The 115,343-nt window shown below is 34.4% G+C and carries 113 protein-coding genes, 7 tRNA genes and 3 rRNA genes (2 of these 123 cut by a window edge); 75 read left to right on the forward strand and 48 right to left on the reverse strand.

All coding sequences use genetic code 11. The annotated features are described in order from the left end of the window. Nucleotides 1-580, reverse strand: the 5' portion of a protein-coding gene (locus SCB73_RS01725) for a hypothetical protein (protein ID WP_320568463.1). Its footprint begins 56 nt before the window's first position; 580 of the gene's 636 nt are visible here — the first part of the coding sequence; its start codon is at nucleotides 578-580; its stop codon lies beyond the left edge, outside the window. Nucleotides 581-774: 194 nt separating this feature from the next. Between SCB73_RS01725 and SCB73_RS01730 the strand changes: the two genes are divergently transcribed. The 4 genes from SCB73_RS01730 to SCB73_RS01745 all read left to right on the forward strand — a co-directional run bounded on the left by SCB73_RS01730 (nucleotide 775) and on the right by SCB73_RS01745 (nucleotide 6,796). Continuing rightward, nucleotides 775-2,082: a BNR repeat-containing protein gene (locus SCB73_RS01730; RefSeq protein ID WP_320568464.1), complete on the forward strand. Its 1,308-nt coding sequence runs from the start codon at nucleotides 775-777 to the stop codon at nucleotides 2,080-2,082. 14 nt (nucleotides 2,083-2,096) lie between these two features. Beyond that, the gene (locus SCB73_RS01735) at nucleotides 2,097-2,786 is read left to right on the forward strand and encodes an SIR2 family NAD-dependent protein deacylase (protein WP_320568465.1); all 690 of its coding nucleotides are present in this window, start codon (nucleotides 2,097-2,099) and stop codon (nucleotides 2,784-2,786) included. 191 nt (nucleotides 2,787-2,977) lie between these two features. Continuing rightward, nucleotides 2,978-4,324 (forward strand): adenylosuccinate lyase, encoded by a 1,347-nt coding sequence (gene purB, locus SCB73_RS01740; RefSeq protein ID WP_320568466.1) that lies wholly within the window; start codon nucleotides 2,978-2,980, stop codon nucleotides 4,322-4,324. A gap of 240 nt (nucleotides 4,325-4,564) precedes the next feature. Then, the gene (locus SCB73_RS01745; RefSeq protein WP_320570065.1) at nucleotides 4,565-6,796 is read left to right on the forward strand and encodes a cation:proton antiporter domain-containing protein; all 2,232 of its coding nucleotides are present in this window, start codon (nucleotides 4,565-4,567) and stop codon (nucleotides 6,794-6,796) included. Nucleotides 6,797-6,949: 153 nt separating this feature from the next. Here SCB73_RS01745 and SCB73_RS01750 read toward each other — a convergent pair whose 3' ends face one another. Together SCB73_RS01750 and SCB73_RS01755 are read right to left on the reverse strand one after the other, a co-directional pair. Then, a complete protein-coding gene (locus tag SCB73_RS01750) occupies nucleotides 6,950-7,588 on the reverse strand; it encodes a peroxiredoxin (RefSeq protein ID WP_320568467.1) in 639 nt (212 codons plus the stop codon). A 112-nt stretch (nucleotides 7,589-7,700) separates the two neighbouring features. Continuing rightward, nucleotides 7,701-8,612, reverse strand: coding sequence for an AEC family transporter (locus tag SCB73_RS01755; RefSeq protein ID WP_320568468.1), 912 nt, complete (start codon nucleotides 8,610-8,612; stop codon nucleotides 7,701-7,703). Between the two features lie 338 nt (nucleotides 8,613-8,950). On the opposite strand from SCB73_RS01755, the gene SCB73_RS01760 reads away from it, so the two are divergent. The 3 genes from SCB73_RS01760 to meaB all read left to right on the forward strand — a co-directional run bounded on the left by SCB73_RS01760 (nucleotide 8,951) and on the right by meaB (nucleotide 11,463). Continuing rightward, on the forward strand, nucleotides 8,951-9,358 hold the full coding sequence (locus SCB73_RS01760) for an RrF2 family transcriptional regulator (RefSeq protein WP_320568469.1): 408 nt from the start codon (nucleotides 8,951-8,953) through the stop codon (nucleotides 9,356-9,358). A 57-nt stretch (nucleotides 9,359-9,415) separates the two neighbouring features. Then, on the forward strand, nucleotides 9,416-10,057 hold the full coding sequence (locus SCB73_RS01765) for an NAD(P)-dependent oxidoreductase (RefSeq protein WP_320568470.1): 642 nt from the start codon (nucleotides 9,416-9,418) through the stop codon (nucleotides 10,055-10,057). Nucleotides 10,058-10,365: 308 nt separating this feature from the next. Beyond that, nucleotides 10,366-11,463 carry a methylmalonyl Co-A mutase-associated GTPase MeaB gene (gene meaB / locus SCB73_RS01770; protein WP_320568471.1) on the forward strand — a complete coding sequence of 366 codons (1,098 nt, stop codon included), beginning with the start codon at nucleotides 10,366-10,368 and terminating at the stop codon, nucleotides 11,461-11,463. A 141-nt stretch (nucleotides 11,464-11,604) separates the two neighbouring features. Here meaB and SCB73_RS01775 read toward each other — a convergent pair whose 3' ends face one another. From SCB73_RS01775 to SCB73_RS01785, 3 genes are all read right to left on the reverse strand, one after another. Continuing rightward, entirely contained in the window at nucleotides 11,605-13,536 is a 1,932-nt protein-coding gene (locus SCB73_RS01775) for an LTA synthase family protein (protein ID WP_320568472.1), read from the reverse strand. A 170-nt stretch (nucleotides 13,537-13,706) separates the two neighbouring features. Continuing rightward, the gene (locus tag SCB73_RS01780) at nucleotides 13,707-13,934 is read right to left on the reverse strand and encodes a hypothetical protein (protein WP_320568473.1); all 228 of its coding nucleotides are present in this window, start codon (nucleotides 13,932-13,934) and stop codon (nucleotides 13,707-13,709) included. A gap of 62 nt (nucleotides 13,935-13,996) precedes the next feature. Further along, nucleotides 13,997-15,382, reverse strand: coding sequence for an MATE family efflux transporter (locus tag SCB73_RS01785; protein ID WP_320570066.1), 1,386 nt, complete (start codon nucleotides 15,380-15,382; stop codon nucleotides 13,997-13,999). A gap of 189 nt (nucleotides 15,383-15,571) precedes the next feature. Here SCB73_RS01785 and SCB73_RS01790 point away from each other — a divergent pair, with 189 nt between their 5' ends. Then, entirely contained in the window at nucleotides 15,572-16,090 is a 519-nt protein-coding gene (locus SCB73_RS01790) for a hypothetical protein (RefSeq protein WP_320568474.1), read from the forward strand. Nucleotides 16,091-16,217: 127 nt separating this feature from the next. Here SCB73_RS01790 and SCB73_RS01795 read toward each other — a convergent pair whose 3' ends face one another. Next, nucleotides 16,218-17,999: a cytochrome-c peroxidase gene (locus tag SCB73_RS01795; RefSeq protein ID WP_320568475.1), complete on the reverse strand. Its 1,782-nt coding sequence runs from the start codon at nucleotides 17,997-17,999 to the stop codon at nucleotides 16,218-16,220. A 96-nt stretch (nucleotides 18,000-18,095) separates the two neighbouring features. Further along, a complete protein-coding gene (locus tag SCB73_RS01800; RefSeq protein WP_320568476.1) occupies nucleotides 18,096-19,547 on the reverse strand; it encodes a PhoX family protein in 1,452 nt (483 codons plus the stop codon). 459 nt (nucleotides 19,548-20,006) lie between these two features. Between SCB73_RS01800 and SCB73_RS01805 the strand changes: the two genes are divergently transcribed. The 11 genes from SCB73_RS01805 to SCB73_RS01855 all read left to right on the forward strand — a co-directional run bounded on the left by SCB73_RS01805 (nucleotide 20,007) and on the right by SCB73_RS01855 (nucleotide 26,799). Continuing rightward, nucleotides 20,007-20,480: a hypothetical protein gene (locus SCB73_RS01805; RefSeq protein ID WP_320568477.1), complete on the forward strand. Its 474-nt coding sequence runs from the start codon at nucleotides 20,007-20,009 to the stop codon at nucleotides 20,478-20,480. 16 nt (nucleotides 20,481-20,496) lie between these two features. Continuing rightward, nucleotides 20,497-21,333 carry a DUF6929 family protein gene (locus tag SCB73_RS01810; RefSeq protein ID WP_320568478.1) on the forward strand — a complete coding sequence of 279 codons (837 nt, stop codon included), beginning with the start codon at nucleotides 20,497-20,499 and terminating at the stop codon, nucleotides 21,331-21,333. Nucleotides 21,334-21,343: 10 nt separating this feature from the next. Then, nucleotides 21,344-21,856, forward strand: coding sequence for a hypothetical protein (locus tag SCB73_RS01815; protein ID WP_320568479.1), 513 nt, complete (start codon nucleotides 21,344-21,346; stop codon nucleotides 21,854-21,856). 15 nt (nucleotides 21,857-21,871) lie between these two features. After that, entirely contained in the window at nucleotides 21,872-22,048 is a 177-nt protein-coding gene (locus SCB73_RS01820) for a hypothetical protein (protein ID WP_320568480.1), read from the forward strand. Continuing rightward, complete coding sequence (locus tag SCB73_RS01825; protein WP_320568481.1) at nucleotides 22,023-22,700, forward strand: CPBP family intramembrane glutamic endopeptidase; 678 nt, start codon at nucleotides 22,023-22,025, stop codon at nucleotides 22,698-22,700. The genes SCB73_RS01820 and SCB73_RS01825 overlap by 26 nt, the downstream gene beginning before the upstream one ends. Before the next feature lie 156 nt (nucleotides 22,701-22,856). Then, on the forward strand, nucleotides 22,857-23,357 hold the full coding sequence (locus tag SCB73_RS01830) for an RNA polymerase sigma factor (protein ID WP_320568482.1): 501 nt from the start codon (nucleotides 22,857-22,859) through the stop codon (nucleotides 23,355-23,357). A 2-nt stretch (nucleotides 23,358-23,359) separates the two neighbouring features. After that, nucleotides 23,360-24,322 carry a hypothetical protein gene (locus SCB73_RS01835; protein WP_320568483.1) on the forward strand — a complete coding sequence of 321 codons (963 nt, stop codon included), beginning with the start codon at nucleotides 23,360-23,362 and terminating at the stop codon, nucleotides 24,320-24,322. A gap of 77 nt (nucleotides 24,323-24,399) precedes the next feature. Continuing rightward, on the forward strand, nucleotides 24,400-24,720 hold the full coding sequence (locus SCB73_RS01840; RefSeq protein ID WP_320568484.1) for a TonB-dependent receptor plug domain-containing protein: 321 nt from the start codon (nucleotides 24,400-24,402) through the stop codon (nucleotides 24,718-24,720). An 86-nt stretch (nucleotides 24,721-24,806) separates the two neighbouring features. Further along, nucleotides 24,807-25,394, forward strand: coding sequence for an LURP-one-related family protein (locus SCB73_RS01845; protein ID WP_320568485.1), 588 nt, complete (start codon nucleotides 24,807-24,809; stop codon nucleotides 25,392-25,394). Between the two features lie 114 nt (nucleotides 25,395-25,508). Next, on the forward strand, nucleotides 25,509-26,225 hold the full coding sequence (locus SCB73_RS01850) for a 3-ketoacyl-ACP reductase (protein ID WP_320568486.1): 717 nt from the start codon (nucleotides 25,509-25,511) through the stop codon (nucleotides 26,223-26,225). A 67-nt stretch (nucleotides 26,226-26,292) separates the two neighbouring features. Then, complete coding sequence (locus SCB73_RS01855) at nucleotides 26,293-26,799, forward strand: hypothetical protein (protein WP_026727968.1); 507 nt, start codon at nucleotides 26,293-26,295, stop codon at nucleotides 26,797-26,799. Nucleotides 26,800-27,111: 312 nt separating this feature from the next. On the opposite strand, the gene mtaB is transcribed toward SCB73_RS01855, so the two are convergent. Further along, nucleotides 27,112-28,446 carry a tRNA (N(6)-L-threonylcarbamoyladenosine(37)-C(2))-methylthiotransferase MtaB gene (gene mtaB / locus SCB73_RS01860; RefSeq protein WP_320568487.1) on the reverse strand — a complete coding sequence of 445 codons (1,335 nt, stop codon included), beginning with the start codon at nucleotides 28,444-28,446 and terminating at the stop codon, nucleotides 27,112-27,114. A 485-nt stretch (nucleotides 28,447-28,931) separates the two neighbouring features. Between mtaB and SCB73_RS01865 the strand changes: the two genes are divergently transcribed. Continuing rightward, entirely contained in the window at nucleotides 28,932-29,450 is a 519-nt protein-coding gene (locus SCB73_RS01865) for a hypothetical protein (RefSeq protein WP_320568488.1), read from the forward strand. A gap of 75 nt (nucleotides 29,451-29,525) precedes the next feature. On the opposite strand, the gene SCB73_RS01870 is transcribed toward SCB73_RS01865, so the two are convergent. The 11 genes from SCB73_RS01870 to hisS all read right to left on the reverse strand — a co-directional run bounded on the left by SCB73_RS01870 (nucleotide 29,526) and on the right by hisS (nucleotide 39,570). Then, nucleotides 29,526-30,053 (reverse strand): GNAT family N-acetyltransferase, encoded by a 528-nt coding sequence (locus tag SCB73_RS01870; RefSeq protein ID WP_320568489.1) that lies wholly within the window; start codon nucleotides 30,051-30,053, stop codon nucleotides 29,526-29,528. A gap of 6 nt (nucleotides 30,054-30,059) precedes the next feature. Then, nucleotides 30,060-30,863, reverse strand: a complete 804-nt coding sequence (locus SCB73_RS01875; RefSeq protein WP_320568490.1) for a Cof-type HAD-IIB family hydrolase — start codon at nucleotides 30,861-30,863, stop codon at nucleotides 30,060-30,062. A gap of 72 nt (nucleotides 30,864-30,935) precedes the next feature. Beyond that, on the reverse strand, nucleotides 30,936-31,154 hold the full coding sequence (locus SCB73_RS01880; protein ID WP_142451267.1) for a putative signal transducing protein: 219 nt from the start codon (nucleotides 31,152-31,154) through the stop codon (nucleotides 30,936-30,938). Between the two features lie 94 nt (nucleotides 31,155-31,248). After that, nucleotides 31,249-31,911, reverse strand: coding sequence for a DEAD/DEAH box helicase (locus tag SCB73_RS01885; protein WP_320568491.1), 663 nt, complete (start codon nucleotides 31,909-31,911; stop codon nucleotides 31,249-31,251). Nucleotides 31,912-31,961: 50 nt separating this feature from the next. Continuing rightward, on the reverse strand, nucleotides 31,962-33,125 hold the full coding sequence (locus SCB73_RS01890; protein WP_320568492.1) for a sigma-54-dependent transcriptional regulator: 1,164 nt from the start codon (nucleotides 33,123-33,125) through the stop codon (nucleotides 31,962-31,964). 98 nt (nucleotides 33,126-33,223) lie between these two features. Beyond that, a complete protein-coding gene (locus SCB73_RS01895) occupies nucleotides 33,224-34,540 on the reverse strand; it encodes an ABC transporter permease (protein ID WP_320568493.1) in 1,317 nt (438 codons plus the stop codon). Nucleotides 34,541-34,617: 77 nt separating this feature from the next. Beyond that, nucleotides 34,618-35,547, reverse strand: coding sequence for an ABC transporter ATP-binding protein (locus tag SCB73_RS01900; RefSeq protein WP_320568494.1), 930 nt, complete (start codon nucleotides 35,545-35,547; stop codon nucleotides 34,618-34,620). A gap of 158 nt (nucleotides 35,548-35,705) precedes the next feature. Continuing rightward, on the reverse strand, nucleotides 35,706-36,812 hold the full coding sequence (dnaJ, locus tag SCB73_RS01905; RefSeq protein WP_132989618.1) for a molecular chaperone DnaJ: 1,107 nt from the start codon (nucleotides 36,810-36,812) through the stop codon (nucleotides 35,706-35,708). Nucleotides 36,813-36,883: 71 nt separating this feature from the next. Beyond that, nucleotides 36,884-37,462, reverse strand: coding sequence for a nucleotide exchange factor GrpE (locus SCB73_RS01910; RefSeq protein WP_320568495.1), 579 nt, complete (start codon nucleotides 37,460-37,462; stop codon nucleotides 36,884-36,886). 480 nt (nucleotides 37,463-37,942) lie between these two features. Next, nucleotides 37,943-38,013 (reverse strand) — tRNA-Trp (locus tag SCB73_RS01915). Nucleotides 38,014-38,145: 132 nt separating this feature from the next. After that, a complete protein-coding gene (gene hisS / locus SCB73_RS01920) occupies nucleotides 38,146-39,570 on the reverse strand; it encodes a histidine--tRNA ligase (protein WP_320568496.1) in 1,425 nt (474 codons plus the stop codon). A 255-nt stretch (nucleotides 39,571-39,825) separates the two neighbouring features. On the opposite strand from hisS, the gene SCB73_RS01925 reads away from it, so the two are divergent. Then, a complete protein-coding gene (locus tag SCB73_RS01925; RefSeq protein ID WP_320568497.1) occupies nucleotides 39,826-41,070 on the forward strand; it encodes an ABC transporter permease in 1,245 nt (414 codons plus the stop codon). Nucleotides 41,071-41,213: 143 nt separating this feature from the next. On the opposite strand, the gene prmC is transcribed toward SCB73_RS01925, so the two are convergent. Further along, nucleotides 41,214-42,074 (reverse strand): peptide chain release factor N(5)-glutamine methyltransferase, encoded by an 861-nt coding sequence (gene prmC, locus SCB73_RS01930; RefSeq protein WP_320568498.1) that lies wholly within the window; start codon nucleotides 42,072-42,074, stop codon nucleotides 41,214-41,216. A 77-nt stretch (nucleotides 42,075-42,151) separates the two neighbouring features. Then, nucleotides 42,152-42,637, reverse strand: a complete 486-nt coding sequence (locus SCB73_RS01935) for a GNAT family N-acetyltransferase (protein ID WP_320568499.1) — start codon at nucleotides 42,635-42,637, stop codon at nucleotides 42,152-42,154. A gap of 109 nt (nucleotides 42,638-42,746) precedes the next feature. Between SCB73_RS01935 and ribD the strand changes: the two genes are divergently transcribed. From ribD to SCB73_RS01950, 3 genes are all read left to right on the forward strand, one after another. Further along, nucleotides 42,747-43,796, forward strand: a complete 1,050-nt coding sequence (gene ribD, locus SCB73_RS01940) for a bifunctional diaminohydroxyphosphoribosylaminopyrimidine deaminase/5-amino-6-(5-phosphoribosylamino)uracil reductase RibD (RefSeq protein ID WP_320568500.1) — start codon at nucleotides 42,747-42,749, stop codon at nucleotides 43,794-43,796. Beyond that, nucleotides 43,789-44,391, forward strand: a complete 603-nt coding sequence (locus SCB73_RS01945; protein ID WP_320568501.1) for an HAD family hydrolase — start codon at nucleotides 43,789-43,791, stop codon at nucleotides 44,389-44,391. The genes ribD and SCB73_RS01945 overlap by 8 nt, the downstream gene beginning before the upstream one ends. 125 nt (nucleotides 44,392-44,516) lie before the next feature. Beyond that, nucleotides 44,517-45,149, forward strand: a complete 633-nt coding sequence (locus tag SCB73_RS01950; protein ID WP_320568502.1) for an IMPACT family protein — start codon at nucleotides 44,517-44,519, stop codon at nucleotides 45,147-45,149. Nucleotides 45,150-45,180: 31 nt separating this feature from the next. Here the strand turns inward: SCB73_RS01950 and SCB73_RS01955 are convergent, their stop codons facing one another. Then, nucleotides 45,181-45,585: an acyl-CoA thioesterase gene (locus tag SCB73_RS01955; RefSeq protein WP_026727949.1), complete on the reverse strand. Its 405-nt coding sequence runs from the start codon at nucleotides 45,583-45,585 to the stop codon at nucleotides 45,181-45,183. Nucleotides 45,586-45,771: 186 nt separating this feature from the next. On the opposite strand from SCB73_RS01955, the gene dnaA reads away from it, so the two are divergent. The 12 genes from dnaA to scpA all read left to right on the forward strand — a co-directional run bounded on the left by dnaA (nucleotide 45,772) and on the right by scpA (nucleotide 56,691). Then, nucleotides 45,772-47,199, forward strand: coding sequence for a chromosomal replication initiator protein DnaA (dnaA, locus tag SCB73_RS01960; protein ID WP_026727948.1), 1,428 nt, complete (start codon nucleotides 45,772-45,774; stop codon nucleotides 47,197-47,199). Nucleotides 47,200-47,208: 9 nt separating this feature from the next. Next, nucleotides 47,209-47,676, forward strand: a complete 468-nt coding sequence (locus SCB73_RS01965; protein ID WP_320568503.1) for a low molecular weight protein-tyrosine-phosphatase — start codon at nucleotides 47,209-47,211, stop codon at nucleotides 47,674-47,676. 60 nt (nucleotides 47,677-47,736) lie between these two features. Continuing rightward, nucleotides 47,737-48,450, forward strand: a complete 714-nt coding sequence (locus SCB73_RS01970) for an SAM-dependent methyltransferase (RefSeq protein WP_320568504.1) — start codon at nucleotides 47,737-47,739, stop codon at nucleotides 48,448-48,450. 21 nt (nucleotides 48,451-48,471) lie between these two features. Further along, nucleotides 48,472-48,930 carry an energy transducer TonB gene (locus SCB73_RS01975; RefSeq protein ID WP_320568505.1) on the forward strand — a complete coding sequence of 153 codons (459 nt, stop codon included), beginning with the start codon at nucleotides 48,472-48,474 and terminating at the stop codon, nucleotides 48,928-48,930. 51 nt (nucleotides 48,931-48,981) lie between these two features. Next, entirely contained in the window at nucleotides 48,982-49,455 is a 474-nt protein-coding gene (locus SCB73_RS01980) for an energy transducer TonB (protein WP_320568506.1), read from the forward strand. Nucleotides 49,456-49,473: 18 nt separating this feature from the next. Then, the gene (locus SCB73_RS01985; protein WP_320568507.1) at nucleotides 49,474-50,601 is read left to right on the forward strand and encodes a methionine aminotransferase; all 1,128 of its coding nucleotides are present in this window, start codon (nucleotides 49,474-49,476) and stop codon (nucleotides 50,599-50,601) included. A 74-nt stretch (nucleotides 50,602-50,675) separates the two neighbouring features. Next, nucleotides 50,676-51,557 carry an SDR family oxidoreductase gene (locus SCB73_RS01990; RefSeq protein WP_026727944.1) on the forward strand — a complete coding sequence of 294 codons (882 nt, stop codon included), beginning with the start codon at nucleotides 50,676-50,678 and terminating at the stop codon, nucleotides 51,555-51,557. 266 nt (nucleotides 51,558-51,823) lie between these two features. Next, on the forward strand, nucleotides 51,824-52,432 hold the full coding sequence (udk, locus tag SCB73_RS01995; RefSeq protein WP_008467967.1) for a uridine kinase: 609 nt from the start codon (nucleotides 51,824-51,826) through the stop codon (nucleotides 52,430-52,432). Between the two features lie 168 nt (nucleotides 52,433-52,600). Further along, nucleotides 52,601-52,933, forward strand: a complete 333-nt coding sequence (locus SCB73_RS02000; protein WP_320568508.1) for an FtsB family cell division protein — start codon at nucleotides 52,601-52,603, stop codon at nucleotides 52,931-52,933. 15 nt (nucleotides 52,934-52,948) lie between these two features. Continuing rightward, nucleotides 52,949-54,313 (forward strand): methylmalonyl-CoA mutase subunit beta, encoded by a 1,365-nt coding sequence (locus SCB73_RS02005; protein ID WP_320568509.1) that lies wholly within the window; start codon nucleotides 52,949-52,951, stop codon nucleotides 54,311-54,313. A gap of 38 nt (nucleotides 54,314-54,351) precedes the next feature. Next, complete coding sequence (locus SCB73_RS02010; RefSeq protein WP_320568510.1) at nucleotides 54,352-54,537, forward strand: hypothetical protein; 186 nt, start codon at nucleotides 54,352-54,354, stop codon at nucleotides 54,535-54,537. 15 nt (nucleotides 54,538-54,552) lie between these two features. Further along, nucleotides 54,553-56,691, forward strand: coding sequence for a methylmalonyl-CoA mutase (gene scpA / locus SCB73_RS02015; protein WP_320568511.1), 2,139 nt, complete (start codon nucleotides 54,553-54,555; stop codon nucleotides 56,689-56,691). A gap of 49 nt (nucleotides 56,692-56,740) precedes the next feature. Here scpA and SCB73_RS02020 read toward each other — a convergent pair whose 3' ends face one another. The 4 genes from SCB73_RS02020 to dapF form a co-directional block, all read right to left on the reverse strand. Continuing rightward, a complete protein-coding gene (locus SCB73_RS02020) occupies nucleotides 56,741-57,382 on the reverse strand; it encodes a peptidoglycan-binding protein LysM (RefSeq protein WP_320568512.1) in 642 nt (213 codons plus the stop codon). A 531-nt stretch (nucleotides 57,383-57,913) separates the two neighbouring features. Then, nucleotides 57,914-58,954 carry an endolytic transglycosylase MltG gene (mltG, locus tag SCB73_RS02025; RefSeq protein ID WP_320568513.1) on the reverse strand — a complete coding sequence of 347 codons (1,041 nt, stop codon included), beginning with the start codon at nucleotides 58,952-58,954 and terminating at the stop codon, nucleotides 57,914-57,916. Between the two features lie 10 nt (nucleotides 58,955-58,964). Further along, nucleotides 58,965-59,498 (reverse strand): GNAT family N-acetyltransferase, encoded by a 534-nt coding sequence (locus SCB73_RS02030; RefSeq protein ID WP_320568514.1) that lies wholly within the window; start codon nucleotides 59,496-59,498, stop codon nucleotides 58,965-58,967. A gap of 71 nt (nucleotides 59,499-59,569) precedes the next feature. Beyond that, nucleotides 59,570-60,352: a diaminopimelate epimerase gene (dapF, locus tag SCB73_RS02035; RefSeq protein WP_320568515.1), complete on the reverse strand. Its 783-nt coding sequence runs from the start codon at nucleotides 60,350-60,352 to the stop codon at nucleotides 59,570-59,572. Nucleotides 60,353-60,522: 170 nt separating this feature from the next. On the opposite strand from dapF, the gene SCB73_RS02040 reads away from it, so the two are divergent. Beyond that, the gene (locus SCB73_RS02040) at nucleotides 60,523-61,923 is read left to right on the forward strand and encodes a trypsin-like peptidase domain-containing protein (protein ID WP_320568516.1); all 1,401 of its coding nucleotides are present in this window, start codon (nucleotides 60,523-60,525) and stop codon (nucleotides 61,921-61,923) included. A gap of 195 nt (nucleotides 61,924-62,118) precedes the next feature. Beyond that, nucleotides 62,119-63,567 (forward strand): glyceraldehyde-3-phosphate dehydrogenase, encoded by a 1,449-nt coding sequence (locus SCB73_RS02045; RefSeq protein ID WP_320568517.1) that lies wholly within the window; start codon nucleotides 62,119-62,121, stop codon nucleotides 63,565-63,567. Nucleotides 63,568-63,635: 68 nt separating this feature from the next. Here the strand turns inward: SCB73_RS02045 and SCB73_RS02050 are convergent, their stop codons facing one another. Next, on the reverse strand, nucleotides 63,636-64,133 hold the full coding sequence (locus SCB73_RS02050) for an Lrp/AsnC family transcriptional regulator (protein ID WP_320568518.1): 498 nt from the start codon (nucleotides 64,131-64,133) through the stop codon (nucleotides 63,636-63,638). Nucleotides 64,134-64,296: 163 nt separating this feature from the next. Here SCB73_RS02050 and ald point away from each other — a divergent pair, with 163 nt between their 5' ends. From ald to SCB73_RS02065, 3 genes are all read left to right on the forward strand, one after another. Beyond that, nucleotides 64,297-65,415: an alanine dehydrogenase gene (gene ald, locus SCB73_RS02055; protein ID WP_320568519.1), complete on the forward strand. Its 1,119-nt coding sequence runs from the start codon at nucleotides 64,297-64,299 to the stop codon at nucleotides 65,413-65,415. A gap of 134 nt (nucleotides 65,416-65,549) precedes the next feature. Next, entirely contained in the window at nucleotides 65,550-66,068 is a 519-nt protein-coding gene (locus SCB73_RS02060) for a helix-turn-helix domain-containing protein (RefSeq protein WP_320568008.1), read from the forward strand. Then, the gene (locus SCB73_RS02065; RefSeq protein WP_320570067.1) at nucleotides 66,065-66,901 is read left to right on the forward strand and encodes an IS3 family transposase; all 837 of its coding nucleotides are present in this window, start codon (nucleotides 66,065-66,067) and stop codon (nucleotides 66,899-66,901) included. Before SCB73_RS02060 ends, SCB73_RS02065 begins: the two co-directional genes overlap by 4 nt. Before the next feature lie 69 nt (nucleotides 66,902-66,970). Here the strand turns inward: SCB73_RS02065 and pafA are convergent, their stop codons facing one another. From pafA to SCB73_RS02095, 6 genes are all read right to left on the reverse strand, one after another. Continuing rightward, on the reverse strand, nucleotides 66,971-68,611 hold the full coding sequence (gene pafA / locus SCB73_RS02070; protein WP_320568520.1) for an alkaline phosphatase PafA: 1,641 nt from the start codon (nucleotides 68,609-68,611) through the stop codon (nucleotides 66,971-66,973). A 425-nt stretch (nucleotides 68,612-69,036) separates the two neighbouring features. Beyond that, nucleotides 69,037-69,146: ribosomal RNA gene (gene rrf, locus SCB73_RS02075) — 5S ribosomal RNA — on the reverse strand. Between the two features lie 179 nt (nucleotides 69,147-69,325). Continuing rightward, nucleotides 69,326-72,207, reverse strand: a 23S ribosomal RNA gene (locus SCB73_RS02080). 188 nt (nucleotides 72,208-72,395) lie between these two features. Beyond that, nucleotides 72,396-72,469, reverse strand: a tRNA-Ala gene (locus SCB73_RS02085). A gap of 89 nt (nucleotides 72,470-72,558) precedes the next feature. Further along, nucleotides 72,559-72,632: transfer RNA gene (locus tag SCB73_RS02090), tRNA-Ile, on the reverse strand. A 129-nt stretch (nucleotides 72,633-72,761) separates the two neighbouring features. Beyond that, nucleotides 72,762-74,275 (reverse strand): 16S ribosomal RNA (locus SCB73_RS02095). Together the 16S, 23S and 5S rRNA genes with 2 tRNA genes alongside form the textbook arrangement of a ribosomal RNA operon. A gap of 1,098 nt (nucleotides 74,276-75,373) precedes the next feature. Between SCB73_RS02095 and thrS the strand changes: the two genes are divergently transcribed. From thrS to SCB73_RS02150, 11 genes are all read left to right on the forward strand, one after another. Continuing rightward, complete coding sequence (gene thrS, locus SCB73_RS02100) at nucleotides 75,374-77,320, forward strand: threonine--tRNA ligase (protein ID WP_320568521.1); 1,947 nt, start codon at nucleotides 75,374-75,376, stop codon at nucleotides 77,318-77,320. A gap of 22 nt (nucleotides 77,321-77,342) precedes the next feature. Continuing rightward, complete coding sequence (infC, locus tag SCB73_RS02105) at nucleotides 77,343-77,891, forward strand: translation initiation factor IF-3 (protein ID WP_091497511.1); 549 nt, start codon at nucleotides 77,343-77,345, stop codon at nucleotides 77,889-77,891. Nucleotides 77,892-78,006: 115 nt separating this feature from the next. Continuing rightward, entirely contained in the window at nucleotides 78,007-78,204 is a 198-nt protein-coding gene (gene rpmI, locus SCB73_RS02110; RefSeq protein WP_026727505.1) for a 50S ribosomal protein L35, read from the forward strand. Between the two features lie 154 nt (nucleotides 78,205-78,358). After that, nucleotides 78,359-78,703, forward strand: coding sequence for a 50S ribosomal protein L20 (gene rplT, locus SCB73_RS02115; RefSeq protein WP_008464948.1), 345 nt, complete (start codon nucleotides 78,359-78,361; stop codon nucleotides 78,701-78,703). A 127-nt stretch (nucleotides 78,704-78,830) separates the two neighbouring features. Beyond that, complete coding sequence (locus SCB73_RS02120; RefSeq protein ID WP_320568522.1) at nucleotides 78,831-79,403, forward strand: Crp/Fnr family transcriptional regulator; 573 nt, start codon at nucleotides 78,831-78,833, stop codon at nucleotides 79,401-79,403. A gap of 79 nt (nucleotides 79,404-79,482) precedes the next feature. Further along, a complete protein-coding gene (locus tag SCB73_RS02125) occupies nucleotides 79,483-79,917 on the forward strand; it encodes a carboxymuconolactone decarboxylase family protein (RefSeq protein WP_320568523.1) in 435 nt (144 codons plus the stop codon). A 332-nt stretch (nucleotides 79,918-80,249) separates the two neighbouring features. Next, the gene (locus SCB73_RS02130; protein WP_320568524.1) at nucleotides 80,250-81,809 is read left to right on the forward strand and encodes a tetratricopeptide repeat-containing sensor histidine kinase; all 1,560 of its coding nucleotides are present in this window, start codon (nucleotides 80,250-80,252) and stop codon (nucleotides 81,807-81,809) included. A gap of 293 nt (nucleotides 81,810-82,102) precedes the next feature. Then, complete coding sequence (locus SCB73_RS02135; protein ID WP_320568525.1) at nucleotides 82,103-83,602, forward strand: tetratricopeptide repeat protein; 1,500 nt, start codon at nucleotides 82,103-82,105, stop codon at nucleotides 83,600-83,602. Between the two features lie 11 nt (nucleotides 83,603-83,613). Then, the gene (locus SCB73_RS02140) at nucleotides 83,614-84,282 is read left to right on the forward strand and encodes a response regulator (protein WP_320568526.1); all 669 of its coding nucleotides are present in this window, start codon (nucleotides 83,614-83,616) and stop codon (nucleotides 84,280-84,282) included. Between the two features lie 145 nt (nucleotides 84,283-84,427). After that, nucleotides 84,428-84,595: a hypothetical protein gene (locus SCB73_RS02145; RefSeq protein ID WP_320568527.1), complete on the forward strand. Its 168-nt coding sequence runs from the start codon at nucleotides 84,428-84,430 to the stop codon at nucleotides 84,593-84,595. A gap of 52 nt (nucleotides 84,596-84,647) precedes the next feature. Further along, complete coding sequence (locus tag SCB73_RS02150; RefSeq protein WP_320568528.1) at nucleotides 84,648-85,451, forward strand: endonuclease/exonuclease/phosphatase family protein; 804 nt, start codon at nucleotides 84,648-84,650, stop codon at nucleotides 85,449-85,451. On the opposite strand, the gene SCB73_RS02155 is transcribed toward SCB73_RS02150, so the two are convergent. The 10 genes from SCB73_RS02155 to tgt all read right to left on the reverse strand — a co-directional run bounded on the left by SCB73_RS02155 (nucleotide 85,448) and on the right by tgt (nucleotide 95,819). Then, the gene (locus tag SCB73_RS02155; RefSeq protein ID WP_320568529.1) at nucleotides 85,448-86,707 is read right to left on the reverse strand and encodes an asparagine synthetase B; all 1,260 of its coding nucleotides are present in this window, start codon (nucleotides 86,705-86,707) and stop codon (nucleotides 85,448-85,450) included. The two genes, SCB73_RS02150 and SCB73_RS02155, sit on opposite strands and share 4 nt — an antisense overlap. Before the next feature lie 339 nt (nucleotides 86,708-87,046). Further along, a complete protein-coding gene (locus tag SCB73_RS02160) occupies nucleotides 87,047-87,712 on the reverse strand; it encodes a response regulator transcription factor (RefSeq protein ID WP_320568530.1) in 666 nt (221 codons plus the stop codon). Nucleotides 87,713-87,827: 115 nt separating this feature from the next. Then, the gene (locus SCB73_RS02165) at nucleotides 87,828-88,619 is read right to left on the reverse strand and encodes a sensor histidine kinase (RefSeq protein ID WP_320568531.1); all 792 of its coding nucleotides are present in this window, start codon (nucleotides 88,617-88,619) and stop codon (nucleotides 87,828-87,830) included. A 130-nt stretch (nucleotides 88,620-88,749) separates the two neighbouring features. Further along, a complete protein-coding gene (locus SCB73_RS02170) occupies nucleotides 88,750-89,238 on the reverse strand; it encodes a hypothetical protein (RefSeq protein ID WP_320568532.1) in 489 nt (162 codons plus the stop codon). Between the two features lie 157 nt (nucleotides 89,239-89,395). Beyond that, nucleotides 89,396-89,773: a hypothetical protein gene (locus SCB73_RS02175; protein WP_320568533.1), complete on the reverse strand. Its 378-nt coding sequence runs from the start codon at nucleotides 89,771-89,773 to the stop codon at nucleotides 89,396-89,398. Nucleotides 89,774-89,907: 134 nt separating this feature from the next. Further along, complete coding sequence (dnaB, locus tag SCB73_RS02180) at nucleotides 89,908-91,452, reverse strand: replicative DNA helicase (RefSeq protein ID WP_320568534.1); 1,545 nt, start codon at nucleotides 91,450-91,452, stop codon at nucleotides 89,908-89,910. 140 nt (nucleotides 91,453-91,592) lie between these two features. Beyond that, the gene (locus tag SCB73_RS02185; RefSeq protein ID WP_320568535.1) at nucleotides 91,593-92,546 is read right to left on the reverse strand and encodes an acetyl-CoA carboxylase carboxyltransferase subunit alpha; all 954 of its coding nucleotides are present in this window, start codon (nucleotides 92,544-92,546) and stop codon (nucleotides 91,593-91,595) included. Nucleotides 92,547-92,658: 112 nt separating this feature from the next. Continuing rightward, entirely contained in the window at nucleotides 92,659-93,546 is an 888-nt protein-coding gene (locus SCB73_RS02190; protein WP_320568536.1) for a DMT family transporter, read from the reverse strand. Beyond that, nucleotides 93,533-94,621 (reverse strand): LptF/LptG family permease, encoded by a 1,089-nt coding sequence (locus SCB73_RS02195; RefSeq protein ID WP_320568537.1) that lies wholly within the window; start codon nucleotides 94,619-94,621, stop codon nucleotides 93,533-93,535. The genes SCB73_RS02190 and SCB73_RS02195 overlap by 14 nt, the downstream gene beginning before the upstream one ends. Nucleotides 94,622-94,688: 67 nt before the next feature. Then, nucleotides 94,689-95,819, reverse strand: coding sequence for a tRNA guanosine(34) transglycosylase Tgt (gene tgt, locus SCB73_RS02200; RefSeq protein ID WP_026727521.1), 1,131 nt, complete (start codon nucleotides 95,817-95,819; stop codon nucleotides 94,689-94,691). A gap of 461 nt (nucleotides 95,820-96,280) precedes the next feature. Between tgt and SCB73_RS02205 the strand changes: the two genes are divergently transcribed. From SCB73_RS02205 to SCB73_RS02215, 3 genes are all read left to right on the forward strand, one after another. After that, nucleotides 96,281-96,577: a hypothetical protein gene (locus SCB73_RS02205; RefSeq protein WP_320568538.1), complete on the forward strand. Its 297-nt coding sequence runs from the start codon at nucleotides 96,281-96,283 to the stop codon at nucleotides 96,575-96,577. A gap of 305 nt (nucleotides 96,578-96,882) precedes the next feature. Further along, nucleotides 96,883-97,734 carry a transketolase gene (locus SCB73_RS02210; protein ID WP_320568539.1) on the forward strand — a complete coding sequence of 284 codons (852 nt, stop codon included), beginning with the start codon at nucleotides 96,883-96,885 and terminating at the stop codon, nucleotides 97,732-97,734. A 77-nt stretch (nucleotides 97,735-97,811) separates the two neighbouring features. Beyond that, entirely contained in the window at nucleotides 97,812-98,765 is a 954-nt protein-coding gene (locus tag SCB73_RS02215) for a transketolase family protein (RefSeq protein WP_320568540.1), read from the forward strand. Nucleotides 98,766-98,852: 87 nt separating this feature from the next. Here SCB73_RS02215 and SCB73_RS02220 read toward each other — a convergent pair whose 3' ends face one another. Continuing rightward, nucleotides 98,853-99,956 carry an FKBP-type peptidyl-prolyl cis-trans isomerase gene (locus SCB73_RS02220; protein WP_320568541.1) on the reverse strand — a complete coding sequence of 368 codons (1,104 nt, stop codon included), beginning with the start codon at nucleotides 99,954-99,956 and terminating at the stop codon, nucleotides 98,853-98,855. 79 nt (nucleotides 99,957-100,035) lie between these two features. Between SCB73_RS02220 and SCB73_RS02225 the strand changes: the two genes are divergently transcribed. Together SCB73_RS02225 and SCB73_RS02230 are read left to right on the forward strand one after the other, a co-directional pair. Further along, a complete protein-coding gene (locus SCB73_RS02225; RefSeq protein ID WP_320568542.1) occupies nucleotides 100,036-100,425 on the forward strand; it encodes an RNA-binding S4 domain-containing protein in 390 nt (129 codons plus the stop codon). A gap of 123 nt (nucleotides 100,426-100,548) precedes the next feature. Continuing rightward, a complete protein-coding gene (locus SCB73_RS02230) occupies nucleotides 100,549-101,049 on the forward strand; it encodes a phosphoribosyltransferase family protein (RefSeq protein WP_320568543.1) in 501 nt (166 codons plus the stop codon). On the opposite strand, the gene SCB73_RS02235 is transcribed toward SCB73_RS02230, so the two are convergent. After that, nucleotides 101,041-101,559, reverse strand: a complete 519-nt coding sequence (locus tag SCB73_RS02235; protein WP_320568544.1) for a shikimate kinase — start codon at nucleotides 101,557-101,559, stop codon at nucleotides 101,041-101,043. The two genes, SCB73_RS02230 and SCB73_RS02235, sit on opposite strands and share 9 nt — an antisense overlap. Before the next feature lie 127 nt (nucleotides 101,560-101,686). Between SCB73_RS02235 and SCB73_RS02240 the strand changes: the two genes are divergently transcribed. The 5 genes from SCB73_RS02240 to SCB73_RS02260 all read left to right on the forward strand — a co-directional run bounded on the left by SCB73_RS02240 (nucleotide 101,687) and on the right by SCB73_RS02260 (nucleotide 103,594). Next, nucleotides 101,687-101,759: transfer RNA gene (locus SCB73_RS02240), tRNA-Lys, on the forward strand. Between the two features lie 40 nt (nucleotides 101,760-101,799). Further along, nucleotides 101,800-101,872: transfer RNA gene (locus SCB73_RS02245), tRNA-Lys, on the forward strand. A gap of 43 nt (nucleotides 101,873-101,915) precedes the next feature. Continuing rightward, nucleotides 101,916-101,998, forward strand: a tRNA-Leu gene (locus tag SCB73_RS02250). A 128-nt stretch (nucleotides 101,999-102,126) separates the two neighbouring features. Further along, a tRNA-Lys gene (locus SCB73_RS02255) sits at nucleotides 102,127-102,199 on the forward strand. A gap of 249 nt (nucleotides 102,200-102,448) precedes the next feature. Continuing rightward, nucleotides 102,449-103,594 carry a DUF6438 domain-containing protein gene (locus SCB73_RS02260; RefSeq protein ID WP_320568545.1) on the forward strand — a complete coding sequence of 382 codons (1,146 nt, stop codon included), beginning with the start codon at nucleotides 102,449-102,451 and terminating at the stop codon, nucleotides 103,592-103,594. 40 nt (nucleotides 103,595-103,634) lie between these two features. Here the strand turns inward: SCB73_RS02260 and SCB73_RS02265 are convergent, their stop codons facing one another. Further along, a complete protein-coding gene (locus tag SCB73_RS02265) occupies nucleotides 103,635-103,979 on the reverse strand; it encodes an avidin-fold protein (protein ID WP_320568546.1) in 345 nt (114 codons plus the stop codon). A gap of 190 nt (nucleotides 103,980-104,169) precedes the next feature. On the opposite strand from SCB73_RS02265, the gene SCB73_RS02270 reads away from it, so the two are divergent. Genes SCB73_RS02270 through SCB73_RS02280 form a run of 3 tightly spaced genes read left to right on the forward strand, consistent with a single transcriptional unit; the run spans nucleotide 104,170 to nucleotide 107,692 of the window. Continuing rightward, nucleotides 104,170-105,228 (forward strand): sensor histidine kinase, encoded by a 1,059-nt coding sequence (locus SCB73_RS02270; RefSeq protein ID WP_320568547.1) that lies wholly within the window; start codon nucleotides 104,170-104,172, stop codon nucleotides 105,226-105,228. Next, on the forward strand, nucleotides 105,225-105,938 hold the full coding sequence (locus SCB73_RS02275; RefSeq protein ID WP_320568548.1) for a LytR/AlgR family response regulator transcription factor: 714 nt from the start codon (nucleotides 105,225-105,227) through the stop codon (nucleotides 105,936-105,938). The genes SCB73_RS02270 and SCB73_RS02275 overlap by 4 nt, the downstream gene beginning before the upstream one ends. A gap of 11 nt (nucleotides 105,939-105,949) precedes the next feature. Next, nucleotides 105,950-107,692, forward strand: a complete 1,743-nt coding sequence (locus SCB73_RS02280; RefSeq protein WP_320568549.1) for a CocE/NonD family hydrolase — start codon at nucleotides 105,950-105,952, stop codon at nucleotides 107,690-107,692. Nucleotides 107,693-107,722: 30 nt separating this feature from the next. Here the strand turns inward: SCB73_RS02280 and SCB73_RS02285 are convergent, their stop codons facing one another. Next, complete coding sequence (locus SCB73_RS02285) at nucleotides 107,723-108,208, reverse strand: nuclear transport factor 2 family protein (RefSeq protein ID WP_320568550.1); 486 nt, start codon at nucleotides 108,206-108,208, stop codon at nucleotides 107,723-107,725. Nucleotides 108,209-108,460: 252 nt separating this feature from the next. Here SCB73_RS02285 and SCB73_RS02290 point away from each other — a divergent pair, with 252 nt between their 5' ends. From SCB73_RS02290 to SCB73_RS02335, 10 genes are all read left to right on the forward strand, one after another. Then, a complete protein-coding gene (locus SCB73_RS02290; protein ID WP_132988448.1) occupies nucleotides 108,461-108,784 on the forward strand; it encodes an ArsR/SmtB family transcription factor in 324 nt (107 codons plus the stop codon). 5 nt (nucleotides 108,785-108,789) lie between these two features. Beyond that, the gene (locus tag SCB73_RS02295; protein ID WP_320568551.1) at nucleotides 108,790-109,257 is read left to right on the forward strand and encodes an SRPBCC domain-containing protein; all 468 of its coding nucleotides are present in this window, start codon (nucleotides 108,790-108,792) and stop codon (nucleotides 109,255-109,257) included. Between the two features lie 7 nt (nucleotides 109,258-109,264). After that, a complete protein-coding gene (locus SCB73_RS02300; RefSeq protein ID WP_320568552.1) occupies nucleotides 109,265-109,642 on the forward strand; it encodes a DoxX family protein in 378 nt (125 codons plus the stop codon). A gap of 11 nt (nucleotides 109,643-109,653) precedes the next feature. Then, the gene (locus tag SCB73_RS02305; RefSeq protein ID WP_320568553.1) at nucleotides 109,654-110,232 is read left to right on the forward strand and encodes a YdeI/OmpD-associated family protein; all 579 of its coding nucleotides are present in this window, start codon (nucleotides 109,654-109,656) and stop codon (nucleotides 110,230-110,232) included. Nucleotides 110,233-110,259: 27 nt separating this feature from the next. Further along, a complete protein-coding gene (locus SCB73_RS02310) occupies nucleotides 110,260-110,925 on the forward strand; it encodes a DNA alkylation repair protein (RefSeq protein WP_320568554.1) in 666 nt (221 codons plus the stop codon). 18 nt (nucleotides 110,926-110,943) lie between these two features. Next, entirely contained in the window at nucleotides 110,944-111,501 is a 558-nt protein-coding gene (locus SCB73_RS02315) for a DUF4256 domain-containing protein (protein WP_320568555.1), read from the forward strand. Between the two features lie 96 nt (nucleotides 111,502-111,597). After that, nucleotides 111,598-112,098, forward strand: coding sequence for a tetratricopeptide repeat protein (locus SCB73_RS02320; RefSeq protein WP_320568556.1), 501 nt, complete (start codon nucleotides 111,598-111,600; stop codon nucleotides 112,096-112,098). Nucleotides 112,099-112,359: 261 nt separating this feature from the next. Further along, complete coding sequence (locus SCB73_RS02325; protein WP_320568557.1) at nucleotides 112,360-113,262, forward strand: MerR family transcriptional regulator; 903 nt, start codon at nucleotides 112,360-112,362, stop codon at nucleotides 113,260-113,262. A gap of 34 nt (nucleotides 113,263-113,296) precedes the next feature. Next, on the forward strand, nucleotides 113,297-114,763 hold the full coding sequence (locus SCB73_RS02330; protein WP_320568558.1) for a phytoene desaturase family protein: 1,467 nt from the start codon (nucleotides 113,297-113,299) through the stop codon (nucleotides 114,761-114,763). A 4-nt stretch (nucleotides 114,764-114,767) separates the two neighbouring features. Beyond that, a protein-coding gene (locus SCB73_RS02335) for a phytoene/squalene synthase family protein (RefSeq protein ID WP_320568559.1) crosses the window boundary here: on the forward strand, nucleotides 114,768-115,343 show its 5' portion. Its footprint extends 264 nt past the window's final position; 576 of the gene's 840 nt are visible here — the first part of the coding sequence; its start codon is at nucleotides 114,768-114,770; the stop codon falls past the right edge of the window.

The raw sequence follows: 115,343 nt of genomic DNA on the forward strand, positions 1-115,343 counted from the left end.
CAAAAGTATTCCAATCTTTCTTAAAAGAATAGCCCCGATTAAAATCTAGAGCATTTTCTTTAGAATAAATCGAAATATAAGAACTGTATTTTCTTAATGCAACATCGCTCCACGGAATTAATTTTTTCTCTTGTTTCAAAAGTTTTGAAATTGAAATAATTACTCCTTCAGGATTAATATTCACCTCACCAATAGTAAAAGATTCACCAGCTTCAAATTCTTTTACAAAAGAATCAACTTGTTTTGCAAAATATAAATCCCAAACCGCATTAATTATTTTTGCATAAAGCTGATGTGTCTGATGCTTTTTTATCCCTAAATAACTTTTGATTTTAATCTTTAGAATTTCATCATTAAAATTCTTGATCAATATTTCGTATTCTCTTCCAAAGACAAAACGATATTGATAAAAAGTCACTCCAAAACAAAATTCTTTTATTTCATCTGCATTAAAAGATGTAAAACCATTGTTAGCCAAATCCTTATCTTCAAATTTGATAAAATCAGGATGAAGATGTAGATCTCGCTCATAATTATCCAATAAGCTTCTTTTGATTTTTAATTGTAGTTCTGTTCCCAAATAAATAAGATTTTATATTGGCTAAAAATAAGTATTTAGTTCAATATTTTATTTCCAACATGAAATTAAATTCGGCAAACCAACAAGCCGAAACTGGTAGGATTGAAGCTCTCTTTATATTCAAATCAGCTATTTTTACTGATTCGGGACATAATTCCCTTTCACATTAACTGCTATCAAAAACCAACCTTTTAATGAAACCGCATTTTTATAAAATCCTTTTTTTTCTTTTTTTCACTTCATATAACTGCGTCGCGCAACAAAACGTAGAAATTCCAATAGGAAACGGTTGGAGCAGCAATTCTGTAAATACCGTAAAATTTAGAAAAAATGCCTTGACGACTTTTAAAAACGTTCAATTTATAGCTTATTACGATAATGATGGCGCAGTGATTTTAGGCAAAAGAAAACTGAATTCAACTCATTGGGAAATTGTAAAAACACCTTATACCGGAAATGTAAAAGATGCACACAATACAATCAGTATTGCGATTGACGGTGACGGATATTTGCACATCAGCTGGGATCATCATGACACCAAACTTCGATATGCAAAAAGCAAATTGCCTTTAAGTTTAGATTTAGGCAAAGAAGAATCAATGACCGGAATTGCAGAACAAAAAGTAACTTATCCCGAATTTCACAATCTGCTAAACGGAAATTTAGTATTCTTTTATCGCTCTGGCGCTTCAGGACGAGGGAATATGATCATCAATTTATATTCGGTAAAAGACAAAAAATGGTCGCAACTGCAAAGCGATTTATTAAACGGCGAAGAGCAAAGAAGCGCTTATTGGCAGGCCAAAGTGGATCAAAAAGGAACGATTCATCTTTCATGGACTTGGAGAGAAAGTTGGGATGTTTCAGCCAACCACGATATTTGTTATGCGCGTTCAAAAGACGGCGGTTTGACTTGGGAAAAATCAAACGGAGAAAAATACAATTTGCCTATAACAGTTACATCGGCAGAAATTGCTTGGAAAATCCCTGAAAAATCAAGCTTGATCAACCAAACCTCAATGACTACAGATGAAAACGGAAGTCCATATATCGCCAATTATTGGAGTGAAAATAATATTCCGCAATTTCAAATTGTGTATTTGGAAAACGGAATTTGGAAAAAATCAAATACGGCTTTTAGAAAAACTTCTTTTTATTTAGGCGGTGGCGGAACGAAAAAAATCCCAATTTCCAGACCTGATTTATTGATCAAAGAAGAAGGGAAAAAACGCTATTTGTATCTTCTATTCAGAGATGCTGAAAGAGAAAACAAAGTTTCAGCGGCTTACACCAATTTAGGCGAAAACAATCCTTGGAAAGTAAGCGACTTAACCTCAACATCTATTGGTGAATGGGAACCCAATTATGATATTTCGCTTTGGGAAAAACAAAAAAAACTTCATATCTTTCTTCAAAATGTAAATCAAGTTGATGGTGAAGGTTTAGCCAAATCAGAACCAACAATGGTCAGAGTTTTGGAAGTGAACCAACTGCCTAAATAATAGAATTTAAGAAAATGAAAAAGAAACTTGTAGTCTTGACTGGAGCCGGAATTAGTGCTGAAAGTGGTATCAAAACGTTTCGCGACAGCGATGGTTTATGGGAAGGTCATGACGTTATGGAAGTTGCAACTCCCGAAGGCTGGCATAAAAATCAGGAATTGGTTTTGGATTTTTACAACAAAAGACGCCAGCAATTAAAAGAGGTAAAACCAAATTTAGGTCACATCATTTTAGCCGAATTAGAAAAAGATTTCGACGTTCATGTTATTACTCAAAATGTTGACGACTTGCACGAACGTGCTGGAAGTACAAAGGTTTTGCACTTGCACGGCGAATTATTAAAAGTTCGAAGTGTTCAAAACAAAAACCTAATTTTAGATTGGACCGAAGATTTGCATACAGGTGATCTTGATAAAAACGGACATCAATTAAGACCCCATATTGTTTGGTTTGGTGAAGAAGTTCCAGCTCTTGAAGAAGCAATTGATATAACTGAAACAGCAGATTATTTTGCGGTAATTGGAACTTCGTTGCAAGTTTATCCTGCGGCGGGTTTAATTTCTTATACACCAAGTACAACTCCTGTTTTTTATATTGATCCAAAACCAATTGCGATTCCGAATCTCAGAAACAAAGTGGAAACGATTGCCAAATTTGCTTCAGAAGGAGTTGCCGATTTGCGAGAAAAATTAAAATCGATTTAAAAACACGAATTTGACGAATTAACACGAATCTTTTGTGGAAGCTCTAAGTATTAAGAAAAATCCGTGTTAATTCGTGAAATTTGTATTTTGTCTTCTTTTTTCCTTTTTTTAATGCATTCAATTGACTTTCTGATTACTTTAAATCCGCAAATTCTGTTTATATTTGCACCTTTCGAAAAAACAACATAACAATGACTACTCTAAACGAATTGAATGCTATATCACCTATAGATGGGAGATATAGAAATAAAACTCAAAATTTAGCACCTTTTTTCTCTGAAGAAGCTCTAATAAAATACCGTGTTTTGGTTGAAGTGGAATACTTTATTTCTTTATGCGAAATTCCGTTGCCACAACTAAAAGGTATTGATTCAAGTTTATTTGAAAGCTTAAGAAACATCTACAAAAATTTCTCAACTGAAGATGCGCTTTGGATTAAAGAAACTGAAAAAGTAACCAACCACGACGTAAAAGCGGTTGAATATTTTATCAAGGATGCTTTTGAAAAACTAGGTTTGTCTCAATACAAAGAGTTCATTCACTTCGGATTAACTTCTCAAGATATAAACAACACTGCGATTCCGCTTTCTACAAAAGAAGCTTTTGAGCAGGTTTATATGCCTTCATTAATTGCTTTGATTTCTAAATTGAAAGAATTAAGCGTTGAATGGAAAGACATTCCGATGTTGGCACGCACGCACGGACAACCTGCTTCTCCTACTCGTTTAGGAAAAGAGATTTTGGTTTTTGTTGAGCGTTTAGAAGAGCAAATGCGTTTGTTGTTCAATGTTCCTTTTGCTGCTAAATTTGGTGGTGCAACTGGAAATTTCAATGCGCATCATGTGGCATATCCGCAAATTGACTGGAAACAATTCGGGACTAAATTTGTTGAAACTAGTTTAGGATTACAACATTCATTCCCAACAACTCAAATCGAGCATTACGATCATTTTGCAGCATTTTTTGATGGTTTGAAAAGAATCAACAATATCATTATCGATTTAGATCGTGATATCTGGACGTATGTTTCAATGGATTATTTCAAACAAAAAATCAAAGCTGGAGAAATTGGATCTTCTGCGATGCCACATAAAGTAAATCCTATTGATTTTGAAAACTCTGAAGGAAACTTAGGAATTGCAAATGCTATTTTCGAACATTTGGCTGCTAAATTGCCTATTTCAAGATTACAGCGTGATTTGACTGACAGTACCGTTTTAAGAAATGTTGGTGTCCCTGTTGGACACACCATAATTGCTTTTGAAGCTACTTTAAAAGGTCTGAATAAACTACTTTTAAACGAAAGCAAATTTGCTGAAGATTTAGAGAAGAACTGGGCTGTTGTTGCTGAAGCGATTCAGACTATTTTACGTCGTGAGGCATATCCAAATCCTTATGAAGCTTTGAAAGGTTTGACAAGAACCAATGAAGCAATCGACAAAAACGCAATTCATAATTTTATTGCAACTTTAGAAGTTTCTGATAGTATTAGAGCAGAATTATTAGCTATAACTCCTAGCAATTACACAGGAATTTAAAGAAAACCTAAAATATTTTCCCAAAAAAAAGCTATCTTTATCGAGATAGCTTTTTTTATTTAACTCAGACTCTTTTTAGCCCAGATTGAAATGAAAAGCCTTTTGTGAAAAAAGCCATATTTTTTTGCAGGTACAGAGCGACCGGAGGAAGCTCCTGGAACTGCTTAAAAAATAGGCGTTTTTCACAAAAGCTTGAAATGGAAAGCTGGATTAGCTCCTGAAAAAAATACCACATTTTATATGATTGCATTAAACGCCGAAACCACCCACCATTTACAACCTTTAATCAGCGACTTGGGATTAATCCTGATGACTGCCGGAATTGCTGTGCTGATTTTCAAAAAAATGAAACAGCCTTTGGTTTTAGGGTATTTGATTGCAGGTTTTTTGGCTGGAAATCATTTTGACTTTTTCCCATCAATTACAGATATGAAAAGTGTCGAAGTTTGGGCGGAAATTGGTGTTATCTTTTTGCTTTTTAGCTTAGGTCTCGAATTTAGTTTTAAAAAATTGATGAAAGTGGGAGGCACTTCTTCCATCACCGCCATAACTCAAATCATGTTTATGACTTTGATTGGTTATTTGGTTGGCCAATGGATGGGCTGGGGAAAAATGGACAGTATTTTTCTTGGCGCAACGCTTTCGATTTCTTCTACAACTATTATTATTCGGGCTTTTGATGAATTGGGCGTTAAAGGAAAAAAATTCGTTGGGATTGTATTTGGCGCGCTGATTGTGGAAGATATTGTTGCGATTTTAATGCTCGTTTTATTGTCTACAATTGCCGTTAGTGACCAGGTTTCTGGAACGGCCTTATTACAATCGGTTTTAAAATTAGTTTTCTTTTTGATTATTTGGTTTTTAGGAGGGATCTTCATTATTCCGACGATATTGAAAAAGGCGAAACATTTATTGAGTGATGAAATGTTGCTTATTATTTCGCTTGCCTTATGTTTAATGATGGTAATGTTTGCCGCCAATGTTGGATTTTCGCCAGCATTAGGTGCTTTTATAATGGGTTCTATTATTGCCGAAACCACTCAGGCCGAAAAAATCGAGCATTTGATTCAGCCTGTAAAAGACTTATTTGGAGCGGTTTTCTTTGTATCGGTAGGAATGTTGATCAATCCCGTTACTTTGGTTGATTTTGCGCTTCCGGTTTTGATCATCACTTTGGTAACTGTTTTTGGAAAAGCATTCAGTTCTTCAATTGGAGCTTTGCTTTCTGGCCAGCCCTTAAAACAATCGGTGCAAACTGGAATGAGTTTGGCACAAATTGGTGAATTCTCTTTTATTATTGCGACGCTCGGGATGTCGTTGAAAGTGACAAGTGACTTTTTGTACCCAATAATTGTGGCTGTTTCAGCTGTAACAACATTTACAACGCCATTTTTAATTAAATACTCTGAAACTTTTGCCTTGTTTTTAGAATCAAAAATGCCAAAGAGATGGGTTAAAAACATTAATCGCTACAGTATGAACGCGCAAGCGATTAAATCGGTTAGCACTTGGCAAATTGTTTTGAGAGCTTCTGTGACACAAATTATTCTTCATACCATCATCATTACGGCAATCATATTATTATCATCAAAATTTGTGGCTCCGTTAGTGGCTGATACACGATTTGGAAATACGCTTGCCGCCTTAATTACTTTGGTTATTATTGCTCCTTTTTTATGGGCGCTTTCTTTGCGAAGAGTAAAAGTTGATGAAGTCGAAATTTTATGGGAAGAGCGAAAATACCGTGGCGCACTTTTAATGCTGATTTTAATCAGAATGAGCCTTGGTCTGTTTTTCGTTGGATTTTTATTGAATATTTTCTTCTCGCCTTTGGTTGCTTTTGTCGCGTTGATAATTGCTATTTGCGCCTACCAGATTTTCCCAAAAAAATTAAACGAGCAATATCATAAAATTGAAAATCACTTTCTGAAAAATCTTAATGATCGTGAGAACAAAAAAATCGACAGACGTTATGCTAATTTAATGCCATGGGATGGTCACATGTCGTTTTTTGATATTGGAAAAGAATCAAACTTGGCCGGAAAAACACTTGAAGAATTAAAAATTCGAGAGCAACTCGGAATTAATATTGCTGAAATAAAACGAGGCGATATTACCATTCCAATCCCAACGAAAAATGAGCGTTTATTTCCTGGTGACGAAATTTGTGTAATTGGCACTGATGCTCAAGTTACAGAATTTGCCAAATATTTAAATCAAAACGAAATTGAGCCTCCAACAGAAGTTCAAGAATCTGAAATTGTACTACGTCAGTTAGAGGTTTCTCAGGAAGAATTTATTCAAAAGAGTATTGGTCAGTTTAGAGGAAAAACCGGCGGTTTAGTCGTTGGTATCGAACGAAACGGAAACCGAATCCTGAACCCAGAATCACCTATTATTTTACAGAAAAATGATATTATCTGGGTTGTTGGCGACAAGAAAAAAATGAATGAGTTGATGAAAAGAAGCTAAGATTCTGAGACACTGAGATTCTAAGTTTTTTTAATATAAAAAGCGCTAAGATTTCAATTCATGAAATCTTAGCGCTTTTTTATTTGACAGAAGCTCAAAAAGTGCTGAGAATAAAACTTAGAATCTCAGCATCTTAGCAACTAAGTATCTTACTTATTTATTCGGCTGTGGAGTCAATCTCAAATAAGGTTTGATTGGCGTGTGTCCTTTTGGGAATTTTGCTGGAATATCGCTATCTGGAATTGCCGGAGCAATTACAACATCTTCTCCATCTTTCCAGTTTGCTGGAGTGGCAACACTGTAATTTGCAGTCAATTGCAAACTGTCAATTACACGAAGCAATTCGTCAAAATTTCTTCCTGTTGAAGCTGGGTAAGTCAATGTCAGTTTGATTTTTTTATCAGCGCCAATCACGAAAACCGAACGAACTGTAAATTTATCGCTTGCATTTGGGTGAAGCATATCGTATAAAGTTGCGATTTTTTTATCTTCATCAGCAATAATCGGGAAATTGACTTCTGTATTTTGAGTTTCGTTGATGTCTTTAATCCATTCTTTATGAGATTCTAAACCATCTACACTCAAAGCAATAACCTTTGTATTTCTTTTTGTAAATTCAGGAAGGTAATTCGCCACAGTTCCCAATTCAGTTGTACAAACCGGAGTAAAATCTGCTGGATGCGAAAATAAAACGCCCCATGAATCTCCTAAATATTCATGAAAATTGATTGGTCCTTGTGTGGTTTCTGCATGAAAATCTGGAGCTACATCTCCTAATCTTAATGTTGACATAATTTATATTTTTTAGTTCCAATAAAATTAACCAAAAAATACATTGAGAAAACATCCAAAAGGTAAAAAAAAGTTAAAATTCTACCTTATCGATATAATTACTATTTTACCCTTAAATAAAACTAAGAATGAAGTACCAAAAAGCAAGTGTCACAAAAGAAATTGGAATACCAAAACCAATCATCATACTGCTTAATTTCGGCTTTAATCCGTAAGTTGAGGCCAAGATTGCGCCAGTAATCATTGGCGCCATTGCAGTTTCCATTATGGTAATTTTTATAACTTCCGAATGTTGATTAAAAACAAAAACGTACAACACAAAAAGTACAAAAGGAACCAAGAGCAATTTAAAGAAAAGCCCAAGTCGCAAAAATTTCCAATGCTGGCTTTTTCGATCAAAAGTCAATTGCAAACCAACAGAAAGCAATGCTAAAGGCGTTACCAAACTTCCAATTTTCAGCAATACCGTTTGAAAATTTTCATTTAAATTATAATCAAAAATATTCATCAAGCACGCCAAAACAAACATTAAAAAAGGCGGAAACAAAATAATCTTTTTGAAAATCCCCAAAGCATTCGGGCTTCCTTTAGAATAAAACGCAGCTGTAAAAACACCAAGCGTAGAAACTACTACAAAAGTTCCCGGCTGATCTACCAAAACAGCAGTTTCCAAACCTTTTTTTCCAAATAATGCTTCAATAATTGGGTACCCAAGAAAAGAACTGTTGCTTAATCCAGCGGTTAAAATCAAACAGCCAATTAGTTTGTTGGACCAACCATTTCTTCTTCCTAAAAAATAAAAAAAAATAAAAGCCAAGATATAAGTAATCCACCCCGCTCCTATTGGAAAAAGTAATTCACTACTCCATTTTATTTTTGGAATATGGTATAAAGTAATTGCAGGAAGACAAAAATAGATGACAATCTTATTAAGTGTCTTATAAATATGAGTAGGAAATTGTTTTACGTGTTGTAAAATCAAGCCCAATGAAAGAAATAAAAATATTAGAAGAAAGTTGTTCATATCATAAGATCGAGACAAAAATAGTTATTTCTCTTTAGTGAAAAGTAATTAGTAAAAAGTAATTAGCTCTTTTTTGCAAATCATAACCACTCGTTTTCTTTTGTTAAACTTATAACACTTTGACAAGAATAATTTGCTAGTCACTTTTCACTAATTACCATTCACTAATTACTTTTTACTAATTACTTTTTACTAATTACTTTTTACTAATTACTTTTTACTAATTACTTTTTACTAATTACTTTTTACTAATCACTATCCACTCATTTCCAAAAGTTAGTTAAAATTTATTTTTGTATTGAAAAACTCCTTACATTTGTAACATATTTTATTACAGTATGCTTTCAGGTAAATTTGCCATAACGATTCACATTCTTACTTTGCTACATAAATTCCCAAATGATTATTTGTCTTCGGAATATATTGCGGGAAGTATGAACCTCAACCCTGTTTTGGTTAGAAAAGAGATTGCAAACCTAAAAGCGCATCATATTGTAGAAAGTAAAGAAGGGAAAAATGGCGGTACAAAATTGGCGGTAGATGCTGCAAAACTGACATTAAAAGAGATTTTCGAAATGACTTTTGAAACTATTGGTTTAGGTTATGCCAAAAATCAGCCAAATCCTGATTGTCCTGTTGGAAAAAAAATCAATCAGAATCTGGATGCATTATATGCACAAATGAATCAGAAAGTCAGTGCGCAATTAGAAACTATCTCTTTGGAAGATTTTTCGAACCAATTTTGAAACTATTTTTTTGACTTAAACTGTAACATTTTTTATTACTAAATAAATTTATATATTATGAAAATCGCACTTATTGGAGCTACAGGATTTGTAGGCTCAGCAATTTTAAACGAATTGGCAAGCAGAAAACATGAAATTACTGCAATTGCAAGAACACCAAAAGATACTGACAATGCAAAATGGATTGCAGCAGATATTTTTAATGCAGATGCTTTGGCAGAAATTTTAAAAGGACATGATGTTATCATCAATGCTTATAATCCAGGCTGGACAAATACAAATTACACCGCTGATTTCGAAAACGGATCAAAATCGATTCAGGAAGCTGCAAAAAAATCAGGTGTAAAACGTTTCATCACAATTGGAGGCGCTGGAAGCTTATATGTAGCGCCGGGCGTGCAGGCAGTTGATACTCCAGAATTTCCAAAAGAATATTACACAGCGGCTTCCGCTGCAAGAGATTATCTAAATGTTATTAAGGAAGAAAAAGAATTAGATTGGGCATTTTTTAGTCCAGCTCTTGAAATGCATCAGGGAATTACAACTGGAAGAACTGGAAAATACCGTTTAGGTTTAGAAAACCCAGTTTTTAACGATGATCAAAGAAGCATCTTATCTGTAGAAGATTTGGCGGTTGCTATTGCTGATGAAACAGAAAATCCAAAACATCATCAAGTAAGGTTTACTGCGGGATATTAATTTTTACGTTACTAAGTTTTTTTAGCCACAAATTACACTAATTTTCACTAATTATTTTTTTAATGAATGCTCCATGTCATCCTGAGCGAAGTCGAAGGACGCGCAATTAGCTCGACAAAGATTGCCGATTTTGATTGTGGAGCTTCTATCGTGTCCTTCGACTTCGCTCAGGATGACAAAAATGCGGCAACAAATTAGTGGAAATTAGTGTAATTGCTTCGCCTGTTCGCTATCGCTCGGGTCGTGGCAAACTAAATTTTTTGAAACTGTTTTTGTTTTCAGTACTTTTACGATACTAAAAAAGTATTTTGTCAAGTTTAAAGAAACAATCGAGTAGCTTAACTGAAAAAGCTGGAATTTCATCCCCTGAAATCACCAGTGCTTCTGCTATAAATGAAATTAAAAACAAACGCAGACAACAACCTTCAGCTTCTGAATTAATATCTGGAATTCTATCTGGAAATCGCACAGCTCTCAGCAGAGCAATTACCCTTATCGAAAGCACCAATCCTGAACATTTAGAAAAAGCAAACGAAATCATAAATGGATGTTTGGCTCATGCCAATAAATCAATCCGAATTGGGATTACTGGCGTTCCTGGTGTTGGAAAAAGTACTTTTATCGAAGCTTTTGGAAACTTTCTTACTAGTATTGGCAAAAAGGTGGCAGTTTTGGCAGTTGATCCAAGCAGTTCCATTTCACATGGAAGTATTTTGGGCGATAAAACCCGAATGGAAGAATTGGTTAAAAATGAAAGTGCTTTTATCAGACCGAGCGCTTCTGGAGACACGCTAGGTGGTGTTGCGCGAAAAACCCGTGAGTCAATAATTTTATGTGAAGCAGCTGGTTTTGACACCATCATTATCGAGACTGTTGGTGTTGGACAAAGCGAAACTGCTGTTCACAGTATGGTTGATTTTTTTCTTTTATTAAAAATTTCTGGCGCGGGCGATGAACTTCAAGGCATTAAACGAGGTATTATGGAAATGGCAGATGCCATCGTAATTAATAAAGCAGACGGAGATAATATCAAAAAAGCCAATCAGGCGAAATTGGAATTCAATCGTGCTTTGCATTTATTTCAGCCCAAAAAATCAAATTGGCAACCAACAGTTACCACTTGCAGTGCCATTACAAAAGATGGAATTTCAGAAGTCTGGAACACGATTTCTGATTATTTCGAAATGACAAAAAAAACCGGATTCTTTCAAGAAAAACGACATGATCAAAATCAGTTTTGGATGATGGAAACGATCAATGAACAATTAAAATCAAATTTCTATAATCAACCAGAAATTATTTCGCTTTTAGAACAAAATAAAAAAGCAGTGCAAAATGATGAAATTTCACCTTTTGCTGCTGCTTCTCTTTTATTAAAATTTTATTTTAAAAAAGACACTAAGTAGCTAAGATGCTAAGCTTCTAAGTTTTTCAACATTGTCAGTTCGATCGAAGTCGAGAACCGACAAAGCATTTCGACTTCGCTCAATGTGACAAACCAAATAACTTATTAAATTAAAAACCTAGAGCCTTAGCAACTTAGAATCTTAGCGCCTTAATTTGTATTTGCTTTCTTTATACAAATTTCCTGCTGTAATAACGTGAGCCAAAGCGTCTTTGGCTAAATCTTCATTTAATTTTACAGGAATTAAAGTCGTATCATTTTTGATTTCAAACTGTAGTGGTTTCAAATTTGGTTGCATAATAACAACCTGATTCTCTACTCTAAATGCGTTGATATCATTAAACTGCATGATTGATCTTCCTTGTACTTTCGGATCTAATTTTGTTAGATTTCTTCCAACCATTGGCGTTTCAAATGGAAGTCCTAAATAACCCAATAATGTTGGTGGAATATCTATCTGGCTTGCTAATCGGTCGTAAACGGCACCTTTTGCAACTCCAGGTCCCATGATAAATGCCGGAATATGGAATTTATTAATCGGAACAAGGTTTTTGCCGTATGTTCTTGTATTGTGATCGGCGATTACAATGAAAATCGTGTTTTTAAAATACGCTTCCTTTTTGGCCATTTCGAAGAATTTCCCAATTGAAAAATCAGCATATTTCATAGCGTTATTTACTGTTGCCGGCTTTTTATCATACGGTTTTATTCTTCCTGCAGGATATTCAAAAGGTTCGTGATTTGAAGTCGAAAACATTAAAGAGAAAAACGGCTTGTCTCCTTTTGATTTAAAATATTGATTGGCTTTAGTCACCAAATCTTCGTCAGAATAGCCCCAAGTTCCTTTGAAAGCATATTTATTTCCATCTGACTCAAAATCAGTTTGATCAACAATATCACTGAAACCATTTCCATTAAAAAACGAAGCCATATTGTCAAAATTGGCCATTCCGCCATAAATAAAACTCGTGTCGTAACCTTTTTGTTTTAAGGCATCGGCAAGTGTAAAAAAGCCTTGTTGCGAATTTCCAAGTCTCACAACACTCTCTGACGGAGAAGGCAAAAATCCTGTCACAACTGCCTCGATTCCGCGAACACTTCTGGTTCCTGTACAATACAAATTAGTGAATAAAGTACCTTCTTTTGATAACTTATCAAATTCGGGAGTCAATGGTTTTCCTCCTAAAATCCCAACATATTCTGCTCCTAAACTTTCTTGCAGAAAAATCACCAAATTATATGGTTTTTGCCTAGCTGAATCCGGTTGCTGCACGTGAAGAAACGGAATTTCAGGATCTGTAAAATCTTTTGGTCCGGCAATCATATATTTTTTTACACGTTCAATTGCTTCGGCTTCATCCATTTTTCCGTACATTTTTGTGTTTGCTTCATTCTTGATCGAATAAGCCGCAAACGCAACAGTATAAAAAGAATTTAAACCTAAGGTATTTGTTAATTGATCTGTCGAAAAAACAGCGTTACTGGCGTTAATTGGTCGTTTTGAAGTCAAGCTTGAACGTGCTCCAAAAAACAATAAAAAAGCCAATACAGGAAAAACGATCAATTTAAATTTGTAATCTGCCGTTGCGGTATGAAAATATTTTTTTCCTTTTTTTAAAGCCAAATAAAGAACGGCTCCCAAAATTAAGAACGCTACAATAATTGAAGTCAAATAACTTTTTAAAAGCATTCCGACCACTTCTTTTGGATAAATAAGATAATCCAAGAAAATCTTATTCGGGCGTGTATCGTATTGCTTTACAAAATCTGGTGATGCGATTTCTACAAAAAGAATCAAAAAAAGAAATAGAAAACTGTAAATGACCAGAAAGTTATTTGTGAATTTGATTGATTTGTTTGGCAAAAAAGTAATTAAAACTGCTGGCAGAAATGACAAATAGCAAAGCAATATCATGTCCATTCGAAGACCGATTGGAAAAATATACCAGAAATTTGGCGTTTCGACTACTCTTTCCTTAAATAGGAAAAATAAAAACAAACGGCTTAAAGTTGTAATCAGCAACCCAAATAGTATAAAATTAAAAATGGGTTTTAGGTAACTTAATTTTTTCATTAGAAGATTTGCATTTTTTTTTTGTTGAAATGTTAGAGATGTAAACTCGCAAAGTCTATTTAATCTCGCGAAGTTGCAAAGCCTTATTTAAGATTAAAAATAAAAAGCTTTGCGACTTCGCGTGAAATTTTAATCCAGAAGAAAAAAATCAGACTTATGCGGTGCGCCCCCTACTCTTCGTAACGGTTTATTTCTCTATCGTAAAAATCATTTGCTTTTTCGATCAAGTTTTCCATTTCAGCATTTAATTCGGCTTCATCAAGATCTTCTGCTTCTTCTAAAAATTCAACTTCATCATCTTTTAAATTGATAATAAATCGAGGATAATCAAGATGAATGATGAAAATATCATCTGGGAAATCAGTATTGTCTCCAAGTAAAAATTTAGGTAATTCCATATTTATTTTTTTATTAATTGTTAATTTATATTTTCGAGCTACAACTTATTTTTTTCTCAAAATTAGCTATTAGAAACCGAGTTTGTAATCAATTTTTTGGTTAAATAATTAAAACGCAAGTAAAGCATGATTGCCGCTGCTGTTAAACCTGCCAAAAGCCCTATCCAAACACCTTGCGCTTTCAATTCAGTATGTTCTCCGAGATAATACGAAATCGGAAAACCAATTACCCAATAAGCCACAAATGTAATATACATTGGAATTTTAACATCTTGCAATCCTCTAAGGGCACCCAAAACAACTACCTGAATTCCGTCAGAAATTTGAAAAACTGCTGCTATCACTAATAATTTTGAAGCAATAGCTATTACTTCTGTATTATCTGTTAGCTGAATCGTGTTTTCCATATTTAGGAACATATTTGGCAAAACCGTATGAAAGACAATGAAAATGATTGCAAAGAAAACCTCCAGAATAATAGCCAGCAAGAAAATGGACCTTGCTACAACAAGAAGCTTTTTATAATCTGTCAAACCTCGCTGATTACTTACACGAATCATTGAAGTCACGCTTAATCCCATTGCAAACATAAAGGTAAGTGAAGCAAGACTCAATGCGATTTGATTGGCCGCTTGACTTGTTTTTCCGATATTTCCACAAAGCCAAATTGAGGCTGTAAACAAAACCACTTCAAAAAGCATTTGCATGGCTGATGGAAATCCGATGCTGATAATTTTTTTGATAGTCTCTTTTTTAATTTCCTCGAAATTAAAGCCTTTGAAAAAACGTTTCAAATCGTCTCTTCGCGAAAGCATAATATGCATAAACATGACCAAAAATATTCTTGAAATTACAGTACCAAGTGCTGCACCAATAATTCCCATTTTTGGAAAAATCCAGATGCCGTAAATCAACATATAATTTATTCCGACGTGAAGGACATTAGCCATTACCATTGCATACATCGAATATTTGGTCAATGACATTCCGTCTGCAAATTGCTTATATCCTTGATACATCACTAACGGAATCAATGAAAAAGCTACCCATCCTAAATACGGTTTTGCTAAAACAATTACATCTGCAGGTTGCTTTAACAATTCCATTATTGATTTTGCACACATAATGACACTAAAAAGAATTATGCCAAGAATGGTGCATAAAAAAAGTCCATGATGAAAAGCCGAACGAATTTTTGTGTCGTTTTTCTCAGCATCGCCTTCAGCTACAATTGGAGTAATTGCTGTAGAAAATCCAATTCCTAAAGACATCGCAATAAAAATCATACTGTTTCCTAATGAAACCGCAGCCAGTTCAGTACTTCCTAATTTCCCAACCATAATATTATCGACAATACCAATTAAAGTATGTCCGACCATTCCTAAAATTACAGGATATGCCAGTTTTAAATTATAGGAAAACTCTTTTGTGTACTGCTTTAAATTCACTTCTATTTTATTTTGTCGGCAAAGATAATCAGAAGCTCTCAATTCTGTCCTATCAATAAAAAGATATCCCATTTTTAAGGCAAAATTAAGCACACCCTAATATTATGTAACGATTTTTAAAAATTATATAACAAGCTCCAAAGCCCTTGATTATACTTTTACAATATTAATAATTCAAATATATAAGCCATGAGAAAAGTACAAATGATATGCCTAGCCGCTTTTGCATTTTTATTCGCCAACACGACTTTCGCCCAAGAAAGTGAAACAAAAAATTACGATCAGGGATTTAGATTAGGTTTCGGTATCAATGGAGGAATTCCAACAGATAACGATTATGACTGGTCACTTGGCGGAGACGTTCGTTTACAATATGATTTGTCAAAAAGAACATCATTGACCTTGACAACGGGATTTACAAATTTATTTATGGGAAAAGATGAACTTGGAAATGACGTAAAAGATCTTGGATTTATTCCGGCAAAAGCAGGGTTTAAAGCCTTTGTGTGGGAAGATCAATTTTATGTTTTAGGCGAAGTTGGTGCCGGTTTTGCTGTGACAAACGGCTATGACAAAACAACTTTTTTATGGGCGCCAGGAATAGGATACGCAAACAAATACATTGATTTGAGCGTACGTTACGAAGATTATCATGATTTCAGAACCAATCAAGTAGCCTTGCGTGTTGCTTATGGTTTTGACTTATAAAAGTTAAGGTTTAATTTATTTTTTTGTTTTTGGTATGAACCCGGCAGATCGCACAGTCTGCCGGGTTTGGTGTTTTATAAAATTCTTAATTCTTAATTCTTAATTCTTAATTCTTAATTCTTAATTCTTAATTCTTAATTCTTAAATATTTTTTATCTGTCAGCGTTTTCATAAAAGCAATCAATTGTTTTTTCTCTTTATCAGATAAATTCAGTTTATCTTCTGGCAAAGTCTGATTTGGAACATCGAAACCTTTTCCTAAACCTCCTCCTTCATTGTAAAAATCAATAACTTCTTCGAGTGTTTTATAAACTCCATTATGCATATATGGTGCTGTAAGTTCAATGTTTCTTATCGTTGGCGTTTTAAACGAATTTTTATGAATGGAAGCTTGCGTGATGACAAATTTGCCCAAATCTCCATCGAGTTTTTTATCTTTATTTGGAACTCCAAGGATTTCACTTTCTGATCGGTCAAAATTTGGCGGCACAGTTCCGTTTGTAAGTGGAATAAAATGACAAGTAGCACATTTTGCTTTTCCTGCAAATAGGTTAAATCCTGCTTTTTCATCAGCTGTAAAAGCAGTTTTGTTTTGCATATAACCATCAAATTTAGAATCATATTTGCTTAATGAACGTATATAGGATGCTAAGGCATTTTTGATTGCAAATTCATTTATTTCTCCTTTCGGAAAAGCTTTTTTGAACGACTTTACATAGGCTGGATTCTTTTGAATTTCCAAAGCCGATTTTTCCAGCGAACCGTGCATTTCGTTTTCATTTTTAATAACGGCAATGGCTTGATCTTCTAGATAACTTACTCTTGAATCAGCAAAAAATACACGTTGAAAAGCAATGTTCGAAAGTGTTGGCGTATTACGTTGCAACATCGATTTTCCGTCTAACGAAACCGCTCTTTCCAATCCGTCAGTAAATGCTTTTTCGGCGTGATGACACGATGCGCATGAGCGCGTATTGTTTCCAGATAAAATGGGATCATTGAATAACTTTTTCCCTAAAGCAATTTTTTCTGGTGTAGTTTTATAATCTGGAAAACCAGAGAAAGCTTCTGGATCAAAAGCATTTTTATCAAATAAAGTCTGAACGGTAACTTTTAAACCACGTTGTTCTTTCATCAGAGAAATTCTCAATTCAGACTGTGTTTTAAAAAGTCCTTTGCTTAGCGGATTCAAAATTTCTTTAATAAAATAAGCACGATCGAAAGCATTAAAATCGGTGTTTGATTTTAGATATTTTTTTCCTTTTTCAAAAATCTGAAGCACTTGTTTCGAATTTGAAACCGATTGATCTTGAAGATAAACACGATAATATTTTTCAATAGTTTCTAAAGAGACTAATGCTTCCGGAAGTGAATTCAAAACTATTGGCGAATCAAATCCCGTAATTCCCAAAGTTATAATTCGGTACACTTCTAATCGCATCGCATCAAAAACATGAGAATCGGTCAATTCATTAGAACTTGAAACTTTTTCCAGTCGAGTTAAGTTTGCTTCCAAAACTCCCAATTCCTGAATCAATTCTTGTTTGTTCGACTTGCTGTATTTCGGAAAAACCAATTCTTCAATAACCTGAAAACCTTCGGGCGGAACCATTACTTTATCATTTTCTTCGAACTCAGGTATTGCTGGACCGTTGATTGCTTTAGAAACTGACGGCGAATAATATTCGCTTAACAATTCGACTTTTTTATAATTTTTATGCGCTTCCAGAAATTGCCTCTGAATTTGAGCTTCGGTCGAATCTTCTTCAACAGAATATTTCAGTTTGGCAACTTTTTCAATAAGTGAAGTAATATCTTTTTGAAACAATTCATTTACTTCCTGATGTTTGCTTTTTTTCTGACAAGAAACAAGAGCCATTAAGAACAGCAAACAATATATTTTTTTCATGATTTTATGATAATTAAAAAAAGGAATATTTAGAAAAACAGAAACCACTACTTCAAAATTGAAATAGTGGATACTGTTTTATACGGACTTAAAAATTTATCTTGCTAAACCTTGAAGTACCAAAATTTGGCTTGCTTGTTGCTCATTCGGACGATTTGTTCCTCCGTCAACGCCTTTGTATTTTGCTCCTGTCCAAGTGTGTGGCTGTACGCTCAACATAAAAGTATCATTGATACCAACTTGCTCCGAAACGTCAATCAAAGCGCCGTATTCCCAATCACCAAATTTAGAAGTTCCGCCTACGTTATATTTTGCAGCATCTGTTGCAGTACGACGGTGGTCTAATTCAACTACAACTTTTAAATCTTTTGTAGCGATATTGTATTGATAGATGTATGCATCGTGCGTTTCGTCTCCGTAACCGTTTGCATCTTCTTGAACGTAAACGTAGTTTTTAGTCACACAGATATTATCTGGATTTTGGAATTTTCCAGCAATTCCACTTCTATTATCTCCATCAAGGATTACTTCCAAAGTTCCTTTTAGCGGATCAGCAGCATCAAGATTTAATCTGTAAACTCTTCCGTATTTCGTTCTTGAACCATCAGCATTTGTTCCAGTTGTTGCTTGTCCCGTTGCGTTGAAATACAATTCGCGATCTGCAGTATTTCCGCCTTTGCGGTAATCTAAATCTTCAACGCGACCAAATTTGATTGCTTTCAAAGTATTTACTGCTGCGTTAATTTGAGCACCAGTCATTGTTGTATGATTGTCGATTTTTACGAAAGAAACAGGATATGTCTTGCTAACTTCCATATCTTTTTCTCTTTGATTGTCATCATTTCTTTTTAACATATATAAAGATCCGCCAGTCAAATCACCAACAGTATTTGATACATACATAAAAACTTGACCTCCGTAAGTTCCAGAATCGTCATCGCCAATTACTACAACCGTTTTTCCTTTGTATGCAGTAGAACGCAATGGCAAAGCATTTTCGGCACTTAAGCGTCCAAATCCTGATAATTCCTTAGAAACTGAAGCATTTCCTGCGCTTCCGTAAGGATCCAAAGCGTGTGTACGAGATTCTTCACCAGATTCTCCGCAAGTCAAATAAACTGGACCAAAACCATGTTCTGCTTGTGTCGCCATTGTTGCGCCACACAATCTCCAAGTTCCTCCGCTTGAATTCAATAAATATTCACCTTTTGTCGGTTTGAATGTTTTGTCTAAAGTAATTCTTGAAACGGCAAAGTTATCTTCATTGTTTACCAAAAATGTAAATGTTCCGTCTGTGTTTTTCAATAAACCAGAACCATCGGCAGAACCTCCAAAAACAAAATTTGGACTATCTGCAAATACATCATCTGAGCTAAAAAGAGAGTAGATTTTCAAATTTTCAAAACCTGCTTGCGCTTTCAATAAACTTGGCGTTACAGATTGGTCTTTTAAAACAACGCTTGTGGCAGGCGTGTCATCTTTAGAATCGTTGTTACAAGATGTAAGCACCGACCCAATAATCATTAGAGGTAGAATAATTCGTTTCATAAGCTAAAATTGGTTTTATTTTTTTACAAAGTAAATCCGAGCACTTTAACTTAAAATGACTTCCATATTATCAAAAAAACAAGACTTTTACCACAAACGACTCCTATCAAGTAAAAACTTAACAATAAATTAGTAATACAAAATACACATAAACTTCTATTAACATTACTGTCAAAAAAAGAAGCGAATTTTAGAACTTGACTCCTTACATCTCCGTTATTTTCATTTTTTTATACTAATAAATAGTCTAATTTTACGAAGCATATTCCTGCTATTCATTACAATACTTTTCAATAAATTGCTTTTTTCCAAAGCCATAACAAGAGCTTCCGTTGGTCGCTTTGTTCTGTCAGGAAAAAATGCAATTTCTTTTCAAAGTATTTTCATTACTATCAGGGCTAAGCATTGGTTTTCAAAAGAAAAATTTTGTCTATAAATTTTGGAATTTGTACTTAGATAATGAAAAAAAACTTCGTAATACTTTTGCTTTTATTAGGAATTAAAGTCTTCGCTCAAAATGAATACGAATCTTTTGACGATCCAATTTACACTGAGACTTTTGGAAAATGTTTCACCGAACTTAAACCACTTCAAGAAGTCAAAAACAGAGTTAAACTGAACAAAATAGCATTTTGTAGTTTATATCAATGTGTTCGTTACGTACAATATGTAGAATATGAAGAGAAAATGCAAAATGCAATTTTAAAAAGAGCAGTTGAAATCGCTGCATTGCTTTATAAGAATGGAACACCAATATATTTAATAAGCGGAATGAATAGTTCGGATAAAGCCCTGATAAAAAATGCAAACTTAAATGATGACAATAAATTAATTTATATAAGTGTCGCAGAGTGCATTTCATCTAGTACATTGGATAGAATGCAAGAAATTGTAAATAGTGAAACCTCAAGACTTATAAAGTCTAAAAAATAAAAAACCAACATTTTTCATGGAAAAATTCACATTAGAAATATTATTTCAAATCATCGGAATCGGCTCGGCATCCGGATTATTTTATAATAATGATGCGCTTTACGTAATTGGCGACAACAGCGGATTTCTGTACGAATACAATATGCAGAACCAACAATTAAACCAACATCCTTTAATTGACAATCCGACGCAAAATATTCCGAAAAACTTAAAACCCGATTTTGAATCGATAACGCATCATAACGATACGCTTTATGTTTTTGGTTCCGGCTCCACCGAAAACCGAAACAAAATGATCGAATTTGATTTGAAGTCAAAAACTGTTTTACAGAAAAATAATCTGGTTGATTTATACGGATTAATGCAAAGTTTTGTTGAAATAAAACCAGAGGATTTCAATTTAGAAGGCGCAATTTTCGATGGCGAAAACTGGTATTTGTTTAATCGTGGAAACGGCGTTTCAAACAAAAACACGATTTTTACTATTCATGCAAAAAAACTGGATCAGGAATTTGCTTTGATTGCTGTCAATTACAAACTGCCAAAAATTAGAGGTGTTCGTTCCAGTTTTACCGATGCCATTTTGGTTGAGGACAAAATCTATTTCCTTTCAACCGCCGAAGACACAAAATCGACTTATGATGATGGCGAAATCCTGGGAAGTTTCATTGGGAGAATCGACGTAAAAACCATGAAAATCGATTTTACTCAAAAAATAACTTCGACCAATAAATTTGAAGGTTTGACTTTTTACAAAAAAGAAAATAATAAAATTGAGTTTTTACTTTGTGAGGATAATGATACGGAGGTCTTAGAAACTAAGATTTATAAATTGACTTTGCCGGTTAAATAATGTAAACTTTATGAGAAAAATATTTTTTTCATCACTAATCGTTTTTATTCTTTTGGGTAGCAGTTATCTATATTATCATTTTAAAATTAATGATAACGAGATTTCAAGTTCTAAAGCTTTTGAATTGAAATTTGAAGAAACAAAAGGTAAATACTATCAAACATTACGTCCAAAAGATTTAAATCCAAAATCATTTATCAAACTTTTTAAAGAGAAATATAATAAAAACTCTAAACTAAATTTTGTAACAATGCTTGGAGATTTTCCCGAAAATTGGGTAAAGCCAAATGATGTTCAATATTTAATTTCAATTATGAACTCTAAAGAAAAATGTTGTGGATACATGAATACATTTTCCTCTTTTATTTCAAGTGAAAATGGCGAAGTTGGCGGTTTTGCAATAATTTTTCTAAACTCCTATATTTCTAAAAAACAAATTAATATGGGTTTGAATTGCAATCCGAAAACAGATAAGGAATCTGTAAGAAAAATTGAAAATTGGTATCGAAATACAAAAAAATAAAATTAATCGCATTTTATGTCATTTCGACGAAGGAAAAATCTTTGCAAGAAACTCGACAAAGATTGGGGAGCTACTCGTGAAGATTTCTCCTTCGTCGAAATGACAAGATTGGGAAATGCTGTAAATACAAGAGATAAAACCAGACTTAAACCTACAACCAAAATAAATGCTCAATATTTCAGATTCAGCTAAAAAACCAGTTCTAATTATCAGCATCATACTTTCTGTACTTCTTCCGGTTCTGGCGATTTATTCTTCTTTATTATTCAAAGATCTTGGAATTAGTAAAGAAATTCAATTCTACATTTCGAGATTTGCCATCTGGATTTCACTACTGTTGTTATTCTTATATTCGGAAAAAATAGAAAAACAACCGTTTTTGCTTTGGCCAGAAACGGAATATTCCATCGTCGCTTTCGCGAAAGCAATATTTATAACTTTCGTAAAATTATTTATAGCCGTTTATATTACTTCCGTTCTTATAATGTTGTTCAAAATAACCGGGGAAAGTGCGGTACTACAAAAAGCTTTGGCGCTTTTTAAAAAGAATTACTTTTTGCTTTTCTTTACTTGTGTTACGGCAGGCATTACCGAAGAATTAATTTTCAGAGGTTATTTGTTGCCACGATTAGAACTGCTTTTTAAAAACAAAATTCTGGCTATTGTTGTTTCCAGCATTTTATTCGGATTTCTTCATATCGGCTATGGAACGCTGTTAAATGTCATTGGCCCAACGGTAATCGGACTTGTATTTGCAATTCAATACGAGAAATATCGAAACATCAAAATTCTTATTTTTTGTCATTTTTTGTGGGATTTATTGTTGTTGATAGCGAAAATATAAGAACGAAATCTTAAATAATAATCACGAAAACAACCTCTTATAAAACTTTTTAAATTATTTTTATACTTCGTCCCAACCTTTTTATCTTTTTAGTTCTCTTTATACTTAAAGACCATACTTGTGATAAACGAAACTCTAATTTCTGGCTGCAAAAAAATGAACCGAGACGCTCAGCGTCAGGTTTATGAGCACATGGCTCCAAAATTGTATCGCGTTTGCAAACGATACCTCAAGAAAGAAGAAGAAATAGAAGAAGCACTCGCCGATGCTTTCTATACTATTTTCACAAAATTAGAACAGCTCAAGGAAGAAAAAGCTTTTGAAGGCTGGGCCAGAAAAATTGCTGTTAATTACTGTTTGGCTACCATCAAGAAAAACACCAATTTCAATATGTATCTTGATGATGTAAAAGTGCTCTCGCAGCCTTTTACCGAAGAAATGAGCGCATTAGAAGAAGAAGATTTACTCAATTTATTGAACCATATTCCAGATGGCTGTAAAACCGTTTTCAACCTTTTTGTTATTGAAGGTTTTGGACACAAGGAAATTGCAGCAATGCTAAACATTTCTGAAGGCACTTCAAAATCACAATTGAATGCTGCCAAAACCAAACTGAAAGAGTTGGTAAATAAATTGTATTATCAAAAAGCAAAGTAGTCATGGACAATCAAGATAAAATATTCGACAGGTTTAAAGAAGCAGCTGAAAATGCTCCCGCAAAAGATTTTCCTGGAATGGAAAAAGTTTGGTCGCGCGTTGAACAAAAACTCGACAAAAAAGAAGACAAAAAAACGATTTCTCTTTGGAAAAAAATTGCAGTTGCAGCATCACTTTTATTAGTAATCTCATTAGGTTATCAATTTCTGAAAACAGATAAAAAATCAACTTTAGAAAATGTAGATCAAGTTGTAACCAATGACACACAAAATCAAACAATTAAAATCAATTCAGAAGAAAAAAACAATGCTCCAGCTTCATCAGATTCACAATTCATTCCAAATGAAGAAGCTGAAAAAATTTTAGAAAACAAAACAAAACATAAAGAAAGCGTTGCAATTCAAGAAACAACAGGCTCAAGCATTCAAACAGAATCATCATCGCCAATAAGCGCAGGAACTCAAGAAGTAATTGTTCCAATAAATGAAGAAAACACTGAAGACAAAAGTGATGATATGCTTTCAAAAAAAGAAGTTGCATCACAAGCTGGCTACTCAAGTTATCCTGAAAGAGAATCTGCAAAAGTTGCTTTAGCCGACAAACAAGCAGCAAAAGCGAAAAAAAGTGCGCCACTAATTATCATGAATGGAAATGCGATCGCCCACAGCGATGATGCAAAAAGAGATAAAATGATGCAGGACCAGCTTCCGAATGTACAACCTGAAAATGTAGAATCATTAGTAATTCTAGAAGAGCCCCTTTACATTATTGACGGCATATATTATTCGGAAAATGATTTATTCGGAAAAAACCCGACGAGTCCTTATGCGCCATTAAATCAGCAAGACATCAAAACCATAACCATTTTGCAAGATCTTGAAGCTATTGAAAAATATGGTGAAAAAGGCAAAAAAGGTGTCGTTATAATTACTACAAAAACGGGAAAACCTACTCCGAAGAAATAATTTGAACAAAAAAACTTTGTCAAAGTTTCAAACTTTGACAAAGTTAAACCCTAACATTAATTCAAAACTTATAATCAATGAAGAGTCTAAAGCTTATTTCATCTGTCCTTCTTATGCTTTTTTGTTTCATAGCAATTGCACAGGAAAAAACAATTTCAAAAGATACAATTCAGCGTAATAATACAGCAAATACTCAAGTTGTAATTTGCGGGCCATCGCGATCTAAAGTACTTGAACCTTTATACATTTTAGACGGAAGAGTTTCAAATTCAAAACAATTATCAAAAATCAACCCGAATGACATCGAAACCATCAAAGTATTAAAAGGAGAAGAAGCCAAATCTATTTATGGAGATAAAGGTGTAAATGGCGTTATTGTTATTACACTTAAAAAATAATTAAAAGATAAAACTATCCCATGACTTCGTTTTAATAAACGTTTTACTACATTTGCGTTTCAATTTTTTCAAATTAATTACGCGACATGAATCCTATTTTAAGCCAAAATTTATTTTTAGTTAAAGAACATATCGGAATGTTTAAAGCTTCAAACAATTACGATATCTATAATCCTGAAAGCAACCAAATAATTATGAACTGCCGTGAAAAAAACTTAAGTTTTTTCACTAAAATGCTTCGTTTTACAGATTTTAAAAGAGCAACTCCTTTTAATATTGAAATCTCAACTGCCGCTGGCGAAAAGTTAATTACCGTAAAAAGAGGAATCGCAATCTTCAGATCGACAGTTGAAGTTTTGGATGAAAAAGATCGTTTGGTTGGAACATTCAAGCAAAAATTCTTTTCTATTGGAGGGAGATTTGAAATTTTGGACAAAAACGAAAGACCAGTTGCAACACTTCAAGGAAAATGGACAGGCTGGGATTTCAAATTCTCACACGAAAACAAACAATTGGCACAAGTAAGCAAAAAATGGGCAGGAATTGGAAAAGAATTTTTTACGACTGCCGACAATTACATGCTTCAAATTGAAGATACAATTCCTACTGAAAGTACGTTAAGACAATTAATTTTAGGAGCCGTGATGTGCATTGATATGGTTTTAAAAGAATAACAAAAACTTGTTAAACTTAGATTAAGAAAACATCTTAAAGCATCATTTTATTTTGCAAAAGCTTATTTTTGTAAGACTTATAATGATGCTTTTTGCATTTCTAAAAATACAATCATGACCGACTTAAAAAATAAAACTGCCTTTATTACAGGTGCAGGAAAAGGAATAGGAAAAGCCGTTGCAATTGCTTTAGCAAAAGAAGGCGTAAACCTGATTTTAGTTTCGAGAACTCAAAAAGATGTAGAACAATTAGCTGATGAAGCTTCAAATTTAGGCGTAAAAGCTTTAGCAGTAACAGCTGATGTTTCAGACATCAATTCTATCAATGCGGCAGTTGAAAAAGCTTTAAGCGAATTCAAACACATTGACATTTTGATCAACAGCGCTGGAATTGCTTCTTTTGGAAAATTCCTCGAATTAGAGCCAGAAGCTTGGGAAAGAATCATTCAGGTGAATTTAATGGGAACGTACTACACAACTCGCGCCATTATCCCGAATATGATTGAAAGACAAACCGGTGATATTATCAATATTTCATCAACTGCAGGATTAAACGGAAATGCTCTGACAAGTGCTTATAGTGCTTCTAAATTTGCGGTTTTGGGCTTGACCGATTCTTTGATGCAAGAAATGAGAAAACACAACATTCGTGTTACAGCTCTAACGCCAAGTACGGTTGCAACAGATATGGCTAAAGACTTAAACTTAACCGACGGAAATCCAGAGAAAGTAATGCAGTCTGAAGATATGGCTGAATTGATCATTTCGCAATTAAAATTGAACCGAAGAGTTTTTGTAAAAAACAGCAGTATTTGGTCTACTAATCCTTAAAAGCAATCTTGTAAACTTTGTCAAAGATTGAAACTTTGACAAAGTTCCAATCGCAAAAAAACATAAAATGGAAAAATATTTAAGACAATTGGTCGAAATAGAATTTGTCGATAAAAAACAGATTTTCACTGGATTTCTTATTGATTATTCTGATGATTGGATTTTGCTTCGAAATAATCCTGTTGATTTTATTTTGGATGGGTTTGTAATTTTAAGAAACAAAAACATCTTAGCAGTCAACAGAGATCATGATTTGGCTTTTACAGAAAAAGTAATTCGCTTGAAAGGCCTAAAAATCAATTCTGAAGATATTATCCCGATTAGAGATTTAGATTCTATTTTGAATTACATAAGCAATAAATATGGCATTTTTCAAATTGCCAAAAAATCAGCCAAATCAGCTTATTTAGGAAAATTGCTTTCTCTTACTGATGATGAACTTTTGATTGACTTTCTAGACACAAGAGGCCAATTTGGTGGCGAATTAAATTTTATTCCTGAAAAGATTCGTGTTATAGAGTTTGATACGGATTATATTAATTCTTTGAAGTTGGTTGTTCAGGATAATAAATGATTCTTTAAAAAAACAAGAAGCTGTCCAAAAAGTATTTGATGATCAGACATCAGCTTCGTAGAAGCGAAATATTTATAGAAATTACATTTATATTGATGACAAAGCTCCAGCGGAGCGACATTTTTTTTTAATGCTGGTTATTTCGCTCCTCTGGAGCTACTTTGCCATCTGTAATTTTGAATTTCTATAAATATTCTGCCCCGCTGGGGCCTAAAAATAAAAAACAAAGAGGCTGTCCAAAAAATAAGGACAGCCTCTTGCTTTTTATCAGAAATGACAGAATATGTGATAACTTTTGATTATTTAAAAAAATTAAGCTTCTGCTAATTTATTTACAAACTCCATTCGGACACTTCCGTCTTCATCAATTTTAGTCAAATTGATTTCTTGCAAAGTATTCACCAATTCTGGATTCCAAGGCGTTTTCACTTTTACGTAATTTTCAGTGAATCCGTGAATGTAGCCTTCTTTGTTTTCACCTTCAAAAAGAACCGTTCTTTTGGTTCCTAATTGGCTTTCATAAAAAGCACGTCGTTTTTTCACTGATAATCCGCGCAACATTTTGCTTCGTTTTGCACGAACATTTGCTGGCACAACACCATCCATTTCAGCAGCTTCTGTATTATCTCTTTCAGAATAGGTAAAGACGTGTAAATATGAAATCTCCAATTCATTCAAGAAATGATACGTTTCTAAAAAATGTTCATCAGTTTCACCAGGAAAACCAACAATTACATCTACACCAATACAAGCATGAGGCATTACTTCGCGAATTTTATTTACGCGGTCAATATAAACTTCGCGCAAATAACGTCGTTTCATCAATTTCAAGATATCATTGCTTCCTGATTGTAGCGGAATATGAAAATGCGGTACAAAAGTGCGGCTTTTAGAAACAAACTCGATCGTTTCGTTTTTCAGCAAATTCGGTTCAATTGATGAAATTCTCAAACGTTCAATCCCTTCAACTTGATCCAAAGCTTGAACCAAATCCAGAAAAGTGTGCTCATGTTTTTTATTTCCAAACTCTCCTTTTCCGTAATCTCCGATATTTACTCCAGTCAAAACAATTTCTTTGATGTTTTGAGCTGAGATTTCTTTGGCGTTTTTAAGAACATTTTCCAAAGCATCACTTCTTGAAATTCCGCGTGCCAACGGAATGGTACAATACGTACATTTATAATCACAGCCATCTTGGACTTTCAAAAAGGCACGTGTACGATCTCCAATCGAATAACTACCTACGTAGAAATCAGCTTCAGCAATTTCACATGAGTGCACTTCACCCATATCATTTTTGCTTAAATCGTGAATATAATCGGTAATTTTAAACTTTTCAGTCGCACCTAAAACCAAATCAACACCATCAACTGCAGCTAATTCTTCGGGTTTTAATTGCGCATAACAGCCAACTGCGGCAACAAAAGCTTTATCATTCAGCTTCATTGCTTTTTTCACTACTTGCTTGAACTGCTTATCAGCATTGTCTGTAACAGAACAAGTATTGATTACATAAATATCGGCTATTTCTTCAAAATCGACGCGGTCAAAACCTTCGTCATTGAAATTTCTGGCGATTGTAGAAGTCTCTGAAAAATTCAGTTTACAACCCAGCGTATAAAAGGCAACTTTCTTTCTATTTTCCATAATTCTCTTAAATTAATGAAATCGTTGTCAAAAAATTTAAGGCTGCAAATTTACAAACAATATTTGTAAAAGAAAATCAATAATCGACTTCGTTTCAACAATTTGCATTTATTATGATTTTATTAAAAATAAAATCTACTAAATGAAAGTAAAAATTTTGAAAAACAATATTTTTTCCGAACTTTACGTTATACAATTCAATAAGAATTAAATGACAAAAATATCGATTAAGTGCAAATTTCATCGATTAAATACATTTTTTTGCAATTTAAATTGAAAAAATCTTACATTTACTAGAGCTAAATTCTCTTGTAGAATTTATTCCGATTTTAAAATTATCGAACGTGTTAATTAATTTAATAATAAATCGGACATAACAATTTTGATTTTCAATCGTTATGTTGTTGTTTTGTGTAACAAAATGAAATGGGAAAGCCGAAAACCAAAGAGAGTAGGCAAAAATAAAATTACAAATACCACACTTTATGAAAGCATTTTTACCCACAATCTGCTTGATGTTCTTAACCGTTTTTAGTTCGCAAGCGCAAACTAATGCACCAGCCGCAAATCCATTTCCATCTATTAGTACTTTAACGGCTTGGGCAAGTTTAAACTCTCAACAACAATTTGATGTTGCCATTCGTGCCGTTGGTTTTAAATTTGAGGTTAAAGAACCAGGTGCAGAATCTACTGCCTACACTTATATTCGTAAAGTAACTGTAAATGAAGTAAACTATACAGACAGAATTGTTTACAGAATTACGAATAATAATTCTGCAAGTATTATTTCGTTGGTTACAGCTTCTACAGATTTAGTAAGCTTGTACACACCGCAATTAGCAACTTTCAAAAACAACAATTGCAAAACTGAAATGTCTAAAGACAAAAACACAACTTGCAGCTGTTACGAAAGTGCCGCTTTTGCAATCGACCTTTGCGACGAGCGTGTAAAATTAACAATGGGTGATGGAAACAAATATTTTGTTTCTGTAGCTAAAAAATAAGCAATTAAGAAATTACGTTTTCCAAATCTTTGCAAACTATCTTAAGCTTACAAAGATTTGGAACGCATTTCTTAGTTATAAGTTTGGATTTTTCATTTCATACCAGACTTCAGTTTCTCCTTCATACTCAAAAGAGTTTACGTATTGCAAGCCTAGTTTTTCGAGAATTTTTCTTGAGTTTTCATTCCCTGCATCTGCAAACGCATAAAGCGCATCTACTTTCATTTCATTAAAAGCATAATCTACAAAAGCTCTTCCTGCCTCTGTGGCATATCCTTTTCCCCAATGTTTTTCTAAGAAACGATAACCTATTTCATAAAAGTTTTTGTGTCCGTTAATTTCATCTGTAATGAACTTAATTCCGGACCACCCCAAAAACTCATTAGTTTCCTTAAGAATCACTGCCCAGCGTCCTGTTCCAAAATCTTTATATTGTTTTTGAACAAAATAAATATATTCGATACTCTCTTCGGGCTTTTTTACTGGATTATTACCCAAGAAAAGATGCACCTTTGGATTTGAATCCAATTCAAACATTCCATCAGCATCAGAAAGAAGAAATTCTCTTAATAGCAAACGCTCTGTCTCAATTGGATTTTTCATCAAAATTTAATTTAAGATATATTTCTGCACTACTTCAGCCACTCCATCGTCATTATTTGAAGCTACGATTAAATCGGCTTTGTCGCGCAATTCTGGCGTTACATTATCAACCCAAACACCAAGTCCAGCATATTCAATCATTGTTAAATCGTTTCCAGCGTTTCCAACTGCAATAATTTCTTCTTGACGGATATTTAATTTTTCAGCTAAAAATCTCAGACTTGCCGCCTTATCGATTCCTTGTTGCGCTGCTTCGAGGAAAAAAGGTTTTGACATTGAAATACTCAAATGTGGCATTTTGGCTTTCAGATCTTCTTCTAATTCTTTTAATTCTGAAGGCTCTTTCAGTAAAATACATTTTACAGCCGGTCGATCAACATAATCTTTAAAACTAGAAACCATAAGGTGAGGCATTCCAGTAATCTCTTTTTCGATTTCGATAAACTCAGAATCGGTTTCACTTATAATTTCGTCATCTAAATAAGTGATTATATGCGTATTCATTTTCACGCTGTAATCATACAATTCGTGAATTTGCTGTACAGTTAATTTCTGTTCAAACAAAACAAGATCGTCTTTTGCCTGGCTTATGATTGCGCCGTTAAATGAAATTATATAGGAATCATTTAAATCAAGCTCCAGCTCTTTAGCATAAGCGGTCATTGCCGTAGTTGGTCTTCCAGAAGCCAAAACCACATAAACGCCTTTTGCCTGAGCTTCTAATAATACTTTTTTGTTTAAATCTGAAATTCTATGATCGTCTGTCAACAAGGTATCATCCATGTCGAGCACTAACATTTTGTATTGCATATTTTTGTAGTTTTCAGTCGCAGTCGCAGTTTTCAGTTTTCCCTGTGACTGAAAACTGTGACTGTAGACTTCTTAAATACTCATTCTGAAATTTTCTATAACGGGATTTGCTTTTGCAAAATCGGTTTCCTGAATAAAAACCTCAACAGCCAAATCTGTTCCGCCAAAACCTCCCAAACGAGCCGATTGTATATTATCTTTTTTTACGGTTTCTACTCCTGCTTCTTCTAATCTTTCCTGCAAGGCAATTGCTAAGACTTCGCTTCCCGAAAACACTTTCATTAATCCCATATCATTTTATTTTTATAATTATTAGTTTTCAGTCACAGTCGCAGTTTTCAGTATTATCTCAAAGTGAAAACTGCGACTGAAAACCGTGACTCTACTATTCTTCCTCTACATCGTCCTCTTCTTCATCAAGCTCTTCCTCACCTTCTTCATCCATATCAAACAAATAAGGCTCAATCATGATTTTATCTGCCAAAATTTCTATGCGTTCTGTCAAAGTTTCAGTAAAAATTATTCGTTGTGTTTTGGCAATACTGTTTGAAATACGAGTTATTTTAGCGTCATGACGCAATTTTAAAATCGGATCTGCATCATCTACAATAAACATTTTAAGACGATTCACATTATAACCTGCCGTACTGAACATGTCATTTAATTTGATTGGTGTTCCAATCAAAACGTCGATTCCTGTCGAAACGTAGTTTTTATCGTAATCCATATCGCCTTTGTCGTGAACTCCGTACACTTCAAGATTAGTATATTTATTATACTTATCAAAAAGTTCTTCCATTGCCAAAACCTTTTCTTTGTCTTCAACAATAATCAACGCTCTCGGCGATTCTTCATTTTTCCCTGCCAATTGCTGAATTACATTCAAAACAATTGTCGTGGTTTTTCCGCTTCCTTTTGGTGAAACAATTACACAATCTGCACCGCTTTTTATGGTCGAAAAAGTTTCCATCTGCAAAACATTTGCTTCAGTTAAACCATTTTCAATTAAGGCGTCTTGTAATCTCTCGTTTATTTTTTTTAGTTTCATATCTAAATTTTAGATTTATGATTTTAGATTTCAGATTAAAAACTAAATCATTATTTGCTCGCAAACATTTTCACATCACTTTCAGAGATTTCATTTCCTCCTAAAATGATTAATCTTTCTACTACATTTCGAAGTTCACGAATATTTCCTGTCCAATCATACTCTTGCAATAATTTTATGGCTTGCGCCGAAAATCCTTTCACGGCATTTCCTTGTTCCGAAGCAATTTTTTCTGAAAAATGTGCAATCAAAGCCGGAATATCATCACGTCTTTCATTCAAAGGCGGTACTTTAATTAAAATCACGGCCAAACGATGGTATAAATCTTCCCTAAAACGACCTTCAGCGATCTCTTTTTTCAAATCTTTATTAGTCGCAGCGACAACACGAACATCTACTTTAATGTCTTTATCAGCACCAACTCTCGTAATCATGCTTTCTTGCAACGCACGCAACACTTTGGCTTGCGCCGAAAGACTCATATCGCCAATTTCATCCAAGAAAATAGTTCCTTTGTCTGCAGCTTCAAACTTTCCAGCACGATCTTTCACCGCCGATGTAAAGGCACCTTTCACGTGTCCGAACAACTCACTTTCAATCAATTCACTCGGAATTGCAGCGCAGTTCACTTCGATTAAAGGAAAATTCGAACGCTCACTTTTTTCATGCAATTGATGTGCTACCAATTCTTTTCCGGTTCCGTTTGGACCCGTAATCAAAACTCTCGCTTCTGTTTGTGCAACTTTGTCAATCATCACTTTAATATGATTAATTGATTCGCTGTCGCCAATCATTTCGTAGTTTTTGCTGACTTTTTTCTTTAAGATTTTATTCTCAACTACTAATTGTTTTTTGTCCAAAGCATTACGAACTGTATTCAACAAACGATTCAAATCAGGCGGTTTTGAAATATAATCAAAAGCACCTAAACGCATGGTTTGAATAGCCGTTTCCATGTCGCCGTGGCCTGAAATCATAACCATCGGGATTTCTGGTTTTATCTTTTTTACTTCTTCCAAAACCTCAACTCCGTCCATTTTTGGCATTTTGATATCGCACAAAACCAAATCGTAATCGTTGTTTTTTATTTTTTCAAGTCCAGCAACACCATCTTCAGCTTCATCAACTTGATACGAATCATTTTCTTCTGATAAAATTTTTACCAAAACTCTTCTGATTGCTGCTTCGTCTTCGACAATTAGTATTTTACTCATTCTTTTTAAAGATACTAAGATATTAAGATGCTAAGGTTCTGAGTTTTTTTTGCTAACAATCTTAGCATCTCAGAATCTTAGAATCTTAGAATCTCAAGTTAATATTTTAGCCACTTATACAATTCTTTCCAAGTTGGTTTTTTGCCGTACATTAAAATACCTACTCGGTAAATTTTTGCAGCGAACCAAACCACAAGGAAAAAGGTTGCAAACAATAATGATACCGAAATTGCAATTTGCCACCAAGGCACGCCAAACGGAATACGCATTAACATCACAATTGGCGACGTAAGCGGAATCATTGAAAATGCAACCGCAATAGTTCCGTGAGGATCGTTTACTACTGTAAAAAATCCGATATAAACGCTTAAAATCAGAGGCATAAGAATTGGAAGCAGAAACTGCTGAGAATCGGTTTGATTGTCAACTGCCGCTCCAATTGCAGCGTAAAACGAACTATATAGAAAATATCCTCCAATAAAATAAATTACAAATCCGATTATAATACTTGCAATTGGCAGATTCCATAATTCAGTAATATACATTTGTGCTGAACCTGATAATTGATGTTGTGCAGTTTGCATCATTTCAGGAGAAATTCTGGCCGTTGGGCCAACATTTACGCCAAAAAACGCCGAAGCAGCAAACATTAATCCCAAACCAATCACTGCCCAAATCATAAATTGCAGAATTCCTGCCAATGAAGTTCCGACAATTTTTCCAATCATCAATTGAAATGGTTTTACGGATGAAATAATAATTTCGATAATTCGGTTTGTTTTTTCTTCGATTACGCTTCGCATTACCATGTTTCCGTAAATGATAATGAACATCATAATTAGATAGCCGAATGCTCCTCCAATGGCAATTTTTATTTCATTCAAACCTTTTAAACTTTCCTCTCCAGAAGCTTTTACCAAATGAATATTTACTTTTGATTGTGCTTTCTGAATCGATAAAGTATCTAATTTTGCTTCTTCTAAATTCAGTTTTGTAATTTTTGAAGCAATAACATCTTGCGTATTTTCAACAAAAGAAATACTGGGACTGTTATTTGAAATAAACTCAATTTTGCTTTCTAAATCTCTAGTATTATTTGTTTTCGGAATAACAATCAATCCGCTGAAATTTTCTTTTGTAATGCTATCTTTTAAAGCATTAACATCAATTTCAGATAAATTCAGATATTTAAATTCGGCTCCTTTTTTATTTTCTTTCAGAAAATCAGAAGCAAAAAGTCCGGTTTCGTCATGAATCGCGATTCTTTTGGTTTCTGCTTTCATCGAACTTAAATAGCCAATAAAAACCGCTATCGCCACAAATAAAAGCGGACTCAAAAAAGTCATGACAACAAAAGATCTATTGCGAACTTTGGCAATAAATTCTCTTTTTATAATCAACGAGATAATACTCATAAATAATTAATTTTCAAATTTTAAATCCCAAATTCCAATTTACAAGCTTGGAATTTGGAATTTCTATATTAGAATTTTTAAATTTTGTTTTCGGTAACCGTTTGGATAAAAATATCGTTTATACTTGGAATTTTTTCCACAAAATGAGTTACTTGTCCGCGTTGTGTCAAAACATTTAATAATTCGTTTGGCGCTGCATTTCCAATTTCAATATTTAATTTTAAATCATCATTTAAAGATTTGAAACTAGCAGGTGAAACGCTAAATTTTTGCGTAATGTCATACATCAAACCTTCAACATTATTGGTCAAAATTCCAACCTCAAAACTGTTGCTTCTAAACTGGCGTTTTACGTCTGCTACTTTACCTTCTATCAATTTGTTTGATTTGTGAATCAAAGCTATATGCTCACACATTTCTTCAACACTTTCCATTCTGTGAGTCGAAAAAATAATAGTAGAACCTTGTTCTTTTAGTGCCAAAATCTCATCTTTAATAACATTCGCATTTACAGGATCAAATCCAGAAAAAGGCTCATCTAAAATAAGCAGTTTTGGTTTGTGCAAAACACAAACAACAAACTGAATTTTTTGTGCCATTCCTTTAGAAAGTTCTTGGATTTTCTTGTTCCACCAACCTTGAATTCCCAAACGATCAAACCAATAATCCAATTGTTTTTTGGCTTCAGCTTTAGAAAGGCCTTTCATTTGTGCCAAATACAAACATTGCTCGCCTACTTTCATCGTGCTGTACAAACCTCTTTCTTCTGGAAGGTAGCCAATAGTTTGCACGTGTTTGGGTTGCAATTTTTCTCCGTCCAAAATTATTTCGCCACTATCTGGCAATGTAATTTGATTTATGATTCTGATAAGGGAAGTTTTTCCTGCTCCATTTGGTCCTAAAAGTCCATAAATAGTGCCTTTGGGCACATTTAATGAAACCTCGTTAAGCGCTACATAATCACCGTATTGTTTTACGACTTTATGTACTTCTAGTAAGTTGCTCATGCTGTTTTAAAGATTTTCTGCATCACTGTTACCATTCTGGTTCAGCGACTGTAAAAGTAAATAATTAGTAGCGATTCTGAGTAATATTCAGCAAAAAACCCATCCTAATTTTATGTTAGAATGGGTTTTATATTTAAATATTCTGAAAAAGTTCAGATTTATGAAAACATATCTTTTACTTTCTCAAAAAATGATTTCTCTGATTTCTCTGGACTTGGAGCGAAGTGCTCGTCGTTTAAAGCATTTTCAAAAAATTGTTTTTGCTCTTTATTTAATGTTTTTGGCGTCCAAACGTTTACGTGAACTAGCAAATCTCCGCTTCCGTAACCATTCAAACTTGGAATTCCTTTTCCTTTTAATCTCAAGATTTTTCCAGATTGAATTCCTTCTTCTAACTTAATACGCACTTTTCCGTTGATTGCTTCGATATCTTTAGAAGCTCCCAAAACTGCTTCAGGAAAACTGATGTATAAATCGAAGTGAACATTTTCGCCTTCACGCTTCAAGAATTCATGTTCAACCTCCTCAATCGCTACAATTAAATCTCCTGGAATACTGTTTCCTGGTGCATCGTTACCTTTATTGGCAACTTTCAACTGCATTCCGTCAACAACTCCTGCAGGAATTTTGATTGATACTGTTTCGTCTTCTTGAACCATTCCTTGAGCATCTGCTTCAGAAGGTTTTTTATCTAAAATCTGGCCAGAACCACCACAAGTAGGACAAGTTGATGCAGATTGCATTCTTCCTAAAATAGTATTGGTTACGCGCATTACTTGACCTTGACCGTTACAAGTTGTACAAGTTTTATATGTAACGCCTTTTGCCTGAACTTTACGTTTTACTTTTACTTTCTTCTCAACTCCATTTGCAATTTCTTCTAAAGTCAATTTTACTTTAATTCGAAGATTGCTTCCTTTTGCACGACGAGGGCCACCGCCTCCGCCTCCGAAACCACCAAATCCGCCACCAAAAATATCGCCAAATTGGCTGAAAATGTCATCCATATTCATGCCACCGTGACCGCCAAATCCGCCAGAACCATCAAATGCTTGATGTCCATATTGATCGTATTTCGCTTTTTTCTGTGGATCACTTAAAACTTCATAAGCTTCTGCCGCCAATTTGAAGTTTTCTTCTGCCTCTTTGTCGCCTGGATTTTTATCAGGGTGGTATTTTAACGCACTTTTTCTATACGCTTTTTTAATTTCGGCAGCATCAGCATTTTTTGAAATGCCTAGTATTTCGTAAAAATCTTTTTTCATAATTGAATCAAATTCCAAATCTTAAAAATTCCAAAATCCAAAAAATGCATTTGAAATTTTATTTGCATTTTTTAGTTTCCTACCACAACTTTAGGGAAACGAATAATTTTGTCTCCTAATTTGTATCCTTTTTCAATAACATCAACAATTTTCCCTTTTAATTTGTCAGACGGAGCTGGAATTTGGGTAATTGCTTCAGCAATATCAGCATTGAAAGCATCACCTGCTTGAATTTCAACTTGCTCTAGACCTTTAGAAACTAAAGTATTTTTAAGTTTATCGTGAATCAACTCAACACCTTTTTTCAAATTTTCATCATCTGACTTGTTGATTTCTACTGTCGCTCTGTCAAAATCATCTAAAACTGGAAGCATTGCCAATAAAACCTCTTGGTTAGCTGTTTTAAACAATTCAAGACGCTCTTTTGAAGTTCTTTTTTTGTAATTTTCAAATTCAGCAAATAATCTCAAAAACTTATCTTTTTCGTGAGCCAAGTCTTTAGCTAATTGCTCCTCAACACTTAATTCTTCAACAATTAACTGCTCTCCGTTGGCATTGTTCTCTAACGTTACATCGTCTAATTCCTGATCGAATTCTGTATTTTCCGTAGTCATATTACTTTTATTTTTAAAAATATTCTTAAACTTCATTTTTATTTCTTTCTGTTGGATTGCAAAAGTACTGCCAAAATTTCTAAAATGTCAAATTGTCACTTTATTAAAACTGAGTACTTTAAAAATCAAATATACCTCAAAAAAAATTAGTATAATTTTAAGACTATTACGTTATAGTTTGTTTTATCTTTGATGTCGTTAAAACGTAAATTATTACACCAAAATTGAATTTAAGGGTTGGCTTAGGCCTCAAAAATAATTATTAATTCAAATTTACCTTATATTAAAAAAAGCTTCGCCTATAGAGACGAAGCTTTTTTTTATGCTTTCTTCATCTTAAATGCATTAATAACAAAAAATTTACCGCAAAGAACGCAAAGTTTTTTTCACTCTTGAGCTTTATAAAAAATCAAAGTTCGCAAAGCTTTATATGAATAGCTTTGCGAACTTTGTGTTTTTCAAAAGTATTTTAAGATAAAAAACCTTACGTTCTTTGCGGTAAAATATTTTTTTTTGCACGGGCGGAGGGATTCGAACCCCCATCAACGGTTTTGGAGACCGCTATTCTACCCTTGAACTACGCCCGTAACTTGAGGTGGCAAATTAAAAGTATTTTTTCTTCACCGGCAACTATTTCACCTGCGATTTAAAAAGATTCAAGCCAATATTTACCGATGTAATTAGAAATCAAAACTATAGCTTAAAAACTTTTTTTACTATTAAAGCAACGCATTCTTTAATCCATCAAAATCAACAGAAACCTGTTCTCCTGTCACTAAATTTTTAAGCGCAAAAGTATTCGATGCAATTTCCTGATCACCAGCAATTACTGCAAACGGAATCAAACGCTTATCTGCATATTGAAATTGTTTTCCAACTTTTACATTATCAGGATACAATTCTACTTTTATATTTTCTTTTCTTAATTTCTGAATCGCTTTTGAAGCATACAAAGCTTCTTTATCACCATAATTGATAAACAATGCTTTTGATGTTGCCGAAACCGTTTCTGGGAATAATTGCAATTCTTCTAAAACCAAATAAATCCTATCCAAACCAAAAGAAATTCCGACACCACTCATATTTTGCAAACCAAAAATACCAGTTAAATCGTCATATCTTCCGCCTCCACCGATAGACCCCATAGCAACTGTTTTTGGCGCTGCAACTTCAAAAATAGCTCCCGTGTAATAATTTAAACCACGTGCTAATGTTACATCCAAATCTAAAGTTGCTGTTGACAAACCTAAATCGGCAACATTGTCACATATAAACTTTAATTCTTCAACACCTTTCATTCCTTCTTCAGAAGAAGACAATAAGTCCGAAAGTTGCGCAATTTTGTCTGCAAAAGTTCCTGAGAAACTAAAAAGCGGCTGTACTTTTACCAAAGCTTCTTCAGAAATTCCTTTTTCAATCATTTCTTTCTTTACACCATCTTCTCCAATTTTGTCCAATTTATCCAGCGCAACTGTAAAGTCAATTAATTTATCTGAAGCGCCAATTACCTCAGCAATTCCAGATAAAATTTTTCTATTATTGATTTTAATTGTAACGCCTTCTAAACCTAAAGCCGTAAAAACAGTATCGTATAATTGAACCAATTCAACTTCCTGCCAAAGGGATTTTGAACCTACAACATCGGCATCACATTGAAAAAATTCTCTAAAACGGCCTTTTTGCGGATTATCTGCTCTCCAAACGGGCTGAATCTGGTATCTTTTAAAAGGAAATTCAATTTCACTTTGGTGTTGCACTACATATCTTGCAAACGGAACTGTCAAGTCGTAACGCAATGCTTTTTCAGAAATTTTTCCTGTGAATTTATTTAATTCAATTCTTTGTTCTAAACTGATTTTTTCAGCAGAATTAAGTTGCAATTCTTCGATTGATTCTGGCAATTCAATTTTACTTTTGTTGTAAAAAAAGTTACCCGAATTTAAAATTTTAAAAATCAGACGATCTCCTTCTTCGCCATATTTTCCCATCAAAGTATCTGAATTTTCAAACGAAGGCGTTTCGATTGGCTGAAAACCAAATTTTTCGAAATTTGCTTTTATAGTCTGAATAATATATTGACGTTTTGACACCTCAGCAGGTGAAAAATCTCTGGTTCCTTTTGGAATGCTTGGTTTTGAAGCCATTTTTTCTGATTTTAGATTTTAGATTTTAGATTTTAGATTTCGTTTGAAACTTAAATTCACAAACCTTTAAAATTAATTTATTTTTAGATTTTTAGATCGCTGGACTTTTAGACTTGCGACTTTAGACATTTAGACTAAATTACTTTCCAACTTTCGACTTAATTTAAGTCTGCAAATATCTTACTTTTTAAAATAAATAATAACACTTGGAAAACAAACTTGTAACAAAAACCGTATTTTCGTGACAAATTGGTCATGATGCTAAAATTATTTAAAGAAAATATCCGAATTGCTTTTGGTTCCATCAAAACTCAAATTCTGCGAACCATTCTTACCGTATTAATTATTGCTATCGGAATTACCGCTTTGGTTGGAATTTTAACGGTTCTTACTGCATTAGAAAATAATGTTTCAACCAATTTCGCTTCAATGGGCGCCAATACTTTCAACATTAACCAATACGAAAACAATCTAAAAAATCGTGGTGGCAAAGAACGCGAAATCATAAATCCAATCATTTCATATCCTGAGGCGGTTGCCTTCAAAAACAAATACAAATATCCATTTACAGAGACTTCACTTTCATTTACAGCAACATCAAAAGCAGAAGTCAAATTTTTAGGCGAAAAAACAGATCCTGAAATAAAAATATTAGGTGTCGATGAGCATTTTATAAACAATTCGGGGCTGGAAACCACTTTAGGACGTCCTTTCAACCAATTTGATATTGACAATAATACCTATTCCTGCATTGTAGGATCTGATTTTGAAAAAGGTTTGCTGAAAGATGTCAATCCAATTGACAAAATAATTTCAATTCGAGGCGCGCGTTTTAAAGTTATTGGGGTTTTAAAAGAAAAAGGATCGACTTTTGGAAACAGTCAGGATTTAAGAGTTTTAATTCCAATTCAAGTGGCACGATCTTTATTTACGGCGCCAAATATCAATTATACAATTAGTGTCATGGTTTCTAAAAAAGAACTTTTAGACCCTGCAATTGACAATGCCACAAGTGTAATGCGCAGAGTTCGTAAATTAAATCCTGTTCGCGACAACAATTTCGGAATGGGCCGAAGCGACGATTTAATCAACCGTATTCTTGGAATCACGCAGTATTTAGGCTGGGCAGCATGGATTATTTCGATCATAACCATTCTAGGTTCATCAATCGCTTTAATGAATATTATGATTGTTTCGGTTACTGAGCGTACACGCGAAATTGGCGTACGCAAGGCTTTAGGCGCAACCAAATTAACCATTTCTACTCAATTTTTTATCGAAACATTACTAATTGGACAAATTGGCGGATTTGTTGGAATTATTATCGGAATTCTGCTTGGTTTTGCCATTGCAACAGCTATGAATTTCGCCTTTGTTATTCCATGGGGTGCTATTTTTGCGGCTTTTGCGACTAGTTTTACTGTTGCAATTGTTTCTGGATTATATCCGGCAATTAAAGCTTCTAAATTAGATCCTATTGAAGCTTTGCGATATGAATAGTTTTTATTTGAAGCAGAAATAAAACTTTCAAGATAAGTCTCGTCCCGCTATTCGTTTCAATCTTTTATGCCGAACCCCGGCATAAAAGGATTTTCACTTCTATCGGGGCTAGATTAGAAGTCTCATTTTTTTCGAGAACATCCTTATAATGTTCTGGAAACCTTGCAGGAAATCATTCGATCATTATCGTAAATATCTTTTCGGAGTTCGATGTTTTTGAAATTCATTTTTTCAAGCAAATCAACCATTTCTTTCCCTAGATATTGATTGATTTCAAAATACAATTGTCCGTTTTCTAAAAGATTTTTTTGTGCCAATTCTGCAATTTTCCTATAAAAAATCAATGCATCATTATCATCAACAAACAGTGCTAAATGCGGTTCAAAATCCAAAACATTCTTTTTTATTTCGGCTTTTTCCAAATTTCGGACATAGGGCGGATTTGAAACAATAATATCATAATCTGATTTTAACATTTCCAATTCCAGAATATCTTTTAGCATAAAAGTAACCTCGACATTATTGTTTATCGCATTTCTTTTTGCTGTTTCCAATGCTTTTTTCGAAACATCAATAGCATAAACTTTTGCTTTTGGAAGATTTTTAGCCAATGAAATAGCAATACAGCCACTTCCTGTTCCAATATCTAATATTTTGATTTCCTTAGATTTTCCTTTATTTTCATTAATAATCCAATCCACCAACTCCTCAGTTTCAGGCCTCGGAATCAAAACATTCTCATTTACTTCAAAATCCAAACCATAAAAACTAGTTTTTCCAAGTAAATACTGAATCGGAACTTCATTTTTCAAATCATCTAATAATGAATCCCAAACCACAAAATCCTTTTCAGAAAAATTCAACTCGTGGTTCAAAGCCAAATCGATCTGACGCAATTTATGTTTGTCTTCTAAAATTAAATAGAAAAAACTCTCCGCCTCATATGCATCATATAAAGGTGATAATTCTTTTATAAATTGAGTCCTATATTGTTTGATTTTCATTTCTGATTTCTGAGTTTGTTTTAGCAAAAGCTATTTTTTCAAGTAAGTATTGGAAAAGCCTGATTTGTTACAGGATTCTACAAAACTTTCAACATCCAAACCGGGCAAGAATTATGCCCAGTGCATCCCATTGGTGCATCCAAATATTCAAAACCTGATTTTTTGTATAATTTTTGAGCCGCATGCATAAAAGGCATCGTTTCGATATAACATTTTTCAAAACCAAAATTTCGGGCTTCAGAGAGACATTTCTCCATCATATCGCTTCCAATTCCCAACCCTCGGGTTTTTGGCAAAAAATACATTTTTTGGAGTTCACAAATTTCTGACGCTCCATTCTCTAAAGGAGCAACACCACAACAACCCACAATTTCTCCTTCATTCTCTACCACAAAATAAACTGATCTTGGTTTGTTGTATTCTTCAAACATCAAATCAAGATACGGATCTTCGTAAGCTGTACCCACTTTCGGAATTTCCATTTCATCAAAAACAGATCGTATTAATTGTGCAACTGCCTTATTGTCTTCTTTTTTAATCGCTCGGATTGTATAATTTTTCATGATTGTTTATTCGCGTACTATAACTACAAAAGTAAAAATACTTTTCCGATAGTTCCCCAACTATACTGTTAACTATCGTGATTAAGTTCAAAATGATTATTTTTGCACCGTGAATACACATGAAAAATACATAAAACGTTGCATTGAACTTGCTCAAAACGGTTTTGGAACCACTTATCCAAATCCGATGGTTGGAAGCGTAATTGTTCATGAAGGCAAAATAATTGGCGAAGGCTGGCACAAAAAAGCTGGCGAACCGCATGCCGAAGTAAATGCCGTGCAATCTGTAAAAGACAAATCGCTGTTAAAAAAAGCTACCATTTATGTGAGCTTGGAGCCTTGCTCTCACTTTGGAAAAACGCCTCCGTGTTGCGATTTAATTATCGCAAATAAAATTCCGAATGTCGTTGTTGGAACCGTTGATCCAAACGAAAAAGTGGCCGGAAGAGGAATCAAGAGACTAATTGAAAACGGCGTAAATGTTACTATTGGAGTTTTAGAAGAAGAATGTAACGAACTCAACAAACGCTTTTTCACTTTCCATCAAAAAAAGAGACCTTATATTATATTGAAATGGGCCGAAAGTCAAGACGGATTTTTGGCACCTGAAAAAAAAATCGACCAGGAACGCCAACCAATTTGGATTACGAATCAATATTCAAGGCAATTGGCGCATAAATGGCGAAGTGAAGAACAGGCGATTTTAGTAGGAACGCAAACGGTTATTGATGATAATCCGAAATTGAATACTCGAGATTGGTCAGGAAATAATCCGGTTCGAATTGTTTTAGATCAGAATAACCGAATTTCAAAAGACAGTTTTGTTTTTGATGACAACGTAAAAACGATTGTATTCTCGAAATCAGAAAATAACCTTTCAACAGAAAATACCATTTTTGAGAAAATTGATTTTAATGAAAATCTGGTTTCTCAGATTTTAGCTATTTTATATCAGCATCAAATTCAATCTGTAATTATTGAAGGCGGAAGACAAACTTTGCAAGCTTTTATAGATTCGGATTTATGGGATGAAGCTCGAATTTTTATTGGAACAACTACTTTTGAAAAAGGTGTAAAAGCTCCAACAATTCAGAAAAAAAACACAATCAAAACCACTATTCAAAACGACGAATTACTATACATTAGAAACCATGATTGATACGATAATTTTTGACTTTGGCGATATTTTCATCAATTTAAATAAACAAGGAACAATTTCGGGATTGAAAAAATTAGGGATGACCGAATGGAATTCAGAAATGGATCGTTTGAATTTATTGTTTGAAACTGGCGATGTTTCATACGATGATTTTGTTGGCGGATTTCAAAAAGAACTTCCAAATGCTTCTATTGAAGAAATTCTGGAAGCCTGGAATGCCGTTTTGGCTGATTTTCCGTCGTATCGATTAGAATTTCTAAAAGAGCTTTCAAAAAAATACAGATTGTTTCTTTTAAGCAATACTGATTCAATTCATATCAATACTTTTCAAAACAGAAGCGGAGTTGATTTTTACACTGAATTTTACAATTGTTTTGAAAAAGTTCATTTTTCGTATGAAATGGGATTGAGAAAACCAGATCCAAAAATCTATCAAGTTCTGCTTGACAGACACAATTTAGTTCCAGAAAACACATTGTTTGTTGATGACAAAACAGAAAACACAGACAGTGCCTCCACTTTAGGAATTAAAGTTTGGAATCTGCAAGTTGGAAAAGAAGATGTTGTCGATTTATTTAGCAAAGGCTTATTATAAAAATATTTTCTCTCGCAGATTTTGCAGATAATGCAGATTTGTTTTTATAAGAAATTTAAAATATCTGTTTTATCTGCAAAATCTGCGAGAGAAAAATTTTAGCCCTAATTATAGAAAATTTACTTTTGGAATATCCTGATACATACCAAACCATTGCATTTGAATCTGAAGAGATTCTTTTTAAAGAAAAAGGAAGCAAATTCTTTGGCTATGCATTTCCTATTGAAAGCGAAGATGAAGTAAAACCAATAATTGAAGACTTAAAAAAACTTCATCCGCACGCTGTTCATTATTGCTACGCTTATCAATTAGGAACCGCCCCAAAAATATCCTATCGCGCAAATGACGACGGAGAACCCAGCAATACTGCGGGCGCACCGATTTACGGACAAATCCAGTCTTTTGGATTAACTAATGTTCTTGTAGTCGTTGTTCGTATTTTTGGTGGAGTAAAACTAGGAGTTGGTGGTTTGATTACGGCTTACAGAACTACCGCGCAAATGACGCTTGAAGTTTGTGAAATTGTTGAAAAAACAATTGACGTTCATTTTTTAATCTCTTTTGATTATAAAAACATGAACAAAGTCATGCGAGTTATCAAAGAAAAAAAACTAGAAATTACTTCTCAGGAAATGGAAATTGATGAAAATTCTGGGCTTCCAATTGGCAAAATAATGACAAAAACGCGAAAAAAAAATGCCGAATCCATATTCGACATTTTTGATTTAATGTTTGAAATCGATATTAAAATTGTGTAAATTAATATTAAAACACACCTCATTTTAACAATTATTCTAGTGTTTTAAACAATTCCAAAATGTAATCTGGAGGTGCTGTTGGACGACCCGTTTTTAACGAAATAAATACTAAAATAAACACTGCCGTTGTTAATAACTCATTTGCCTCATTATAGATAGCGCAGTCAAATTCAATCTTAACAGAAGACTGACTTTTGAAGGTGGTATGAATTGTTAAAAGTTCATCATAACGCGCCGATTTTTTATAATTAATTTGCATCGAAACAATCGGAAGCCCAATACCGCTTTCTTCCATGCTAGCATACGAAATCCCTTTATTTCTAAGCCATTCCACGCGTCCGATCTCAAAATAAGGCACATAATTTCCGTGATAAACAACCCCCATTTGATCAGTTTCCGAGTAACGAACACGCACTTGTGTTTGATGATTTTTCATTATTTATAGATTAAAAAAAATTAAATTCTTAAAGTTCACTTACAACTTTTTTTTTATAAAATTAGACCCAAAATATTTTTTTTTACAGAAATTTGTTCACATATTTGTTATCCCGAAATACGGAAAAATTTTGCTCCATTTTTATTAGGAGAATCTTTATCAATAATAAAAAACTTATCTGAATCTATGACTAAAACTGCTCAATCGGTATGGGAAAACTGTTTGTCCTTTATAAAAGACAATATTCAAGATCAAGCATATAAAACTTGGTTCGAACCAATCAAATCAGTTGAGCTAACCGACAACGCATTATATATTCAGGTACCAAGTAAATTCTTCTACGAATGGTTAGAGGAACACTACGTTAAATTATTGAAAGTTGCGCTTACCAAAGAACTAGGAAAAAACGCAAAGTTACTCTATAAAATTAAAATGGAAAACACTTACGGAAACAAACAGCCGTTTACCGAGCAGCTGCCAAGTTCCAACAGAGTACCAATGAAACCGCAAGAGGTTGATGCTCCGTTTAAAAACTTAAATCCTGAGCTTAAAAATCCTTTTGTAATTCCGGGAATACGAAATCTAAAAATTGAATCACAACTAAACCCAAATTACAGTTTTGACAATTTTCTTGAAGGAGACTCAAACCGTTTGGCGCGTTCTGCAGGTATGGCTGTTGCCAATAAACCTGGAGGAACTTCATTTAATCCGTTATTGATTTTTGGTGGAGTTGGTTTAGGAAAAACACACTTAGCGCACGCTATAGGTGTTGAAGTAAAAGATAAATATCCTGAAAAAACGGTTTTATATATTTCTGCCGAAATTTTCACACAACAATATATTGATTCTGTTAAAAAGAATAACCGTAATGATTTCATTCATTTTTATCAGTTAATTGACGTTTTGATTATTGACGATGTTCAGTTTTTATCTGGAAAATCAGGAACTCAGGACGTTTTCTTCCACATTTTTAATTACTTGCACCAAAACGGAAAACAGGTAATTTTGACTTCAGATAAAGCGCCTGTTGATATGCAAGATATCGAACAACGTTTGTTATCTCGTTTCAAATGGGGATTATCTGCAGAATTGCATCAACCAGATTACGAAACGCGTATTTCGATCTTAAAAAACATTTTATACCGTGACGGTGTTGATATGCCGGAAGATATTTTAGAATATGTTGCAAGAAATATCAAAACCAATGTTCGTGAGCTTGAAGGTGCAATTATTTCATTAATTGCTCAATCTTCTTTCAACAAAAAAGAAGTTACTATTGAGTTGGCAAAAAGTGTTGTAGAGAAATTTGTTAAAAACGTAAAGAGAGAAATCTCAATCGATTATATTCAAAAAATTGTATCTGATTATTTCCAATTGGATATTGAAACGCTTCAATCTAAAACCAGAAAAAGGCACGTTGTACAAGCGAGACAATTGGCTATGTTTTTTGCCAAGAAATTTACAAAAGCATCTTTGGCAAACATTGGGTCACAAATTGGAGATCGCGACCACGCTACCGTTTTGCATGCTTGTAAAACCGTTGACAATTTAGTTTCTACAGACAAACAATTCAAGAAATTTGTCGAAGACATCAACAAAAAATTAACGCTATAAACGCGAATCATGCCAGTAAAAATCTTAATGGTTTGTTTGGGAAATATTTGCAGATCACCTTTAGCCGAAGGAATTTTAGCATCAAAATTACCCGCAGACAAATTTATTGTAGATTCAGCCGGAACTGGATCTTGGCATATTGGACATTGTCCAGACAAACGCTCTATAGAGGTTGCCCGCAAAAACGGAATTAACATCAGCGCACAAAAAGGAAGACAAATTCAAGCTTCTGATTTTGATGAATTCGACTATATTTATGTAATGGATAATTCGAATTTTCGCGATGTAGTTCATTTAGCCAAAACTCCAGAACATAAAAATAAAGTTCGTTTGATTCTGAACGAATTATTCCCAGATGAAAATGTCGATGTACCAGATCCTTATTATGGTTCTGCAAACGGTTTTGACAACGTTTACCAAATGCTAGATGAAGTAACTGACTTAATTGCAGATCAGCTACTTAAAAAGCACTCCTAATTCAATTCAATTGTTTCTACAAAAGAGATAATTGAATTTTTTAATTTTAAACAAAAGCACATGAAATCTTTCGGAAAATTATATCTTATTCCAACCACAATGGGCGAAAGCGATCCGATGGATGTTTTACCACAAACCGTTAGAAGAACAATCGAAATTATTGACCATTATATTGTTGAAAACGACAAAACTGCCAGAAAATCTATAAAAGCAGTATATCCAGAAAAAAAACAATCAGAATTAGTTCTTTTTACTTTAAATAAACGTACCGAGCCAAGCGAACATTTAGATTTCATTAAACCATTATTAGAAGGAAAAAACATGGGATTAATGAGTGAAGCCGGCTGTCCCGGAGTTGCTGATCCCGGCGCTGTTATTGTAAAATTGGCGCATGAAAAAGGAATTCAGGTTGTGCCGTTGGTTGGACCATCTTCTATCCTATTGGCCATGATGGCTTCCGGAATGAACGGCCAGAGTTTTACTTTTAATGGTTATTTACCAATAGATAAAGACGAGAAAAAATCGGCAATACGCCATTTTGAGCGATTATCTCAGGACAAAAACCAATCGCAGTTATTTATCGAAACTCCTTATAGAAACAATAAATTGATTGAAGATCTTTTACAGATTTTAAATCCGTCAACACATTTATGTATTGCGACGGATATTACGCTGCCAACAGAATTTATCAAAACCATGAAAGTTTCGGATTGGAAAAAATTAAAAATCGATATTGACAAACGTCCTACGATTTTTATTATTCATAAAATGTAAACTAACTTTAAAACCAACCTAATGAAAAAATTTCTTGTCCTTGTTTTGATTTGTTTTGTACAAAATACATTTTCGCAAAACACTATGCAGAACTCAAAAAGTACTGAAACAGTAATAACTATAGATCAACCTGCAGGTAATTCAGCAACGACTAGCAATGAGGATAATGCCGTTTATAACGCGGCTGGTATAGATGTTAAACCAGACTTCCCAGGGGGAATGGAAAAATTTTATCAATTTGTCGACAGCAATTTTAAAATTCCTGAAGGAGCAAAAAATATAAAAGGAAAAAAAATCTACATAACATTCATCGTTGAAAAAGACGGCTCATTAACTGACATAAAAGTCCTTAGAGATGCAGGTTACAATACAGGAGCCGAAGCACTTCGAGTTTTAAAAAATTCCCCAAAATGGAATCCTGGAGAACATAATGGTAAAAAAATAAGAGTTTTATATTCGCTTCCAATAACTATCAAATAATACAAGTAAGTCGTATTATTCAATACTATAATCCTTTAAAACCAACATTTTGTGAAAAAACTTTCAATATTGATTTTAATTTGCGCCACCCAAAGTGTTTTTTCCCAAAAAACACAACGTACTTCTGAAACAATAAGTTCAAATCTTGTCCTTAATGATTCCGTGGATTATATGTTAGTAGACAAATCCAAAGATCATGTCGAAAATCTCAACTATAAAGTTTATACCTCATTTGACATAGACGAAAAACCAGATTTTCCAGGAGGCATGGACTTATTTTTCAAATTTGTTGATGAAAACTTTAAAAAACCAGCAAAAAATCCTGAAATAAAAGGAAAAGTATATGTAGAATTTATAATTGAAAAAAACGGCTCATTAACTGGCCTAAAAGTTTTAAGAGATATCGGCTACGGAACTGGTGACGAAGCAATTCGAATACTGAAAAAATGCCCAAAATGGATTCCGGGAGAACTGAATGGCAAAAAAGTAAGAGTTTTATTCGGTATCCCATTAATTATAAAATAGTTTGAGTACAAAATAAACATGAGTAAACTTCCAAACATAACCACAAGCATTTTTACGGTAATGTCAAAAATGGCAACCGAATATAATGCGATAAATCTTTCTCAAGGATTTCCAAATTTTCCTGTTGATGAAAGATTGACGGATATTGTTGCCCGATTAGCAAAAGAAAATGTACACCAATATACTCCAATGGCAGGTTTTCCGCCATTGATGAACAAGATTGCGAAGTTGACCCAAAGTTCATATAACAGAACAATCAATCCCGAAACAGAACTTTTAGTTACAGCCGGAGCAACGCAAGGAATTTTTACTACTATTTTGGCTTTAGTCAAAGAAAATTATGAAGTAATCATTCTCGATCCAAGTTATGATTCTTATGAATCTCCTGTTTTATTGTGTAAAGCAAAACCCGTTCGAGTAGCTTTAAATGATGATTACACACCAAATTGGGAACGAATCGAAAAAGCGTGTTCAGTTAAAACCAAAATGATGATTATCAATAATCCTCATAATCCTACTGGGAAAATTTTGACTGAAAATGATTTTGTTCAGTTAAAAAATCTTCTTGAAAAATATCCTGACATCATCATTTTGTCTGACGAAGTTTATGAATACATCACTTTTGAAGAGAAACATATTTCGGCACACACAAAAGATTTTCTTATTGATCGTTGCGTAATGGTTTCCTCTTTCGGAAAATCATTTCATATTACAGGTTGGAAAATTGGGTACACGATTGCGCCAGAGCATTTAATGAAAGAAATCAAAAAAGTACATCAGTTTTTGGTTTTCAGCGTTAACAGTATTTCACAATTTGCGATTAGTGAATATTTGGACGTTGTTGACGTGAATTTGCTTGGAAAATTCTATCAGGAAAAACGAGATTATTTTCAGAAACTGCTTCAAAACAGCCTATTTGAATTGAAACCTTGTGAAGGAACTTATTTTCAAGTTGCTTCTTACGCCAATATTTCAAATGAAGATGATGTCACTTTCTGCAAAAATTTAATTATCAATCATGGCGTTGCCGCAATTCCGATTTCTACATTTTATTCCGATCATAAAGACCAGAAATTGATTCGTTTTTGTTTCGCAAAAGACAATTTCACCCTTGAATCTGCCGCAAAAAAACTGTGCGAAATATAAAGTTTATCAAAATTTTATAACAATATTATGCGTGCATCCTATTTTTTTAATTAATATTGTAAAAAAAGAAAAGTATGAGCTATACAGATAAAATGTTGCGCGATGATGCCTTAAAAGGCAAAGTCATTGTAGTTACTGGGGGCGGAAGCGGTTTAGGAAAAGCAATGACAAAATATTTCTTAGAATTAGGCGCTCAGGTAGCGATTACTTCTAGAGATTTAGAAAAATTAAAAACAACTGCTTCAGAACTGGAAAGTGAAACTGGAGGAAAATGTTTACCGCTTCAATGCGACGTTCGCCATTATGAAGAAGTAGAAAATATGCTTCAGGAAACCTTAAAAGTTTTCGGAAAAGTAGATGTTCTTTTAAACAATGCGGCTGGAAATTTCATTTCTCCAACAGAACGTTTATCTGCAAATGCTTTTGATACTGTGATTGATATCGTATTAAAAGGCTCTAAAAACTGTACGCTAGCTTTTGGAAAACATTGGATTGATACGAAACAGACATCAGCAACGATTTTAAATATTGTAACTACATACGCTTGGACTGGTTCGGCTTATGTGGTGCCAAGCGCAACCGCAAAAGCAGGCGTTTTGGCCATGACAAGAAGTCTTGCGGTAGAATGGGCAAAATACGGAATCCGTTCAAACGCCATTGCTCCGGGACCATTCCCAACAAAAGGAGCTTGGGACCGATTATTGCCGGGAGATCTTTCGGAGAAATTTGATATGGCAAAAAAAGTGCCTTTGAAACGCGTTGGAGATCATCAGGAATTAGCCAATTTAGCAGCTTATTTAGTTTCCGATTTTTCAGCTTATGTAAACGGAGATGTCATTACAATTGATGGTGGCGAATGGCTAAAAGGCGCAGGACAATTCAATTTGTTAGAAGCAATTCCAGAAGAACTTTGGGATCAGCTTGAAATGATGATTAAAGCAAAAAAGAATAAATAATTACAAGTGCTTACTAAATTCAGAATATTTTATTAAAACTATACTGATTGCACAAATCCCGAAGGTTTACTTTCGGGATTTTTTTTACCATATTATTTACTAGTTATTTAACCATATAAGTGATATAAGTTCAGTTAAGCATTATACTGTTTAAACATTTTGCAACTTAAATTCACTTACATTACTTATATGGTTTAATTATTTTATGTGCTTAACAATTCAGTTAAATTATTAATTTTGCCAGACAAATATCAAACAAAAATTTTATGCTCATTATTGGACTTGCAGGAGGAACAGGAAGTGGAAAAACAACGGTTGTACATCAAATCATGAACGAATTACCAGACACTGAAGTTGGCGTAATTTCTCAGGATTCGTATTATAAACAAACTGACAATTTATCATTTGACGAAAGAGCATTAATTAATTTTGATCATCCTCGCGCGATTGATTTTGAATTATTGGTAAAACACTTAAAAGCGTTAAAAGCTGGAGAAACCATAGACCAACCGGTTTATTCTTTTATTCAGCATAACAGAACTGACGATACCGTTTCGACACATCCAAGAAAAGTAATGATTGTTGAAGGAATTTTGATCTTGACAAATCCTGAACTTCGTGATATGTTCGACATTAAAATCTTCGTTCATGCCGATTCTGACGAAAGATTAATTCGTCGTTTAAAAAGAGATATTTCAGAAAGAGGACGTGATATCGACGAGGTTTTAAACCGTTACCAAACGACTTTAAAGCCTATGCATGAGCAATTTATAGAGCCATCAAAAGCTTTTGCAGACATCATTATCCCAAATGACAAATACAACACGGTAGCAATTGATGTAGTTCGCGCCGTAATTAATCAGCGTATTTCATAATTTTTATTGTAAATTTAAACCATAAAAGTTAGGAGCTATTTTCCGCTTTCGCCTTTATTCCCGATAAAGAAAAAACTACGGCAAAAGCCTTGTTTTTCTAAATCGGGAGATACCGGCTCTATCGGGTCTAGAAAAGACAATCATATTCAAAAGAAAAATTCTTTAAAAATGAAATTTAAAAATCCATACAAAGACAAAAAATGGTTCAAATACCTAGGAAACAAATATGTTTGGGTTTTGTCCTTTTTTATAGTTTGGATGTTGTTTTTAGACAATTACTCTTATTTTGACCATCGCTTTCTTGACGAACAAATCAATGAGCTCAAGGACAATAAAAAATACTATCAGGACGAAATAAAAAAAGATCAAGAACAGATCAAACAGCTTAAAAATCCTGAACAAATAGAAAAATATGCTCGCGAAAAGTACTTTATGAAAAAAGACAGCGAAGATATCTACATCATCCACTTTGAAGGAGACACCATTCAAGAAAAAGAATAATCAGAAAACAAACTAATGGCCACTACACTATTTGACGATTTTAATCCGATTTCATCCAAACAATGGAAACAAAAAATTCAGTTTGAATTAGATGGAGCAGATTATAACGAAACAGTAATTTGGAATTCTCCAGAAGATATTCAGGTAAAGCCTTTTTATCATATCGATGAGTTTACAAAATCGGCTTCGGTTAAAACTCATGCTTCTGATTTTAAAATCTGCCAAAATATATTTGTTCACGATATTGAAAAATCAATCAAAAGAGCAAATAATACGCTTGAAAGAGGAGCAGAAAGTTTACGTTTTACCATTCAAAACGAAAATATCGACATCAAAACTTTATTGGAAAACATTCCTTTAGAGAACACAATCGTTTACTTTAATTTGACTTTTCTCTCAATCGATTTCGTAAAAAAATTAAACCAAATCGCAGTTGAAAAAAATGCCCTTTTTTACTGCAATTTAGACCCAATTGGTCATTTGGCAAGAGAAGGAAACTGGTTTACGACTTCGGATAAAAATAATTTTGAGACCATTGAAAAAATTTCGAAAGAAGCAAAAAATATCTCGCTTTTAAGTATTGATTCTGGTTTGTACCAAAACGCAGGAGCCAATATAACACAGCAAATCGCCTATAGTTTGGCTCACGCAAATGAATATTTAAACCGCTTTCCAGATTTGACAAAACCTATTGTTTTCCAATTATCTGTTGGTACAAATTATTTTTTTGAAATTGCAAAACTTCGCGCTTTTCGAATGCTTTTCAAATTAATTGCTGCAGAATATAATCCAGATTTAAATTGCCATTTATTAGTGACGCCAACCAAGCGAAACAAGACAATTTACGATTATAATGTCAACATGCTTCGAACTACAACAGAATGTATGTCGGCAATTTTAGGCGGAGCCGATGCTGTTGCTAATTTGCCTTATGATGCTTTATATCATAAGGATAATGAATTTGGCGACCGAATTGCCCGAAATCAATTATTGGTTTTAAAACACGAAAGCTATTTTGACAAAGTCGATAATCCAGCTGATGGCAGTTATTACATTGAAAGTTTAACGATGCAATTGGCAGAAAAAAGCTTGAAATTATTCAAAGAAATTGAAGCTGATGGCGGTTTCTTAAAACTTTTGAATGAGGGAACGATAAAAAAGAAAATCCAAGAAAGCGCTACAAAAGAGCAAGATTTATTCGATTCCAAAAAAGAAGTTTTACTCGGAACAAATAAATATCCAAATAAGGAAGACAAGATGAAACATGATTTAGAATTGTTTCCTTTTGTAAAAATCAAGCCAAGAAAAACATTAATTACGCCAATAATTGAAAAAAGATTAGCTGAAAAGCTGGAGCAAGAAAGATTGGAGCGAGAATAAAAAAAAATCAAGTTATTGAATAATAAATTTAGCATATTATGAAAAAACTTATAAAAATAATATCAGTTGAAAAAGATTCAATAACTACAGATGAATACAAAATTCCTAAATGCAAAATTGATGAAGTTAGGAAACGAACAGAAGATTATTTAAAAAATCCAAATAATGCCTCTAACATCGATGAGTTTTTAGAAGAAATTGAAAGAGATTTAAACGTATTTTAATAACAGCATTTACAATTGAGAAAAGACCTTAAACATATAAAGTTAGAAGTAAAAAGTGAGAAGTTAGACGAACTGACGGACAGCTCTCAACCTATAACTCTTAACTTCACAACAGCCGAAGGAATCGAAGTCAAAAAAAGATATTCTGAAAAAGATATTGAAGATTTAGAATTTCTTGATTTCGGAGCTGGTTTTGCGCCTAATTTACGTGGGCCGTACGCAACAATGTACGTTCGTCGTCCGTGGACTATTCGTCAATATGCGGGATTTTCGACCGCAGAAGAAAGTAATGCTTTTTACAGAAGAAATCTAGCTGCAGGACAAAAAGGATTATCTATTGCATTTGATTTACCGACGCATCGTGGCTACGACTCCGATCACGAACGCGTAGTTGGCGATGTTGGAAAAGCTGGAGTTGCCATCGATTCTGTCGAAGATATGAAAGTATTATTTGACCAGATTCCATTGGATGAAATGTCGGTTTCAATGACCATGAATGGTGCGGTTTTGCCTATTATGGCATTTTATATTGTTGCAGCCGAAGAACAAGGAGTTCCTCTAAATAAACTGTCAGGAACAATTCAGAATGATATTCTGAAGGAATTTATGGTGCGTAATACTTATATTTATCCGCCAACTCCTTCAATGAAAATTATTGCTGATATTTTTGAATTTACGAGCAAAAAAATGCCAAAATTCAATTCGATCTCTATTTCCGGATATCATATGCAAGAAGCTGGAGCAACAGCTGACATCGAATTAGCTTATACTCTTGCTGATGGTTTAGAATATATCAGAACTGGATTATCAACCGGAATGACAATTGATGACTTCGCTCCTCGCCTTTCTTTCTTTTGGGCAATAGGAATGAATCACTTTATGGAAATTGCCAAAATGAGAGCCGGCCGAATGATTTGGGCAAAATTATTACAGCAATTTAATCCAAAAAGCGACAAGTCATTGGCACTTAGAACACATTGTCAAACTAGCGGATGGAGTTTAACCGAACAAGATCCTTTCAACAATGTAGCCCGAACTTGTATTGAAGCAACAGCAGCCGCTTTTGGAGGAACGCAATCTTTACACACCAACGCACTTGACGAAGCAATTGCTTTGCCAACTGACTTTTCGGCCAGAATTGCCCGTAATACACAGATTTTTTTACAAGAAGAAACTAAAATCACTAAAACGGTTGACCCTTGGGCAGGAAGTTATTATGTTGAAAGCTTGACAAATGAAATTCTAAAAAGCACTTGGAAGCTTATTGAAGAAGTTGAAGAATTAGGCGGCATGACGAAAGCCATAGAAGCTGGAATTCCAAAACTTCGAATTGAAGAAGCCGCAGCAAGAAAACAGGCCCGAATAGATAGTGGGCAAGATATTATTGTTGGCGTAAATAAATTCAGATTAGAAAAGGAAGATCCGCTTCATATTTTGGATGTTGACAACCAAATGGTTCGCAAACAGCAAATCGAGCATCTTACTGAAATAAAAGCAAAACGAAATACTGAAAAAGTAAATCAATCACTGGAAAAATTAATTCATTGCGCTAAAACCGGCGAAGGAAACTTATTAGAAATTGCTGTTGAAGCCGCTCGTGAAAGGTCCACTTTAGGAGAAATCAGCGATGCTCTAGAAAGCGTTTTTGGAAGGTTTAAAGCGCAAATTAAATCCTTTAGCGGTGTGTATAGTGCAGCAATAAAAAATGACGAAAATTTTGAAAAAGCAAAACAATTAGCTGATGCTTTTGCCAAACAAGAAGGAAGACGCCCAAGAATTATGATTGCCAAAATGGGTCAAGACGGTCACGATCGCGGTGCAAAAGTAGTAGCAACTGGTTATGCCGATGTTGGCTTTGATGTTGATATAGGGCCACTTTTTCAAACTCCTGCAGAAGCTGCAAAACAAGCTGTTGAAAATGATGTTCATATTTTAGGAGTTTCTTCATTAGCAGCGGGACATAAAACTTTGGTGCCACAAGTTATCGAAGAATTGAAAAAACACGGCCGCGAAGATATTATGGTAATTGTAGGCGGTGTGATTCCGGTGCAGGACTATCAATATTTGTTTGACGCCGGCGCTGTAGCTATTTTTGGTCCAGGAACCAAAATCAGTGAAGCGGCAATTCAAATTTTAGAAATTTTAATTGACTAGCGTGCATAAAAAATCCCGAATTGAATTCGGGATTTTTTATGCTCGTTTCTTAGATCTTATGTATTGTCGCATTACTGTCTGCCACAATATAAGAGAGATCATAACCTCCAAAGTCTTTCATATAGCTTTTTAAAGAAGTTCCGTAAGCATCTCTAAAATGCCTATTTCCTTTATTCTTAAAAAAGTTTTTTACTGAACCAGCACCACCAAGATGTGCGGCTGCTAAAATTCCAGATTCAGTAATTTCAATTCCGTTAATCACTTTGCCTTCATACTTTTCGATTTCATAACGCAAAATCCATTTGTTTTTGGACAATAACGCAATAAAAGCTTTTTCTTGTAAGGCAGGATTTTTTAAAAAGGCTTTGTTGTTTTTAATACCAATTGCTCTTAAAGCTTCAGAACCAAATTGATATTTTCCCATGTAGCCAAGTGAATTAACCAATCGGTATTTTCCTTGAGATTCTTTGAAAGCGACTGCTTCTTTAAAACCTATAAAATGATTTCCTGTGTATGGGAAGTTTAAATTAGGATAATCATCCTTTTCTTGCGATGGAAACATGTATTCAGTTCCATCTGTTTTTTCTGTTAAAAACCAAGGTTCGGTTTCTAGTTTGAAGGGCCTGAAACCCAAACTTAAAAATGTAATAATAACGACTAAACTCGCATAAAAATACCACTTCTTTATCATAAAATGTTTTTCTTCAAAACGCTGTCACCTTTTTGAAATTTCTACGATGCAAAGATAACGAATACAAAACAACTCTGTAAATCAATACTTTACGTGTTTTTACAGATTTTAAAATCTTTCGAAACCCCTCTGGTTATGCCCTTTTCGAGAGATTTACCAAAAATCAAAAAGCTGGGAATTAGCATCAAAATAAAAATCCAAAAAACATCATTTTTATCAAATTTTTATCAAATTAGTTAATTTTGAAAGATAAAACTTATAATATTTAGTAATTTAATAGCGTAAATTCAATCTTTATTTTAAAAATTAAGACAAAATTAACAAGATAAAAACCACAAAAATGATGCTTTTTGGATTTTTTGAACTTAGAAATTGCTTCGAATGATTAAAAAACCGTCAAAACAAAGCGTTTTTGTATAAGAAAAATACTAGTTTTTTATACTTTCTTATTTTATGTTTTTTTCTAAAAATCATAAAAAAACCGATGCATTTTGCATCGGTTTTTAACTCATATTTTTAGATAATGATTTTTTATCTCGTTACACCTTGACTTGCGATCCAGTCAGAATATTTTTTAGCATTTATATTATGCTGCGCTAAAGTAGAAGCAAATTCATGATAACCAAAACGGTCAACACTTGCACAAAAATAAATATAATCGTTTTTCTCAGGATTTAAAACTGCATCAAGAGCTGTGATATCAGGCATGGCAATTGGTCCTGGAGGTAGTCCTGTATTTACATAAGTATTGTATGGAGATCTCATAACCAAGTCGTTATAAAAAACCCTTTTAATAACTTGGTCAAAATTATTGTCTCTTAATTTCAAAGCATAAATTACAGTTGGATCCGCCTGAAGTGGCATATCTAAACGCAAGCGGTTTAAATAAACTCCTGCAATACGAGGTCTTTCGTCTTTTTTAACTGATTCTTTATGAACAATAGAAGCTAGAATTGTTGCTTGCACTGGAGTCAAACCTTGTTTTTTTGCTTTTTCAATTCTTTCAGCAGTCCAGAATTTATTGTATTCCTTGATCATTTTATCGCGGAATTTCTCTGCTGAAGTATTCCAATAAATTTCGTAGGTATTCGGAATAAACATTGCAAAAACATTGTCTTCATTGAATCCGTTTTGGGCCATAAAAGTTGAATCTTTTATCGCTTTTAATAAAGATAAGCTGTCTGCTTCGATTTCTGAGCCTACTCTACCTGCAAAATTCTCTAAACGTTCTTGATTGTTAAATGCAAGCTTTACCGGAACATTTGAACGCATTGCGCGCACCAAGTCAATGTTGTTCATACCATTTTTCAGTAAAAAACGTCCTGATTTCACATTTTCTGGATAGCTTCTTTTGCTAGCAACCAATTCAAAATTGTCGAAATTCTTGATATAAGGTTCTAATATTTTTTTAACGTCGGTGTAGTTTGCTCCAGTTGGAACATATACGTAAAGTTCTTTTTCTTCAAATTTAGTATTGGAACTAAAAATTCGGCTGATCAGAATGAATCCGTAAATCAATAGTACTGAAATTATTGCTACGGCAGTTATGGTGATTATTTTTTTTAAGCTCAAAGTTTAAAATTTAAATTTGTTTGTTAATTAATTGAAAAATTGCTTCATCGTGATAGTGGTTATTCAGCAAAATCCAATCTTTTTTAATTCCTATTTTCTCAAAACCAAATTTAGTAAAAAGTGCCATACTAGCTTCATTATTTGTACTAATATTTGCATAAAGCTGATGCAGATTTAAATTGAAAAAAGCGTATTTGATTAAAAGCGCTAATGCCTCAGAACCAATATTTTGTCCTCTGTTTTCTTTTTTCTGAATCACAATCCCAATTCCGGCTCTGTTATTCTTTGGATCAAATTCAAACAAATCAATCAAGCCAATTGCGGGAAAATCTTCGTCTTGACAAATTGCCAAGCGCAATTGCTTTGCCTCATAAATATCTTGTTGGGCATTTTCGAGATATTGCCTAATCAAATAACGGCTATAAGGTGTGTTTGTATTGCTAACTTCCCAAATGCTTTGATCATTTTCCATTTCGTGCACAAACTCCAAATCGTTTGGTTCTAATGCACGCAAGTAAATATTTTCGCCTTTGAGTGTAATCATTTGACAATTTTAGATTTTTGATTTGAGAATGTCTAGTTGGAATTTGGTATTTAAAAATTGGAATTTCTTTATTAAATTTCTATCGTTCCTTTAAAAACAAATTTTGCAGGTCCAGTCAAGAAAACATTTGAAAAATGTTCTCCTAATTTATCAAATGAAACGACCAATTTTCCACCTTCAACATTTAAATTAATTGAAGTTTTATCCGTTTGCCCAATTGCATTCATCGCGATTGCAACTGCTGTTGCGCCAGTTCCACATGCCAAGGTTTCATCTTCAACGCCTCTTTCATAAGTACGAAGTGAAAAAGTATCGTCATCAATTTTTTTAACGAAATTAATGTTGCTTCCTTTTTCTCTATATAATGCGCCATAACGAATTGCTGCTCCATTTTCTTTCACATTATATTGCTCCAAATTTTCAACAATCTGAACATGATGAGGAGAACCTGTATTTAAAAAAGTATGAGAATCATGTCTCTGAATTTCATCAACATCAATCATCTGTAATGAAACAATCGAATCATTATTTACTGATGCATGGTGTAAACCGTCAGTAGCAATAAAAGTTGTTTTATTATTTATAACTCCAAGCTGGTTTGCAAATGCCACTAAGCAACGACCGCCATTGCCACACATTGAACTTTCATTTCCGTCTGAGTTGTAATAAACCATTCTGAAATCAGTTTCAGAATCATTTTCTAATAAAATAAGTCCGTCTGCTCCAATACCGAATCTTCTGTCGCACAAGCGCTCGATTAATTGAATGTCTTCTTTTGGAAAAAAATTAGAACGATTGTCAATCATCACAAAATCATTCCCTGTACCTTGATATTTATAAAATTCTATTTGCATTTTTTAGTGGTTAAGAAATACAAAAGTACGAAGAAACTGCGAAGATTAATTAATGAAATGTTAATCATTGTTAAAGAGCGTTAAACCATTTTTCCAAATAATTTTTTGAAGTAATTTTACGTTAATAAACATGAAACTTTAATTCTAATAACTTAATTACAAATTCTAATATGAAAAGATTTTCAGCCTTATTTTTAGTGTCATTATTGAGTGGTGCTATTACTCTTGGTGCTTACAAGTTATTATTTGAAAGCAACAATTCTTTTTTTGGTAAAGGAAATTCTGTTGTAACTCTTGCCCCTAATTCTTATGGAAAAAATGTTGGTTTAGGAGCTGAAACATTAGATTTTACCGAAGCCGCAGACAAAACTATTCATACCGTTGTTCACGTAAAAAATGTTTCTAGAAGAACTGTCAACAATCCAATGCTTGAGTTTTTCTACGGTTACGGAGGACAACAGCAACAAGAACAAGTAGGAACTGGTTCTGGTGTAATTATTTCTGAAGACGGATATATTGTAACAAACAATCACGTTATTAAAGATGCTACAGAAATTGAAATTACATTAAATAATAAAAAATCATACAAAGCGAAATTAATCGGCACAGATTCAAAAATGGATATTGCCCTTTTGAAAATAAATGCCGATGAAAAACTTCCTTATACCGCTTTTGCAAATTCTGACAATGTAAAAGTCGGAGAATGGGTCTTGGCAGTTGGAAACCCTTATAACTTAACTTCAACTGTAACTGCAGGAATTGTTTCGGCGAAAGCCAGAAATTTAGACCAAAGCGGCATCCAATCTTTCATTCAAACTGATGCGGCTGTAAACCCTGGTAATAGCGGCGGAGCGTTAGTAAATGCGAGAGGTGAATTGATTGGAATTAACACTATGATTTCTTCAATGACAGGTTCTTATGTTGGCTATTCTTTCGCAGTTCCCTCAAACATTGCCAGAAAAATCATTGAAGATATAATGGAATACGGAAATGTTCAAAGAGGTATTCTTGGAGTTGAAGGAGGCGAATTAAATGCATCGGCTTCAAAAGAATTAGGAGTAACCGAAACGCAAGGATTCTATATTAATCGTGTTTCTAAAAATTCCGGAGCGGAAAAAGCTGGTTTAACAAAAGGTGATATTATCGTAAAACTTGATGATCAAAATATTGCTACATATGCTGATTTATCAGGCTATATCAATACAAAACGTCCAAATGATGTTGTAAAAGTAACTTACATCAAAGACGGAAAAACCAAAACAGTGCCTGTAACGCTTAGCAAAAATGAATTTTATAGCGCCGAAGTTAAAGGAATAGAATTAGAAAACATTGACGCAACCGATAAGAAAAAATTCAGAATTGATTATGGTGTAAAAATCAAAAACATCACCAATGAAAATTTAATGCAATATCAAAATGAATTATTAGGAAACATCATTTTAAGTATTGATAATGTTAAAGCAACAAATGTTGAGACAGTTTCAAAACTTTTAAGCAAAAAAGACGAAGGCCAAAGTGTTCGAATTGAAATGATCAACAGAAACGGAGAGATCTTCAGAATTATTATTTAAGTCGCAGTTTACAGAATCAAAAAACTGAAAACCGCGACTGCGACCGAAAACTAAAAAATGCCATCTTAAAAAATTAAGATGGCATTTTTATTTTCAAAAATAAATGCTAAAATAGTTTACGAAATCGATTGAAATGGGTACTTTTGCGCCAAATTTTAAAATAGTGAGCATTTTATTTTTTCAATTTAGTCAATTATGAGCAAAAAATCCTTGTACCAAAAAGAGGTATCATTACAAGTCGACCGAAGAAGAGCTGGTGTCGAATTAATCAAAGTTATAAGTGATTTATGGTATGACAAATCCATTGAAATGGTTTTATTTAAAAATCAATTATTGGACAAAAATGTCAGCGATATAATCAATCTGCATCAATATGCTGGTGAATTTGTTGGAAAACCAATAACCATTTTTGATTCAGTTGAAATCGCAAAAGTTGTTTTATCATTAGATTTGCCACCTGCAAAAATAGATTTAGGAAAATTAACTTACGAATATCGTTTAGAAGATGAAAAATATCCAGACGCAAGATATTTTGTGATGGATAAATTGAAAAAAGCTAAATCTTCTAAAGAGGTTCAGCCAAAAGATGTTGTTTTATATGGTTTTGGAAGAATTGGACGCTTATTGGCGAGAGAACTGATGTCTAAAACCGGAAAAGGAAATCAATTGCGCTTAAGAGCGATCGTAACACGTGACAAAAATGATTTATCTAGTTTAGAGAAACGAGCTTCTCTTTTGCGTTACGATTCAATTCACGGAGATTTCCAAGGATCTGTAACTGCAGATCCAAAAAATAATGCTTTAATCATCAACGGAACTACCGTTCATATCATCACTGCAAATTCTCCTGAAGAAATTGATTATACGCAATATGGAATCAATGATGCCTTAGTAATTGACAATACTGGCGTTTTCACGACAGAAGAAGCACTAAAAAGACATTTAACTTCAAAGGGAACCAGTAAAGTTTTATTAACGGCTCCTGGAAAAGGAGTTCCAAATATTGTTCATGGCGTAAATCACAATGATTTTAATCCAGACGAAATTGATATTTTTTCAGCAGCATCTTGCACAACTAATGCCATCACGCCAGTGTTGAAAGCTGTTGAAGATACTTTGGGAGTTGTAAAAGGACATTTAGAAACGATTCATGCCTATACAAATGACCAAAATTTGGTTGACAACATGCATCGAAAATACCGTCGCGGAAGAGCTGCAGCTTTAAATATGGTAATTACTGAAACCGGTGCAGGAAGTGCTGTTGCAAAAGCATTGCCATCATTAGAAGGAAAATTAACTTCAAACGCCATACGTGTTCCAGTTCCAAATGGGTCGTTGGTCGTGCTGAATTTAGAAGTTAAAAAAGCTACTTCAATTGCTGGAGTAAATAAAATCATGAAAAAATATGCTCTAGAAGGAGAACTTGTAGAGCAAATAAAATATTCTTTAAACAATGAGTTAGTATCATCAGATATTGTTGGTACGTCGGCGCCTTCAATTTATGACAGTAATGCTACCATTGTTTCAAAAGATGGCAAAAACATCGTGCTCTACATCTGGTACGATAATGAATATGGCTACAGCCATCAGGTAATTCGTCTTGCAAAATACATCGCAAAAGTGAGACGTTTTACATACTATTAATATAAAAACCAAAACCAACTATTCTAAAAAGCCATCAAGTTCATTCTTGGTGGTTTTTTTGTTTCATTTTAAATAGGAAGAACCGTTGTGCTTTTTACTTCAGAAATTACAAAAACAGTATTGATCAGAGAAACTTCAGGCAAAACAGATAATTTCTTTTGATGAAAATGATGATAGCTTTCCATATCCGGAATGATAATCTTTAGCATATAATCAAAATTTCCAGAAACATAATTGCACTCTACAACCTCAGGCATTTCTAAAATAGCCTGATTAAAACCCTCGGAAGTATCGTAAGTTTGTTTTGTCAATGTAACTTGGCAATAAACCGTAAGATTGTTTCCTAATTTTTTCTTATTTAAAATCGAAACATACTTCTCTATAACTCCCTCTTTTTCAAGACGTTTAACTCGGTCATGAACAGGTGTTAGAGACAAATTTATTTTGTTAGCAATGTCTTTCAGCGTGTAATGCGCATTCTCCTGCAAAAGACGTAAGATTTTCTTGTCAATTTCATCTAAAACCATAGCGAAAACGTTTTCATTAATTACTTTAATTTTAGTCATTTTTTCTTTTTAAGGAAATCAAAAAGCCTTTAAAAAGAAAATATTTCTGTAAAAATAGTAAATAAAATAATATTTTCTTATTTATAAGGTAATTATCAATAATATATTCTCTACTAGTAACTTTGTAAAACAAATTCTAGAAAAACAAAAAAATATAACAATTATGATAATAGGTGTTCCAAAAGAAATTAAAAACAATGAAAATCGTGTAGCATTAACTCCAGCTGGTGTTTCTGAAATGAAAAAACACGGACATGTTGTTTATGTACAATCAACTGCAGGTTTAGGAAGTGGATTTAGTGATGAAGAGTATGCAAATGCTGGTGCAGTAGTTTTAGGAACTATTGAAGAAGTTTATGCAATTGCAGAAATGATCATCAAAGTAAAAGAGCCAATTGCATCTGAATATCCATTGATCAAAAAAGATCAATTATTATTTACTTATTTCCACTTTGCTTCATCAGAGGAATTAACGCATGCAATGCTTGAAAAAGGTGCAGTTTGTTTAGCTTATGAAACAGTTGAAAAAACAGATCGTAGTTTACCATTATTAGTTCCAATGTCTGAAGTTGCAGGTCGTATGGCAATTCAACAAGGAGCAAAATATCTTGAAAAACCATTAAAGGGAAGAGGAATTCTTTTAGGTGGTGTTCCAGGTGTTCCACCAGCTAAAGTATTAGTTTTAGGTGGAGGTATTGTTGGAACTCAAGCTGCTAAAATGGCTGCAGGTTTAGGTGCACAAGTTACTATTATGGATTTAAGCTTGCCACGTTTACGTCAATTAGACGATATTATGCCAGCAAACGTAAATACTGAAATGTCAAATCACTACAACATTACTAAAGCAATTAAAGATGCTGATTTAGTTGTTGGTGCTGTTTTGATTCCGGGAGCAAAAGCGCCTCATTTGATTACTCGTGACATGCTTAAATTAATGCGTCCAGGAGCAGTTGTAGTTGATGTTGCCGTTGATCAAGGTGGTTGCATCGAAACTTGTACTCCAACAACACACGAAAATCCAACTTTTATTATTGATGATATTGTTCACTATTGTGTAGCTAATATGCCAGGAGCTGTTCCTTACACTTCTACTTTAGCTTTAACTAATGCAACTTTACCATATGCTGTACAATTAGCAAATAAAGGATGGGAAAAAGCATGTGCAGAAAACGAAGAATTAAGAAAAGGATTAAACGTAGCGAATGGAAAAATCCTTTACAAAGGAGTTGCTGAAGCTTGGAATCTTCCTTACAACGAAGAATTAGTGTTGGCAAACGCATAGTGCTGACATTAAAATAAGTGCTTACTAAACACTACTAAAAGGCTTTTCTTAATTGAAAAGCTTTTTTTTTTGCAAAATAAAAGCCAGTCGATGAACATGCCCCAAAAAGTTAGACACTATTCGGGGCATTTTTTATGGAAAGAAAAGCAAAGTATGACTATGCATTTAGATTAGAATGTGTAGAATTGGTTTTAAAGAAAAAATATTCAGCTGGATATGTTTCAAAATTGAAGCAGACTGCAAGATGGAATATTCGTAAGTGGGTCAGTTTTTATAAGACATATGGTGAAATTGGTTTATTGCCACGAATCAACCAAAGCTATTCAGCCGAATTTAAGCTGAAAGTACTCAAACGCATAGAAAAGGAATCTCTTTCCCTGATGCAGGCTGGCATAAGATTCAATATTCCCAATGTTTCCATGATTTTAAAATGGAAAAAAGATTTTGCTAACTTTGGACTGACAGGATTAAAAGCAAAACAAAGAGGCAGACCCATATCGATGAGTGATAATAAAGGCAAAAACCGCAAATCAGACAGGCCCTTGACAAGAGAGCAAGAACTGCTAAAAGAGAACGAAAGACTTCGTTGTGAGAATGAATTGCTAAAAAAGCTTCAAGCCTTAATTCAAGCCAGGAAAAATCCAAAGCCATAAACGAATTAAGGCATAAATTTGGTTTGGAATTACTTCTCAACCTAGCAAATATGGCACGCAGCAGTTTTTATTATCATCAAAAACAAAGCAAGTCACCTGATAAATACAAAGAAGCCAAAGAGCTGATTAAAGTCATTTATCAAAAGCATAAAGGGCGTTATGGCTATAGAAGGATAACCGATGAACTGCAAAACAGGGGATTGATTATCAATCATAAAACAGTTCTCAGGTTAATGAATCTATTGGGGCTGAAGAGTATTATTAGAGTAAAAAAGTATAAATCTTATAGAGGTGAAAATGGCAAAATAGCCCCAAATATACTAGAGAGAAATTTTAAAGCACAGGCCCCAAATCAAAAATGGGCAACTGATATAACAGAGTTCAATGTAGCTGGAAACAAGTTGTATTTGTCACCGATAATCGACTTGTTTAACGGGGAAATAATCAGCTATGAACTCACAGAGAGGCCAGTGTTCAATCAAGTAGTTATGATGCTGAAAAAAGCCTTTAGGAAAATACCAAACAATACAAATTTGATACTTCATTCTGACCAAGGCTGGCAATACCAAATGAAACATTACCAACATCTATTAGAACAAAAAGGAATCAAACAAAGCATGTCAAGAAAAGGAAACTGCTTGGATAATGCAATTATTGAAAACTTCTTTGGAATATTAAAATCCGAAATGTTTTATACCCAAAAATTCAAATCAATAGAACAATTAAAAAAAGAAATCAATAGATATATAATCTATTATAATAACCAAAGAATTAAATCAAATTTAAACAAAATGAGCCCGATAAAATATCGAGCTCATCATTATCAAACTTAATTATAAATTTGTCTAAAATTTTGGGTGCAGTCTACGATTGACTGGCTTTTAACTAAAACTTATTCTGAATTATTTCTTTGTATTCAAAACTTCTTTTTTCTCATCTAAAACTTCCTGCAACACTTTTGCTTCAGTTCCATTAGGGAAAGTAACTTTGATTTTTTGTGCTACTGTTGGAGCAATTTCCGTAATCGCTTTTTTATCGTACGATTCTCCTTTTTTAATATGCCATCCGAAAAAGATAGCTGGCACGTGAGTATCATAACTATAAGGCGTTCCATGAGAAGTTCCCGTAGGCGAATACTCAATATCACCGGGTTTATTTATAACGACCATATCACCATCCTGAGTTACATCGTAACCTTTTGCTACAAAGTTTAAATAATAATCATTTCCACTATTTGCAAGAATTTCTTCTTCAGTATAAACTCTTTTAACTTGTGGTTGAGCAATCAAAAAATCTTTAAAAGCTTGTTTTACTTTAGTCAACTCTAAACCTTTGTCCTTAATAATTTGTTTATTGAAGAAAATATTAAAATTAGAATAGTTCAATAATAAATCAACTCCGAAAGTTTTTACTGAAAAATCTTGAAGACTTTTACGAACATCTCTAGACGGATAATTATCTACATTATATTTACGATCTTTCAAATAAATCACATTTTCAGCACCAGCATGATCTGCAGTTAAAAACAAAAGATAATTCCCCTTACCAACAGTTTTATCCAAATAAGCTAAGAAATCAGCAATAGTCTGATCTAATCTTAAGTATGTATCTTGAAGTTCCATTGAACGAGGGCCAAGTAAATGTCCAACATAATCTGTTGAAGAAAAACTTACAGTCAAGAAGTCTGTAACATTATCTTTTCCAAGTTCTTCATTTTCGATTGCTTTTTTAGCAAACTCAGCTAATAAATCATTTCCAAAAGGAGTTGACCTTAAAACACCAGCATCATTTTTCTCATACATTGTTTTTAAATCATAAGGAAAAACCGGTGCTGCACTTCCGTATAATTTGCCTTCATAAGGATTATTATCTGGCAAACTTTCATTGTAAGTTGAAGCTGGTTTGTATAAATCCCATCCTTTATTGATATACGGCAAATAATGCTTTTCATTATTAAATTGAGTTACCCAATCTGGCAATTTTTCACCATAAAAAGTACTCGAAATAAAAGAACCTGTTTTACTGTACCAAAATGCCCAATTTGCAAAATGGCCCGCTGGTAAAATCGCACCACGATCTTTTAGACTTATTCCAATTACCTTACCTGCAAAATTAGTAGCCATTCTCACTTCGTCAGTAATTGTAGTACTTTGAAGATTTTTAGGAGACATTGCACCTTCTTCCACAGTTCCATCTCCAACAGTTTTTACACTGGCATCATCTGTACAATATGTCTCTTTACCTAAAGTTCTGCTAAACCATTCGTTACCAACAATTCCATGTGTTGCTGGTGTAGTACCAGTATAAATCGAAGCATGACCTGGTGCAGTATAAGTTGGCATATAATTATAATGCATATTTTGGAAAGTAAATCCTTCATTCATTAATCTCTTAAAGCCATTCTGCGTAAAATCATCCGAAAAACGATATAAATATTCCATTTTCATCTGATCTACAACAATACCTACAACCAACTTAGGGCGCTGTTGAGCATTTAAATTTGCAATTACAAACAATGCCAACAATACAATAGTTTTTTTCATACTTCAAATTATATTATTTAAAACAAAAATAGGGATTCACATTCAAAAAGGCTAGCTAAGACCAATTTAAAACCCAAAATTGACTTTAATTTAACAGAATTACCAAACTTGCAAGACCTTATAAGTTCGATTTAAATTAAGAATAAAAATACTTATAGCGTTTCCCTCCGGGCCGTCCCGAAGCTTCGGGATTCGCTGTATCTTTTGTTTTTTGAAGAAAAAAACAAAAGGATGCCGCTTCGATCCCTAACGCGTTTTGAGACAAACAAGAGGATTCCGGTTTTCAGAAGAACCAAAAAGCGCTTAAATCCAGAAAATGACCAACGATTTCAGACGATGAGATGCAACAGAACCAGCGTTTAGGTTTTCAAAAACTGGCTAAAAACAAAAAATCCTTCCCGACAAATCGGGAAGGATTCTCAAAAGAAAGGCGACGACATACTCTCCCACAATGATGCAGTACCATCTGCGCAGGCGGGCTTAACTTCTCTGTTCGGGATGGGAAGAGGTGAGCCCCGCCGCAATAACCACCTTAAGGTTTTTAGTGACTAGTCCTTAGCGATTAGTAATTAGTTTTTAAGCTAATCACTACTTGCTCTTTACTATTCACTGCCCGCGACGGGCAAATATTTTAACATACTGAGATAAAGAAACAGACAAGCTCTGTTATAGAAAGTTTCCTCCCGATCCGCCTGGGCGGATCGGGAAAAGTGTGTACATAAGCTTACGGATTATTAGTACTACTCGACTGTGACATTGCTGCCTTTACATCTGTAGCCTATCAACGTGGTCATCTTCCACGATCCTTAAAAGAAATCTCATCTTGTGGTGGGTTTCGCGCTTATATGCTTTCAGCGCTTATCCCTTCCCAACGTAGCTACTCTGCGGTGCCCCTGGCGGGACAACAGATACACTAGAGGTTGGTCCAATTCGGTCCTCTCGTACTAGAATCAGATCCACTCAAATTTCTAACGCCCGCAGTAGATAGAGACCGAACTGTCTCACGACGTTCTGAACCCAGCTCGCGTGCCACTTTAATGGGCGAACAGCCCAACCCTTGGGACCTTCTCCAGCCCCAGGATGTGACGAGCCGACATCGAGGTGCCAAACCCCCCCGTCGATATGAGCTCTTGGGGGAGATCAGCCTGTTATCCCCGGCGTACCTTTTATCCTTTGAGCGATGGCCCTTCCATGCGGAACCACCGGATCACTATGCTCTACTTTCGTACCTGATCGACCTGTATGTCTCTCAGTCAAGCTCCCTTATGCCATTGCACTCTGCGCACGGTTACCAAGCGTGCTGAGGGAACCTTTAGAAGCCTCCGTTACTCTTTTGGAGGCGACCACCCCAGTCAAACTACCCACCAAGCAATGTCCCCCGCAACGCGGGGTTAGGCCTCAGATAAACAAAGGGTTGTATTTCAACAATGACTCCACAACGCCTGGCGACGCCGCTTCATAGTCTCCAACCTATCCTACACATCATTTATCCAAGGTCAATACTAAGCTATAGTAAAGGTGCACAGGGTCTTTTCGTCCCACTGCGGGTAAACGGCATCTTCACCGTTACTACAATTTCACCGAGCTCATGGCTGAGACAGTGTCCAGATCGTTACACCATTCGTGCAGGTCGGAACTTACCCGACAAGGAATTTCGCTACCTTAGGACCGTTATAGTTACGGCCGCCGTTTACTGGGGCTTCAATTCAATGCTTCTCCGAAGATAACATCTCCTCTTAACCTTCCAGCACCGGGCAGGTGTCAGGCCCTATACGTCATCTTGCGATTTTGCAGAGCCCTGTGTTTTTGATAAACAGTCGCCTGGACCTCTTCACTGCGGCCCCGATTGCTCGGGGCGACCTTTCTCCCGAAGTTACAGGTCTATTTTGCCTAATTCCTTAGCCATGAATCTCTCGAGCACCTTAGGATTCTCTCCTCAACTACCTGTGTCGGTTTGCGGTACTGGTACTTATTGCCTGAAGTTTAGAGGTTTTTCTTGGAAGCCCTTAGGCGCGCTATCTCTTTGTCCGAAGACTCCGAGTACTATCGTATTTCACCAAGCTCTCCGGATTTGCCTAGAGAGCCTATAGCTAGGTACTTCAACGAACTATTCCGTCAGTCCGCGGCGCTTTCATCACTCCGTCACCCCATCACAGCAATAAGTAGTACGGGAATATTAACCCGTCGGCCATCGACTGTCCCTTTCGGGTTCGCCTTAGGACCAGACTAACCCACAGCTGATTAGCATAGCTGTGGAAACCTTAGTTTTTCGGTGTGCGGGTTTCTCGCCCGCATTATCGTTACTTATGCCTACATTTTCTTTTCTGACCGGTCCAGCATGCCTTACGGCACACCTTCAGCCCTGTCAGAATGCTCCCCTACCACTTGCACATACATGCAAATCCATAGCTTCGGTAATATGCTTATGCCCGATTATTATCCATGCTCGTCCGCTCGACTAGTGAGCTGTTACGCACTCTTTAAATGAATGGCTGCTTCCAAGCCAACATCCTAGCTGTCTGGGCAGACAAACCTCGTTCTTTCAACTTAGCATATATTTGGGGACCTTAGCTGATGGTCTGGGTTCTTTCCCTCTCGGACTTGGACCTTAGCACCCAAGCCCTCACTGCTGGGAAACATTATATAGCATTCGGAGTTTGTCAGGAATTGGTAGGCGGTGAAGCCCCCGCATCCAATCAGTAGCTCTACCTCTATATAACTATCCTCAGCGCTGCACCTAAATGCATTTCGGGGAGTACGAGCTATTTCCGAGTTTGATTGGCCTTTCACCCCTACCCACAGGTCATCCGAAGACTTTTCAACGTCAACCGGTTCGGTCCTCCACTGTGTGTTACCACAGCTTCAACCTGCCCATGGGTAGATCACACGGTTTCGCGTCTAACACTGCCGACTAAAGCGCCCTATTCAGACTCGCTTTCGCTGCGGATCCATGGCTTAACCACTTATCCTTGCCGGCAACGTTAACTCGTAGGCTCATTATGCAAAAGGCACGCCGTCACCCCACTAAAGGGCTCCGACCGCTTGTAGGCGCATGGTTTCAGGATCTATTTCACTCCGTTATTCACGGTTCTTTTCACCTTTCCCTCACGGTACTGGTTCACTATCGGTCTCTCAGGAGTATTTAGCCTTAGCGGATGGTCCCGCCGAATTCAGACAGGGTTTCACGTGCCCCGCCCTACTCAGGATACCGCTATCCATTACACTCGTTGCCCATACGGGGCTGTCACCCTCTGTGGCGCTCCTTTCCAGAAGCTTCCGGTTCCTTGTGCATGAAATATCGCGGTCCTACAACCCCAGCTATGCCGCAACATAGCTGGTTTGGGCTAATCCGCGTTCGCTCGCCACTACTTACGGAATCACTTTTGTTTTCTTCTCCTCCGCCTACTTAGATGTTTCAGTTCAGCGGGTTTGCCCACCTATCGGTGTGCTATATCTTCAATATAGCGGGTTGCCCCATTCGGATACCTGCGGATCGATCGGTGTGTGCCCGTCCCCGCAGCTTTTCGCAGCTTATCACGTCCTTCATCGCCTCTGAGAGCCTAGGCATTCCCCATGCGCCCTTGTTTTGCTTATTGTACCAATCATAATATCTATTATGACCGTTTTTTTTGTCTCCTGCAGCAAAACTGCAGAAAACGCTTTCTACTTTCTTGTATTTTCTTATCTCAATATGTCAATGAACTTTAATAAGTATCAAGATTTTTGCATGAAGCATCAAGACTACCGTCTTGATACCCTGTACTATCACCTTTGTACTTTTTTGTGGAGAATAACGGAGTCGAACCGTTGACCTCCTGCGTGCAAGGCAGGCGCTCTAGCCAGCTGAGCTAATCCCCCAATCTAATTATGAATTGTGAATTATGAATTATGAATAATCATTCATAAGAACTCAACCCTAGAATTTCCTTTTTCTCAAGTCAAAATAGTAGTCCCGGGCAGACTCGAACTGCCGACCCCTACATTATCAGTGTAGTACTCTAACCAGCTGAGCTACGAGACTCTGTTTTTTCTTAATTGTTTATCATTTTTTAAATCGACAGCAAGAGTAATCGAATTCCGAGGCCCAAGACCTTCAGGATATCCATCTTGTTTCCTCGCCGTGCCTTGCGGCAAACAATCGAGGCTCTAGAAAGGAGGTGTTCCAGCCGCACCTTCCGGTACGGCTACCTTGTTACGACTTAGCCCTAGTTACCAGTTTTACCCTAGGCAGCTCCTTGCGGTCACCGACTTCAGGCACCCCCAGCTTCCATGGCTTGACGGGCGGTGTGTACAAGGCCCGGGAACGTATTCACCGGATCATGGCTGATATCCGATTACTAGCGATTCCAGCTTCACGGAGTCGAGTTGCAGACTCCGATCCGAACTGTGACCGGCTTTGTAGATTCGCTCCTGGTCGCCCAGTGGCTGCTCTCTGTACCGGCCATTGTAGCACGTGTGTAGCCCAAGGCGTAAGGGCCGTGATGATTTGACGTCATCCCCACCTTCCTCACAGTTTGCACTGGCAGTCTTGCTAGAGTTCCCGACATGACTCGCTGGCAACTAACAACAGGGGTTGCGCTCGTTATAGGACTTAACCTGACACCTCACGGCACGAGCTGACGACAACCATGCAGCACCTTGTAGACTGTCTTGCGAAAGTTCTGTTTCCAAAACGGTCAGTCTGCATTTAAGCCTTGGTAAGGTTCCTCGCGTATCATCGAATTAAACCACATGCTCCACCGCTTGTGCGGGCCCCCGTCAATTCCTTTGAGTTTCAAACTTGCGTTCGTACTCCCCAGGTGGGATACTTATCACTTTCGCTTAGCCACTGAGGTCGCCCCCAACAGCTAGTATCCATCGTTTACGGCGTGGACTACCAGGGTATCTAATCCTGTTCGCTACCCACGCTTTCGTCCATCAGCGTCAATCCACCAGTAGTAACCTGCCTTCGCAATTGGTATTCCATGTAATCTCTAAGCATTTCACCGCTACACTACATATTCTAGTTACTTCCTGGTAATTCAAGTCCTGCAGTATCAATGGCCGTTCCATCGTTGAGCGATGGGCTTTCACCACTGACTTACAGGACCGCCTACGGACCCTTTAAACCCAATGATTCCGGATAACGCTTGGATCCTCCGTATTACCGCGGCTGCTGGCACGGAGTTAGCCGATCCTTATTCTTACGGTACCGTCAAGCTCCTACACGTAGGAGTGTTTCTTCCCGTACAAAAGCAGTTTACAATCCATAGGACCGTCATCCTGCACGCGGCATGGCTGGTTCAGGCTTGCGCCCATTGACCAATATTCCTCACTGCTGCCTCCCGTAGGAGTCTGGTCCGTGTCTCAGTACCAGTGTGGGGGATCTCCCTCTCAGGACCCCTACCCATCGTAGCCTTGGTAAGCCGTTACCTTGCCAACTAGCTAATGGGACGCATGCTCATCTTCCACCGTTGTGACTTTAATTGCAAAGGGATGCCCCCTTGCAATGCTATGAGGTATTAATCCAAATTTCTCTGGGCTATCCCTCTGTGGAAGGCAGATTGCATACGCGTTACGCACCCGTGCGCCGGTCTCTAAATCCGAAGACTTATACCCCTCGACTTGCATGTGTTAAGCCTGCCGCTAGCGTTCATCCTGAGCCAGGATCAAACTCTTCATCGTATATTTTAATATTATCATTCGATGAATTCCAGTCGGTTCTTTTCGAATCTCTCGATTCCATTACTCTTATTCTTTTTTTTGTTCCGATTTGCATCGGAACGGCTGTCAATTCAATATGTCTACGAACGTGTCTTTTTTTGTCTTTGCGCTTGTTTCTCAAAGCGGGTGCAAAACTAAAACTTCTTTTTGTTTCTCGCAAGAAAAACTTGAAAAATCTTTGAAGCTTTTTTTTTCGCCTCATCCCTTCTCGTTTTCCTTCCAATACCTCAATGAACTTTCCGTGTTTTGCGGGGTGCAAATGTAGAACGCTTTTTCAAAACCTGCAAGCTTTTTTTGAACTTTTTTTTCGAGAATATCTTCCCGCTTGATCCGTATTGCCTGCCAGTATTTCTGTGAACGTTTTCGCTGTTGCGGGTGCAAAAGTAGCACCTTTTTCCAGTTATGCAACACTTTTTTCCGTGTTTTTTCGATCTTTTTTCGATCTTTTTCTTAACTCGCTGAAAACATATTGTTTGCAAAATAACTTTTTTCAACATCATGTAGGTCTTTTCTGAACTATGGTGCCGATTTGATATTTTTCAGCCATTTCCAGAATCGCATTTTGCGGAGTCTTCAGCCTTTCTGCCTGTTTTTTGACAAGAATCTATGCCTCCCCATACCGTTCTTCATCTCGAAAAGGCGCAAAGGCGAAAAGTTTTTCTCTTTCCGCTCCTCTGTTTCCTTCCGAAACACGCCTCCTTCTCCGGAATTTCTTCTGAAAACCGATGCCCTAGCCCCGATAGAAGCGAAAATCCTTTTGTGCCGGGGTTCGGCACAAAAGATTGCAGCGGATAGCGGGATCAGCTCCTAATAAAACAGATTCTAAAACTAAAAAAAGACTTCTACCCCGCTCAGCAGGACAAAATCTTGCTCATATATATTATATGTATAAAAAAAACAAAACCGGCAGGTCTGGCAAACTGACTGGCTCGCTATTAAGAACTACTCTTTCTATATAGTACAATAAAACTATACTTATATATAATAGAGTAAACTTCTACATATATATTGTATGTATTTTTGTAATCATGTATATTTGCATTCACAAAATTATAAACAATGATCAAGATTACTTTACCCGATGGGTCAATTAGAGAGTTCGCTCAAGGCGTAACTCCAATGGAGGTCGCTAAAAACATTAGCGAAGGTTTTGCTAGAAACGTGATTTCAGCATCTTTTAATGGCACAACTATTGAAACCGAGACTCCATTAACGACCGACGGTAATCTTATATTATACACTTGGAATGATGCTGAAGGCAAAAAAGCTTTCTGGCATTCAACTTCGCACGTGATGGCTCAAGCTCTTGAGGAATTGTATCCTGGAATCAAATTAACTCTTGGGCCTGCAATTGCTAATGGGTTTTATTATGATGTGGATTTTGAAGATCAGAAAATTTCTGAAGCTGATTTTAAAAAAATCGAAGACCGTATTCTTGAAATCGCAAGAGGAAAGTTTGATTTTAAAATGCGTCCGGTAACTAAAGCGGAAGCTTTAGAAATGTACAAAGACAACGTTTACAAGACTGAATTGATTTCGAATCTTGAAGACGGAACTATTACATTCTGCGACCATTCTACATTTACTGATTTATGTCGTGGTGGACATATTCCTAACACTGGAATTATCAAAGCTGTAAAAATCATGAGTATTGCTGGTGCTTACTGGAGAGGTGACGAGAAAAACAAACAATTGACTCGTGTTTACGGAACTTCTTTCCCTAAACAAAAAGATTTGACTGAATATCTTGAACTTCTTGAAGAAGCAAAGCGTCGTGATCACCGCAAATTAGGAAAAGAACTTGAATTGTTTGCTTTCTCACAAAAAGTAGGTCAAGGCTTGCCTTTATGGTTACCAAAAGGCGCTGCACTTAGAGAGCGCTTAGAGCAATTCTTGAAAAGAGCCCAAAAGAAAGCAGGATACGAACAAGTTGTCTCTCCGCATATTGGACAAAAGGAGCTTTATGTTACTTCTGGTCACTACGCTAAATATGGAGCTGATAGCTTTCAACCAATTCATACTCCAGCAGAGGGCGAAGAGTTTTTATTGAAACCTATGAACTGCCCTCACCACTGTGAAATTTACAATGTAAGACCTTGGTCATATAAAGATTTACCTAAGCGTTATGCTGAATTTGGAACTGTTTATAGATATGAGCAATCTGGAGAATTACATGGTTTAACTCGTGTTAGAGGGTTTACTCAAGATGATGCGCATATTTTTTGTACTCCAGAGCAATTGGACGAAGAGTTTAAAAAAGTAATTGACCTTGTATTATATGTATTTGGTTCGTTAGGTTTTGAAAATTTTACAGCTCAAATCTCGTTGAGAGATCAGGAAGACAGAGAAAAATACATTGGAACTGATGAAAACTGGGAGAAGGCAGAAAACGCAATCATCAACGCAGCAAAAGACAAAGGTCTGAATACTGTTGTAGAATATGGTGAAGCAGCATTCTATGGCCCGAAGCTAGATTTCATGGTAAAAGATGCTTTGGGAAGACAATGGCAATTGGGAACAATTCAGGTAGATTACAACCTTCCTGAGCGTTTTGATTTGACATATAAAGGTGCTGATAATGAATTACATCGCCCAGTTATGATTCACAGAGCTCCATTTGGATCTATGGAGCGTTTTATAGCAATTTTACTAGAACATACAGCAGGAAATTTCCCACTTTGGCTAATGCCTGAGCAAGCTATTATCTTGTCTTTGAGCGAGAAATACGAAAATTATGCTAAAAAAGTTTTAGATTTGCTAGAAAATCACGAAATTCGCGCCCTAATTGACAACCGAAACGAAACTATCGGTAAGAAAATTAGAGATGCAGAAATGCAAAAAATCCCATTCATGCTTATCGTAGGCGAGGAAGAAGAGAAAAATGGTACAATTTCGATTCGTCGTCACGGACAAGAAGGAAAAGGTAATATCACAGTTTCAATCGAAGAATTTGCTGCGATTGTAGACGAAGAAATAAAAAAGACATTAAAAGTATTTACAGTTTAACTTAAATTAGAAAGTCATAGCAATAAGAAGCAACAGAGGTTTTCAACCTCGAGTAGAAAAAAAAGATGCACACAGAATAAACAATCTTATTCGTGTTCCAGAAGTACGTCTTGTAGGTGAAAATATTGAGCCTGGCGTTTTTAAAATCGCAGATGCGTTACGTTTAGCTGACCAATTTGAATTGGACTTAGTTGAAATTTCGCCAAACGCAGAACCGCCGGTTTGTAAAATCATGGATTACAAGAAATTTGTTTACGAACAAAAGAAAAGAGACAAAGCATTAAAAGCTAAATCTTCTCAGGTTGTTGTAAAAGAAATTCGATTTGGTCCTCAGACTGATGAGCATGATTACGAGTTTAAAAGAAAGAACGCTGAAAAATTCTTGAAAGAGGGAGCTAAATTAAAAGCTTTCGTATTCTTTAAAGGACGTTCTATTATTTACAAAGATCAAGGTCAGATTCTGTTATTGCGTCTTGCTCAAGATTTAGAAGAACACGGTAAAGTTGAAGCTATGCCAGTTCTGGAAGGAAAGAGAATGATTATGTTCATTGCTCCTAAGAAAAAGAAATAAGTCATAAGGTCGAAAGTCATAAGTCGAAAGTCAAAAAAGACTTTCAAACTTTAGACTTTTGAACTTTTAGACTAAAGATATAAGTAAGTAAGAATAAATTAAAACACTAGGAAAAATGCCTAAAATGAAAACAAAATCTAGCGCTAAGAAACGTTTTAAAGTTACTGGCTCTGGAAAGATTAAAAGAAAGCATGCTTTTAAAAGTCACATCTTGACTAAAAAATCTAAAAAACGTAAATTAGCTTTGACTCACTCAGCGCTAGTTCACCAAACAGATATGAAAAGCATCAAACAACAATTAAGAATTATCTAATTAAGTCGAAAGACGAAAGTTATAAAGTCTAAAGTCAATTTTGATTTTGACTAAAATTCTTTAGGTTAAAAAATTATTTATATAACCTTGGAGTACGGCCATTAAGTTCCTTTGATTCAATTCAGGACGCCTGCTACAAAAACACATTAAAATTATGCCAAGATCGGTAAATTCAGTTGCTAAAAGAGCAAGAAGAAAAAAAATAATGAAGCAAGCCAAAGGTTTCTTTGGAAGACGTAAAAACGTTTGGACAGTTGCTAAGAATGCAGTAGAGAAAGCGATGAGCTACGCTTACCGCGATAGAAAACAAAACAAAAGAAATTTCCGTTCATTATGGATTCAACGTATCAACGCTGGAGCTAGATTAGAAGGAATGTCTTATTCTCAATTCATGGGGAAAGTTAAAGCTAACGGAATCGAATTGAACCGTAAAGTTCTTGCAGATTTAGCTATGAACCACCCAGAAGCTTTCAAAGCTATTCTTAATAAAGTAAAATAAAACGTTTTATAAACTCAATTTAAGATTACTTACTTATCATAGAAAAACCATCCCGATTAATCGGGATGGTTTTTTGTTTTTAAAACAATCTGTTTTACCTTTAATACCATTTTAAAACAACAGTGTAATGCTTAAGCCAATTTTTGACCATATTGAAAAATTCATTGCTCTCGAACCTTCAGACATCGACAAAATAGAATCTTGTCTGGAACTTTCGAAAATAAAGAAGAAAGAGCATGTATTAAAAGAAGGACAAATCTGCAATAGCATGTACTATATTGTCAAAGGCTGTATGAGACAATATATCATCAATCCGAAAGGAGCTGAACAAACATTACAGTTTGGGATCGAAAACTGGTGGATTACTGATTATTTAAGTTATCACAATCATATTCCCTCAAGTTTTTATTTACAGGCTGTAGAAAACTCGGAAGTTATTATTCTTGACAAAACTGTTTTAGAATCACTCTTAATCGAAATACCGAATCTGGAAAGATATTTCAGAATCGTTACTCAAAAAACTTTTGGTGCTATGCAAATGAGAATTAAATTCTTATTCACTATGTCAGCTGAAGAAAGATATCATCACTTTAATGATCATTTCCCTGAATTTGTACAGCGGGTTCCGCAATATATGCTTGCCTCCTATTTGGATTTTTCTGCAGAATTCATGAGCAAAATCAGAGCGGGAAAAGTCTGATTTAAATTTCTTGAAGTAGTTCAAGTTTTTAAAAGCATGCATTACTGACCTTTGTAATGAACTTTTAAAACATATAAAAATGAAATCAAGAATTGTTGTCCCACAAGTTGCCCCAGAAGCTTATCAAGCCATGTTAGGCCTAGAAAAATATATGGCTTCAACATTGTTATCTCCAGTACACAAAGAGTTAATCAAAATTAGAGCGTCGCAAATCAATGGTTGTGCTTATTGTATAAAAATGCATACTGCCGATGCCAGAAAATTAGGTGTTACAGAAGAACGCATATATTTATTAAGTGCATGGCGCGAGGCCGATTTTTATTCGGAAGAAGAAAGAGCAATATTAGCTTTAACGGAAGAAATTACTTTAATATCTAATCACGTTTCTGAAGAAGTATATCAAAATGCGGCCAAATTATTTGATGAAAAATACCTTGCCGAAATCATTTTGGCGATCATCACAATTAATGCTTGGAACCGAATAGGAATTGCAACTGGAATGAGAGCAGAATAATTTTATAAAGATAAATTTTACAACAAAATTCATACCTACAGACCCTCCTACGCGAGGGTTTGTTCGTATGTACCTGTAAATGAGATCCCGAAATTTATTTTTTTTTCACCAAAAACAAAATACCGTATTTATACGTGGTTGTAAGAAATATAATTTTCTATTTTTGGCGCATGGTTTCAAAAAAAATACAATTTTTTCTATATATAATTCTCATTTTCGCAGTCTTTTTTGCCTGTCAAAAGAAAAAAAAAATTACAGAGAAAATTACAAATAATAAGGTCAAAACAGAAAAGATAATTAATGCCGCTGATTCATTCTACAAGAATAAACAGTTGGATAGTGCATTTTATTTTTACAACAAAGCGAGAACAAAATGCAACCCTAATGATGATGCTAAAACCTACGTTTCTTGCATGTATTACATGGCCGAAATTCAGCAAGACCACGAAGATTTTATTGGAAGTACTAAAACCGCAACAGAAACAATTCCTTTCTTAAATAAAATTAAAGACCCAAATTATGTATGGAATATTTATAGTGTTTTAGGCCGAAACTATTATTATACTTATGATTATCCAAATGCTATTTACTATTACTCCAAAGCATTTACTTTAAAGGTTGACCGAATCAACATTCTTGAAGCAAAAAATAATATAGCTACAATTTATATAAAACAGCACAAGTACAAAAAAGCACTCCCAATTTTTCTTTCCATAAGCAAAGAAAAATTTCTGCAACAAAAACCGACCTATTACTCAAAAATACTCGACTATATTGGTTATTGTTATTTCAAACTCAACAATCCAAAAGCCTTGAGTTATTTTCAAAAGAGCTTACAGATAAAGTCTGAAGCAAAAGACGAGGAAGGTTTAGGCAAAACGTATTACAATCTTACTGAATATTATAAGTCCAATAAGGCTTTGTCAATGATGTATGCCAAATTAAGTTACGAAAACTACGCATTATCTGGCAATATTGATGATCGCTTGCTTGCATTAAAATTCATTATAGAAAACACAAATTCGGCTGAAGAGTCAAAAGAAAAATCTCTTCTTTATATAAAACTGATTGATAGCATTTATGAGGTCAAACAAAAGGCTAAAAATCAATTTGCAAAAATGAAATACGATTCCAAAACAGAGAAAGAGGAAAACTTAAAACTGAAGGCTCAAAAAATCAAAAATGAACTTCAATTAGAAAAACAGGAACGTAGAAACATCATTTCGTATATCATTATCCTATCGGCATTGTGTCTCATTATCGTCATTCATTTTTACTTAACCGCAAGAATAAATCGTCAAAAAATTGAAGCAACATATGACAGCGAAACCCGAATTTCAAAAAAATTACATGACGAATTAGCTAATGATGTATATCATGCTCTGGCATTTGTTGAGAATAGAAATCTTACTAGTGAAGAAAATAAAAATCATTTACTCACGAAGCTTAATGATATTTATTTCCGAACAAGAAATATTTCCAAAGAAAACAATCCAATTATAAGCAATCAAAATTACACGATTCAGCTTAAAGAGATGATTTCCCGATTCAACACCTCTAATGTTAATCTGTTGCTGAATGGTTTAGACACAATTTCATGGGATAAAGTCGATAAAATCAAAAAAATATCGGTTTACAGAGCCATACAGGAATTACTTGTAAACATGAAAAAACATAGTGAGGCCAGCTTAGTTGCCATAACGTTTAAAGAGAAAGACAACACCCTTTTAATCAATTATACTGATAATGGAAAAGGAATTGATGCCTCTAAAATGGCTTTAAAAAACGGTTTGCATAATATGTCGAATACAATTCACAAAATCAATGGTGAAATCGACATAAACTCTGATTTAGGAAAAGGTTTTAAAGTTCTAATTAAACTCCCATTATGATGATGAAGAACTTATTCCGTTTTTTTAAAAAAAACTATATTTTTCTTTGCTTGCCAATCTTTATTGCGGTCTTGTTATTTAGTTTTTGCACACAATTTTCTGAAGCAAAACAACGACATATACAACATATCAAAAAAGATCGCGAAGTCGAAATAAAACAAATGCACAAAAAAGCAAATGCTTTTTTTGATGCCGGAAAATATGATAGCGCTTTTTTTTATTTCAATAAAACACAATTATTATGCGAACCAAAAGATAATTATGTTGATGAATATGTTGAATCGTTAAACTATATGGTAGAAATTCTACAACGACATGGTAATTATTACGACGCAGAAACTACACTTATAAAAGCATTTCCATACTTAGAAAAAACAACCAATACAAAATATGCCGTTAACGCCTATACATTCATGGCCTATAACTTTTTGTATACATACGATTACGAAAAGGCATTATATTACCATAAAAAGGCACTAAAAAAAGCAATCTCTACATTCAGAAAATCACGAATATTATCTGAAATTGCTTTTGTATATATGCATGAAGAAAAATATCAAGAGGCAATAAATTTATTAGAACCATTAGCTAGAGTTAGAAATAAGATTGAAGATAAAATAACTCCCTCAAATACAATTCCTCAGCGCGCAGCTATATTATATAATCTGGGCCTTTCCTATTTATATCTGGGAAATCATAAAGAAGAAGCATTCAAATGTTTTAACGAAAGCTTGAAATTAACACTTACATTAAATGATGATTATGAGCTTGTTGGCAATTATCATGCTTTTTATAAATATTATAAAAAATACGATAATCCAGAACTAAAGAAAATTAATGCCGAAAAAGCTTACTATTGCGCAAAAAGAGCAAAAGCTACGACATATGAAATTAATATGTTAGCCCAACTTATTGAAGCTGATAATGCCGAAAATTCTAGAAAACATTGGAAAATTTACAGCAGAAAAGTTGACAGTCTTATTATCAGCAGAAAAAAAGCAAAAAATCAATTTGCCGATGCTATCTATAACTCCAAGAAAGACAGAGAAGAAAACTTAGAGCTGAAAACTCAAAAAGCAGAAAAAGAATTACAATTAGAAAGACAAAAAAACCGCAATATCATTTTATATATTTCTATAGTATTTGTGTTTTCGGCATTCCTATTTATATTTTTCCATCTTTCTAAAAAAGGGAAAAAAGAAAAAAATGATGCGATTTACATTAGTGAAGCAAGAATCTCAAGGAAATTAGATGCTGAACTTGCCAACGATTTATATCATACGATAGCTTTGATTCAAAAAGGAAATCTAGAATTAGGCCCAAATAAGGATCAATTATTAAATAATCTTGAAAACATATATTCAAAAGCCAGAAATATTTCTAAAGAAAATAGTTTAATCTCCACTGATGAAAATTACATTTCCGAACTAAAAGAAATGATTTCAGGCTACAAAACCCAAAAAGTTAATATTTTACTGCAAGGTTTTGATACTGTTCGATGGAATCAAATTGAAAAAAATAAAAAAATAGTTCTTTACCGAGTCATGCAAGAATTATTTCTGAATATGAAAAAACACAGTGAAGCTAGTTTGGTAAGTGTGACTACAAAAGTCTCTGATCATAATTTAACCGTTTTATATATTGATAATGGCATTGGAACAAAAAATAATGCACTAATTCTAAAAAATGGTCTCCAAAATGTGGAAAACCGTATTAAAACTATAAAAGGAACTATTACTTTTGACAAAAATTCTGACAAAGGTTTTAAATTAAGTTTCACTTTCCCTATTTAAAAACAAATTATATGTTCAAAAAAGTTTTAGTTGCCGAAGATTTAGACAGCATTAGCATTGCTGTAATTCAAGTACTTGAAGACTTAAAAGTTCCTATAATAGACCACGTAAAATACTGTGACGATGGCTTATTGAAAGCCAAAAAGGCACTTGCAGAAAATGCACCATATGATTTATTGATTACCGATTTATCCTTTAAATCAGATTATCGAAAAAATCAGCTTAACAGTGGAGAAGATCTTATTGGAGCAATTAATAAAGTACAGCCAGATTTAAAAAAGATTGTTTTCTCTATAGAAGACAAATCATTTCGCATAAAATCACTTTTTAATGATTTAAGCATAAATGCCTATGTTTCTAAAGGCAGAAACAGTATTGAAGAATTAAGAAAAGCCATTGAAAGGGTTTATCAAAATGAAGAAAAAATTCTATCTTCTGACTTATCTTTTGGCTTCAACGATAAATCTTTAATTGAAATTGAATCGTACGATATTTCTATTTTATCACTTTTAGCCAAAGGCTATATTTTAGAACATATTTCAAATGAATTTAAAGCAATGTCCATAACTCCAAACGGAACCAGCAGCATTGAAAAACGTATCAACAAATTGAAAATATATTTTAAAGCCAACAACAATGTTCATTTAATTGCCATAGCTAAAGATTTTGGTTTGGTATAAAATTAACATTTGCTTTACGGTTTTCCGTAATGAAATGCTCTTTTATACTCATAAATTTGTGTACTATCCTATTAGCTGAACCATGAAACCGAAATATCGCATTAATTTTATCCGTAAAATCAATACAACCAAAAATAGAATTATTATGAAAACAATGCTCCTTTGTATTTTTTTGTCAGTAAGTTTTGCATTCGCGTCAGAAAGAGCTGGCGGTTTTGAAATTGAATGGAAAATGGTTTTTATTCCTGCATTACTTGTACTGCAAATTATCATTATTTCGACTGCGCTAAAAAATAGATACAAAAAAAACTAAGATTACAGCGGTCCAACTTTGTATTGCTTATATTTGAATTTTTAAATTTCAAATGAAAACCACTTTTAGCATTGTTCTTTATTTTTTCACGTTCCTTTCCTTTTCACAAACTAAAATCCTTTCCTGGAATCTAGAAAATTTTGGAAAATCAAAATCGGATTCGGAAATAAATTTTATCGCTTCAACACTTCTTGATTACGATATTGTGGCCATTCAAGAAGTGGTCGCTGGTTATGGCGGTGCACAAGCAATAGCCAAACTTGCAACTCAACTAAATGAAAAGGGCTCAAAATGGGATTATGCAATCAGCGAACCAACAAGCAGTAGCTGTTATAAAGCAGAACGTTATGCTTTTATTTGGAAAACAAATAAAGCTAAATTAAAAGGAAAACCCTGGCTTGAACAAAAATATAATCTGCAAATTGATCGAGAGCCGTATTATGCTACATTCGAAATTGGCCAAAAAACGATCACTTTAAGCAACTTTCACGCAATTACCAAAAATAGAAATCCAGAAACAGAAATTAAATACTTTAAATTTCTGCCTACTCTTTATCCCAATTTAAATTTAATTTTTCTCGGAGATTTCAACTGTCCGCAGTCGCATACTGTTTTTTTTCCTTTAAAGAAAATGGGCTACACTTCTATTTTGCAAAATCAAAAAACGACTTTAAAGAAAAAATGCAAAAACAAGGTCTGTTTGGCATCTGAATTTGACAATATATTTTACAAAACAAATGCATTGAATTACAAAAAATCAGGTGTAATCCATTTTTATGCAAAATTCAATTCTTTATCTGAAGCAAGAAAAATATCAGACCATTTGCCAATCTGGATGGAGTTTTCGTTAAACTAGGTTTTAAGCTTTTTCTTTCTCGCAGCAGGAAACAAAACATTATTTAGAATTAAGCGATAACCAGGAGAATTTGGATGCAAATCTAAAACTGTTGGCGGATCGCCAACCTGATGCTGAAAATCTTCTGGATCGTGGCCACCAAAAAAAGTAAACATTCCTTTTCCTTTTTCGCCGTGAATGTATCTTGATTCGCCATTTAATTCGCAAGTTCCCATTATCAAAACATTTGATTTGATCAACGAAGTATCAAACGAAGTAGTTTGTCCCATAAAACCTTTAACCAGCTGTGTATGATTTTGGCACAACATACTCGGAATTGGATCCCATTTTGCTGAAAATTCCATTAAAGTAAAATAATCTTTTTCCATTGGAACTTTGCGTTTCAAGGTCATATCAATATCTGAAAATTCATAAACCTCTGGCCTTCTTTCTAAAGTAAAATTTTTGAAGGCAAATGAATTTCCAAAATCTAATTTTGACTGATAATTCGATTCACTTGGATCACCATCAAACATGGCTTCGCAAATATCAACTCCATCAGCAGCAAGAGCAATATCAAAACTATCTGTAGCAGAACACATTGCAAACATAAAACCACCACCAATCACAAAATCTCGTATTTTTTTTGCAACAGCACCTTTTTCTTGTGAAACTTTAGCATAGCCCAATTTTGCAGCTAAAGCTTCAGCATCTTTTTTCTGATCAATATACCAAGGTGTATTTTTATACGCAGCATAAAATTTTCCGTATTGACCGGTAAAATCTTCATGATGTAAATGAAGCCAATCGTAAAGCAACAATTGATCGCTTAAAACTTCTTCATCGTAAATTGGCGTAAACGGAATTTCGGCATAAGTTAATACCAAAGTTACGGCATCATCCCACGGCTGTTTTCCTTTTGGAGTATAAACAGCAATTTTTGGCGCTTTTTCCAAAACAACCGATTCCATATTTTGCGACGGACTAGAAATTTCATTTAAAATCGCAGCTTCTTCGCTATCCGATAAAACTTCAAAACTTACTCCTCTTATCTTGCATTCTTTTCTAATTTCCTCCGCATCAGGCAATAAAAATGAACCTCCTCTATAATTAAGAAGCCAGCTAGCTTTATAGTCTTTGCTCAAACACCAATAAGTGATTCCGTAAGCTTTAAGATGATTTTGTTGTGTAGTTTCATCCATTGGCAACAAAATAAATGATGCTTTTGCCGAAAACGAAAACAATATGATAAAGATATAAACGAGATTCTTCTTCATTAAAAAAATTATTTTAGTAAAGATATGAAGGAAGGATTTAAAAACACTAACGTTATCGCTGATTTATAACTCAACGAAAAGTTAAAAAATTTTCACTGTTTTTATCCCAATATCTAAAAACAGGTAAAAACACGCATTTTGCAAAAGCAAATTCTAACTACATTTGGTAACCCAAATCATTGAGCACTAAATCAATGAAAGCCAAAATTATGAAATTTAACGAAAGTAATAACCAGCCAAAAGGATTAAATGTCATTCAAAAAATTGGTATTTGTGTACTTGTCCTTACCATTATTTTGTACTATGTTCTGTCTATACAATTTTTGACTGCCTAGAAATTTATAGCGTCAAAACAGCGATTTCGTTTTGAATCGCATAGACAACTAATCCTGCAATATTTCTAGATTCTGTTTTAAGAAGCAAATTGTTTCTGTGCCCCTCAACAGTTCTCGGACTCAAAAAAAGATGTTCAGCAATTTCAGAAGTTGTTTTTTGCTGACAAATAAGTTGCAATATTTCGATTTCACGAGGAGAAAGAAAACTCGTTTCAAGATGCACTTTAGAGGTTTTCGATGAAACTATAGTGTCTTGAATTGTTTTTAAAACACTCTCATTGTAATAAAATCCTTTTTTTGCAACTTCATTAATAGTAAGTATTAAATCTTTTGGAGTAGTATTTTTTATAAGATAAGCCACTGCGCCAACCTGAATCATATTAGCAATAAATGATTTAGTGTCATAACTGGTCAGGGCTATTATTTTAATATCTGGATAGGATTTACGAATTATTTTAGTGGCTTCAACACCATTAAGGACAGGCATTTTCAAATCCATTATAATAATATCTGGCTTGATTTCGTTTTCTTCTAAGTTAGCAAGAAGTTCTTCGCCGTTTGATGCTTCAAAAATAATTTCGATATTTTCTTCTCTCTGCAATAAAAAGGCAATTCCTTTTCGAAATAAAACTTCGTCATCAACTAAAGCAATTTTAATAGCAGCATTCATTTTTATTTATTGTTTTTGGTCGTTTGGTATGCCGAATTTACAAAATATGTAGCAAACATTGACCTAAGAAATCCAATATATCGTTTTAAATCTGTAATTAATCCAAGAATTTAACTTAAAATGTAAAATTTGCAGCAAAACCTTTATTGATTTCTGAAGAAATGCGAATAGTTCCGTTAAGGAAAGAAATACGGCTATCAATGTTTTTCATGCCAAGACCTTTTTGATTTTCGGCATTTTGGCTGTCAAAACCAATTCCGTTGTCTTCATAATTGCAGGTAAAAACTCCGTTATCATCAAAAAACTCAATTTTGATTTCATTTGCTTTTCCATGTCGGAGCGAATTATTCATAAACTCCTGAAGAATCCTGAAAACATGCAAATGTCGATCAATATCATTTTCATCAAAATTAACAGTATTTTTGTAATGAACTTTTACCGCTTTGCTCGATTCAAATTCTGCACAAAGCTCTTCTACACCAGCACTAAGTCCAAATTTTTCAAAAACTGGAGGCAATAAATTGTGGGCAATTTTTCGAGAATTCTCCAAAGCTTTTGTTGTCAAGCTAATAATATTCTCTGTAATTTCCTTCGTTTCAACTTCGGTCAAATTTGGAGCGGATAATAAATGGGTATTCAAAGAGACAATATTTAATTTTGAACTGATATCATCATGAAGATCTTGGGCAATTCGTTTCCGTTCCTCTTCCTGAGTCACGATAATCGCATGTAATTGTTCTTTTTGGTATTGAATTTCTAAATCTCTTTTTTCTAATTCTTTCTGCGTAATTTTTTTTCTTGAGAAATAAAAAAACAAGATCAAAACAAGCCCCATCAAAAAGAAAGAAACACAACTGAAGATCGCGGTTGCAACAATTTCGGATTCTGAGATTGCTTTTGTTGTCATAGTATTTAAAGATTTAGTTTTTTTCAAAAATGAAATTTACTTTCAACTATTTTAAATTAAAACTCTCTCAAAATAAAAATTATGAGAGAGTTTTTTTTTTTTTACTTAATTATAAATTTCAAATAAAACTTCATTTAAAATCAGAATTAATTGTTTTTGTTTTATAGTAGTTGATTTTCCATTCGTACAGAAAGAACAAATGATAAACTATTATCAAACCAGCATTTAAAGTCCAAGTGATCATACTAAAATCCTTGCTTAATTTTGTAGTTAAATTGCCAACTAAAAATAAAATTGTGCTCGCAAAGAGATACAATAAAATTCCCATATTGATGAAATATAACTCTTTCTTATCATCAAGCATATTATAAAAATGAAATACGGAATAAATAATCAATAAGAATGACGTAATAAATATTTCATATAAATTAAATTTCAAAAACATCTCGGGTTTCAAGCCGTATTGAATGATTAAAGTTGACAAAACCAATACAAAACCAATTTTAATTGCTTTTTGCTGAAATTGATCCTTAACCAATTTTAAATAAAAAAGACTTAAAACTATAAACTGCCCGATGAAATATACATGAGATAAAAACAAATTGCTTATACCTTTCAACAGGCATATTTTTGCACCTATCTGCACACATAAAATAACAAACAGATAAATTGTAAATATTTTATAAGCTACATTTTTTCCAGAAATTTTTATAGCATACAAAATAAAATTAAGCAATAACAAGATGTATCCAAAGTTTATAAGAAATGAATGCATATTATTGATTCATAGGACTATTTGGATCAGCAGTAGCAGGAGGGCTTGGTTCTGAAAAATCATAAATACCTGCACCGTCTTCAGCTACTCCATCTTTGTCGTTAGGAATCTGATCTTCATAAATTCCCGTTTTCTCGTTATAAGTTGTTCCAACGATCATCAATGTTTGCAAACCTTCGTCATTTATTCCGATATAAGCTCTTGCAGCATCGATTCCTTGCGCTAGAACTTTTTCTAAATTAACTTTTGGGATCAAAAACGAGTCAACACGTTTTTTTGCAGTTTCTTCGTCTGTTTGTTTTTTCCATTTTGCAACCCAAGTTTGCGCTAATTCTAAAGGGATGTTAGTGTCTCTTTCAGGTAATTTTTGATTTGCCATAATATAAATTTGTTTATTGGTTACAGTTAATATTACGATTGTTTGGCAATCGTTTGGCTAATCTACTGAATTTAATTAATAAATTTAACAATAAGGCATAAAAAAAACCTTATAAAAAGGTTTTTAAAATGTTTTTAAAATGGCACATCGCTGTCGTCATCGTCGTCGTTTAAATTGCTACCAAAAGCTTCATTGGCAGACGGCAGATTTTTAGTAATAAACGGATTATCGTCATGGTTCATTTTTGAAGGCAAATCATCAAATCCGCCGGTAAATTCTTCAAGGTTGTCGAACTTACCTAAATGTCCTAAGAATTTCAGACGAATATTTTCTAATCCACCGTTACGGTGCTTGGCTATAATAAACTCAGCTTGTCCAGCAGTTGGCGATGCCTCATCATCATCCCATTCTTCAATTTTATAATATTCAGGACGGTAAATAAACGATACAATATCAGCATCCTGCTCAATCGCTCCAGATTCACGAAGATCCGAAAGAAGTGGTCTTTTACTAGATCCACGGGTTTCAACGGCACGCGATAACTGAGAAAGTGCAATTACCGGAACGTTCAACTCTTTTGCCAAAGCTTTTAAGTTTCGGGAAATAGTCGAGATTTCCTGCTCACGATTTCCTCCTCCTTTACCATTACCTCCGGCAGTCATTAACTGCAAATAGTCAATAATAATTAATTTAATGTTGTGTTGCGATGCCAAACGACGGCATTTTGCACGTAAATCAAAAATTGAAAGCGAAGGCGTATCATCAATAAATAATGGCGCTTTTTCTAAATCTTTTACTTTAGTACTTAACTGCTCCCACTCGTGTTTTTCTAATTTTCCTGTTCTTAATTTTTCAGAAGACAATCCAGTTTCCGAAGAAATAAGCCTCGTAATCAACTGAACTGATGCCATCTCCAAAGAGAAAACTGCCACCGCATGTCCAAACTGAATAGCAACGTTTCGTGCCATTGAAAGTACGAAAGCCGTTTTACCCATACCGGGACGTGCGGCGATAATAATCAAATCTGAAGGTTGCCATCCTGAAGTTACTTCATCCAGTTTTTCAAAACCAGTTGCAATTCCACTCAAACCTTCTTTTCCTGCAATTTCTTCAATACGTTTTTTCGCTTGAAGAACCAAACTCTGTGCAGTTTCAGAACTTCGTTTGATATTTCCCTGCGTTACTTCGTATAATTTTGATTCGGCTTTATCCAACAAATCAAAAACATCTGTCGTTTCATCATACGATTCTTCGATAATTTCAGAAGAAATTCGGATCAAACTTCTTTGAATAAATTTTTGAAGAATAATACGCGAGTGAAACTCGATGTGAGCAGAAGACGCAATTTTCTGTGTCAGCTGAATCAAATAAAAATCACCTCCCGCAACATCTAACTTTCCATTTTTCTTTAATTGGGTCGAAACAGTCAACAAATCGATTGGCTGTGTTTCTGTAAAAAGTTGCAAAATCGCCTCAAAAATATGTTTGTGGGCATCTTTATAGAAAGCATCAGGCTGCAAAATATCAATTACATCATCTACACCTTTTTTATCAATCATCATTGCGCCAAGAACAGCCTCTTCAAGCTCAATCACTTGCGGAGGAAGCTTTCCTTTTTCGAGATTAATAATTGTGGTTTTATCTACCTTTACAGGGTTTACATTTTTGAAATTTTCCATATAGCGAAAGTAACAAAATTTAAAAAAAAAATGTCAGTGAGTTATAACTAGTACGATGTTTATAAATAAGTTTTTTTGTTGATAACCAAAAAAAAATCCGAAACCGTAGGGCTTCGGATTTTTAATCAATTTATTTGAATTTACTCTTTAAACTCGCCCATATTACTGTATTTGTCCATTCTTTGGGCAATTAAGTCGGCTGTTGATAAGTCTTTCAATTCGTTGTATCCTTTAGTGATATATTCTGCTACGGTCTTGAAAGTCGTTTCGCGATCGTAGTGTGCTCCACCAAGTGGTTCAGGAATAACATCATCAACTAATTTTTGTTTTTTCATGTCTGAAGAAGTCAATTTCAAAGCTTCAGCAGCACGTTCTTTGTACTCCCAGCTTTTCCATAAAATTGAAGAGCAAGACTCTGGAGAAATTACAGAATACCAAGTGTTCTCTAACATATAAACTTTATCTCCAACACCAATTCCTAAAGCTCCACCAGAAGCACCTTCACCCACAATAATTGTGATGATTGGCACTTGAAGACGAACCATTTCGAAAATATTTCTTGCAATAGCTTCACCTTGTCCTCTTTCCTCAGCTTCAAGTCCTGGATATGCACCCGGAGTATCTACCAAAGTAAGAACAGGAATTCCAAATTTCTCTGCCATTTTCATCAAACGCAAAGCTTTACGGTATCCTTCTGGGTTTGCCATACCAAAATTACGGTATTGACGTGTTTTTGTATTAAAACCTTTTTGTTGCCCGATAATCATAAACGATTGTCCGTTTATTTTACCAAGACCACCAACCATCGCTTTATCATCTTTAAAACCTCTGTCTCCATGAAGTTCTAAAAAAGTCTCACCACAAATTGCTCTGATATAATCTAAAGTATATGGTCTGTTTGGATGTCTTGACAATTGAACACGTTGCCAAGCCGTAAGGTTTTTATATATGTCTTTCTTAGTTTGCTCTAATTTTTTGTTGATTTCCTTGCACGTTGCTGTTACATCAACCTCAGATTCTTTTCCAATTACAACACACTTTTGCAACTGTTCTTCAAGTTCTTTGATTGGAAGCTCAAAATCTAAATATTCCATGGATTTTTGAATTTTGTTTTTAAATCGAACCGCAAATATAAAAATATTATATCATTGGCATAGTTAATTGTTAGTAAAGTATCAAATTGTGATTTAAAAGATAAGTAAACTATTACACTTCTTTTTTGTTTTTGTAATGTTTAAAAACCCCGTTTAAGATAACTGTAATTATAATTATTACGGCTCCGATATAAAATTCGGTGCTCATTTTTTCTTTTCCGCCAAGAATAAAATAAGCCAGCATAATTCCGTAAACTGGCTCTAAATTAGTCGTTAACATCACTGTATATGGCGTCAATTTCTGCATTACTTTTACCGATGCTGTAAATGCATAAGCTGTACAAATGGAAGCCAAAATAAACAGCCACATCCAATTGTTTAATGATAAAGTAAAAAAATCGGCAGTGAATTTTCCTTGAAATAAAAAGTATATTGTAATAAAAAAAACTCCCGCACCAAATTCATAAAACGTAATTACTGAAGGTTCATGATCTGAAATCAGTTTTCCATTCATTAGCGTAAATAAAACGCCAAGAATTATCGCAGCCAATGCATAATAAACACCTGTCAAGTATTTGATTTCAACTTGTAATATCAAAGCCAAACCAGCAATAATAACTAATCCGAAGAAAACTTCGTAAAATAATATTTTTCTTCCGTAGAAAAGCGGTTCCAACAATGAAGCAAAAAAAGCTCCTAAGGAAAATATGGAAAGCGTTATCGAAACATTTGAAACATGAATCGCCTTAAAAAAGAAAATCCAATGCAAAGCAATCAGCAATCCAACAAAAATCAGTTTAAAAAGCTCTTTTATTGGAACTTGGAAAGATTGTTTTTTGTACAAAATAAATCCGCCCAAAAAAATCATGGCTAGAAGCATTCTAAACCAAACCAAATTTTCAGCATCAATAGTAATCAAGGCGCCTAAAATGGCAGTAAAACCCCAGATAAAAACAATTAAATGTAGATTTAAATAACTTTTTAAATTATCGTTTCGCATTACGTAGTAGGTAAACTGCAAGAGTTCCAAAAACAATATTTGGGAACCAAACAGCTAATAAAGGTGAAAATGTAGATTTTTCGGCAAGTGTTCCAAATATTTTATCAAAAAACACAAATGAGAATGCAATTGCTATTCCGATAGCCAAATTAGTTCCCATTCCGCCACGACGTTTCATAGAAGAAACTGCAACGGCGATAATTGTCAAAATAAAAGCCGAAACCGGAACGCTGTATTTTTTGTAAAGAACAACCAAATAAGTATTGATGTTTCCAGAACCTCTTTTTCTTTCTTTTTCAATAAAATCGATCAATTTCCCAAGAGAAAGTGTTTCAGCGATATAAACAACTGGCGTCAAATCGGCTAGTTCAAATTTGAATTTCACTTCTTTTTCTGGAACCTTTTCAATAATATCATTCAATTCGCCAACCGTTCTTTTAGTATAATCGTATAAAACGTATGTTTTCTTTTTTGGATCCCATTTAATTCGGCTAGCTGAAATTTTATAGATCATTTTTTCTTTCTCAAAATGCTCCAGCGTAAAATTAAATGCCGTTTTAGATTCCTCGTTAAAACTGTTTACATAAATAAAATCATGATCATTCAGCTGGCGGTAAACATTGGTATTATTACCCATCATTTCAGCTTTTCCGTTTCCCTTTAAATACGTATATCTAAAATTATTAAATCCCTCGCTGGCAGCAGGAACAATAAAAAAACCCATCAAAAGCACAAAAATCGAAACGATTGAAGCACCAATAATATAAGGTCTCAAAAAACGTGTGAACGAAATCCCGGAACTCAAAATCGCGATAATCTCTGTATTGTTTGCCAATTTTGAAGTAAACCAAATCACCGATAAAAATAAAAATATCGGAAAAAGAGAATTGGCAAAATAAATCGTAAAGTTGTAGTAATAGAGCGCAATATCCATAAACGGAATCTTGTTCTCCAACATTTTATTCACCTTTTCAGAAACGTCAATTACAATCCCAATCGGAATAAATAACAAGATCATCACCGAAAAAGTGGCTAAATATCTTTTTAAAATATACTTATCTATTATTGTTAACATAGTAAGGTTTAATTGTTTATCTGTTTAATCGTTTAACCGAATAAACGATTAAACAAATAAACATATTTTAAAGTCTTTGGCTCATATTTTTAACCATCATTTCTTTCCATGGTCGAAAATCTCCGGCTAAGATATGTTTTCTCGCTTCACGAACCAACCACATATAAAAACCAAGATTATGAATTGTCGCGATTTGCTTTCCTAAATATTCGTTTGCAGCAAATAAGTGACGCAGATAAGCTTTTGAATATTCAGTATCGACAAAAGTATGCCCCATTTCGTCGATTGGAGAAAAATCAGCTTCCCATTTTTTGTTTTTGATGTTGATGGTTCCGTTTGCGGTAAACAACATTCCGTTTCTCGCATTACGCGTTGGCATAACACAATCAAACATATCAATTCCTAATGCGATATTTTCCAAAATATTAATAGGAGTTCCAACTCCCATTAAATAACGAGGTTTGTCTTCTGGAAGAATTTCGCAAACCACTTCTGTCATCGCATACATTTCTTCCGCAGGTTCACCAACCGAAAGTCCGCCAATTGCATTCCCTTGCTGACCCGCATTTGCAATATATTCAGCCGATTGACGACGTAAATCTTTATAAGTACTTCCTTGGACAATCGGGAAAAACGTTTGTTCGTAACCGTATTTATAAGGCACTTTTTCCAAATGATTAATACAACGATCCAACCAACGGTGCGTCATATGCATCGAACGTTGTGCATATCTATAATCGCAAGGATAAGGCGTACATTCATCAAAAGCCATAATAATATCAGCACCAATTGTACGCTGAATTTCCATTACATTTTCAGGCGTAAAAAAGTGATACGAACCATCAATATGCGATTTAAATTTCACTCCTTCTTCTTTGATTTTTCTGTTTGATGAAAGAGAATATACTTGATAACCGCCTGAATCTGTCAAAATATTACGATCCCAGTTCATAAATTTATGCAATCCTCCTGCTTTTTCAAGGATTTCAGTTTGTGGACGCAAGTACAAATGATAGGTATTTCCTAGAATAATATCTGGATTAATTTCTTCTTTTAATTCACGTTGATGCACTCCCTTTACAGAGGCTACCGTTCCAACAGGCATAAAAATAGGCGTTTCAATTACGCCGTGATCTGTAGTAATGCTTCCTGCTCTCGCTTTCGATTGCGGATCTTTTTGTAATAAATCGAACTTCATTTGTTTCTTTTTTCAGAGCGCAAAGATAAGCTAATTTCAGGATAATTTAATTAGATAATTTGTCAATTAGAAAATCTACTAATTAGATAATTTGCCAATTAGAAAATTAAGATAATGAAGCCTTGCACTTGAAACAAAACAAATTAAAAATTCAGAATTAAAATTTCGAATTTGGAGTTTAGAATTTAAAAATTAGAATTTAATATTTAGGGCGTTTCCCTCCGGGCCGGGCTATCCGCTATATTCCCAATTAACAAAAACTACGGCTAAAAAGCCTTGTTTTTCTAAATTGGGAGATGTCGCTTCTATCCCTAACGCGCACGAGTAATCGTTTTTTTGAGGTAATTTATAAAATGTAAAAGTTATAATCTTTGAGTATTAAAAATACAATCATAAAAAACATTAAATCACTAACTTTAAACAACTTAAAAATATTCATTACTAATAAAAACGAAAAAATCATGATAAATTCAGAAAACAAAAATCCATCAAAAGATAACCAAATCGAAAGAAATTTAGAAAACCTGAATTATCCTTCAAGCGAAGACATTTACAACCAAGAAGATAATTTAGACATCGATCCAGAAAACATCTCAACCGATAAGACAATCACTCAAAATGACAACGAATGGAAACAAAATAGCGACAAACTCGGAAATGATTTAGACATTCCGGGTTCAGAACTTGATGATGAACAAGAAGAAATTGGGTCAGAGGATGAAGAAAACAATTTCTACAGCGAAAGCGACACAAACTAATTTCATTTTAAAACTTTTTTTGCCACAGATTCTACTGATTAACATTGATTTTTCAATCTTTTTAATCCGTTAATCTGTGGCAAACTTTTATTGTCACTTTACTCAGCTTCTTTTTGCTTTTGAAATCGCATTCGTTATACCTCTCACAAGATAAATTTTAAAGATTTTAAAACGTTTTGTCCTTTTTTCTGAGATTAACAAAAAACGGCCAAAATTTCACAATTCCGTTAAACTAAAGCAGAAAATGATTTGTCTCCCCGCAAAATAACGACTACTTTTGCTCCAGTTTAAATTTTACATAGAAAATGAAGCCTAACACACAACAATTAAGCGATTTAACGATCCAAGTAAGAAGAGATATTCTTAGAATGGTACATGCTGTAAACTCTGGACACCCAGGTGGTTCATTAGGTTGTACTGAATTTTTGGTAACACTATATCAAAATATCATGGACCGCAAAGAAGGTTTTGATATGGACGGAATTGGAGAAGATATCTTTTTCCTTTCAAATGGTCATATTTCACCAGTATTTTATAGCGTTTTAGCACGTAGCGGTTATTTTCCAGTTTCGGAGCTTGCCACTTTCAGATTATTAAACTCTCGTTTACAAGGTCACCCAACAACTCACGAAGGTTTGCCTGGAGTTCGTATGGCATCTGGATCATTAGGACAAGGTTTATCTGTTGCTCTTGGTGCTGCTCAAGCTAAAAAATTAAACGGAGACAAACATTTAGTATTTACTCTTCACGGAGACGGAGAATTGCAAGAAGGTCAAAACTGGGAAGCTATCATGTATGCTTCTGCTAAAAAAGTAGACAATCTTATTGCAACTGTTGACGTTAACGGAAAACAAATTGACGGAACAACTGACGAAGTTTTAGCTATGGGAAGCCTTCGCGCTAAATTCGAAGCTTTTGACTGGGATGTTTTGGAAATCAAAGAAGGAAACAGCATCGATGCAATTATTGCTGGATTAACTGATGCTAAATCAAGAACAGGAAAAGGAAAACCAGTTTGCGTTTTATTGCACACAGAAATGGGTCACGGAGTTGACTTCATGATGCATACGCACGCTTGGCACGGTAAAGCGCCAAACAACGATCAGTTGGCGGCAGCATTAGCTCAAAATTACTCTAAAGATCAAGTTGATTACTAAAAAATGTACAGCTTTAGTGCACAATTTCAACTTAGAAACTTAGTTGCCTAGAAGCTTAGCATCTCAAAAAATAAAAAATGAAAAAATACGAAAATACAGGAAGCAAAGATACTCGTTCTGGTTTTGGAGCGGGAATGACTGAACTAGGTCAAAAAAACGAAAATGTTGTGGCATTATGCGCTGATTTGATTGGATCATTAAAATTTGATGATTTCAAAAAAAATCACCCAGAGCGTTTTTTCCAAATCGGAATTGCGGAAGCTAACATGATCGGAATTGCTGCAGGTTTGACAATTGGAGGAAAAATTCCTTTCACAGGAACTTTCGCTAACTTTTCTACAGGAAGAGTTTACGACCAAATTCGTCAATCTGTTGCTTATTCAGATAAAAACGTAAAAATTTGTGCTTCTCACGCTGGTTTGACTTTAGGAGAAGATGGAGCAACGCACCAAATCCTAGAAGATATTGGTTTGATGAAAATGTTACCAGGAATGACGGTAATCAATACTTGCGATTACAACCAGACTAAAGCTGCTACAATTGCTTTAGCAGATCACCACGGTCCAGCTTATTTACGTTTTGGGCGTCCAGTTGTAGCAAACTTCACTCCTGCTGATGAGCCATTCGTAATTGGAAAAGCAATCATGTTAAACGAAGGAACTGATGTTACTATTATTGCAACAGGACACTTGGTTTGGGAAGCGCTTATCGCTGCTGAAAAATTAGAAGAAAAAGGAATTTCTGCTGAAGTAATCAATATTCACACAATTAAACCGCTTGATGAAGAAGCAATTTTAAAATCAGTTGCTAAAACAAGATGTGTAGTTACTGCAGAAGAGCACAATTATCTTGGAGGTCTTGGAGAAAGTGTTTCAGGCGTATTAGCTTTGCACCATCCAACTCCACAAGAATTTGTAGCAGTTAAAGATAGTTTTGGAGAATCTGGAACTCCTGAGCAATTAATGGAAAAATACAAATTAAACAATCAAGCAATTGTTGAAGCTGTAGAAAGAGTGATCAAAAGAAAATAATTTTTTACTTTTCTTACTTTATAAAAAAACCTCGAAATTCACATCTCGAGGTTTTTTTTATTATCTTATTATCTATACAAACAGCTTTTATTTAGCTGAATGATGATTTTTATCAACATGTATTCTTAATCTTCCTGGAGAAGTATAATCACCTCCAAAAGCTGGAATACCCCATGTTTCAGTTTCATCAACATTTGGCGTACTAGGATTATCCGGAATTGGATCAAAAGGATAATACTTGCTTATTCCTGAAAAAGGAGCACCTGTAGGTTTTGTAATTTCATAGCGAGTAGTATAACCGTCACCATCATCATCAACATCTAAAAAGTCAGCAATTCCGTCGCCATCTGTATCATCTTTCATCCATGCTGGCGGATTTGGATATCTCACAACATCTCGTAAATCATAAACATAACCATTACCATTACCTTCTTTATTAACATCTTCAAAATAATCAGGAACACCATCTGGTTCTGAGGTTACACTTGTTCCTACAATTTTTATATCATGATCCAACCTAAAGAGACCAAACAATTTAAAACTGAATATCAAGCACGTATATGCCGGGAAGGCATCCTTTGCTTGTGAATAATATGCCAATCCAGATGGAAGAAACATCACGCCCGCTCCATAATTGTCATAGGTTATTTCTCCATTAGGAGCGGTGGTAGAAGTACCAATTCCGAATTTCGGAAAAATTTCACTCCATCCCTCAATTACAGTATTTGTTTCTCCATTAGATTGATCATACGGAAACAGGAACCAGCTCATTGCATATCCATGAGACGAATCAAATTCTTTATTATTCAACAAAGTACCTGTATAAGAAGCACTAATTTTATCAGTATTTGATGGATGTGCGCCCGTACCTTTTCTTAAAGTCAAATAATAAACTGTATAATACACATCATGATTATAAACTTCTCTAGACTCTAAAGGATAATCTTTTTGATCCCAGATTGAAGTTTGAGTACCGCCGGCAGGAATTTTCTCAAATACAATATCATAATTTGCGGTTACTTCCTTAATATAATTTGTCTTTAAATAATTTTCAATAGAATCCTTGTCTGCTTTGTATTGTTCCTTGTAATCCCTTACCGGAACTGTTTCCGGATCATCATCGCCCTTGTTGCAAGAAACCATAGCAATACCAGCTAGTAATAAAATAAAATAATATTTAAATTTATTCATTATTGTTAATTTTTTAGGTGCGCAAGATACAATATTGATTTATTTTTGTAAAGAATTTAACTTCGATTTTAGAAAAATTATGAGAATAGATAAATACCTCTGGTGCGTGCGTTATTATAAGACCAGAAACATGGTCACCGAGGCATGCAAAAAGAACCACATTACTGTAAATGGGCAGATTGCAAAACCTTCTAAAGAAGTTTTTCCTACAGACAAAATCACGTTTAGAAAAGACCAAATTACTCAAATTATTACCGTACTTGATATTCCTGAAAGTCGCGTGGGAGCAAAACTTGTCGATATATACCGCAAGAACGAAACTCCACCAGAAGCTTATGCTCATTTAGAGTTATTAAAACTTTCAAAAGAGCACTATAGAAAAAGCGGTACGGGAAGACCAACTAAAAAAGACCGTAGAGATATTGACGACTACGGAAATGAAATTTTCGACGAAGAAGATGACATCTAAATTTCAACAACAAAATTCCAAATTCCAATCTTGGAAAATCCATCTATTTACTTTTGGAATTTGGAATTTCAAAAATTGGAATTTTAAATTTTATAAATTTGTACTTTAGCAAAAAATAAAATCATGAGCAAAAACATCATCTTGACCAATCAAGAAATCGAACACAAAATCAAACGTATCGCTTACCAAATTTACGAAACCTTTGTTGATGAAGAAGAAGTCGTGATTGCCGGAATCGCTTCTAATGGATCTGTTTTTGCCCAAAAAATAGCCGCTGCTTTAAGCAGTATTTCAACACTAAAAGTTTCGACTTGCGAAGTTAAAGTTGACAAACAAAATCCGCAATTGCCAATTCAGACTTCCTTAACTAAAGAAGAGTACCAAAACAAAGGATTGGTTTTAGTTGACGATGTTTTAAATTCGGGCACTACATTAATATATGCTGTTCGTCATTTCTTAGACGTTCCGCTTAAAAAATTCAAAACAGCAGTACTTGTTGACAGAAACCACAAAAAATATCCAGTAAAAGCTGATTTCAAAGGAATTTCCTTATCTACTTCTTTATTGGAACATGTTCAAGTTGTTTTTGATGAAAACGGCGATAATTACGCTTTTTTAAGCTAAGATTTTCAAAATATCGGCAACCGTATCTTCGACTGATTTATTATCAACCGAGACTTTATGTTGTGCATGGTTGTAATAAAAGCTGCGGTCGAACAAGTGCTTGGCGATAAACTCTTTCATTTCTTCTTCATTCATTTCTGCAATCAGCGGGCGTTTGCTTTTATTGTGGACTAATCTATTATATAAAGTATCAATTGATGCTTTTAGATATACAGAAACGATATCATCGTTTTGAAGCAATAAATGATTATTCGCATAACATGGAGTTCCTCCACCAAGACCAATAATATAATTCTCTGAAGATTTTAATAATTCGACAAACATTTCGTGTTCTAATTTTCGGAAATATACCTCTCCATGTTTAGAAAAAATTTCATTTATAGACAAATTTGCTCTTTTTTCAATGCAAGTATCTAAATCCAGAAACGGAATATTTGTAATTTTTGACAAGTTTTGGGCAATTGTTGACTTTCCGCAACCCATGTAACCTAATAACACTATTTTTTTCATATTAATAAAACCTTATAAACTAAGACATTGGGAACTTTTTGTAAAAAAAGACAAATTTATAATAAAAATGCTTGGAAACTTCGAAAATAACTCCTTATATTTGCACCCGCATTCAAGAAACGAATATGACTCGATAGCTCAGTCGGTAGAGCACATCACTTTTAATGATGGGGTCCTGGGTTCGAGCCCCAGTCGGGTCACAAAATTTGTGATTAACAAAATAAGTTTCTTGAAAGCAATGACTCGATAGCTCAGTCGGTAGAGCACATCACTTTTAATGATGGGGTCCTGGGTTCGAGCCCCAGTCGGGTCACAAAGGTCGGGTAATTTATTTTACTCGACCTTTTTTCTTTTTAGGCCATGTGGAGAAACGGTAGACTCGCCATCTTGAGGGGGTGGTGCTCGTAAGGGCGTGAGGGTTCAAATCCCTCCATGGTCACTATAAATTTTGAAAACCTATTTTATTGTAAAATAAGCTTTTACAAATTATTGCGAAAAAGTGCTAAAAAAAGGCTTTAAAAGCTAAATAAAGTGCTTATATTTGCACCCTCATTAGAGAAAAACAATGACTCGATAGCTCAGTCGGTAGAGCACATCACTTTTAATGATGGGGTCCTGGGTTCGAGCCCCAGTCGGGTCACAAAGGCCGAGTAAATTATTTTACTCGGCCTTTTTTCGTTTTAGGCCATGTGGAGAAACGGTAGACTCGCCATCTTGAGGGCAACACCCAATTTAACATACAGACTTAGATCCCTACATGATCAGACAAAAGCGCAAATCTTTGTCATAATTCTAAAATTTCAAATAAGTATTTCAGCAAAAATATTACTTCAAAACATTTATATTTACATTACCTAAATGAAATATTTATAACCAATCCCGTAAATGCATGAAGTCAAATTGTGTAATTTTTATTGCAATACTTTTCATTGTCGCTTCTTGTCAAAAAAACAATGACAAAAAACTAACGAAAGATATACGTGGCGAATGGATTTACATCAAAACTCAAGACGAAAGAAAAGCTAAAAAAAATAACAATAGCAGAATTCCAACTCCCCCACCTTCTCCATTTGGCAACCATGTGCCAGGATTTGTTTTTTTAGAAAACAATTTATGCGAAAACAAATCGGGGTATTTTAAAACAAATGATGCACGAGAAAGAGAAAACAGAAAAATATATTTTTTAGGAACAAAAACTACGTATAAAATCGAAAACGATAGTTTGAAAATTTTTGATTTAGTCACGAAAACTTGGGAGAGTCAAAAAATACATTCGATTACGAGAGACACTTTAAAAATAGAAGAAAGCGACAGCATTTTTTCAAAATATGCGAGAACAACCTACAAAATAAACCCAAATGAAAATTATGACAGAATTATAGTTTCGTCTTCTGACTGTTACGGTTCTTGTCCTATTGCAAGCATAAGCATTGAAAACAATGGCAATATCATTTTTCATGGACAACATTATAATACACAAAACGGTCTTTTTAAATCTAAGATTTCTAAAAATGAATATCAAAAAATTCAAAACAGTTTTAAAAAAGCCAACATCATGAATCTTAAAAATAATTATGCTGGAAGTTGGACCGACGATGAAGAAATAACAATAACCTTTATAAAAAACAATAAAATAGTAAAATCTATCCGTGATTATGGAAGAGTATCGCCAACCGAATTAATATGGGCCTACACACCCGTTAGATATCTATATCAACAAATAAAACTCACACCATTAAAAGCCCATAAGATATCACTTCCACAATGGGAAATTATATTCAAAAAAGGAAATCAGATTTGCGAACCCACAAAAGCAGAAAGCTTCTATCTTATAACAGAAATATTAAAAGGCAAAGAAACCAATTATAATTTTGAACACAAATACCAGATCAAATTTTGGAATGATCAAAACAAAAAAGAAATAATCGATACTGATGGCAGATATTTTAAATGCAAGGACATAACCATTGATATTGGTTATAATTTTTTGACTGAAAATAATTTGAATGCTAAATTTAGCCTCAAGAATCCGTAGGATTAATATAAACTACAAACAAATAGCAGTGAAATCTTTTTTAGTCTATCTCAATATACTCAGACTCCCCTTTTTCATTTCCATCTGTCAGCCATTCCCAATTTAAGGTCAATTTCATTTTTCCATTCTCTAGCAGTGTAATTTGAGCCACTGCTTTTCCCGCTTTTAATTGGTTATCTGTTGTCAAACATTGATATAGCATATTCAATTTATTGGCTTTCAGTTCGGCAATAATTTTTCCGTATTTAATTGTTCCTCCAAAATAATCTGCCGTCACGAGATTATCTTCTTGCTTGTAATTAAAAACAGTTTCTGAATTCACTTGTCCGCTTTCTGAATTTTGAATAAGCGCAAATTTCTTGTTATTGAAATCAAATTTCCCCATTGTACTCTTTAGTTTTATTTCTTGTTTTACTTTCTGAAGTTTAAACTTACTAAAATTTTAAATTAGAAACCTTTCATTTAACCAACTTCGCACTCATCACTTATTATTTTCCGTTCCTCTACTTTTATTTGTTCAATCTGTAATAGAGAAATATCTTTACTAAAGGTTTCAAAAATTATCGATTTTAAAAATGAATAGATCTGTATCAAATTACTGGAAAACACAACTTATCGGATGGACTTCTGCTGCTTTGTATTGGGGATTATCGGGCTTTTTCTTAAGTAAATACTTCATCTGGGAAATGGGTTTGCTCGATTTCATTTTTGATATCATAATCGGCATCACATTAACACATCTTTACCGAAATTTTGCAATCAAAAAAGGATGGCACAAACTCAATCTAAAAAAATTGATTCCACGAATTATCGTCAGCGTTTTAATTCTTTCCCTATTTTATACAATTGCAATTGTGATCAAACTTTATTTGGTTCGCCTTCTGATCTTAAAAAGCATGACGCTTTCTTTTTCAGCTTTTTTCAAATCAGTGCAATTGCAGATTTTTATTACCGGAACCAGATTGATGTCTGTTTGGCTGTTAGCCTATCATCTATACCATTATTCAAGACTGGAATTAGAAACCGTAAAAGAAAATGCTCGCTTGTCTCTTCTTGTAAAAGAAGCGCAACTGCAAAACCTCAGCACACAACTCAATCCACATTTCTTTTTCAATTCTTTGAATAATATAAAATACCTCATTATAGAAAATCCAAATTTAGCCCGAAGAGCAATTGATCTTTTATCTGAACTATTACGAAATTCATTAAACAATAATTTTGTGCGATTCATTTCTGTGAACGACGAAATAAGCCTTGTCAAAGATTATCTTGAATTAGAAAAGATGCGATTTGAAGCGCGACTAACTACAAATATTGAAATCAATTCAGCTGTATCAGAACAGCTGATTTTACCTCTGAGCATTCAGTCGCTGGTTGAAAACGCGATAAAACACGGAATTGAGAAAAGAAAAGCTGGCGGATTTATAAATGTAAAAATCGAAAGGGAGAACAATTTTATTAAAATCAGTGTCCAAAACTCAGGAAAACTAGATTTCGACAGTAAAAACTCGGGTATCGGGTTGACTAATTTAAAAAAAAGACTCCAACTTCAATACAACGGAAATGCCTCTTTTGAAATTAAAGAGACTGAAAATGAAACTGTTTTGGCAACAATTTTAATTCCATCAAAATGAAAAAGATAAAAGTTATACTAGTCGATGATGAACGATTGTCACGAGAAGAATTAAAAAGAGCGCTGAAACTTTATCCCGATTTTGTTCTAGTTGCCGAAGCTGAAAATGCCGACGAAGCCAGACACTTGATAGAATCTGAGCAACCCGATTTAGTTTTTTTAGACATTCAGATGCCGGAAAAGTCCGGTTTTGATTTATTAGAATCTTTAGATTTTGTACCCTTGATCTTGTTTACAACCGCTTATGATCAATATGCCGTACAAGCATTTGAAGTCAACGCCTTAGATTATTTAATGAAACCCATAAGAGAGGAACGTTTTGCAAAAGCAATCGAAAAAATACGCAATACAATTAAATCGGAAGCTGAGCTGACTATACCTGAAAACCGACAAATTTTTATTAAAGATGGCGAAAAACGATTCTTCATTCGCACAGACGAAATTTATTTAATCGAATCGCTAGAAAACTACACCCGATTATTTTTTCAAGATAAAAAAGCGTTACAAAGACGCTCATTGAGACAGTGGGAAGAAATGCTTGATGAAAATACTTTTTTCAGAATAAACAGAACCGAAATTATAAATACAAAATACATTCAGGAAGTAATAAAAATAAATGGAGGAAGATTACAAATTAAACTCAAGACAGGGGAATTATTAGAAGTTTCCAATCGTCAATCGGTTAAATTCAAAAACAGCAACGGACTTTAAAAAAAGAATCCATGAAATTTATTTACAACATAGTCTTTCTAATTCTCTTATTTACAAAAGCATTTTCACAGCAAACACAAGCTATAAAATCAGAAGATTTTAAAAGTGCTTACGATATTCAAGACAGCGTGATGATCAAAACTCGAGATGGCGCGCTTTTATCGGCAATAGTCGTTCAGAAAAAAGGCAATCACACTCCAAAACCTGTTATTCTGCAATTTACTATTTATGTAAGAGATAAAGGTCGAGATTTAAGATCTTTAAAAGAAGCTGCAGACAAAGATTATATTGGCGTTATCGCCTACAGCAGAGGCAAAAGATTTAGCCCCGAAGAAATCATTCCTTACGAACACGAAGCCAATGACGCCTATGATGTAATTGACTGGATCAGCAAACAAAAATGGTGCAACGGAAGTGTTGGAATGTACGGTGGCAGTTACAATGGTTTCACACAATGGGCGGCTTGCAAAAAAATGCATCCCGCACTCAAAACCATAGTTCCAGCTGTTGCAAATAGACCCGGAATGGGACTTCCCATGGAAAATAATATTTTTATAAATCCCAATTACGAATGGTCTTTTTATGTAGGCAACACTAAATATTTGGACACCGTTGCCGGAAATGACCGACAACGCTTTAGAAAAATGATGTTTAAATGGTGGGAAACAGGCGTCGCTTATAAAAAAATGGACAGCATAGACGGTCAACCCAACAAATTACTCAAACGCTGGATTGTGCATCCTTCATTTGACGATTATTGGCAAAAAATGGCTCCTTTTGAAAAAGATTTTGCCCAAATAAACATTCCCGTATTAGCCTTTGACGGGTATTATAATGATTCTCAAAATTCTAGTTTATACTATTTAAGAGAACTTCAAAAATACAATCCGAAAGCACCTATTTATTTAGTTATTGGTCCGTATGGACATTTCGGAACTCAAACGGGCGGTGAAAAAAACCTATATGGCTATACTATTGACCCAATTGCGTTATTTGATATTAAAAAAACAACCTACGAATGGTTCGATTATATTTTAAAAAACGGCTCTAAACCGGAAATACTGAAAAACAAAATAAACTATCAGGTCATGGGAACAAACGAATGGCGAAGTGCGTCATCGCTTGATAAAATGCACAACAGTTTTCTTAAGTTCTATTTAACTGAGAAAAAAAAAGGTCAATTTTATGCTTTGGAAAACGAAAAGCCAAGTCAAAAAAAATGGCTTTACCAAGAAGTCGATTTTGCTGACAGACAAACGTTCAACAATGAATATTATCCAGACCCTATAATTAGAAAAGAAATCGACACGACAAGTGGTTACGCTTTTATAAGTGAACCTTTTAAAGATTCCATCTTAATAAACGGTTCTTTTTTAGGAGAAACAAAAGCCAGCATCAATAAAAAAGATATGGATTTAGGCGTTACGCTTTATGAAGTATTGCCTAATGGCGAATATTTTCATTTGTCTTATTTTATTGGCCGCGCCAGTTATGCAAAAAATAGTGCCAAAAGAATTTTATTAAAAGCAAATGAAATTGAAACGATTTCTTTTTCAAATACACATTTGATCAGCAAGCAATTAAACAAAGGAAGCCGTTTGCTGGTAGTCATCAATGTCAATAAAAATGCGTTTGCACAATTAAATTATGGAACAGGAAAAGAAGTCAGTGACGAAACGATCAAAGATGCCAAAGAGCCCTTAAAAATAAAATGGTACAATGACAGTTTCATAAAAATCCCGATTTGGAAATAAATAATACCTCTACAATTACAAACATTACTTTTATTTACTCTGATGATCAAAACTCAAAACCTCTTTCAAAACCCATTGATTATTGATTAAAAGGTAAACATGAGTAAACTTGGCTTCACTGGTAAAAACATCTGGCTTATTTGCTTCTCTTAAATAAAAATCATGGATTCCAGTCTGGACAACTCCGTAAAGTTTTCCTTCGCTATAAAGCGGATAGACTTCCAAACTTTCTGGTTTTACTTTCCTGATTGGTTTTTGAGGACCGTTTCCACAAATATTCTTTTTGACATTTTCCAAAAAAATCTTTTTATTCTGAATACCGCCTTGATCGTGATAAAAAACCAAATCAGGATGAATCGCTTTTTCCAGAAAAGCAATATCGCATTGATTAAAACTCTTTTCAAAGAAAATACTGTCGTGTTTTTTCAATGCCAAAAACAATTCAGAATCTTTTGCCGCTTGCGCGAAAGCTCCAATCGAAACATTCAATAAAAACAATACTAGGACTTTTTTCATATCTAAAATTTACTAATCGTTACTTTTTTCAAAATAAAATTTGTCTTTCTAATTTTCATTAAAAATAAAACAAACCCATTAAAAACAATTTTTCAAGTGCAATAATTTCTCTTTTTTTTAATTCTTCCAAAAAACAAAAACCCTTAAAACCTTAAAAACACTCAGATTATCAAATAATTGCAAAAATAGTTGTTAAAAAATTTGCGTAGCCAAATGACTTCATATAAATTTGTAGCCAAATAACTTCATATTATGAATTTAAGAAGAGATGTATTTCAGGCAATAGCCGATCCTACAAGAAGAGCGATATTACTTTTGGTTACTTCACATTCCATGACAGCTGGTGCGATCGCTTCCAATTTTGACACCGCGCGTCCAACAGTTTCAAAACATTTAAAAATTTTGACGGAATGCGAATTATTGCAGCAAACACAAAACGGACGCGAAGTTCATTACACGATTAATGCAAAAAAGATGAGAGAAATAGCCGATTTTATAGAACCTTTCCGTCAAATGTGGGACGAAAGATTCAACAAACTTGAAGATATTATGAAAAACTACAAACCTGAAAATTAACCACTATGGAATTAAAAACAAAAATAAGCGCCCAAGACGATAAACAAGAACTCATAATCACACGCGATTTTGATTTGCCTGTCGAATTGCTTTTTAAGGCCTATATCGAACCTGAAATTGTAGCGCAATGGATGGGAACCAGAGTTTTAAAACTGGAAAGCAAAAAACATGGCGGTTATCAATTTGAAACCAGCGACGCTAAAGGCAATGTCGTCGTTCAGATGAATGGTGTTATTCATGAATTTATTCCAAATGAAAAAATAACCCGCACATTTGAAATGGAAAATTCGCCTTTTGCCGTTCAGCTGGAATTTTTGGAATTTGAAAAAGTAACTGATTCCAAGAGCAAACTCACGATGCAAATCGTATATAAATCGGCAGATTTGCGAGATCAAATGCTACAATTGCCATTTAAGCAAGGCCTAAATATGGCTCACAATCGATTAGAAGAAATTTGTAACAAACTAAAATAAATGTATCATGACAAAAAGAAATAAAATTATCTATTGGGTTGCTACACTTTGGTTGGCACTAGGAATGACAGCAACAGGAATTGTACAATTGCTTCAGTCAAAAGACGAAACAGATAGAATGTCGCATTTGGGTTATCCAATTTATTTGCTAATTTTATTAGGAGTTTGGAAATTGCTGGGCGTCATAACTGTTCTAGCTCCAAAATTTCCGTTATTGAAAGAATGGGCTTATGCCGGATTTTTCTTTGCAATGTCTGGCGCGATATTTTCACATTTTGCGGCAAATGACAGCGCAAAAGATTTCTTTGGCCCAACGCTTTTATTAATTCTAACTGTAATTTCTTGGCATTTTAGACCCGCAGAACGAAAACTCATTAACGCTTAAACTTGTAAATAATGAATCCGAAAGTTGATTTTTTCTTTGACGAAGCCACAAAATGGCAGGAAGAGCTCGAACAAATGCGTGTCATTGCTCTTGAATGCCAACTTACCGAAGAATTAAAATGGGGAAATCCTTGTTATACATACCAAAACAATAACGTCATTTTAATTCATGCTTTTAAGGATTATTGCGCTTTTTTATTTTTTAAAGGCGCATTGCTAAATGACACTGACGGAATTTTGATTCAGCAATCTGAAAACGTGCAAGCGGCGCGTCACATACGATTTACAAATCTGCAGGAAATCATCGATTTGAAATCGATCTTAAAAACTTACATCTACGAAGCAATTGAAATTGAAAAAGCAGGATTAAAAGTGATTTTGAAAAAGACTTCTGATTTTCCTGTCTCCGAAGAATTTCAAAAGAAACTAGATGAAAATCCAGACTTAAAAAAAGCTTTTGAAACTTTGACTCCAGGCAGACAAAGAGCTTATTTGCTTCATTTTTCGCAACCAAAACAATCTAAAACACGAGAAGCCAGAGTTGAAAAACACACACAAAACATTCTTGACGGAAAAGGCTTAAATGATTAATCTGTTATTACAATAATTCACATCAACATGACAGCGAATGATATTTTAGAAAAACTTAAAGCTCTTGGTGATCCAAAAGTATTTGCTCAGAATAAAAAACGAGGCGCCAGCGAAAATCAATTTGGCGTAAAAATGGGCGATATTCGAACATTGGCAAAAAAAATCAAAACCAATCACGAATTGGCTTTGGAGCTTTGGGAAACCGGAAATGCCGATGCTCGTTTTTTAGCGATCCTAATTATCGAACCAGAAAAACTTTCGAAAGAACAAATTGCTAAAATGGTTTCTTCAGAAAAATTCGTTCATATTGCCGATTGGTTTTATTCGTATATTATAAAAGATTATTCAGATCGTGAAACTTTGCGGCAAGCATGGATGCATTCGTCTGATGTAATGCATGGGCGTGCCGCATGGAGCCTAACCACCGGATGCGTTGCCCGAAATCCTGACATTCTCGATTTGCCGGCTTTGCTTGACCGAATTGAAAATGAAATGCCAACTGCAGCTCCTGAAGTGCAATGGACAATGAATAGCACTTTGGCACAAATTGGGATTAAATTTCCCGAGTATCGAGCTCGTGCTTTAGCGATTGGCGAAAAATTAGGCATTTATAGAGATTATCCAACTTCAAAAGGTTGCACTTCTCCTTTTGCTCCAATTTGGATCAATGAAATGGTTCGCCGACAAGAATAAAAATCAAAAAAAAGCATCATGAAAAATAAAATTTCACAAGAAGAACAAGAACAACTCATTGCTATTTTGAAAGCTCGTTTTGAAAAAAACAAAAACCGTCATGCCACTATTGAATGGTCAAAAGTAGAAACAAAACTTACCTCAAATCCAGAAAAACTTTGGTCGCTTTTGCAAATGGAGAAAACAGAAGGCGAGCCAGATGTTGTTGGTTACGATGAAAATTCAGACGAATTTATATTTTTCGATTGCGTTGCCGAAAGCCCAAAATCACGAAGAAGTCTTTGCTACGATAGAAAAGCTTTGGATTCAAGAAAAGAACACAAGCCCAAAAACAGCGCCGTCGATATGGCCGAAGAAATGGGAATCGAACTTTTGACCGAAGAACAATACCGACAATTACAAGAACTAGGAAATTTTGACACCAAGACTTCAAGCTGGGTCGCTACTCCCGAAAATGTTCGCAAACTTGGTGGCGCAGTTTTTTGTGATTATCGATATGGCCGCGTATTTCTTTATCATAATGGGGCTGAATCGTATTATGCCGCGAGAGGTTTTCGGGGTAGTTTAAAAATTTAAATTAATCATGATTATTTCACAAAAGAAATTCTCTTACAAAACAAAACTTCACTAAATTCGTTTGGAAATAATTAATCACTAATCCCAAATTAGTTTATGAAAAACCTACTTTTAGTATCATTTATTATGATTACTTGCTCAACATGGGCACAATCTGCAACGGCTTATTTTGACAAAGCCATGAAAAAAGCCGAAGCAGGAAACACAAAAGGCGCCATCGCCGATTATACCAAAGCCATAAGCATGAACTCTAAATTTGTTGAAGCTTACCAAAACCGCGGTGTAGCAAAACTCAAGCTTAACGACTTAAAAGGCGCATTGGCAGATTTTAGCAAAACAATCGAATTAGACGATATGAACGCCGACGCTTTTACGGGAAGAGCAAATGTAAACTACAAATTAATGAACTACAACGAAGCAATTGCAGACTGTACTTCATCATTAGGCTTAAATCCGAAAGATTACATTGCTTACAATTTGAGAGGTTTGGCTTATAATAAAATTGGTGATAAGAAAAATGCTTGCAAAGATTTTTCAAAAGCTGTTGAATTAGGAAGCCAAAGCGCTATAAAAAACAAAGCCACATTTTGTAAATAATTGAGGCAAAAAACATAAAAACAGCCTGTAGAAATTTATCTACAGGCTATTTATTTTTAAATATATTGACAAAAAACCACCTTAGATTGACTCTAAATAGTTGTGATTTTTTATCAAAAAAATAAAATAATGCGAAAAAAAGCCTCTTTTAACCCAATTAAATCAGTATGTTACTACAAACTCTCAATAATCGATCATTTTGCTAAAGTTTTAAAGTTTTTTTCAGATTTTATTCTATTTTTGTTTATTCAACAATCGAAAATGGTAAACAATATAAAAACAGTTTTCAGCATAAAAGATCTTGAAAACTTATCTGGAATTAAAGCGCATACAATTCGTATTTGGGAAAAGAGATATAATATTCTTGAACCTATGCGAACTGATACCAATATCAGACTATATAATTTACAAAATTTACAGAAGCTTTTAAATATTACCTTACTGCATGAGTACGGATATAAAATATCTAAAATTGCTACTTATCCTGAAGACAAAATTCCGCAGCTAGTACGTGAAATCATATCAAAGAAAAATTCACAAAACTATGCAATCACGTCATTCAAAATGGCGATGATGAATTTTGACCAAGAATTGTTCTTCAATACTTTCGATTGGCTTATTTCAGAAAAAAGCTTTAAGGAAGTTTTCAAAGAACATTTTCTACCCTTGTTGAAAGAATTAGGATTATTGTGGCAATCTGAAACCATTACGCCAGCAAATGAACATTTTATGAGTCATTTGATCAAGCAAAAGATTTTAATTTATACCGAAAGCCTTCAAATATTAAAACCAACCAAAACAGATCGAATTTTTGTTCTCTCATTGCCATTGAATGAAATTCATCAAATTGGTTTATTATATCTGCAATACGAAATTTTATCAAGAGGATACAAGACCATTTATCTTGGCGAAAGCATGCCGATTGAAAACCTACAGGATCTTACACGTCATTTTGAGAACATTACTTTCGTTTCTTTTATGACCGTACAGCCCGATAGATCGGTTATCAATCAATATGTGAAATCAATGGGACAGAAATTGCTTCTAAAAAATAACGAAATCTGGCTTATGGGGAATATGGTCGAGCATATTGATCAATCCAATCTTCCTCAGCGCATTCGCATTTTTGATTCGATGGAAGAAACTATAGAAGAAATACAATGATTTTGTTTAAAGTTTTTGTATATTTGTTAAACAAATGACAAAAACGATAATCATATTAGGTTCAGGCTTTTCTTCGTTAGCCGCTTCTTGTTACTTGGCAAAGCAAGGGAACAAAGTAACTATCTATGAAAAAAATCCAACGATTGGCGGGCGCGCTAGACAATTCAAAAAAGATGGTTTTACATTTGACATGGGACCAAGCTGGTACTGGATGCCCGATGTTTTTGAACGTTTTTTCCAAGATTTCAACAAACAGACTTCTGATTATTATGAGCTTATCAAACTAAATCCAGCTTATCGGGTTTATTTTGGAACAAATGATTTTATCACAATTTGTGATAATTTGGAAGAAATCAAAACCACTTTTGAAACAATCGAAAAAGGAAGTGCAGAAAAACTTCAAAATTTCATCAATCAAGCCAAAAGCAATTATGATATTGCGATTAAAGATTTAGTTTATCGCCCAGGAATTTCGCCATTAGAATTGATTACTCCAAAAACGGCTTTAAAACTCAATCAGTTTTTAAGCAATGTGAGTGAGGATATCCGCAAGAAATTCAAAAATGAAAAATTAATTCAGATTCTGGAATTTCCGGTTTTATTTCTCGGAGCAAAACCCAATAAAACGCCTTCATTTTACAATTTCATGAATTATGCCGATTTTGGTTTAGGAACTTGGCATCCAAAAACAGGAATGTTTGATGTAGTTCGTGGTCTTGAAAAATTAGCTTTAGAACTCGGCGTAACCATCAAAACCAATTCGCCAGTTGAAAAAATTATCGTGGAAAACAAAACCGCAACCGGAATTGTAAGCAATGGTGAAATCATAAAAGCCGACATTGTTTTAAGTGGCGCCGATTATCAGCATACCGAGACTTTACTCGAAAAAGAACATCGTGCATACTCTGAAAAATACTGGCAAAGCCGCGTTTTTGCGCCCTCTTCGCTCCTATTTTTCATTGGTTTCAACAAAAAAATAGAGAATATCTCGCATCATGCTTTATTTTTTGATGTTGATTTCGACAAACATGCGAAAGACATTTATGACGATCCTAAATGGCCAAACGAACCTTTGTTTTATGCCAATTTCCCATCAAAAACAGATTTGACTGCCGCGCCAAACAATATGGAATCTGGTTTTTTCTTAATTCCGTTGGCACCCGGAATTGAAGATAATGAAGTGCTTCGGGAAAAATATTTTGAAAAAATAATCTCGCGCTTTGAAGAACTCACACAACAAAGCATTCGACATAACATTATATTTAAGAAATCATTCTGCAAAAATGATTTTGTAACAGATTACAACGCGTACAAAGGAAATGCTTACGGAATGGCCAATACACTATTGCAAACCGCTTTTTTAAGGCCAAAACTAAAAAGCAAAAAAGTACGTAATTTATATTTTACAGGACAATTGACTGTTCCTGGTCCAGGGGTTCCGCCTGCTTTAATTTCGGGAAAATTGGTTGCTGAGTTAATTCAAAAATCTTTTAGATCTTAAAAAAATGAAATCACTATTCGACGCCGTTTCTTTCAAATGCAGTAAACTCGTTACGCAAAATTACAGCTCCTCTTTTTCATTGGCAGTAAAAATGCTGTCCCCAAGTATTCGCGATGCTATTTACAGCATTTATGGTTTTGTTCGGTTTGCCGATGAAATCGTAGATTCATTTCATGCTTATGAAAAAGAATACCTAATAGATGATTTCGAAAAAGAATATTACAAAGCAATGGAGCTCGGAATCAGCCTAAATCCGATATTAAATTCCTTTCAGCATACCGTTAAAGAATACAATATCACAGACGATTTAGTTCAGGCTTTTTTGCGTAGCATGAAACTCGACCTCATCAAATCAACATACCACACACAAACCGAATATGCCGATTATATTTATGGTTCTGCCGATGTTGTTGGCTTAATGTGTTTGAAAGTTTTTGTGGCTGGAAAACAGCATAAATACGAACAATTAAAAAATGAAGCCATGAGGTTAGGCTCAGCTTTTCAGAAGGTTAATTTTTTAAGAGATTTAAAAGATGACAATACTATTTTAAACCGAACTTATTTCCCAGGAGTGAATCTG

This window comes from Flavobacterium sp. KACC 22761 (genome assembly GCF_034058155.1).
Classification (GTDB): Bacteria; Bacteroidota; Bacteroidia; order Flavobacteriales; family Flavobacteriaceae; genus Flavobacterium.

Bases quoted from the DNA above. Each gene is read 5' to 3' on its own strand.
- SCB73_RS02120 (WP_320568522.1), top strand. From the start codon at position 78,831: ATGCTTAAGCCAATTTTTGACCATATTGAAAAATTCATTGCTCTCGAA.
- SCB73_RS02125 (WP_320568523.1), top strand. From the start codon at position 79,483: ATGAAATCAAGAATTGTTGTCCCACAAGTTGCCCCAGAAGCTTATCAA.
- SCB73_RS02220 (WP_320568541.1), bottom strand. From the start codon at position 99,956: ATGAATAAATTTAAATATTATTTTATTTTATTACTAGCTGGTATTGCT.
- SCB73_RS01990 (WP_026727944.1), top strand. From the start codon at position 50,676: ATGAGCTATACAGATAAAATGTTGCGCGATGATGCCTTAAAAGGCAAA.
- SCB73_RS01840 (WP_320568484.1), top strand. From the start codon at position 24,400: ATGAAGAGTCTAAAGCTTATTTCATCTGTCCTTCTTATGCTTTTTTGT.
- SCB73_RS01935 (WP_320568499.1), bottom strand. From the start codon at position 42,637: ATGAAAAATTATACAATCCGAGCGATTAAAAAAGAAGACAATAAGGCA.
- SCB73_RS02040 (WP_320568516.1), top strand. From the start codon at position 60,523: ATGAAAAGATTTTCAGCCTTATTTTTAGTGTCATTATTGAGTGGTGCT.
- SCB73_RS01820 (WP_320568480.1), top strand. From the start codon at position 21,872: ATGTCATTTCGACGAAGGAAAAATCTTTGCAAGAAACTCGACAAAGAT.
- SCB73_RS01910 (WP_320568495.1), bottom strand. From the start codon at position 37,462: ATGAAGTTTAAGAATATTTTTAAAAATAAAAGTAATATGACTACGGAA.
- SCB73_RS02295 (WP_320568551.1), top strand. From the start codon at position 108,790: ATGGAATTAAAAACAAAAATAAGCGCCCAAGACGATAAACAAGAACTC.
- SCB73_RS02300 (WP_320568552.1), top strand. From the start codon at position 109,265: ATGACAAAAAGAAATAAAATTATCTATTGGGTTGCTACACTTTGGTTG.
- hisS (WP_320568496.1), bottom strand. From the start codon at position 39,570: ATGGCTTCAAAACCAAGCATTCCAAAAGGAACCAGAGATTTTTCACCT.
- SCB73_RS01890 (WP_320568492.1), bottom strand. From the start codon at position 33,125: ATGAGTAAAATACTAATTGTCGAAGACGAAGCAGCAATCAGAAGAGTT.
- SCB73_RS02210 (WP_320568539.1), top strand. From the start codon at position 96,883: ATGAAGCCTAACACACAACAATTAAGCGATTTAACGATCCAAGTAAGA.
- SCB73_RS02280 (WP_320568549.1), top strand. From the start codon at position 105,950: ATGAAATTTATTTACAACATAGTCTTTCTAATTCTCTTATTTACAAAA.
- SCB73_RS01955 (WP_026727949.1), bottom strand. From the start codon at position 45,585: ATGAAAAATCATCAAACACAAGTGCGTGTTCGTTACTCGGAAACTGAT.
- SCB73_RS02155 (WP_320568529.1), bottom strand. From the start codon at position 86,707: ATGAAGAAGAATCTCGTTTATATCTTTATCATATTGTTTTCGTTTTCG.
- SCB73_RS01760 (WP_320568469.1), top strand. From the start codon at position 8,951: ATGCTTTCAGGTAAATTTGCCATAACGATTCACATTCTTACTTTGCTA.
- udk (WP_008467967.1), top strand. From the start codon at position 51,824: ATGCTCATTATTGGACTTGCAGGAGGAACAGGAAGTGGAAAAACAACG.
- SCB73_RS01945 (WP_320568501.1), top strand. From the start codon at position 43,789: ATGATTGATACGATAATTTTTGACTTTGGCGATATTTTCATCAATTTA.
- SCB73_RS02030 (WP_320568514.1), bottom strand. From the start codon at position 59,498: ATGATTACACTCAAAGGCGAAAATATTTACTTGCGTGCATTAGAACCA.
- SCB73_RS02315 (WP_320568555.1), top strand. From the start codon at position 110,944: ATGAAAAATAAAATTTCACAAGAAGAACAAGAACAACTCATTGCTATT.
- SCB73_RS01865 (WP_320568488.1), top strand. From the start codon at position 28,932: ATGAAAGCATTTTTACCCACAATCTGCTTGATGTTCTTAACCGTTTTT.
- SCB73_RS02330 (WP_320568558.1), top strand. From the start codon at position 113,297: ATGACAAAAACGATAATCATATTAGGTTCAGGCTTTTCTTCGTTAGCC.
- SCB73_RS01815 (WP_320568479.1), top strand. From the start codon at position 21,344: ATGAGAAAAATATTTTTTTCATCACTAATCGTTTTTATTCTTTTGGGT.
- dnaA (WP_026727948.1), top strand. From the start codon at position 45,772: ATGACTAAAACTGCTCAATCGGTATGGGAAAACTGTTTGTCCTTTATA.
- SCB73_RS02005 (WP_320568509.1), top strand. From the start codon at position 52,949: ATGGCCACTACACTATTTGACGATTTTAATCCGATTTCATCCAAACAA.
- SCB73_RS02265 (WP_320568546.1), bottom strand. From the start codon at position 103,979: ATGGGGAAATTTGATTTCAATAACAAGAAATTTGCGCTTATTCAAAAT.
- SCB73_RS01800 (WP_320568476.1), bottom strand. From the start codon at position 19,547: ATGAAACGAATTATTCTACCTCTAATGATTATTGGGTCGGTGCTTACA.
- SCB73_RS01985 (WP_320568507.1), top strand. From the start codon at position 49,474: ATGAGTAAACTTCCAAACATAACCACAAGCATTTTTACGGTAATGTCA.
- SCB73_RS02290 (WP_132988448.1), top strand. From the start codon at position 108,461: ATGAATTTAAGAAGAGATGTATTTCAGGCAATAGCCGATCCTACAAGA.
- SCB73_RS01735 (WP_320568465.1), top strand. From the start codon at position 2,097: ATGAAAAAGAAACTTGTAGTCTTGACTGGAGCCGGAATTAGTGCTGAA.
- SCB73_RS01765 (WP_320568470.1), top strand. From the start codon at position 9,416: ATGAAAATCGCACTTATTGGAGCTACAGGATTTGTAGGCTCAGCAATT.
- SCB73_RS01845 (WP_320568485.1), top strand. From the start codon at position 24,807: ATGAATCCTATTTTAAGCCAAAATTTATTTTTAGTTAAAGAACATATC.
- prmC (WP_320568498.1), bottom strand. From the start codon at position 42,074: ATGAAAATCAAACAATATAGGACTCAATTTATAAAAGAATTATCACCT.
- SCB73_RS02310 (WP_320568554.1), top strand. From the start codon at position 110,260: ATGACAGCGAATGATATTTTAGAAAAACTTAAAGCTCTTGGTGATCCA.
- SCB73_RS02215 (WP_320568540.1), top strand. From the start codon at position 97,812: ATGAAAAAATACGAAAATACAGGAAGCAAAGATACTCGTTCTGGTTTT.
- SCB73_RS02305 (WP_320568553.1), top strand. From the start codon at position 109,654: ATGAATCCGAAAGTTGATTTTTTCTTTGACGAAGCCACAAAATGGCAG.
- SCB73_RS02160 (WP_320568530.1), bottom strand. From the start codon at position 87,712: ATGAATGCTGCTATTAAAATTGCTTTAGTTGATGACGAAGTTTTATTT.
- SCB73_RS01805 (WP_320568477.1), top strand. From the start codon at position 20,007: ATGAAAAAAAACTTCGTAATACTTTTGCTTTTATTAGGAATTAAAGTC.
- SCB73_RS01825 (WP_320568481.1), top strand. From the start codon at position 22,023: ATGCTCAATATTTCAGATTCAGCTAAAAAACCAGTTCTAATTATCAGC.
- SCB73_RS02325 (WP_320568557.1), top strand. From the start codon at position 112,360: ATGGTAAACAATATAAAAACAGTTTTCAGCATAAAAGATCTTGAAAAC.
- SCB73_RS02285 (WP_320568550.1), bottom strand. From the start codon at position 108,208: ATGAAAAAAGTCCTAGTATTGTTTTTATTGAATGTTTCGATTGGAGCT.
- SCB73_RS01830 (WP_320568482.1), top strand. From the start codon at position 22,857: ATGAACCGAGACGCTCAGCGTCAGGTTTATGAGCACATGGCTCCAAAA.
- SCB73_RS01810 (WP_320568478.1), top strand. From the start codon at position 20,497: ATGGAAAAATTCACATTAGAAATATTATTTCAAATCATCGGAATCGGC.
- SCB73_RS01900 (WP_320568494.1), bottom strand. From the start codon at position 35,547: ATGAGCAACTTACTAGAAGTACATAAAGTCGTAAAACAATACGGTGAT.
- SCB73_RS02060 (WP_320568008.1), top strand. From the start codon at position 65,550: ATGGAAAGAAAAGCAAAGTATGACTATGCATTTAGATTAGAATGTGTA.
- SCB73_RS01895 (WP_320568493.1), bottom strand. From the start codon at position 34,540: ATGAGTATTATCTCGTTGATTATAAAAAGAGAATTTATTGCCAAAGTT.
- SCB73_RS02010 (WP_320568510.1), top strand. From the start codon at position 54,352: ATGAAAAAACTTATAAAAATAATATCAGTTGAAAAAGATTCAATAACT.
- SCB73_RS02165 (WP_320568531.1), bottom strand. From the start codon at position 88,619: ATGACAACAAAAGCAATCTCAGAATCCGAAATTGTTGCAACCGCGATC.
- SCB73_RS01795 (WP_320568475.1), bottom strand. From the start codon at position 17,999: ATGAAAAAAATATATTGTTTGCTGTTCTTAATGGCTCTTGTTTCTTGT.
- SCB73_RS02195 (WP_320568537.1), bottom strand. From the start codon at position 94,621: ATGTTAACAATAATAGATAAGTATATTTTAAAAAGATATTTAGCCACT.
- SCB73_RS01855 (WP_026727968.1), top strand. From the start codon at position 26,293: ATGGAAAAATATTTAAGACAATTGGTCGAAATAGAATTTGTCGATAAA.
- SCB73_RS01745 (WP_320570065.1), top strand. From the start codon at position 4,565: ATGATTGCATTAAACGCCGAAACCACCCACCATTTACAACCTTTAATC.
- SCB73_RS02050 (WP_320568518.1), bottom strand. From the start codon at position 64,133: ATGACTAAAATTAAAGTAATTAATGAAAACGTTTTCGCTATGGTTTTA.
- SCB73_RS01780 (WP_320568473.1), bottom strand. From the start codon at position 13,934: ATGGAATTACCTAAATTTTTACTTGGAGACAATACTGATTTCCCAGAT.
- SCB73_RS01965 (WP_320568503.1), top strand. From the start codon at position 47,209: ATGCCAGTAAAAATCTTAATGGTTTGTTTGGGAAATATTTGCAGATCA.
- SCB73_RS02235 (WP_320568544.1), bottom strand. From the start codon at position 101,559: ATGAAAAAAATAGTGTTATTAGGTTACATGGGTTGCGGAAAGTCAACA.
- thrS (WP_320568521.1), top strand. From the start codon at position 75,374: ATGATCAAGATTACTTTACCCGATGGGTCAATTAGAGAGTTCGCTCAA.
- rpmI (WP_026727505.1), top strand. From the start codon at position 78,007: ATGCCTAAAATGAAAACAAAATCTAGCGCTAAGAAACGTTTTAAAGTT.
- dnaB (WP_320568534.1), bottom strand. From the start codon at position 91,452: ATGGAAAATTTCAAAAATGTAAACCCTGTAAAGGTAGATAAAACCACA.
- rplT (WP_008464948.1), top strand. From the start codon at position 78,359: ATGCCAAGATCGGTAAATTCAGTTGCTAAAAGAGCAAGAAGAAAAAAA.
- tgt (WP_026727521.1), bottom strand. From the start codon at position 95,819: ATGAAGTTCGATTTATTACAAAAAGATCCGCAATCGAAAGCGAGAGCA.
- SCB73_RS02320 (WP_320568556.1), top strand. From the start codon at position 111,598: ATGAAAAACCTACTTTTAGTATCATTTATTATGATTACTTGCTCAACA.
- SCB73_RS02150 (WP_320568528.1), top strand. From the start codon at position 84,648: ATGAAAACCACTTTTAGCATTGTTCTTTATTTTTTCACGTTCCTTTCC.
- dapF (WP_320568515.1), bottom strand. From the start codon at position 60,352: ATGCAAATAGAATTTTATAAATATCAAGGTACAGGGAATGATTTTGTG.
- SCB73_RS02185 (WP_320568535.1), bottom strand. From the start codon at position 92,546: ATGGAATATTTAGATTTTGAGCTTCCAATCAAAGAACTTGAAGAACAG.
- SCB73_RS01875 (WP_320568490.1), bottom strand. From the start codon at position 30,863: ATGCAATACAAAATGTTAGTGCTCGACATGGATGATACCTTGTTGACA.
- SCB73_RS01850 (WP_320568486.1), top strand. From the start codon at position 25,509: ATGACCGACTTAAAAAATAAAACTGCCTTTATTACAGGTGCAGGAAAA.
- pafA (WP_320568520.1), bottom strand. From the start codon at position 68,611: ATGAAAAAAACTATTGTATTGTTGGCATTGTTTGTAATTGCAAATTTA.
- dnaJ (WP_132989618.1), bottom strand. From the start codon at position 36,812: ATGAAAAAAGATTTTTACGAAATACTAGGCATTTCAAAAAATGCTGAT.
- SCB73_RS02190 (WP_320568536.1), bottom strand. From the start codon at position 93,546: ATGCGAAACGATAATTTAAAAAGTTATTTAAATCTACATTTAATTGTT.
- SCB73_RS02135 (WP_320568525.1), top strand. From the start codon at position 82,103: ATGGTAGAAATTCTACAACGACATGGTAATTATTACGACGCAGAAACT.
- SCB73_RS02175 (WP_320568533.1), bottom strand. From the start codon at position 89,773: ATGGCAAATCAAAAATTACCTGAAAGAGACACTAACATCCCTTTAGAA.
- SCB73_RS02045 (WP_320568517.1), top strand. From the start codon at position 62,119: ATGAGCAAAAAATCCTTGTACCAAAAAGAGGTATCATTACAAGTCGAC.
- SCB73_RS02145 (WP_320568527.1), top strand. From the start codon at position 84,428: ATGAAAACAATGCTCCTTTGTATTTTTTTGTCAGTAAGTTTTGCATTC.
- SCB73_RS02275 (WP_320568548.1), top strand. From the start codon at position 105,225: ATGAAAAAGATAAAAGTTATACTAGTCGATGATGAACGATTGTCACGA.
- ald (WP_320568519.1), top strand. From the start codon at position 64,297: ATGATAATAGGTGTTCCAAAAGAAATTAAAAACAATGAAAATCGTGTA.
- SCB73_RS01970 (WP_320568504.1), top strand. From the start codon at position 47,737: ATGAAATCTTTCGGAAAATTATATCTTATTCCAACCACAATGGGCGAA.
- mtaB (WP_320568487.1), bottom strand. From the start codon at position 28,446: ATGGAAAATAGAAAGAAAGTTGCCTTTTATACGCTGGGTTGTAAACTG.
- SCB73_RS02000 (WP_320568508.1), top strand. From the start codon at position 52,601: ATGAAATTTAAAAATCCATACAAAGACAAAAAATGGTTCAAATACCTA.
- SCB73_RS01730 (WP_320568464.1), top strand. From the start codon at position 775: ATGAAACCGCATTTTTATAAAATCCTTTTTTTTCTTTTTTTCACTTCA.
- SCB73_RS02205 (WP_320568538.1), top strand. From the start codon at position 96,281: ATGATAAATTCAGAAAACAAAAATCCATCAAAAGATAACCAAATCGAA.
- SCB73_RS01790 (WP_320568474.1), top strand. From the start codon at position 15,572: ATGAGAAAAGTACAAATGATATGCCTAGCCGCTTTTGCATTTTTATTC.
- SCB73_RS01755 (WP_320568468.1), bottom strand. From the start codon at position 8,612: ATGAACAACTTTCTTCTAATATTTTTATTTCTTTCATTGGGCTTGATT.
- SCB73_RS01870 (WP_320568489.1), bottom strand. From the start codon at position 30,053: ATGAAAAATCCAATTGAGACAGAGCGTTTGCTATTAAGAGAATTTCTT.
- SCB73_RS02225 (WP_320568542.1), top strand. From the start codon at position 100,036: ATGAGAATAGATAAATACCTCTGGTGCGTGCGTTATTATAAGACCAGA.
- SCB73_RS02140 (WP_320568526.1), top strand. From the start codon at position 83,614: ATGTTCAAAAAAGTTTTAGTTGCCGAAGATTTAGACAGCATTAGCATT.
- SCB73_RS02020 (WP_320568512.1), bottom strand. From the start codon at position 57,382: ATGATAAAGAAGTGGTATTTTTATGCGAGTTTAGTCGTTATTATTACA.
- purB (WP_320568466.1), top strand. From the start codon at position 2,978: ATGACTACTCTAAACGAATTGAATGCTATATCACCTATAGATGGGAGA.
- SCB73_RS01975 (WP_320568505.1), top strand. From the start codon at position 48,472: ATGAAAAAATTTCTTGTCCTTGTTTTGATTTGTTTTGTACAAAATACA.
- SCB73_RS01775 (WP_320568472.1), bottom strand. From the start codon at position 13,536: ATGAAAAAATTAAGTTACCTAAAACCCATTTTTAATTTTATACTATTT.
- SCB73_RS02230 (WP_320568543.1), top strand. From the start codon at position 100,549: ATGAGCAAAAACATCATCTTGACCAATCAAGAAATCGAACACAAAATC.
- SCB73_RS01925 (WP_320568497.1), top strand. From the start codon at position 39,826: ATGATGCTAAAATTATTTAAAGAAAATATCCGAATTGCTTTTGGTTCC.
- SCB73_RS02270 (WP_320568547.1), top strand. From the start codon at position 104,170: ATGAATAGATCTGTATCAAATTACTGGAAAACACAACTTATCGGATGG.
- SCB73_RS01750 (WP_320568467.1), bottom strand. From the start codon at position 7,588: ATGTCAACATTAAGATTAGGAGATGTAGCTCCAGATTTTCATGCAGAA.
- SCB73_RS01835 (WP_320568483.1), top strand. From the start codon at position 23,360: ATGGACAATCAAGATAAAATATTCGACAGGTTTAAAGAAGCAGCTGAA.
- SCB73_RS01880 (WP_142451267.1), bottom strand. From the start codon at position 31,154: ATGGGATTAATGAAAGTGTTTTCGGGAAGCGAAGTCTTAGCAATTGCC.
- SCB73_RS02260 (WP_320568545.1), top strand. From the start codon at position 102,449: ATGAAGTCAAATTGTGTAATTTTTATTGCAATACTTTTCATTGTCGCT.
- SCB73_RS01885 (WP_320568491.1), bottom strand. From the start codon at position 31,911: ATGAAACTAAAAAAAATAAACGAGAGATTACAAGACGCCTTAATTGAA.